The organism is Pseudomonas sp. LBUM1660, assembly GCF_059695935.1.
This window is the reverse complement of record NZ_CP166795.1, coordinates 286331-399567: the sequence shown is the minus strand read 5'-3', so window position 1 is coordinate 399567 and position 113237 is coordinate 286331. Positions and strand designations below refer to the sequence as shown.

Below are 113237 nucleotides of genomic sequence, written 5' to 3'. Positions count from 1 at the left end.
GCCGCCAGGCTCGAGCCGTGCAGCGACGACAATTGCTCGGCGTGCAGCTTCACCGGCAGCCCCAGTTCTTGCGCGGTGATGAACACGCGCTCGACCTGTGCCGGCGAAAAGGCCAGGTATTCACAGAACGCGTCCACTGCATCCACCAGCCCTTCGGCGGCCAGGGCCGGGAGCATTTCAGCGCAGATGTGTTCGATGTAGTCGTCGGCGCGATCCGCATATTCCGGTGGCAACGCATGAGCGGCCAGGCAGGTGCTGCGCACGCTGACCGGCAGCTCGGCGCCGAGGCGACGGATCACTCGCAGAATCTTGCGTTCACTGGCCAGGTCGAGGCCGTAGCCGGATTTCATTTCGACCGTGGTCACGCCGTCGCGCATCAGGCTTTTCAGACGCTTGGCGGCGCTAGTAAACAGCTCATCTTCGGTCGCTGCACGGGTGGCGCGCACGGTGCTGGCGATGCCGCCACCGGCTGCTGCAATTTCCGCGTAGCTGGCACCTTGCAGGCGCTGTTCGAATTCACCGCTGCGGTTACCGCCGAACACCGTGTGGGTGTGGCAGTCGATCAGGCCCGGGGTGACCCAGGCCCCTTTCAAATCGTTGACCGCCGGGTACGAGCCCGACGGCAGTTCACTGCGCGGGCCGACCCACTCAATGTGCGCACCGGACGTCACGATGGCCGCGTCCTCGATGATCGAGTAGACGCCTTGCGCCATGGTTGCGACGTGGCAGTGTTGCCAGAGAGTTTTCATCCCGTAATCTCCACATTATTCAAAATCGTTTCGCGGGCAAGCCTCGCTCCTACAAGGTTCAGCGCAGCCCCTGTAGGAGCGAGGCTTGCCCGCGAAGAGGCCCTTACAGGCTAGGCAACAACTTCGCCGCCACCAATTCGTTCAGGCACCGCGTCGCCAACAACTCAGTCGCCGCATTGATGTCCGGCGCAAAAAAGCGGTCCTTCTCATAAAACGGCACTTCGTTACGCAGAATCCCACGGGCCTTTTCCAGCTTCGCCGAAGTCTTCAGACCTTCACGCAAATCCAGCCCCTGAACCGCCGCCAACCATTCCACCGCCAAAACACCGCGGGTGTTTTCGGCCATTTCCCACAAGCGCTTGCCGGCAGCCGGCGCCATCGATACGTGGTCTTCCTGGTTCGCGGAAGTCGGCAGGCTGTCCACCGAATGCGGATGGGACAACGCCTTGTTCTCGCTGGCCAGTGCTGCAGCGGTCACCTGGGCGATCATGAAGCCGGAGTTCACGCCGCCATTGGCCACCAGAAACGGCGGCAGTTGCGACATGTGTTTGTCCATCATCAGCGAGATGCGGCGTTCGCTCAGGGAACCGATTTCAGCAATGGCCAGGGCCATGTTGTCAGCGGCCATGGCCACCGGTTCGGCGTGGAAGTTACCGCCGGAGATCACGTCGCCTTCAGCGGCGAAGACCAATGGGTTGTCGGAAACGGCGTTGGCCTCGACAGCCAGCACTTCAGCGGCCTGACGGAACTGAGTCAGGCAGGCGCCCATGACTTGTGGCTGGCAGCGCAGGGAGTACGGGTCCTGGACCTTTTCGCAGTTCTGGTGCGAGTCGGACACTTCACTGCGCTCGCCCAGCAGATCACGGTAGGCGGCAGCGGCGTCGATCTGGCCTTTCTGGCCACGTGCGGCGTGGATGCGCGCGTCGAACGGCGAACGCGAACCCAATACGGCTTCGACCGTCAGTGCACCAATCGCCACGGCACCGGCGAACAGATCTTCGCCTTCGAACAGACCACGCAGCGCATAAGCGGTCGACACCTGAGTGCCGTTGAGCAGCGCCAGGCCTTCTTTCGCCGCCAGGGTCAGCGGCGTCAGGCCGGCGATTTTCAGCGCTTCAGTCGCTTCCATCCACTCGCCTTTGTAGCGAGCCTTACCTTCGCCCAGCAACACCAGCGACATGTGGGCCAAAGGCGCCAAATCGCCGGAGGCACCGACCGAACCTTTCAACGGAATATGCGGGTAAACCTCGGCGTTGATCAGCGCGATCAACGCGTCAATGACGACGCGGCGAATCCCGGAAAAACCACGGCTCAGGCTGTTGACCTTGAGCACCATGACCAACCGCACCAGCGCGTCGCTGATCGGCTCGCCGACACCGGCGGCATGGGACAACACCAGCGAGCGCTGGAGGTTTTCCAGGTCTTCGCTGGCGATGCGGGTCGAGGCCAGCAGGCCAAAACCTGTGTTGATGCCGTAAGCGGTGCGGTTCTCGGCGAGGATCTGTTCCACGCAGGCAACGCTGGCTTCGATCTGCTTTGATGCACTGTTGTCGAGGGTGATTTTGACCGGCTGCTGATAGATATCACGCAGTTGGGCAAGGCTCAGTTGGCCGGGAATCAAATTTAGCGCAGTCACTTCTATTCTCCTTTTGAGAGTCTTTTTGTTAACTAACCAGACGCTCCGGAAATGTCCGTTGTCCGTCGCTTCCCGCCTCTTGGGGGGCTGGCGCCTTGGCACGCTGGTTTGATGTAGGAATCAGTTCAGGTTCGGTAAAGCCTTGTGCAGCAACATCGGATCTTTCAATACGCTGGCAGCCGCGGCGATGTCCGGCGCCAGCCAGCGGTCCTGGTCGTAGGCCGGGACGCGTTCGCGCAGCAGACGCCACGCGGCATCGGTGCCTGCGCCAAAACGTTGTTCCTTGAGGAATTCAAACGCCTGAGCCGCCAGCAGGTACTCGATGGCGAGGATCTGCGTGCAGTTTTCCAGGGCGCGATGCAGCTTCAGCGCCGCGTTGGTGCCCATGCTCAAGTGGTCTTCCTGCAGGCCCGAGGTGACGTAGTTGTCGAGCACCGCCGGTTGCGCCAATTGACGGTTTTCCGCACACAGCGAAGCGGCGACGTACTGGACGATCATCATTCCGGAGTTCACCCCCGGATTGGCCACCAGAAATGCTGGCAAACCGCTGACGTGCGGGTTGATCAAGCGATCAAGGCGACGCTCGGCGATGGAGCCGATTTCGGCCATGGCAATCGCCAGCAAATCCGCCGCCATGGCCACGGATTGGCCGTGCGGGTTGGCCTGGGACATGACACGGAAGTTGTCCGGCGTGCCCAGCAGCAACGGGTTGTCGGTGCAGCCGTTGAGTTCGGTTTCGATCTGTTGGATCGCGTGCGCCAGTTGATCCCGTGCAGCACCGTGGACTTGCGGGATCGAACGGATGCTCAGCGCATCCTGCGTGCGAATGCCTTTGCTCGACGCAATCACTTCACTGCCATCCAGCAACGCCCGCAGGTTGATGCCGACCTGCTGCATGCCCGGGTGCGGTTTGAGCGCGATGATCTCGGCATCGAACGCCGCGATCTGGCCACGCTGGGCTTCGAAGCTCATCGCACCGATCACGTCCGCCCATTGCACCAGGCGCGTCGCATCGGCAATCGCCAGACAGCTGAGGCCGGACATGCACGGCGTGCCGTTGACCAGGCACAAGCCATCTTTGGCGCCGAGCTGAACTGGCTGCAGACCTTCTTCGGCCAGGGCTTGCTGTGCCGAGACGATCTGCCCGCGATAACTCACATTGCCGACGCCCAACAGCGCGATGCTGATGTGCGCCATGTGGGTCAGGTAACCCACCGATCCCTGGGAAGGCACTTGCGGGGTGATGCCGCGATTGAGCAGCGCCAACAATGCTTCAACCACCCGGCGATGAATGCCGGATTTGCCTTGGCTGTAATTCAGGATCGCCGCGCAGAGAATCGCGCGGGTCTGCTCGTCGGCCAGCGGAGCGCCAACGCCACAGGCATGGCTGAGCAAGGTATTGCGCGAGAGTTGGCTGAGCTGCTCGTCTTTGAGCGAGACGTTGCACAACGCGCCCAGGCCGGTGTTGACGCCATAGGCGCGCTCGCCGCTGGCGACGATGCGCTGGACGATGGCCTGGGCATTCTCGATCCGCACCCAGGCCTGCGGCGACAGCTCAAGCTGTGCGCCATGGCGGGCGACGGCCACCACATCCTGCCAACGCAACGGGGCGTCGGCGATAACGATTCTTTCAGCCTGGGACATCTTCAACCTCATACAGAATTCATGAACGCACGACACCTGTGGCGAGGGAGCTTGCTCCCGCTGGGTTGCGAAGCAGCCCCAAAAAATCTGCGACCGCTTCGCGCTCGAACGGGAGCAAGCTCCCTCGCCACAAAAGCAATCTCGCCATCATTCATTGTCAGACCACTGCAGCCCGCCGCTGTACGAACCGGTCGACATACTCATCCGCCGGCGAATGCAGGATCTCTTTTGGCGTGCCGACCTGGATCAGCCGTCCATCCTTGAGGATCGCAATGCGGTTGCCGATGCGCACAGCCTCGTCGAGGTCGTGGGTGATGAAGACGATGGTCTTGTGCAGGGTCTTTTGCAGTTCCAGCAACTGGTCCTGCATCTCCGCGCGGATCAGCGGGTCGAGCGCACTGAACGCTTCGTCCATCAGGATGATGTCGGTGTCTGCCGCCAGGGCGCGAGCCAGGCCCACACGCTGACGCATGCCGCCCGAGAGCTGATGCGGGTATTTGTTTTCGTAGCCCTTGAGGCCCACGGTATTGATCCAGTGCAACGCGCGCTCGGAGCACATTTGCTTGCTCTCGCCACGCACTTTCAGGCCGTAGGCGACGTTATCCACCACAGTCTTGTGCGGCAGCAGGCCGAAGCTCTGGAACACCATGCTGATCTTGTGCCGGCGAAATTCGCGCAGGGCTTCCATGTCGTATTGCAGGATGTCCACGCCGTCCACCAGGATCGCGCCGCTGGTCGGGTCGATCAGACGGTTGAAGTGACGCACCAGCGTGGATTTGCCGGAACCCGACAGGCCCATGATCACGAAGATCTCGCCGGTGCCGATGCTCAACGACAAGTCGTTCACGCCGACCACGCAGCCGGTTTCGGCCAGCACTTGATCCTTGGTCTTGCCCTGGCCAATCATGCCCAGCGCTTCCTTGGAACGGTTGCCGAAAATCTTGAAGACGTTTTTGACTTCGATTTTGCTGATGGCTTCGTTGTTCATTTGCTCACCTCATGCCGTGGCCGACCATACGCCTGAGTAATGCGGTCGATGACCACTGCCAGAATCACGATCGCCAGACCGGCTTCCAGGCCACGTCCGACGTTGAGGGTCTGAATCCCCACCAACACATCTTCACCCAGGCCTCGGGCACCGATCATCGAGGCAATCACCACCATCGACAGGGCCATCATGGTGGTCTGGTTGATCCCGGCCATGATGCTCGGCAGGGCCAGCGGCAGTTGCACGCCGAACAGTTGCTGCCAACGGTTGGCACCGAAGGCGTTGATCGCTTCCATCACTTCACCGTCCACCTGGCGAATGCCGAGGTCGGTCAGGCGAATCAGCGGCGGCGCGGCGTAGATCACCGTGGCGAAAATCGCCGGGACCTTGCCCAGGCCGAACAGCATCAGCACCGGGATCAGGTACACGAAACTCGGCATGGTCTGCATGATGTCCAGCAACGGCATTAACACCGAACGCAGGCGATTGCTGCGTGCCGAGAGAATGCCCAGCGGAATGCCGATCAGCACCGAAATGACCGTCGCCACCATCATCAGCGCCAGGGTCTGCATCAGCTTGTCCCAGAGGCCGACCGCGCCGACCAGGAACAGCAGGCCGACGATGACCGCCGTGGTCACCACTTTACGAGTCGCGTGCCAGGCCACGCCCGCCACGATGGCCAGCATCAGCCACCAGGGCGCCGCACGCAGCAGCCCTTCAAGATTGACGATGGCCCACAACAGGGTGTCGGAGATCTGCCGGAACACATCGCCGTAGTTGGTGACCAGCGAATCGACCCAACCGTTGACCCAGTCGGCGATGGAAAAGGTAAAGCTTTCGGGAAACATAAGAGACTCTCAATCAAGGGGTTGCGATCAAGCGCCCGACTGCCGCTGACGGCAGTCGGTGAAGCTCGACCTACAAGGCCGCGTCGATCTTTTTGGCTGCGTCTTCGCTCACCCATGCGTGCCAGACTTCAGGATGTTCCTTCAAGAAGATCTTGGCCAGTTTTGGCGATTCGATCCGCTCTTTGGCCATGCGCCCGAGGTTCTGGTTGAGCAAGTCGATTGGCAGATTGACCTTTTCCAGCACAGCCACCAGTTCCGGGGCTTGCTCGTGGAAGGTTTTGGACAGGCCGACCTTGATGGTCACGGTCTTGTCCACGCCTGGTTTCTCTTCGAGTTTCACCAGATCAACTTGGCCCATCAGCGGGGTTGGCGACCAGTAGTAGAACAAGATCGGCTCGCCACGCTTGTAGCTCGACAGCACGGCGGCATCCAGCGCCGGGCCAGTGCCTGGACGGAAGTTGGTGTAGGTGCTTTCCAGGCCGTAGCTTTTCAGCATTTCGCTGTTGTCCAGCTCACAGGTCCAGCCGGCCGGGCAGTTGTAGAAACGGCCCTTGGAGGGCTCTTCCTGGTCCTTGAACACGGCGGCGTATTTGCCCAGATCGGCGATTGCTTTAAGGTCCGGGGCCTTGGGCTCCAGCTTGCGCTTGGCGTCGCCTTCGATCACGTAGCGTGGCACGTACCAGCCTTCGATTGCGCCAACGACCGGAGCGCCGACACCGACGACTTTGCCGGCCTTCTCGGCCTTGTTCCAGACTTCGCTGCGGCCGACCCATTCTTCGGCGAACACTTGAATGTCGTTGCTGCTCAGGGCGTTTTCCATGGTGATGGAGTTGCCTGGAAGGCTGTCGACCTTACAGTCGTAGCCCTTCTCCAAAACGATTTGCATGACGTCGGTCAGCAGCATGCCGCTTTCCCAGTTCAGGCCGGCGAACTTCACCGGTTTGCCCGACTCGCACCAACCGGCCGCCTGGGTGGCGCCAGCACTGGCCAGCAGGCCCATGGAAAGCAATGTGGTCAGCAGGGTCTTGTTCGATTTCATTGTAGTGACGCTCCTAATCATGAATTGGCTTACGGCAGTCAAGAGGCATCCAGCCCTGTCCACGTCCAATCAGGCCTGCGCCGCAGCGCGACCAGCCCCACTTGTTTTAGGTTTTACGATGCTGTCCTGCTCGACCGGCAGAATCAGTTGATCGGGTACGGTGCCATGCCATTTTTTCGCGCAGAGGTAATACAGGGCTGCGGGAAGCACCAGACCGATGATCCAGGAAACATCCACACCACCCAGGGCCTCCACCAGCGGACCGGTATAGAACTTGGTGGAGATAAACGGCAGTTGCACCAGCACACCGAAGACATAGACGCTGATACCGAGTGGGTTCCAACGGCCGTAGCGACCGTTCGGATCAGCCAGCGCCGGCACGTCATAGCGCTCGCGAGTGATGCAGTAGTAGTCCACCAGATTGATCGCACTCCATGGCGTAAAGAACGCCAGCAGGAACAGGATGAAGGACTTGAACGCACCGAGGAACGAGTGCTGACCGAGCAACGCGATCAGGGTCGCCGTACCGACGATGAACAGCACGAACACCAGTCGCTGCAAGCGCGATACCTGCAGGTGACCACGGAAACCGCTGATGATGGTCGCAATGCACATGAAGCTGCCGTAGGAGTTCAGCGTGGAGATGGTGACCTTGCCGAACGCGATGCTGAAGTACAGCAGCGCAGCGGTGGCACCGGTACCGCCCAAACCAACGATATAGGCCACTTCGTGACCGGCGAATTGTCCGTTGGCCGAAGCAGCGGCAAACACGCCGAGGATCATCGCCACCTGTGCGCCAATGACCGAACCCGCGCCAGCGGCGAAAAAGGTTTTCACCGAGGAAGTCTTGCTCGGCAGGTAGCGTGAGTAGTCAGCCACGTAAGGACCGAAGGCGATCTGCCAGGACGCCGCGAGCGACACCGCAAGCAGGAAGCTGCTCCAACTGAAGTGGCGGATTTGCAGGAGTGCACCAACGTCCGTCTGGCTCATCAGACGGCTGAACAGATAAACAAAGGCAATCACACCGATGACGCTGGCGACACGGCCGATGAAATGGATCACCCGATAGCCGAGCACCGTGACCAGCACGATGACACTGGCGAAGATCAGGATGCCGACGCTGTCGCTGACGCCAAACAACTGGCCCAGCGCCTGACCGGAAAGCACGGTTCCCGTTGCGGTGAAACCGAGGTACATCAAACAGACCAGCACGATCGGGATGGCCGCGCCATAAACGCCGAACTGCACGCGGCTGGAAATCATCTGCGGCAGGCCAAGCTTGGGCCCTTGCGCCGCATGCAGCGCCATCACGCCGCCGCCGAGCAGTTGACCGATTAGCAAACCGATCAACGACCAGAACACGTCACCGCCCAGCACCACGGCGAGCGCCCCGGTGACAATCGCGGTGATTTGCAGGTTGGCACCCATCCACAGGGTGAACTGGCTCAACAGACGACCGTGTCTTTCCGCTTCCGGGATGTAGTCGATCGAACGGGTCTCGATCAACGGTTTACTGCCTGCACGATCGTTGTTAACAGCCATGATTCAACCTCTGTGGATTGTTATTCGGTGTTGGTGATCCCCTGTAGGAGCGAAGCTTGCTCGCGAACGATGCACCGCGGTGCATCAGTTGAAACGCCTTCGCGGGCAAGTCGGATCGCCGCCCGCTCGCTCCTACAGGTTTTGCATCAGGCCAAAGCCCGTTTTATTTGCCGGTAATCATCGGCAGGTTCAGGCCCTGTTCCTTGGCGCAGTCGATCGCGATCTGGTAACCCGCATCGGCGTGACGCATGACACCGGTAGCCGGGTCGTTGTGCAGGACGCGAGCGATACGCTCGGCTGCTTCGTCAGTACCGTCGCAGACAATCACCATGCCCGAGTGCTGGGAGAAACCCATGCCGACGCCGCCGCCGTGGTGCAGGGAAACCCAGGTCGCGCCGCTCGCGGTGTTGAGCAGGGCGTTGAGCAGTGGCCAGTCGGACACGGCGTCGGAGCCATCCTGCATCGATTCGGTTTCGCGGTTCGGGCTGGCCACAGAGCCGGAGTCCAGGTGGTCGCGACCGATCACGATGGGCGCGGACAATTCACCGCTGCGAACCATTTCGTTGAACGCCAGACCCAGCTTGGCGCGCTGGCCCAGACCCACCCAGCAGATACGTGCCGGCAGACCCTGGAAGCTGATGCGCTCGCGGGCCATGTCCAGCCAGTTGTGCAGATGGGCGTCGTCCGGGATCAGTTCTTTGACCTTGGCGTCGGTCTTGTAGATGTCTTGCGGATCGCCCGACAGCGCAGCCCAACGGAATGGACCGATGCCGCGGCAGAACAGTGGACGGATATAAGCGGGTACGAAGCCTGGGAAGTCGAATGCGTTCTCGACGCCTTCTTCCTGGGCCATCTGACGGATGTTGTTGCCGTAGTCGAAGGTCGGAATGCCCATCTTCTGGAATTCGAGCATCGCTTTAACGTGCACGGCCATGGATTGCTTGGCGGCTTTGACGACAGCGGCTGGCTCGGTCTTGGCGCGAGCGCGGTACTCTTCCCAGGTCCAGCCGGCCGGCAGGTAGCCATTGAGCGGGTCGTGGGCGCTGGTCTGGTCGGTGACCATGTCCGGGCGCACGCCGCGCTTGACCAGTTCCGGCAGGATTTCAGCTGCGTTGCCGAGCAAGGCGATGGAAATCGCTTTGCCTTCCTCGGTGTATTTGGCGATGCGAGCCAGCGCGTCGTCGAGGTCGGTGGCTTGCTCATCGACATAACGGCTGTTCAGACGGAAATCGATGCTGACCTGCTGGCATTCGATGTTCAGCGAGCAAGCACCGGCCAACGTTGCGGCCAGAGGCTGAGCTCCACCCATGCCGCCGAGGCCTGCGGTCAGGACCCAACGACCTTTCAGGTCATCGTTGTAGTGTTGGCGCCCGGCTTCGACGAAAGTTTCGTAAGTGCCCTGGACGATGCCTTGGCTGCCGATGTAGATCCAGCTGCCGGCGGTCATCTGGCCGTACATGGCCAGGCCTTTGGCGTCGAGTTCGTTGAAGTGTTCCCAGCTCGCCCAGTGTGGCACCAGGTTGGAGTTGGCGATCAGCACGCGCGGAGCATTGCTGTGGGTCTTGAACACGCCGACCGGCTTGCCGGATTGCACCAGCAGGGTCTCGTCGTCGTTCAGGTTAGTCAGGCTTTCGACGATCTTGTCGTAGCATTCCCAGTTACGTGCCGCACGACCGATACCACCGTAAACCACCAGTTCTTTAGGGTTCTCGGCGACTTCCGGGTCGAGGTTGTTCATCAACATGCGCAGCGGCGCTTCGGTCAGCCAGCTCTTGGCGGTCAGCTTGTTACCGCGGGCAGCGCGGATTTCAACGTCACGAAACTTCGTAGGTTTATTGTCAGTCACGAAAAAGACTCCTCAGCGATCAATCCAAACCAACCCTGGCGGTGGGTAAGCCAAGCCTGTGCGCGTCAAAGCGACACAAGCGAATCAGTGGACGCTGCGAGGAGTCTCGGTCGACTCATACGCATACGTCTTTACTTGTACATACAAGCATATGCAATCAAGCGGCCAACTTGTTGGAGGGGTGTTCAAGAAAAGTTTTAAAAGGGCTGGCAAGCGCCTGGATCAAGGGGTGTAGCAGAGATGAAATTTTTTGGGGGGCTTTTTCGGGGGACGGGTCAGCTGTTACTTGAGCGTGGTTTTGCGCCACGCTGGGGCGTTCGGTAACAAAGTGGTGCGCGATGGGGAACGGGTTTAGGGCTGCTTTTGTGGCGAGGGAGCTTGCTCCCGCCGGGCTGCGAAGCAGACCCAAAACCGGGAGCATGCGGTGTATCAGAGGGAATCGGGATTCAGGATTGACGACTGCTGCGCAGCCGAGCGGGAGCAAGCTCCCTCGCCACAGTTAACGGTGCGCTGTCAGTTCGATCACGCAGCATTGGCCGCTGACGGAGACTTCCAGCAGGCCGGTGTTACCGTCGAGTCGCAGGCAATCATGGCGACCCAATTGTGCGTTGTGGCTACCCACCTTCGCTTCCAGCGCATCGGTGACACTGAAGACGATCACGGTGCCAGCCGAAGTGAAAAACCGTTGCTCACCCTCCAGCCAGTGCAACCGGGCGTCGTAACGCTGCGGCGCATAAATCAGGTTGAAATCGCGAATCGGCCCGCCCAGCAAGGTGCAGGTAACGTGGCTCTCACCGCTGAAAGCAAACGGCTCCAACGGTAACAACGGATGGGTGTCCTGGCCATCAACTCGCAAGATCATGCCATCTCCTTGCAGTACGGTAATCACGCGCTCATAGCCGGCGAACATTGAGAATCCGCCCGACTCACCAATATCGGCAATCGACAGACGCCAGCCGAAACCATCAAGGCCAACACCCGCATCACGGGTGATTTCTTCAGTGCTGCCACCGCCGTTTTTCCACGGCATGCGCGGGTAATCCTTGGCGCGTAAAACGTTCACTTCATTCATTTATGGCGCTCACTTGTGAAACCGACCTTCCAGGCGATGACGGGAACCAGGGTGGATCAAACGGGCGGCGGTCACAGGCTGGCGGCCGGACCAGGTGCGGCGACGAATCAGCAGGCATGGCTCGCCCTTTTCAATCTGCAGCAATTTGCACTCGCTGGCCTCGGCAAGAATCGCCTCGACCACGTGCTCGCCTTCGGTCAGCGGCGCGACCTGGTTCAGATAGGCATAAGGCGTTTGTAGGGTGAAGTCCTGCTTGAGGTAGTCCGGCGCCACCAGGGCGTTGACGAAACGGTCTTCGATCTGCACCGGAATATCGTTTTCGAAATGCACGATCAGCGAATGGAAAACCCTCTGGCCTTCGCGCATGTCCAGCGCCAAAGCGCGCTCGGAACCGGCGGCCTCTTCTTCGAGGGTGATCACCTTGCAGGTATGGCGATGGCCACGGGAGGCGATTTCGTCGGCGATGTTGTGCACTTCAAACAGCGCGGACTGGCTCTTCGGCTCGGCGACAAACGTGCCGACACCTTGCATGCGCACCAGCAGACCGTCAGCGGTCATCTCGCGCAGGGCGCGGTTGATGGTCATGCGGCTGAAACCGAGCTGGCTGACCAGCTCGCTTTCCGACGGAACGCGGTAATGCGGCGGCCAGTTTCCACTGTCGATTTGCTGGGTGATCATCTGTTTGACGCGGGCGTACAAGGGCGCCGGACTGTCGCCCATGTGTGCGGCCAACGGAGAGACTGCAGGCGGAGTCGGCACGGTTAATCCTTGTTCGTTGAAGAGAGGTTGCTAGCTTGCCGGAGTTTACCGAGCAGGCAAACGTCTGTATATGTATATACAAATAACACACGATGGGGTGCTGAACCATGTCCGCCTTCTTTGCCGAACGCGCGCTGCTGCCTAGTGGATGGGCCAACAATGTACGTCTTGAGGTCAGCGCCGACGGCGTTTTGACCCATATCCAGGCCGATTCCCACGCAGATGGCGCCGAACGGCTGAGCGGTCCTCTGTTGCCGGGCATGCCCAATCTGCATTCCCACGCCTTTCAGCGAGCCATGGCCGGGCTGGCCGAAGTGGCGGGCAATCCGAACGACAGTTTCTGGACCTGGCGCGATCTGATGTATCGCCTCGTCGGAAAAATCAGCCCGGAGCAACTCGGCGTCATTGCTCGTCAGCTGTACATCGAAATGCTCAAGGCCGGTTACACCTCGGTCGCGGAATTTCATTATGTGCATCACGACACCAATGGCCAGCCTTACGCTGATCCGGCCGAACTGGCGCTACGCATCAGCCAAGCCGCCAGTTCCGCCGGTATCGGTCTGACCTTGCTTCCGGTGCTTTACAGCCATTCCGGTTTCGGCGGCCAGACGCCGAACGACGGCCAGCGCCGCTTCATCAACAACACCGAAAACTACCTGAAACTTCAGTCGCGTTTGCAGCCGATCCTCGCGCAACAACCGGCGCAGTCGCTGGGCTTGTGCTTCCACTCGTTGCGCGCGGTCACACCGCAGCAAATCAGTGAAGTGTTGGCGGCCAGCGACAAGCAGTGCCCGGTGCACATCCACATTGCCGAACAGCAGAAGGAAGTCGAGGACTGCCTGAGCTGGAGCGGTCGTCGTCCGTTGCAATGGCTGTACGAAAACGCCGAGGTCGACCAGCGCTGGTGCCTGGTCCACGCGACCCACGCCAACCCGGAAGAAGTTACGCTGATGGCCAAGAGTCGCGCCATTGCCGGCCTGTGCCTGACCACCGAGGCCAACCTCGGCGACGGAATTTTCCCGGCGGTGGATTTCCTCGCGCAGGGCGGACGCATGGGTATCGGGTCTGACAGCCATGTGTCATTGAGCGTGGTGGAAGAACTGCGTTGGCTGGAATATGGCCAGCGTCTGCGCGATCAGCGGCGTAATCGGTTGTATGGCGCGGATCAGCCGATGGTCGGCCGCACGCTGTATGACGCTGCGCTGGATGGCGGCGCTCAGGCGCTGGGGCAGCCGATCGGCGCGTTGGAAGTTGGAAAACGTGCGGATTGGCTGGTGCTGGACGGCAACGACCCGTATCTGGCAACGGCTAGCGGTGACGGGATTCTCAATCGTTGGTTGTTTGCCGGTGGCGATCGCCAGGTGCGGGATGTGCTGGTCAATGGCCAGTGGGTTGTGCGCGACGGGCGTCATGCGGACGAAGAAGAAAGTAACCGCGCGTTTACCCAAGTCCTCCGCGATCTCCTGGGCTGACCCCAAACAAAATGTGGGAGCGAGCCTGCTCGCGATAGCGGAATATCAGTCAACACTTCCGTTGAATCTGATGTCCCTATCGCGAGCAGGCTCGCTCCCACATGGGTATGCGTTAGCCGTCAGTTCGAGGTCTTCGCCATCTGCGTATCCGACGCGCGCCAGATCAGCCGCGTGGTGTCGTAGCCCTGCTGACGCGCCTTGCTCAGCAGTTCTTCACGCACTACACCGTTGACCGTCGGCGTTCGCGACAGCAGCCACAGGTACTTGCGGCCCGGGTCACCGACGATGGCGGTCTTGTAATCGTCGCTGACGTACAGCACCCAGTACTCCCCTTTCGCCACACCCGGCAGCAAGCGCGAGAACCAGGTATCGAACTCGACCCACAATTTGTCGGTCTTGCCCGGCACTTGTGGATAAGCCGTGCCCTTGGCCTCTTCCCATTGCCAATCCGCCGTCAGGCAGCGATTCAACACCAGCACGTTGCCGTCAGGCTTGAGCGTGTAATGGGCTTCGGATTGTGCGCAGTTGCGCTGGAAATACATCGGCAGACGAGCCAACTCGTACCAGGTCCCTTGGTACTTCTTGAGATTGACGCTATTGGCGGTTTTCGGTGCCAACGGATCTTCGCCAGAAGTGGCGCAGCCGGCCAATACCAGGCCGGCAAAAAGGAGTATCAGTAACCGCTTCATTGTTTTTCTCCCGTGGGCGCGTAGCCCCGGATTACTTCAGGCCTTGGCCGGAAAACATCAGTACTTTGTCACCGGCGTACTGCACGCTGATAAAGCTGTTCTTGTCACCCCAGGTGCAACTGGACATGCCGAGCGCGCCCGAGCAATCAGTGGCTTTACCCAGCAAGGCTTCAACCTCTGCCTTGGGCATGCCGGCCGACAGTTTCGAGTAGTTTTCCTGATTGACCTTGCTGCATGCGACCAACAACACGCAGAACGAGAGCAGGGCAATAGAACGCAGCGACATGGTGTAGCTCCTGGGGCGAAGGGGAATGGCATGGCTGCCAAGCAGAAGCTTAGAAGAGAAAACCCCCATCTGGTTCCCCGACTGCCCGGCTATTTATCGGGCCGCTCGTCTGCCTTTTTCCGAAAAATCAGCGACTTTCCTGCGCCGTTGAGTATTTCATCGGTTTTCGCAAAAAGATGCCTAATCTTTGGCGCTGACCAGTCGACATAGAAGCAGCGCAAAGCCCTCGACTGTGGCAAATTGACGCCCCCTCGCTGACCAGCCCCTCCGCGGTAGTGCACTTAATGACCAGAAACATGAAATTCAGCCACAAGATCCTGCTGGCAGCCGCCCTCGTGGTCGCCGTTGCGTTCGCCTGCTTCATCCTGTTCAACGACTACCGCCAGCGCCAGACCTTGCGCAGCAGTACCGAATCCTCGATGCAGGAACTCGGCAGCCTGACCACCAGCAACATCCAGACCTGGCTGGAAAGCCGCATGCAGTTGCTGCAATCGTTGTCCCAGCAGATCGCCGTGGACGGCAACGCACCGGCCAACCTCAAGCGCGCCATCGACTTGCCGGCCTACACCGGCAACTTCCAGCTGAGCTACTTCGGCGGCACTGACGGCGTGATGTTCTCGATCCCGGCCGGCAATCGTGCGCCGGACTACGATCCTCGCGCACGCGGCTGGTACAAGGCGGCCAACAGCGCGCAACAGACCATCGTCACCGAACCGTACATCGCCGCCTCGTCCGGCAAACTGGTGATCACCGTGGCCACGCCGGTGCAGCATCAGAGCCAGATGATCGGCGTCGCCGGTGCGGACATCGACCTGTCGAGCGTGAGCGCGATCATCAACTCGCTGAACTTCGGCGGTCACGGTCACGCGTTCATCGTCAGCGCCGACGGCAAGATCCTGATCCACCCGGACAGCAAACTGGTGCTCAAGAGCCTCGCCGAGGCCTACCCGAACGGCGCGCCGAAAGTCAGCCCGGGCATGAAAGAAGTCGAGCTCGACGGCAAGACCCAGTTCATCTCCTTCACCCACGTCAACGGTGTGCCTTCGGCAGACTGGTACGTGGCGCTGGTGCTGGACCAAGACACCGCGTTCGCGATGCTCAGCGAATTTCGCACCTCAGCGATCATCGCCATGGTCATCGCCGTGGTCATCATCATCGCGCTGCTGGGCATGCTGATCAGCTTCCTGATGCAGCCGCTGCTGACCATGGGCCGCGCCATGCATGACATCGCCGAAGGCGAAGGTGACCTGACCAAACGCCTGACCATCCACGGCCAGGACGAATTCGGTGCACTGGGCACCTCGTTCAACCGCTTCGTGGAACGTATTCACACATCGATTCGCGAAGTCTCATCGGCCACCGGCCAGGTCAACGAAGTGGCCTTGCGTGTAGTGGCGGCCTCGAACTCGTCGATGTTCAACTCCGACCAGCAAGCCTCACGCACCAGCAGTGTGGCTGCAGCGATCAACGAACTGGGCGCCGCCGCCCAGGAAATCGCCCAGAACGCCGCCCTCGCCTCCCAGCATTCGAGCGACGCCCGTGCCTTAGCCGAAGACGGTCAGCAAGTGGTGGATAAAACCATCGCCGCGATGCAGCAGCTCTCGGCGAAGATCAGCGATTCGTGCGGCAACATCGAAACGCTTAACAGCAACACCGTGAACATCGGACAGATTCTGGAAGTGATCACCAGCATCTCGCAGCAGACCAATTTGCTGGCATTGAACGCGGCGATTGAAGCGGCGCGTGCCGGTGAAGCCGGCCGTGGTTTTGCCGTGGTCGCGGACGAGGTGCGCAACCTCGCCCACCGGACTCAGGATTCGGCGCAGCAAGTGCAGAAGATGATCGAAGAGCTGCAAGTCGGCGCCCGCGAAGCGGTGAGCACCATGACCGACAGCCAGCGCCAGAGCGAAAGCAGCGTCGGCATCGCCAACCAGGCCGGTGAGCGTCTGGGCAGCGTGACCCAGCGTATTGGTGAGATCGACGGGATGAACCAGTCCGTGGCGACCGCGACTGAAGAGCAAACGGCGGTGGTGGAGTCGATCAACGTCGACATCACCGAGATCAACACCCTGAACCAGGAAGGCGTGGAGAACCTGCAGTCGACCTTGCGTGCTTGTGCGGATCTGGAGCAGCAGGCGGCGCGGCTTAAACAGTTGGTCGGTAGTTTCCGGATTTAAGCTGCTTTCACTGGCCCCATCGCCAGCAGGCTGGCTCCCACAGGGGATTGTGAACGACACAAACCCAATGTGGGAGCCAGCCTGCTGGCGATGACGGCATCAGCCACGATGAAGATTAGAACCTTGAACCAGGCCGCGAAAGAAACGCCAGTTCCTCAGCCGTAGACTCCCTTCCCAACACCGCATTCCTGTGCGGAAACCGCCCAAACTGCGCAATCACCTTCCGATGCCGCTCGGCATAATCCAGGTTATCGGCAAACACTGCCCGATCAGCCTCCGGCTGCTGCGCCACCAATTCGATGAACCGTGAGACGGCTTCGTTCTGCACCGCCAGATGCTCGCAATGCTCCAGCACCAGGTAGATAAACACCCGCTGAATCGGCCGCAACTGCCGATCGAAATCCGCCGCAATGCCTTGCGCCACGAGAGCCTGAGCCCTGAGATCACCTAAAAAGGATTTGGGAGTGTCGCGAAAGATCATTCGCGGGAGTTGATCGAGCAGCAGCACCAGGGCCAGCCAACCTTCGGGGCGTTGCGCCCAGTCAGTCAATCCGCCGGCCAGTGCCTGCTCGACCCAGTCCCCGAAACGCGTTTGCGCTTCGAGGTCCTGGCTGTCGCGCTTGCCGAACCATAACTTGCCCTTGTCAGCCGCTATGTCGTTGGGGGATTCGAGCGTTCCGAACCACCATTCGAGCAACGGCTGCCAGGGCGCGGTCATGGTTTATTCCTTGTGGTAAGCCGTGACGCGTTCGACTTCTTCTTTCGAACCGAGGAACACCGCGACACGCTGGTGCAAGCCGTCAGGCTTGATGTCGAGGATGCGCTGATGGCCGTCGGTGGACGCGCCGCCGGCCTGTTCAACCAGGAACGACATTGGGTTGGCTTCGTACATCAGACGCAGCTTGCCCGGCTTCGACGGTTCGCGGCTGTCACGTGGGTACATGAACAGACCGCCACGGGTCAGGATGCGGTGCACGTCGCCAACCATCGCGGCGACCCAGCGCATGTTGTAGTTCTTTTTCAGCGGGCCTTCATCGCCCGCCAGCAATTCGCCGACGTAGCGTTGTACCGGCGCTTCCCAGTGACGCTGGTTGGACGCGTTGATCGCGAATTCCTGGGTGGATTCCGGGATCTGGATATCTTCATGGGTCAGCACGAAGCTGCCCATTTCGCGGTCCAGGGTGAAGCCTTTCACGCCGTCGCCCAAGGTCAGCACCAGCATGGTCTGCGGGCCGTAGATAGCGTAACCGGCAGCGACCTGCTCAGTGCCTGGCTGCAGGAAGGCCTTTTCGTTCAAGGCTTCGTTCTGGCTCAGGTATTCGCTCGGGCAACGCAGCACCGAGAAAATAGTGCCTACCGGTGCGTTGATGTCGATGTTCGACGAGCCGTCCAGCGGGTCGAATACCAGCAGGTACGCGCCTTTCGGGTATTTGCCCGGGATCTGGTAGGCATTGTCCATTTCTTCGGACGCCATGCCGGCCAGGTGACCGCCCCATTCGTTGGCTTCGAGCAGGATCTCGTTGGAGATCACGTCGAGTTTCTTCTGCACTTCGCCTTGGACGTTTTCAGTGCCCATGCTGCCCAGAACGCCGCCGAGGGCGCCCTTGGACACGGCGTGGCTGATTTCCTTGCAAGCACGCGCCACCACTTCGATCAGGAAACGCAGATCGGCAGGGGTGTTGTTGCTACGGGTCTGCTCAATCAAATAGCGACTCAGGGTAACGCGGGACATGGAAGGCTCCGGTGGAATTGGGGGCTAAAAACCCGCGCAGTTTAACGCGAGTCGGGGCGCATTTCCTCCTATCAGACGTGATACGCCCAATAGAGTTCATGCGCGGGGTTGAGCGTAGCCGTAAATGAACTCAATTGTGGCGAGGGAGCTTGCTCCCGTTGGGGTGCGAAGCGGCCCCCTGAAGCATTCGCCGCCATTTGTCCGAGAAAATGCAGCCGCAGAATCTACGACTGCTTCGCAGCCGAACGGGAGCAAGCTCCCTCGCCACAGGTTCAGGGTTTGACGGGAGGCTTGCGCAGCAAACTGAACGCCATCGCCGCCAGGAATAAAACGCTCAGCAGCAATACCGCCCACAACCCGTACTTCTTCCAGTTCGTGCCCGTTGTCGCAGCCGCTGTCACGGTGGGTGTGCCGCTGGCCACCACCGTACCGTCCACCGATGCCTTGCCCAGCGTGGCCCACTTCGCCGCGCTGTAAGCGGGAATCAGCGTCGACAGCGGCAGGCTCGCCGCCTTCACCGTCGCACTCCCCAGCGCCAGCGTATAAGGCCCGGCCCCGCGCGCCAGAAACACCAATTGCGTCGAGCGCACAGCAAACTTCACCGTCGGCGCTTCAGCCCCCAAGCCACCGCCGCGCTCATCCACGACAAGCTTCAACTGCTGCACGGCCTGCCCCGACAGCTGCAATTCGTTCTGCACCACGTCTTGGCCGTTCTGGGTCAGGCGATAGAGCAAACCGCTGGTCAGCGGCTGCCACGGCAGGCTGCTTTCGCGACGACCGGACAACGTCACCGGCGCCAGGCTGTTGGGCTGACTCAACTCGACCTGCACCCGCTCGACATTTAGCCCCATCGGCAATTGCCACGTGTACTCACCCGCTTTCACGCTGCTGCCAGCCAGCGGTTGCGACCAGACCAACGGCAGCGGCAGGCTGCGGGTGCTCGCGCTTTGCAGTTGCGCAGATGTCAGTGCCGGTGCCGATTGCGGTGAATTCCACAGCAAGCGCAGATAACGTGTCGATTGCCCCGGCAAGCCGACTTCATGCTGCTCGACCCGTTCATCGGCAAACGTCAGCCGCGCCACCTGGCCTTCGCCCCACGACTGCCAATGCTGCAAGTCGTCGCTGGCCTCGATGGTGAAACGCTGAAAGCCATCGCGCTCGCTGGTCCAGTCGAGGATTAACTGCTGCAACGGCGCCTTGATGGCGCTGGCGTCGAGCAACCAGCCACGCAGCACTTCTTCGCCCGCCTCCAGCTGACTGGACGGTTGCACTTCGACCAAGGTGCCGTTCGCGCTCGATTGCACGCGTATGCCCGGCACGCGTTCAGTGGCGTCCGCCGAGGTGTACAGCGGGAACCATTTCACGTCAGTCAGCGTGCGGTTTTCGCGGGTTGACGCCGCCTCCTGGGCCAAGGCATAGGCTTGGACCTCGCCGGCAGTGTTGAACACGCGAACATCGCTGAGGTCCGTTTGCCGCGCATTCAGTTGCACGCTCAAGGGCAATTCGAGGCGATACCAAGGCCCTTCGCCGCTCACCGACAACGGCACTTGCGTGGCGAAATCCGTCGGTTTTTCCTGAGCGCTGGCGGACAGCGCCACACCCAGCGCAACAGCGCCCAACCAACCCAGGTTCAACTTCTGACTCAAGACGACACTCCTTCGGTTTCAGGGGCCGGCCTTTCAGCGTCGGCTCCGCCTTGGCGCGCAGCCTCGACGCGCTTGGGCGGCAGCGGCGCGAAATAGCCCACCACCAACAGCAAGACGCCGACGCCGATAAACGACACGATCCGGGCGAGTCCGCCGCGGTTACTCAGCTCGACAAAGAACAGTTTCGCGACGACCACGCCAATCAGCGCGGCGCCGATCAGCCATACTTCGCGGCGATGACGCAGATGGCCGCCGATCATCAGACTCAGCGCCATCAGGGTCCAGACGATGGACAGACCGGCCTGCACCAGCATCGATTCAAGCAACGCATCCAGTTCGAACGGCACACCGCCCCAATGGTGCGCGGTGCGCATCACCAGCGCGGTGAAGAACGCGAACAACGAGACCCCGGCAATCAGTTGCGTGGCTTGCTCTGTGTAGTCCTTGCGAATCGCCAGTTGCGTCACGGCGCTGCGGGACCACACATAGACGCCAAACAGCGCAAACAGCAGACCCAACTCCAACGGGTTGATCAGCGGCACATAGGGCAGCGGCTCGGCCGTGCCGTCGCTGACGATATTTGCCAGCCAGAACCAGCCGAGCATCAGCAGCGCCAACGGTGCCGCCGCGTAGAAGCGGTATTCGCGGGGGTAAGCCGAAACAGGCCAAGGCCAATTGCGCGGCGCCGCCATCAGCACCAGGTACAGACTCGGCAGGATTGCCCAACCCAGCCAGCGCCAGGCGTTGTACTGCTCGGACAACAGCAGCAAGCCGTAACGCAGCTCCAGCGCCAGCACACCGATCAACAGCCAGCAGCCGAGCACATGGGCGGTGCTCAGGGCGCGCGCCGGCAACATCGGCGCCAGACGTCGCAGGGAGACGAAATGCACGACGAACACCGCCGCCCACACCAGCCAACCGAAGCTGGCGGCCGGGTGATAACGCGAATGCCACGCGGCCAGTAGCACCAGACCGGCAGCGGGAATCAGCAAGGTACAAAGCAGGCCCAGCGACGACCATTTCAAGCGCAACGCCAACACTGTCCACAGCGCCACGCTCAGCGCCGCAACCGCCAGCAACAAGGTTGCTTGCAGATTCAACGGCGCAAAGCGCAGCACTTCGCTGATCCACGCCAGCGCCCACCAGCCCGCGCCCCACACCAGCAACACGTCGGACAAACGCTGCAAGCTCAGCACATCGAACGCCGAAGCATGGTTGCCAAGTTGCAAGCGCCACGCCCCGACCATCGCGGCCAGCCCCAACACCAGTGGCGTCCAGAAACCGCTGTGTGCCAGAGGTTTCAACCCTTCGCTGGCCAGCGGCCCGAGCAGGTCCGGACCGGCGAACAGGAAGGCTGCGCCGCCAATCACCTGCAACAGCAGGCCGAAGACAAAACTCACGCGCTGCTTGAGGTACAGACTGAGCCAGATGATGAACAAGCCACTGGCTGCCCACACCGCACTCGCGGTCTGCCATGGCAGCACGAATAGCACCGCCAGATTGATCAGCACCAGACCGGCGAGCAACACGACCGACAAGCCGCGCAACAGTCGCACATCGCTGCGCACCATTTCGTCGCGAGCCGCCAGCAACATGCCGGCGATCAGCGCCAGGCCGATCAGGGATGCGCTGAGCAAACCGCTCCAGCCCGCGCTGAACACCGCGCCAGACTCACCGCTCGAACCTTGCAGTCGCAACAGGAACAACGCACCGCCGAGCAATTGCACGGCGAATGCGGTGAACAGGAACGTGCGCGATTGCAGACGCAGACCGACAAACAACGTCGCCAACCCGGCCAACGCCCAACTGATCGCCGTGCCGTGGGTCAGGAAGAACAACGGCGCCAGGAGATAGAGGAAGGTCAGGCCGAGGCAGGCCAATACCGGTAGTCCTTTGCGCTCCCATTCCGATGTCTGTTCGGGCGGGGCTTTGCGCAACTGATAGAAGCTGAACAACAACGCTGCGCCGAGCATCAACGCGCCCAACGGAGCGCCGTCGAGCAAACTGTCGTCGCCGATGCGCAATTCGCTGACAAACGCGATGGCCGAGCCCAGTTGCAGCAGCAAGGCAAACGCTCGGGCCAGCGGTCGTTGCTGACGCAGGCAGAGCCAGAAGATGCCCGCGCCCTCGACGGCCCAGGCGGCAGCCGTCCAGCGCGCGTCGAGCCCCAGCGGAATCGCGAGGCTGGCGAAGATCACGCCCAGCGCCAGGCAGGTTTCGGCGAGCAGCAATGCACGGCCGCCCATCAGCAAACGGGCGAGTCCCATGTAGATCATGCCCAACGCCAAGGCACTGAACGCCGCGGCGAACTCCAGATGCTGAACCAGTGCAAACTGCAAACCGAAGCCCACCAGCGGCGGGCCGAACAGCATCGTGCCGTCGACGTAATCACCCTTGCGCGCCGACCAGCGCAGTAACGCCTCGCGACTGCCGTCCTCGGGTGCGTCGCCCATCTCCAGCAGCTTGCGCCGGGCGAACAAAAGGCCGATGGCCAAATACATCAGGAAGAACAGAATCAGGAACGGCTCGGTGCTCCACAGCAACTCCGGCGTGTAGGAGCGCAGGCCCCAGGCGAAACCGATGCCGAAGGTGCCGACGAAGCCGATCAGGTTCAGCAGTCGCCAGGCCTTGAACCAGGCGATGGCGAGGATGCCGGCGTTGAGCAACGCGAAGTAGCTGAACAGCGCGACATGGTTGCCGGCACCGGTGGACGTCAGGATCGGCGCCGCGAAGCCGCCGAGCGCAGCAGCGGCGGCCAGGCCCAACGCATCCTGAGTGATGGCGAGAATCGCCGAGAACACCGTGACCGCGACCAGCAGGCCCAGGGCCGCCGTTGGGTCGAGTAATGGGTGCAGACGCATCGCCGCAAACACCGTCAGGTACAACACGGCGATCCCTGTGCCTTGCAACATCAGCGCGTAGTTGCTGTTGCGTGTCCTGAGCCACCACCCCAGCCCGAGCAAGCCCAACGCAGCCGCCGCAACCCCGGCGTAACGCAGTTCGATCGGCACCACTATGCCTTCGGTGGCATAACGCAGCAAGAACGCCAGACCGAGGAACAACAGCACCACGCCGACCCGCAGCACGGTGTTGCCGCCGAACAGCCAGTTGCGTGCACCACTGATGGCGCGCTCGATAAAATTCGGGCTACGAGGGATGGCCGGTTGTTGCGGTTCGCGAGTGACCGGCTCAGGTTTCCAGACATCGTCGGGCAGCGGACGGCTGGTTTGCGCTGCCGTTGCGGCCATTGGTTCGAGATCGGGCGGAAGATCCCAGATCAGCTCCGGGGTTTCGACAGGAATGTCATCGAGGGTGAATTCAGGCGACGGGGCGGCTTCGCTGACAATTGGCTCGCTGGTTTCAGGCGTTGTGACGCCAGGAACCTCCAACAATGCCAGGCGTTGCTGCACCCCATTCAGCGCAACCTGCGCCTGTTCCAGCAGACGACGCTGCTCGGCCGCTTGTGAATCCAGGCGGCCGATACGAATGGCCTGGCCAATCCCCAAGCCGAGCAACGCGCCCAACAGCGCATCGCTGAACGACTCGTCGAGTATCCAGCCCAGCACCAGCCCAATCAGCATGAACATCCATTGCATGGTCGATATCCCTAAGCGGCCCCGCTGCGGGGCGAATCCGGGTGAAGCAACGTCTGATCCAGTCTAGTGACCAGACACTCGGAATCCAGTGTGAGAGCAGATTGCACCTGCACCCCAAATCCAATGTGGGAGCGGGCTTGCTCGCGAAGGGGCCGGCACATTCAATATTGATGTTGAATGTGCCGGCCCCTTCGCGAGCAAGCCCGCTCCCACATGGGTCAAGTTGATGCCTAGTATATCGATCAGGCCCAACAACCGTCGGGCCTTGCTCGCAATTATTGCTAAAAGTTACTCCAGCGCCTTCCAAATCTCCGTGGCGTACTCACGAATGGTCCGGTCGGACGAGAACCAACCCATCCGGGAAGTGTTCAACACCGCCGACCGCCACCACGCCTGGGAATCGTGCCAATGGGCTTCCACGCGCATCTGCGCGTCCCAGTAGGAATCGAAATCGGCGCAGACCAGGAAACGGTCGTAGTCGATCAGCGAATCGATCAAGCCTGCGTAACGGGACGGATCATCCGGCGAGAATACCCCGCCGCGAATTGCTTGCAGCACGTCGTTAAGTCGATGAGACGCGGCAATGTCCGGTGTCGCATTGAACTCATGGTTCTGCTTGCGCGCTTCGACCTGCTGGGCGCTGAGACCGAAGATGAACATGTGCTCGACGCCGATGCGCTCGCACATCTCGACGTTGGCGCCGTCCAGGGTGCCAATGGTCAGCGCACCGTTGAGGCCGAACTTCATGTTGCTGGTGCCCGAGGCTTCGAAGCCTGCGGTGGAAATCTGCTCCGACAAATCCGCCGCCGGAATAATGCTCTCCGCCAGGCTGACGTTGTAGTTGGGCAGAAACACCACTTTCAACAAGCCGCGCACCGTCGGGTCGTTGTTCACCACCCGGGCGATGTCGTTGGTCAACTTGATGATCAACTTGGCCTGGTGATAACTGGCCGCCGCCTTGCCAGCGAAGATTTTCACCCGCGGCACCCAGTCGATTTCCGGTTCAGCGCGAATCGCCTGGTACAACGCCACGGTGTGCATCAGGTTGAGCAACTGGCGTTTGTATTCGTGGATCCGTTTGACCTGCACGTCGAACATCGCCGCCGGGTTGACTGCGATCCCCAGCCGCTCATGAATCAAGTAGGCCAAGGCTTTTTTGCTGTGCAGGCGCTGTTCGGCGAAGGCCTTGCGGAAAGCAGGCTTCTCGGCGAACGGCTCCAGCTCCAGTAAACGCTGTTCAGCGTTATCCAGCAGATCCGGACCGAGGGCATCGACCATCATCGACGTCAGTTCAGGGTTGGCCTGGTAGAGCCAGCGGCGGAAGGTGATGCCGTTGGTCTTGTTGTTGATCCGCTCCGGGTAAAGCTTGTGCAGCTCGGAGAACACGGTTTTGCGCATCAGCTGCGTGTGCAACCCGGACACGCCGTTGACGCTGTGGGAGCCGAGGAACGCCAGGTTGCCCATGCGCACGCGACGGCCGTTGTCTTCTTCGATCAGCGACACCGCGCGTAGCACGTCGAAGTCGTGAATGCCTTTGGCGCGCAGCGAGTCGATGTGCTGGGCGTTGATCAGGTAAATGATCTGCATGTGCCGCGGCAACATCCGCTCCATCAGACCGACTGGCCAGGTCTCCAGCGCTTCCGGCAACAGCGTGTGGTTGGTGTACGAGAGCGTGTCGACCGTAACCTGCCACGCGGCATCCCATGCCACGTCGTAGACGTCGACCAGCTGACGCATCAGCTCGGCCACGGCAATCGAAGGGTGCGTGTCGTTGAGCTGGATCGCTGCGTGGTCACCCAAGGTCAGGACCGAGGTGTGCATGTTGCGATGGCGGCGCAGCAAATCCTGCAAGGACGCGGCGACGAAGAAGTATTCCTGACGCAGGCGCAGTTCCTGGCCGGCTTCGGTGCTGTCCGCCGGGTAGAGCACGCGGGAGATACTTTCTGCCCGGGCGACTTCTGCCACAGCGCCCAGGTGGTCACCGGCATTGAAGCGTTCCAGGTGCAGATCTTCCATGGCTCGGGCACGCCACAGGCGTAGCGTATTGACGCTCGCCCCGCGCCAGCCGACCACGGGCGTGTCGTAGGCAATGGCCCGCACGGTTTCCGCCGGGGACCAGACCTGCTTGGACTTGCCGTTTTCATCGATGACGGTTTCGACACTGCCGCCGAAGCCGATCGGGTACACGACTTCAGGCCGTTCAAATTCCCACGGGTTGCCGAAATCCAGCCAGTGCTCGGTCTGCTCCTGCTGCCAGCCATCGACGATGGCCTGACGGAACAAGCCGTGCTCATAACGAATGCCGTAGCCGTGGCCAGCGATACCCAGCGTCGACATGCTTTCCATGAAGCACGCCGCCAGACGACCAAGGCCGCCGTTGCCCAGCGCCGCGTCGGGCTCCAGCAGGCGGATGCGTTCCAGGTCGACGCCGAGCTCAGTCAGCGCCTCGCGGGCGACGTCGAGCAGGCCGAGGTTGCTCAGGCTGTCGTAGAGCAGACGGCCAATCAGAAATTCCAGAGAGAGGTAGTAAACCCGTTTCTGACCTTTGCGGTAGATCTGCCGGGTGTGATCCATCCAGTGCTCGACCATGTGATCGCGCGCTGCCAAGGCAATGGCTTCGAACCAGTCGTGGTCGAAGGCGTGATCCGGGTCTTTACCCACCGCGTAGGTGAGTTTGGTCAAGACGGCATCGCGAAATGCGGCCACCTCTGCTTCGCGAACAAGTGGTTCTTGAGTCATCGATAGGACCTCGAGCGAGCGTTGAGTTGTCTGAGCCTAGACGGTCTGACAGACAGTGGCGGCTCTGGTTCGGCAGTTTTTCCTGATAGTTCGAGATAGGTCGGCATTACATTGTCGTGTGCCTGAATCAATGCAGGGGCCGTGCCGGATTAACGGTGCTTTGGGGGTGGGACAGAAAAAATCTGGCGAAAGGTTGTTCAAAAATCCACCAGTCCCGGTATGATCGCGCGCCCTGATGCACGTAGCTGGTAACAACCGATGATGAAGTCCAACCTGATCGCTGCCGCAGAGATCGATCGCCTCGATACCTGGGCCAAGTACTCTGCGCCGATGTGCGGTTCCTGCGTGTCCAGCTGCTGCACGCTGCCGGTCGAGGTCAAGATCAAGGATCTGATCCGCATCGGCATCGTCGACGAGTTCGAGCGCGGCGAGCCTGCGAAGAACATCGCCAAGCGCTTGCAAAAGGAAGGGATCGTCGAGCGTTACAACCAGAAGTCCGAGATCTTCACCCTCCAGCGCATGAGCAACAACGATTGCCTTTACCTGGATCGTAAGAGCCGTCTGTGCACTATTTATGAAAAGCGCCCGGACACTTGCCGCAATCACCCGAAAATCGGACCACGGCCGGGGTATTGCGCTTACAAGCCGAAGGAAGTGGCGCGTGAGACCAGCAGCTCCCGCCGCACTCTCGAAAAATTCTGATCCGCAATCTCGCTGCCCGATAGATCGCTTTCGCGGGCAAGCCTCGCTCCTACAGGTCATGCGCACGTCTTTAGAGCAGCGCAAAAACTGTAGGAGCGAGGCTTGCCCGCGAAGGGTCCTTCACTGACACAGCCCAAACCCCAGACAAACAAAAACGCCCCCGACCTTGCGGTCGGGGGCGTTTTTTTGCAGCTAACTAAATGACTTAGTTACCGGCTTTCTTGGCAGCGCGGGTACGCTCGCTTTCGCCCAGGATCTTCTTGCGAAGACGGATGGACTTAGGAGTGACTTCGCACAGTTCGTCTTCTTGCACGAACTCAAGAGCTTGTTCCAAAGTGAAACGGATAGGCGGAACCAGAGCGATGGTTTCGTCTTTACCCGAGGCACGCATGTTGTCGAGCTTCTTGCCTTTGGTTGGGTTGACGCCCAGGTCGTTGTCGCGGCTGTTGATGCCGACGATTTGACCTTCGTACACGTCTTCGCCGTGACCCAGGAACAGTTTGCCGCGAGCTTGCAGGGTTTCCAGCGAGTAAGTCAGAGCCTTACCGGTAGCAACCGAAACCAGCACGCCGTTCTGACGGCCGGACATGTCGCCGGACTTCATCACGTCGTAACGGTCGAAGATCGAGGTCAGGATGCCTGCACCGGAGGTCAGGGTCAGGAACTCGTTACGGAAACCGATCAAGCCACGAGCCGGGATGTTGTACTCAAGGCGCACACGGCCCTTGCCATCCGGAACCATGTTGGTCAGGTCGCCCTTACGGATACCGATCTGTTCCATGATCGCGCCCTGGGATTCTTCCGGCAGGTCGATGGTCACGTTTTCGTACGGTTCGTGCTTGACGCCGTCAACCAGACGGATGATCACTTCCGGACGACCAACACCCATTTCGAAGCCTTCGCGACGCATGGTTTCGATCAGTACCGAGAGGTGCAGCTCACCACGGCCGGAAACTTTGAACTTGTCGGCGGTGTCGCCTTCTTCAACGCGCAGAGCAACGTTGAACAGCAGTTCTTTGTCCAGACGCTCCTTGATGTTACGGCTGGTGACGAACTTGCCTTCTTTACCGCAGAAAGGCGAGTCGTTTACCTGGAAGGTCATGGAAACAGTTGGCTCGTCAACGGTCAGCGGCTTCATCGCTTCAACATTCAGTGGGTCGCACAGAGTGTCGGAGATGAACAGCTGGTCAAAGCCGCTGATGCAGACGATGTCGCCGGCAGCTGCTTCGTCAACGTCGATGCGGTGCAGACCGTGGTGACCCATCAACTTCAGGATACGACCGTTGCGCTTCTTGCCATCAATGTCGATAGCGACAACTTGAGTGTTCGGCTTGACGCGACCACGAGCGATACGGCCAACGCCGATAACACCCAGGAAGCTGTTGTAGTCCAGTGCGGAGATTTGCATCTGGAACGGGCCGTCACGGTCAACTTTTGGAGCTGGAACGTGGTCAACGATGGCCTGGTACAGCGGGGTCATGTCTTCCGCCATGGCGGTGTGTTCCAGACCGGCAATACCGTTCAGGGCCGAAGCGTAAACAACCTGGAAGTCCAGTTGTTCTTCGGTAGCACCGAGGTTGTCGAACAGGTCGAAGATCTGGTCCAGAACCCAGTCCGGACGTGCGCCTGGACGGTCAACCTTGTTGATCACCACGATTGGACGCAGGCCGGCTTCGAAAGCCTTCTTGGTCACGAAACGGGTTTGCGGCATAGGGCCGTCTTGAGCGTCAACCAGCAGCAGAACGGAGTCAACCATCGACATTACGCGTTCAACTTCGCCGCCGAAGTCGGCGTGGCCCGGGGTGTCCACGATGTTGATGTGGTAGCCGTTCCAGTTGATGGCGGTGTTTTTCGCCAGAATGGTAATACCGCGCTCTTTCTCCTGGTCGTTGGAGTCCATCACGCGCTCGTCGTTGAGCTCGTTGCGCTCCAGGGTGCCGGATTGACGCAAGAGTTTGTCTACCAGGGTGGTCTTACCATGGTCAACGTGAGCAATGATGGCGATGTTGCGTAGATTTTCGATCACTTGTGTATCTCGATCAGAGGATTCGGTGTGCTGACAAGTCTTGGCAGCGATTAACAGTAGAGTCCGGCAAAGCCGTTACAGCTTGACGGCGGCGTCGGGGGGCCGGTGACGCAGGCCACAGGCAAACAGCCCCGGGCACTTAGCTCGGTCGATAAACGCGCACATTGGCATGCCCCTCACTGAGCAAATGGTGGGCATGCAGGCGACTCATCACGCCTTTGTCGCAATACAGCAGGTACTGGCGAGTAGGGTCCAGTTCCTTGAAACGAGCGTTCAATGCATAAAACGGCATCGCTTGTACCTCAATGCCAGCAAGGCCCAGCGGGTCGTCTTCAGCGGCATCCGGGTGACGGATGTCGATGACGATCTGACCAGCCAACGCTTCGCCGACTTCTTCGATTTGCAAGTCCTGGCCCAATTCGTCGATCACGCGATCGATCGGCACCAGTTTGGCGTTCTCGAGCGCACGCTCAAGTACTGCCATGTCGAACTGTTGTTCTTCGTACTCCACGCGTGGACGCTTGGCGTGGGTCTTGGGGTTCACCGAGATGACCCCGCAATATTCCGGCATGTGCTTGGCGAAGTCGGCCGTGCCGATTTCGTTGGCCAGGTCGATGATGTCCTGCTTGTGACTGGCGATCAGCGGACGCAAGACCAGCTTGTCGGTTACGCAGTCGATCACGGACAGGTTCGGCAGTGTCTGGCTCGACACCTGGGAAATCGCCTCGCCGGTAACCAGCGCATCGATGTCCAGCCGATCGGCAATACGGGAAGCAGCGCGCAACATCATACGCTTCAAAACTACACCCATATGACTGTTATCGACTTTCCCGAGAATTTCTCCCAGGACTTCCTCGAACGGCACACTCACAAATAACACGCGCTGGGAGCTGCCATACTTCTTCCAGATGAAGTGCGCGACTTCCATGACGCCCAGTTCATGGGCCCGTCCGCCCAGATTAAAGAAGCAGAAATGGCTCATCAGGCCGCGGCGCATGATCTGGTAAGCAGCCACCGTGGAATCGAACCCACCCGACATCAGGACAAGTGTCTGTTCCAGTGCACCCAGCGGATATCCGCCGATGCTGTTGTGCTGGCTGTGGATCACGAACAACCGTTTGTCGCGAATTTCGATGCGGACTTCGATTTCCGGGTCTTTCAGCGAAATTCCGGCGGCGCCGCACTGGCGACGCAGTTGGCTGCCGACATATTTCTCGACGTCCATCGAGCTGAATTCATGCTTGCCGGCACGCTTGCAGCGCACCGAAAAGACCTTCCCGGCCAACGCCTCACCGAAGTGCTGCTTGCACTTGGCGACGATGTCGTCGAAATCGCCCAGCGGGTATTCGTCGACTTGCAGGAAATGCGCGATGCCCGGCATGCAGCTCAGGCGCTCGGTCATCTCCTTCAGGGCTTTGGGATCGCTGACGCGGGTTTCCAGCTCGAGATTGTCCCACACGCCGTTCACCACCACAGCCGGGTCCAGGTCGCGGAGCACGGTACGGATGTTTTTGGCCAACTGGCGGATGAAACGCATCCGTACCGGGCGGCTCTTGATGGTGATCTCGGGGAAGACTTTTACGATTAGTTTCATGAAAACAGCGCGCGCTGGGCCAGCCGAAAAAGGGGGGCGCGGATTATAGCGGAAATTGCTCAAGGTTTAACCAGTTAATGTGCAGAAGGTTTTGCGCGCACCAAAACAGGTCATTTGTCGATTTTAACGCTACATTGTAGGGCGAGATTTTCCGCTTACAGATGCTTTGTGCCTTTATAAGCGTGATATTGGGGCAAAAAACCCATGCTGGGGCACTGGCATGCAATTTGCTCCCTTGTGAGGCAGGTTGCCTTGGCAGAGTATTCGCGCCGGCATCACCCACATTCTAAGGGCATCCACTACTAAGCCCGAAGCCACCCGGAGGACACTATGTCGAAGTCGGTTCAACTCATCAAAGATCATGACGTCAAGTGGATTGATCTGCGCTTCACGGACACCAAAGGCACTCAGCACCACGTGACCATGCCGGCTCGCGACGCGCTGGATGAAGCTTTCTTCGAAGAAGGCAAAATGTTCGACGGTTCCTCCATCGCTGGCTGGAAAGGCATCGAAGCTTCCGACATGATCCTGCTGCCGGACGACAGCACTGCCGTTCTCGACCCGTTCACCGAAGACCCAACGCTGATCATCGTTTGCGATGTAATCGAGCCTTCGACAATGCAAGGCTACGATCGCGACCCACGTGCGATCGCCAAGCGTGCCGAGGAATACCTGAAGTCGACCGGTATCGGCGATACCGTTTTCGTTGGTCCGGAGCCTGAGTTTTTCATCTTCGATCAGGTGAAATTCAAGTCCGACATCTCCGGCTCGATGTTCAAAATCTTCTCCGAACAAGGTTCGTGGATGTCCGACCAGGACATCGAAGGCGGCAACCATGGCCACCGTCCAGGTATCAAAGGCGGTTACTTCCCGGTTCCTCCGTTTGACCACGACCACGAAATCCGTACCTCCATGTGCAACGCCATGGAAGAAATGGGTCTGGTCATCGAAGTTCACCACCACGAAGTGGCAACTGCCGGTCAGAACGAAATCGGTGTGAAGTTCAACACCCTGGTCGCCAAGGCTGACGAAGTTCAGACCCTGAAATACTGCGTGCACAACGTGGCTGTCGCTTATGGCCGCACCGCGACCTTCATGCCAAAGCCTCTGTACGGCGACAACGGTTCGGGTATGCACGTCCACCTGTCCATCGCCAAAGACGGCAAGAACACCTTCGCTGGCGAAGGCTATGCCGGCCTGTCTGACACCGCCCTGTACTTCATCGGCGGCATCATCAAGCACGGTAAGGCGCTGAACGGCTTCACCAACCCGTCGACCAACTCCTACAAGCGTCTGGTCCCAGGTTTCGAAGCTCCGGTAATGCTGGCCTACTCGGCTCGTAACCGTTCCGCTTCGATCCGTATTCCTTACGTGTCCAGCCCTCGTGCTCGCCGTATCGAAGCCCGCTTCCCGGATCCAGCAGCCAACCCGTACCTGGCCTTCGCTGCCCTGGTAATGGCCGGCCTGGACGGCATCCAGAACAAGATCCACCCTGGCGATGCAGCTGACAAAAACCTGTACGACCTGCCGCCTGAAGAGGCGAAAGAGATCCCACAAGTTTGCGGCAGCCTGAAAGAAGCTCTGGAAGAGCTGGACAAAGGTCGTGCGTTCCTGACCAAAGGCGGCGTGTTCTCCGATGACTTCATCGACGCTTACATCGCTCTGAAAAGCGAAGAAGAAATCAAAGTACGTACCTTCGTACACCCACTGGAATATGAGCTGTACTACAGCTGCTGATCCCGTAGCGCCTGTGCAAGCGGCGTGACAAAAAAGAGGCCTCCTTCGGGAGGTCTTTTTTATGCCCGCGATTTGGCGATCACTGAAAAACCCTGTGGGAGCGGGCTTGCTCGCGAATGCAGTGTGTCAGCTTGCATTGATGGTGACTGACACTCCGCTTTCGCGAGCAAGCCCGCTCCCACAGGGGTTTTGTGGTGTTTGAGGGATTTTGGCAATTCATGCCCAAATGTTAACGAGCTGGGTCAATCACCACCCCCTGACCTATGCTGCACCCCAACGCTTTCGCTTCCGGTCGATTTTATGGGTCGTGGTTTTCTTTTGATGTTGCTGATGATCGCCCTGCCCGCCGCAGCGCAGATCTATAAGTACACCGACGCCTCCGGGAACACCGCCTATAGCAATCAACCACCCGACGGCGTCAAGGCGCAGCCGGTCGAGTTGCCACCGCTCAACAGCGTTGCGCCCCAGGCACCTCCTGCGCCCGCTGCCGAAACCGGCAACCGCGAGCAACCGCGCAGCGCCTATGAGGTACTGGAGTTGACCGGCCTGCCCACCGACGAAGCCCTGCGCGCCAACAACGGCACGTTCACCGTCAGCGTCCTGATCAAACCGCGCCTGCGAGCGCCGCACCTGTTCAGGTTGTTGCTTGACGGCCAACCCTACGGGCAATCGAGCAACGTGCCGATCCTGCAACTGGTGAACATCGACCGTGGCGAACACAGCCTGGCAGTGCAAGTAATCGACGGTGAGAACATCGTCCAGCAAAGCCCGACGGTGACATTCACCGTGCAACGGGTGCACAAGCGATGAGGATGTGGCTGCTGATCGCCTGCCTGATCGCACTGCCGGTCACGGCCGAGGTGTTCACCTACGTCGACGCTCAGGGCCATCGGGTCTACACCGACCAGCCAGGCTCAGGCAACGCCAAGCGCGTGCCGCTGGCGACGAGCAATCGCATGTCTGCCAACCCCACCGGGGCGACGCCGGTGATTGCCAAGCAAAAAACCGAAGACAAACCATTGTTCCATTACGACATGCTCCGCGTGCTGGTCCCGGAACCGGACGCTACGGTCCGTAGCAATGCCGGTGAGCTGATCGTCAGTGTCACCCATGAACCCGGCCTGCAACGAGGGCACCGCTACCGATTGCTGCTCGACGGCCAACCCACCGCCGAGCCCGGCCTCAGTCCGGTGTTCGCCCTGAGCAACATCGACCGCGGCAGCCACAACCTGTCCGTGGAAATCCTCGACGAACAAGGCCGCACCGTAGAACGCACGGCCAATCAACCCTTCCAGATGCTGCGCATCTCCCTCGCACAGAAGCGCAAAGTCAAACCCTGCGTCCTCACCGACTACGGCCAACGGCCGGAATGTCCGCTCAAAGACAAACCCGAGGAAGAAAAAAATCCCTTCCTGCGTTTCTTCTAACGCCGTTCAGCTTTACGCACTATATTGGTGCAATAGGTTGCACCGTTCCCACATCTCAACCCATTTTGGTTCGAAAGTACCCGCGAAAGCTGGCAGAACGCCACGCAAACGAGCGTCAAACGCCCGTTTCAGGCCTTAAACGCTTCTTTTCGGAGCCTTGGTTTGGTTTTTGCATTTTCCTCGTATCAGCGCGTTATTCACGCGCATGCCCTGCTCCAAAAGAGGTCCTAAATGACCATCAGTGATGCACTCCATCGTCTGCTTCTCGACAATCTGACCACCGCTACCATTTTGCTCGACGCCGAATTGCGCCTTGAGTACATGAACCCGGCGGCGGAGATGCTCTTGGCCATCAGCGGTCAGCGTAGCCATGGGCAGTTCATCAGCGAGTTGTTCACCGAATCCACCGAAGCGCTGAATTCCTTGCGCCAGGCGGTCGAGCAGGCGCACCCGTTCACCAAGCGCGAAGCGATGCTCACCGCCCTCACCGGCCAGACGTTGACCGTCGACTACGCAGTAACGCCGATCCTGGCCAACGGCGCCACGATGCTGCTGCTGGAAGTCCACCCCCGTGACCGCTTGCTGCGGATCACCAAGGAAGAGGCGCAGCTGTCGAAGCAGGAAACCAGCAAAATGCTGGTGCGCGGTCTCGCTCACGAAATCAAGAATCCGCTGGGCGGTATTCGCGGCGCGGCTCAGCTGCTCGCCCGCGAACTGCCGGAAGAAAGCCTGCGCGATTACACCAACGTCATCATTGAAGAAGCCGACCGTCTGCGAAACCTCGTAGATCGCATGCTCGGCTCCAACAAGTTGCCATCGCTGGCCATGTGCAACGTCCACGAGGTGCTGGAGCGTGTCTGTCATCTGGTCGAGGCCGAAAGTCAGGGCTGCATCACTTTGGTGCGCGACTACGACCCAAGCATTCCCGACGTCTTGATCGACCGCGAACAAATGATCCAGGCCGTGTTGAACATCGTGCGCAACGCGATGCAGGCCATCAGCAGCCAGAACGAGCTGCGCCTGGGCCGCATCAGCCTGCGCACCCGCGCCATGCGCCAGTTCACCATCGGCCACGTGCGGCATCGCCTGGTGACCAAGATCGAAATCATCGACAACGGCCCCGGGATTCCCGCGGACCTGCAAGAAACCATCTTCTTTCCCATGGTCAGCGGCCGCCCGGACGGTACCGGGCTGGGCCTGGCCATTACCCAGAACATCATCAGCCAGCACCAGGGCCTGATCGAATGTGACAGCCACCCAGGCCACACCACTTTCTCGATCTTCCTGCCCCTGGAACAAGGAGCCACATCGACATGAGCCGTAGTGAAACCGTGTGGATCGTCGATGACGACCGTTCTATCCGCTGGGTCCTGGAAAAAGCCTTGCAGCAGGAAGGCATGACCACGCAAAGCTTCGACAGCGCCGATGGCGTGATGAGCCGCCTGGCGCGCCAGCAGCCGGACGTGATCATCTCCGACATCCGCATGCCGGGGGCCAGCGGCCTGGACCTTCTGGCGCGGATTCGCGAACAACACCCACGGTTGCCGGTGATCATCATGACTGCGCACTCCGATCTGGACAGCGCTGTCGCGTCCTATCAGGGCGGCGCGTTTGAATACCTGCCAAAACCGTTCGACGTCGACGAAGCCGTTTCGCTGGTCAAACGTGCGAACCAGCACGCCCAGGAACAGCAAGGACTGGAAGTCCCGGTCGCCTTGACCCGCACCCCGGAAATCATCGGCGAAGCGCCGGCGATGCAGGAAGTGTTTCGCGCCATCGGTCGCCTGAGCCACTCCAATATCACCGTGCTGATCAACGGCGAATCCGGTACCGGTAAAGAATTGGTGGCCCACGCCCTGCACCGCCACAGTCCACGGGCGGCATCGCCGTTCATCGCGCTGAACATGGCGGCGATTCCGAAAGACTTGATGGAGTCCGAACTGTTCGGCCATGAGAAAGGCGCATTCACCGGCGCGGCCAACCTGCGTCGCGGGCGCTTTGAGCAGGCGGACGGCGGCACGCTGTTCCTCGATGAAATCGGCGACATGCCAGCGGACACCCAGACGCGTTTGCTGCGCGTTCTGGCCGATGGCGAGTTCTACCGCGTCGGCGGTCATACGCCGGTGAAGGTCGATGTGCGCATCATCGCTGCGACGCACCAGAACCTGGAAACCCTGGTGCACGCCGGGAAATTCCGTGAGGACTTGTTCCACCGCCTCAACGTGATCCGCATCCACATTCCACGGCTGTCGGACCGTCGCGAAGACATCCCGACCCTCGCCAAGCACTTCCTCAGCCGTGCCGCGCAAGAATTGGCGGTGGAACCGAAGCTGCTGAAAAGCGAAACCGAGGAATACCTGAAGAACCTGCCGTGGGGCGGCAACGTGCGTCAGTTGGAGAACACCTGCCGCTGGATCACAGTGATGGCTTCGGGTCGCGAAGTGCACATCAGCGACCTGCCGCCGGAACTGCTGAGCCTGCCGCAGGATTCGGCGCCAGTGACCAATTGGGAGCAAGCGTTGCGTCAATGGGCTGATCAGGCGTTGGCTCGCGGTCAATCGAGTTTGCTCGACAGCGCCGTACCGGCATTCGAGCGGATCATGATCGAAACCGCCTTGAAACATACCGCCGGACGGCGTCGGGATGCTGCGGTTCTGCTGGGTTGGGGGCGTAATACCCTGACGCGCAAAATCAAGGAATTGGGAATGAAGGTTGATGGTGGGGATGATGATGAAGGGGAAGAGGGCTAAACAGCCTCTAGATCTTCGCTGACAGTTGCATCCATTCGCGGGCAAGCCTCGCTCCTACAGGTCATGCGCCGATCTTGAAATGGCACAAACCCTGTAGGAGCGAGGCTTGCCCGCGAAGCTTTTGGGGCCAACGTGCACCGACTGAATGCACCGTGAACCGCAATCGCGCACAAAAACTCATTCAAAACCCCGTTCGCTTTCGCAACCGAACCGCTACCGAAAAAACACGAAAGCCCCGAATCTCGGGGCTTTCGGCATTCCAAGGCAGCTTTCTGTTTCAACTTGTTAAAACCTGGCACGCCCCCTGCAATAGTCCATTCAGTGATTCAGTTCACTACCCGGTTTCGGGGACCTTGGTACAGGCAGGCCGGGGATTCCCCTCTTTACATCGGGCTCACACCGCTCTCGCGACGAGCCCCTCCAGTTTTGGGGCCCTTGATACAGGCAGGTCAAGGGTTCCTTCTTTACACCGGGCTCGACGCCATGCGCGAGCCCTGCCGTTTTGGGAACCTTGGTACAGGCAGGCCGGGGATTCCCTCTTTTATTGCTCCCGGAGATGGATCTCCAGCCGCCAGCGGTCATCGACCTCGCTACCGGTCCACTCGCCCTGCAGTGGCCGGGCCGCCACTACCGTCAGCAACAACCCCCCATCACTCAAGCGCGTCCGCCAGTTCACGACCTTGTCGTTGAGCTTGAGCTGACCTTTCTGCGCCTTGCCTTGCGCCTCGAACAGCAGCGCGAGGCTGCCGTCCACGAATTCGCCATGGGATTTGGGTTCGTTGTTGAACCACACCACCAGCCCATCGTCCGTCACCTCGACCTGCTGCAATTCGCTGGGGTCAGGCGTGGTCAGGCGACCAATCATCAGCCCCACCATCAGTCCGACAATCGCCAGCGAACCCATCACCCGCGGTAATAGTTTCGAACGTGGATCGATGGGCGGCGTAGAATGCCGCTCATCTTTACCTTCGGAGCCGTGCATGTTTCACGTCATCCTCTTTCAACCAGAAATTCCGCCGAATACCGGCAACGTTATCAGGCTGTGCGCCAACAGTGGCTGCCACCTGCATTTGATCGAACCGCTGGGCTTCGAGATGGACGACAAGCGCCTGCGCCGCGCCGGTCTCGACTACCACGAGTATGCCACCCTGCAACGCCACGCGGACCTCGCCAGTTGCCTGGAAAGCCTTGGCCATCCTCGGCTGTTCGCGTTCACCACCAAGGGCTCGCGTCCGTTCCACGATGCCAGTTTCGCCGAGGGCGACGCGTTCCTGTTCGGCCCAGAAAGCCGTGGTTTGCCGGCGGAAGTGCTCGAGGCCCTGCCCGGCGAACAACGCCTGCGCTTGCCGATGCGCGAAGGCTGCCGCAGCCTGAACCTGTCGAACACCGTGGCGGTCGCCGTCTACGAAGGCTGGCGCCAGCTCGGCTTCAAATAACACCGCATAACAAATGTGGGAGCGGGCTTGCTCGCGAAGGGGCCATAACATTCAACATCATCGTTGACTGTTACACCGCTTTCGCGAGCAAGCCCGCTCCCACATTGGACTTGCTTCGACGCTCAGACCGCTTACTGAACGGTCGGAGTCTCGCCAGCCGCCTGCATGCGTTGCAGTTCTTGTGCGTACAGCGCGTCGAAGTTCACCGGCGCCAGCATCAGGGCCGGGAACGAGCCGCGGGTCACCAGGCTGTCCAGGGTTTCGCGAGCGTAAGGGAACAGGATGTTCGGGCAGAACGCGCCGAGGGTGTGGCTCATCGAAGCGTCGTCCAGGTTCTTGATCAGGAAGATCCCGGCCTGCTGCACTTCAGCGATGAACGCCACTTCGTCACCGTTTTTCACGGTCACGGACAAAGTCAGCACGACTTCGTGGAAGTCGCCTTCCAGCGCCTTTTGACGAGTATTCAGATCCAGACCGACGCTTGGCTCCCACTGCTGGCGGAAGATCGCCGGGCTTTTCGGGGCTTCGAACGACAAGTCACGTACATAGATGCGCTGCAAGGAGAATTGCGGTGCGGTGTCTTCTTCGCTAGCTGCAGTGTTCTGTTGGTCAGTCATCTCAGATCCTTTCTGATCTTGGGGTCTTATAGGGAAGGCATTCAGGCCTTGAGCATGGCGTCGAGCTTGCCGGCGCGCTCAAGGGCAAACAAATCATCACAGCCACCAATGTGGCGCTCGCCGATCCAGATCTGCGGCACGGACGTCCGTCCGGCCTTCTGGGCCATGGCGGCACGCACCTGCGGCTTGCCATCGACCTTGATCTCTTCGAAAGCCACGCCTTTGTTCTCGAGCAGGTACTTGGCTCGCGAGCAGTAGGGGCAGTAATCGCTGGAATAGACGACGACGTTGCTCATATCACTTCACCAGCGGCAGGTTGTCGCCTTTCCAGCTGGAAATACCGCCGGACAGCTTGGCGGCGGTGTAGCCGGCCTTCATCAGTTCGCGGGCGTGGGTGCCGGCGGTCTGGCCCATGGCATCGACAAGGATGATGGTCTTGGCCTTGTGCTTTTCCAGTTCGGCAATGCGAGCGGTCAGTTTGTCGTGGGGAATATTCAACGCGCCAACAATGTGACCGGCGGTGAAATCCTTGACCGAACGAATGTCGATCACAACGCCCGCGTCCTTGTTGACCAGCCCGGTCAGTTCACCGGTGCTCAGGCTGCGGCCGCCGCCTTGCATCTGATAAGCGATCAGCAACGCCAGCAGTACGACGAAGATACCGACGAGCAGATAGTGGTTAGTGGCAAATTCAATCAGGTGAGCAACCATCGAAGGAGGTTCCAGGGCGTTAAAATGTCGGCCAGTATACACAGCCACTATGGTGGGCCAAACCCCGTCCGGCGGTGACGTGGCCGGAACTTCGCTTTAAACTGCCACTCCCTTTTCCATCGCCCTCTTTTAATTCAGCCACGAGTGGAATCCATGACTACCACGCCTAAACCTTTGGTCCTGATTATTCTCGACGGCTTCGGTCACAGTGAGAGCCCTGAATCCAACGCCGTGTTTGCGGCGAAGAAGCCCGTACTGGACCGCTTGTGGGCCACTGTGCCGAACGGCCTGATCTCGGGCAGCGGCATGGACGTCGGTCTGCCGGACGGCCAGATGGGCAACTCCGAAGTCGGCCACATGAACCTGGGCGCCGGTCGCGTGGTGTATCAAGATTTTACTCGCGTGACCAAATCGATCCGTGACGGCGAGTTTTTCGAGAACCCGACCATCTGCGCCGCGGTGGATAAAGCCGTTACTGCCGGCAAAGCCGTGCACTTCATGGGCCTGCTGTCCGATGGCGGCGTTCACAGCCACCAGGATCACCTGGTCGCCATGGCCGAACTGGCCTACAAGCGCGGCGCTGAAAAAATCTACCTGCACGCCTTCCTCGACGGCCGCGATACACCGCCGAAAAGCGCCCAGTCGTCCATCGAACTGCTCGACGCGACGTTCCAGGCTTTGGGCAAAGGCCGGATCGCCAGCATCGTCGGCCGTTACTTCGCCATGGACCGCGACAACCGTTGGGACCGCGTGTCCCAGGCCTACAACCTGATTGTCGACGGCAACGGCGAATTCAACGCCGCCACCGCACAGGAAGGGCTGCAAGCTGCCTATGAGCGCGGCGAGAGCGATGAATTCGTCAAAGCCACTTCCATCGGCGAGCCGGTGAAAGTCGAAGACGGCGACGCCGTGGTCTTCATGAACTTCCGCGCCGACCGCGCCCGTGAACTGACCCGCGTGTTCGTCGAAGACGATTTCAAGGAATTCGAACGTGCGCGCCAGCCGAAACTGGCCGGTTTCGTGATGCTGACCCAATACGCCGCCAGCATTCCCGCGCCATCGGCCTTTGCCGCCGGCAGCCTGGACAACGTGCTGGGCGATTACCTGGCGCAAAACGGCAAGACCCAGCTGCGCATCGCCGAAACCGAGAAATACGCCCACGTAACCTTCTTCTTCTCCGGCGGTCGCGAAGAACCGTTCCCGGGCGAAGAACGCATCCTGATCCCGTCGCCGAAAGTCGCCACCTATGACTTGCAGCCCGAGATGAGCGCCCCGGAAGTCACCGACCGCATCGTCGACGCCATTGAAAATCAGCGTTACGACGTGATCGTGGTCAACTACGCCAACGGCGACATGGTCGGCCACAGCGGCGTGTTCGACGCAGCAGTGAAAGCTGTTGAATGTCTGGACCTGTGCGTTGGTCGCATCGTCGAAGCGTTGGACAAGGTCGGCGGCGAAGCGCTGATTACGGCCGACCACGGCAACGTCGAGCAAATGTCCGATGAATCCACTGGCCAGGCTCACACCGCGCACACCACTGAGCCGGTGCCGTTCATCTACGTCGGCAAGCGTGACTTCAAGGTGCGTGATGGCGGCGTACTGGCGGATGTGGCACCGACCATGTTGATGCTGATGGGCCTGGAAAAACCATCTGAAATGACCGGCACGTCGATTCTGGTGTAATCAGCCCTATCAAACACCGCTAACCCCTGTGGGAGCGGGCTTGCTCGCGAATGCGGTGTGTCAGTCAACGTTGATGTCGACTGACACACCGCATTCGCGAGCAAGCCCGCTCCCACATTGGTTTTTGGGTGTTTTCAGATGCGACACTGCTCCAGTTATCACACAACCCCAATTGGGCGTTTTTTTTGCGGCGCTTGGCGGGCATACTAGGCCGTCCCTTTCCCTGGTGTCGCCCGCCTCTATGCTTCGCGTCCTGATTGCCCTTGCTCTGACTTGCCTGCTCCAACCGGCCTTCGCTGACGAGCGCGCGCAAACCCAACAACAGTTGGACGCCACGCGTCAGGACATTGCCGAGCTGAAAAAACTGCTGGGCAAGCTGCAGGAGGAAAAATCCGGTGTGCAGAAAGACCTCAAGGGCACCGAGACCGAAATGGGCAAGCTCGAGAAGCAGGTCGAAGCCCTGCAAAAAGAGCTGAAGAAAAGCGAATCCGAGCTGCAGCGACTCGATGGAGAGAAAAAAAAACTCCAGAGCGCGCGCACTGAACAGCAGCGACTGATCGCCATTCAGGCCCGTGCGGCCTATCAGAACGGCCGTCAGGAGTACTTGAAGCTCTTGCTGAACCAGCAGAATCCGGAAAAATTCGCCCGCACCCTCACCTATTACGACTACCTGAGCCAGGCCCGCCTGGAGCAGCTGAAGAATTTCAACGAAACCCTGCGCCAACTGGCCAATGTCGAAAAAGACATCGCGTTGCAACAGGCGCAATTGCTGGTGCAGAAAAGCAGCCTCGACAGCCAGCGCGACGAACTCGACAAGGTTCGCAAGGAGCGCCAGCAGGTCCTGACCAAGCTGAGCGACGACGTGAAGGCTCGCGACCAGAAGCTGGCCGCCCGCGAGCAGGATCAGGCAGACCTGTCTAAAGTCCTTAAAACCATCGAAGAAACCCTGGCCCGCCAGGCTCGAGAGGCTGAAGAGGCGCGACAAAAAGCGCTCATCGCCCAGCAGGAAGCCGAAAAAAAGCGTTTACGTGAGGCTCAGGAACAGGCAGATGCCACTGACGCCCCACGTAAACCGGTTAAATCAACACCTGGCGCACTGGTTTCAAGTTCAGGCGAAACCTTCGGCGGCGCTTTTGCTTCAACTCGCGGCAAACTTCCGTGGCCCGTTGATGGTCGACTGCTGGCACGCTTTGGTGAATCCCGTGGCGACGACGCCCGTACCAAATGGGACGGCGTGATGATCAGCGCCTCCGCCGGCAGCCAGGTGCACGCCGTGCATGGCGGTCGCGTGGTGTTCGCCGACTGGTTGCGTGGCGCCGGGCTGCTGGTGATTCTCGACCACGGCAACGGTTTTTTGAGTCTTTATGGTCACAACCAGACGCTGCTCAAGTCTGCGGGTGACGTGGTAAAAGCCGGTGAGTCCATCTCCACTGTCGGTAACAGTGGCGGGCAGGACACACCAGCGCTGTATTTCGCTATTCGTCAGCAGGGTCACCCGAGTGATCCGGCGCAATGGTGTCGTGCGCAAGGATAAGTACGCCATCTACTTCAGGAGTTCGTTCGACATGCTGCATTTGTCCCGCCTTACCTCGCTGGCCCTGACGATTGCCCTGGTGATCGGCGCGCCTCTGGCGTTTGCCGCTCAACCGGCCCCGGCGGTCGCGCCTGCGGGCACTGCTGCGACCACCAAGGCGCCGTTGCCCCTGGAAGAGTTGCGCACTTTTGCCGAGGTCATGGATCGGATCAAGGCCGCCTATGTCGAACCGGTGGACGACAAGACCCTGCTGGAAAACGCCATCAAAGGCATGCTCAGCAACCTCGATCCGCACTCCGCCTACCTGGGCCCGGAAGACTTCGCTGAATTGCAGGAAAGCACCAGCGGCGAATTCGGTGGCTTGGGCATCGAAGTCGGCGCCGAAGACGGTTTCATCAAAGTGGTTTCGCCCATCGATGACACCCCGGCCTCCAAGGCTGGCATTCAGGCTGGCGACTTCATCGTCAAGATCAACGGCCAGCCGACTCGCGGCCAGAGCATGACCGAAGCCGTGGACAAGATGCGCGGCAAGATCGGCCAGAAAATCACCCTGACCCTGGTGCGCGACGGCGGGACACCGTTCGACGTGACCCTGACCCGCGCGATCATTCAAGTGAAGAGCGTCAAGGCGCAGCTGCTGGAGTCGGGCTACGGCTACATCCGCATCACCCAGTTCCAGGTCAAGACCGGCGAAGAAGTTTCCAAGGCCCTGGCCAAGTTGCGCAAGGACAATGGCAAGAAGCTCAACGGCATCATTCTCGACCTGCGCAACAACCCGGGCGGCGTGCTGCAATCGGCGGTGGAAGTGGTCGACCACTTCATCACCAAGGGCCTGATCGTTTACACCAAGGGCCGCATCGCCAACTCCGAGTTGCGCTTCTCTGCCACCGGCAAAGACGAAAGCGAAGCCGTGCCAATGGTTGTGCTGATCAACGGCGGCAGCGCCTCGGCTTCGGAAATTGTCGCCGGCGCCTTGCAGGATCAAAAACGCGCGGTGGTCATGGGCACCACCAGTTTCGGCAAAGGCTCGGTACAAACCGTGCTGCCACTGAACAACGATCGCGCACTGAAGATCACCACGGCGCTGTACTACACGCCGAACGGCCGCTCGATCCAGGCCCAGGGCATCGCCCCGGACATCGAAGTGCGCAAGGCCAAGATCACCAACGAGCAGGACGGCGAATACTTCAAGGAAGCCGACCTGCAGGGTCACCTGGGCAATGGCAACGGCGGCGCCGACAAACCGACCGGTTCCAGCGGTAAAGCCAAAGCAATGCCACAGGATGACGATTACCAATTGGCCCAGGCGCTGAGCCTGCTCAAAGGGCTGAGCATCACCTCCGGTCGCTGAGGTGCGCCTGCGGTTCTTGATCGGTCTGCTGTGCTGTCTGGCGGGTGTTGCTCACGCAGAACCCGCCAAGCCGACGCCACACAAGGCCTACCTGACATTGATCATCGATGACCTGGGGCAGAACCTGCCCCGGGATCGTCGCGTACTAGCCCTGCCCGGTCCTGTGACCGCGGCGATCATGCCCGACACACCCCACGCCACCGAATTCGCCCGCGAAGCCCATCGCGCCGGCAAGATCGTCATTCTGCACATGCCCATGGATCCGGCCACCGGCCCGTTCGCCTGGCATCCCGACTTGCCCATCGACGAACTTGAGAAACGCCTGAGCGCGGCATTCAAGGTCGTGCCTTATACCGCCGGTATCAACAACCATATGGGCAGCCGCATGACCGCTCAGCAACCCGCCATGGCCTGGTTGATGGCGGACTTGCAGCGCCGGCACAAGCTCTTCGTCGACAGCCGCACCAGCGCGCAAACCGTCGCGGCGGCCGAGGCGCAGAAAATTGGCTTGGCGAGTGTTTCGCGGGATGTGTTTCTGGATGATGAGCGCACCGAGGCGGCGATTTTTACGCAGCTACAGACGGCGATTGATCTGGCACGCAAGCAGGGCTCGGCGGTGATGATCGGGCATCCGTATCCGCAGACACTGGCGGTACTGGAGCGCGAATTGCCGAAGCTCAAGGCGCAGGGGATCGAGTGGATCGACATCAAGCAGATGATCAGCGTGCGCAGCAATCGCGCAACGGCTGCTCACGGTAAGGATGGCGTGTACCGGTAATCAGCGACACCACCTAACCCCTGTAGGAGCCGGCTTGCTGGCGATGGCGGCAGTGAGATCGATGCAAGATTTGAGGCCGCTTCGCCAGCAAGCCGGCTCCTACAGGGAGAGGTGGTGGCTCGGGAATGGTGGGCGGCTAGAGATACCGCGCCATGATGTCGTCCACCACGCCTTCCTTGCGCAGCTGATCCAGCGCTGCCTGAAGCTTGGCAACCATCTCGTCCGGCACATCCTTGTTCAACGCCAGGTACAACTCGGCGCTATTGAACCGCAACACCGTCTTCAGCCCGTTCACCCCTTCCTGACGCGCCAGATAGCGCCCGGCCGGATCGCCTGTGGCCCACAAATCAATCTGACCATTCACCAGCTTCTTTGCGTTGTCCTGATCGCGCAGCACCACAATGGGCTTCAACCCTTGCTTGGCCAGCGTCTCGGCAATCGCATCGCCCTTGTACGCGCCGATCTTGTATTTGCGCGCCTGTTCCAGCGTCTCCAGGCTGATCTTGCTATCAGCCTTGGCCAGCATGATCCAGTCATCCGGGCCGATGGGACCAACCCACTTGAACAGCTTCTCGCGATCCGGCAAGCGCGCCATCACGAACAAGCCGTAGCCGGGTTTCTCGAGGGCGAGTTTGTAGATTCGCTCCCAAGGGAAGCGCAGTGTCAGGCTGTAGGTCACGTCGGCACGTTTGAACATCTCGCGGACGATGTCCACAGCAATGCCATTGATGTTCTCATCCTGAGCGAAGTTTTTGCCGTTCTTCGCCATGTTGTACGGCGGGAAATTTTCCGTCAGCAACACCAGGTCGGTGTCGGGACTTTCTTCAGCGTGGACCCCATTGATGAGCAACAGAGAAGCGCTGGCGAGGACAAGAAGAAGACGTTTGATCATGTCGGGCTACCGAAATCCATGGCGTGCCCAAGAGTGCCTTGAGCCCGCCATGCTGTCCACTGGCCTGCATGGATTTGTTTAGCGCATCACGATCCCGCGATGGGCCATGTAGGCCTTGGCTTCCTGCACGGTGTATTCGCCGAAGTGGAAAATACTCGCCGCCAATACTGCGCTCGCGTGGCCTTCGATGATGCCGTCGGCCAGATGCTGCAGGTTGCCGACGCCGCCGGAGGCAATCACCGGGATACCCAGCGCATCGCTGATGGCGCGCGTCACGCCCAGGTCGAAGCCGTTTTTCATGCCGTCCTGGTCCATGCTGGTCAGCAGGATTTCACCGGCACCGAGGCCTTCCATTTTCATCGCCCACTCAACGGCGTCGAGGCCGGTCGGTTTGCGGCCGCCGTGGGTGAAGATCTCCCAGCGCGGGGTTTCGCCCGGGCCGGAGACTTTCTTGGCGTCGATGGCGACGACGATGCACTGCGAGCCGAAATGCTGGGCCGCTTCGCCAACGAACTCCGGGTTGAACACCGCTGCGGTATTGATCGAAACCTTGTCCGCACCGGCATTCAGCAAGTTGCGAATGTCCTGCACGGTGCGCACGCCACCGCCCACGGTCAGCGGGATGAATACCTGGCTGGCCATGCGCTCGACGGTGTGCAGCGTGGTGTCGCGGCCATCGACGCTGGCGGTGATGTCGAGAAAGGTAATCTCGTCGGCGCCTTGCTCGTCGTAGCGACGGGCGATTTCCACCGGATCGCCGGCATCACGAATGTTCTCGAACTTCACACCTTTGACGACCCGGCCGTTGTCCACGTCCAGGCAAGGGATGATGCGTTTGGCCAGCGCCATGGTCAGTCCTCAGCCTTTGTACGAATCGCAGAAAGCTTGCGCTTCAGCGACGTCGAGGGTGCCTTCGTAGATCGCCCGGCCGGTGATCGCGCCGATGATGCCTGGCGCCTTGGCGTCGAGCAGCGACTTGATGTCACCCAGGTTGTGAATACCGCCGGAAGCGATCACCGGAATGCGCGTGGCAGCGGCCAGGGCAGCGGTGAACGGTACGTTGCAGCCCTGCATCATGCCGTCTTTGGCGATGTCGGTATAAACGATCGCGGACACGCCGTCGGCTTCGAATTGCTTGGCCAGGTCGATCACCTGAATGGTGCTGATTTCAGCCCAGCCGTCGGTGGCGACAAAACCGTCTTTAGCGTCCAGGCCGACGATCACTTTGCCCGGGAACGCGCGGCAGGCTTCAGCGACGAAGGCTGGATCTTTCACGGCTTTGGTGCCGATGATCACATAGCTCACGCCTGCCTTGACGTAGTGCTCGATGGTTTCCAGGGAGCGGATGCCGCCACCGATCTGGATCGGCAGGTTCGGGTAGCGCTTGGCGATGGCAGTGACCACTTCGCCATTGACCGGCTGGCCTTCGAAGGCGCCGTTCAGGTCGACCAGATGCAGACGACGGCAACCGCCCTCCACCCACTTGGCAGCCATGCTCACCGGGTCATCGGAGAACACCGTGGAATCTTCCATGCGGCCCTGGCGCAGACGAACACAGGCACCGTCTTTAAGATCGATAGCGGGAATAATCAGCATCTGGCAAACCTTCAAATTCGAGTGTTCAGCTTCGCTCGGAAATCAGTTTTTCTCGAGCGCCCACAGGTCGCTTTCGATGCTTTCGAACCTCTCTTTGAGGTGTGTCTGCACATCGAAAATCGCCCTGTTGTAATAGTGCGGCGCAATTTCACGGGTAAACAGCTCAAGGATTTCGGCCGCTTCGAACGAACCCAGGTCCAGCTCGAAGCGGTCCTCCATGAAGCGTTTGATCTTGTGATTGGCCTCGTTCTCCTGTTCGGGAGTGAGGGTCAGGATCGGTGGCTTCGTTTTCTTGGCTGCCATTTACCAGCGACCATCCCACGCAGCGAAGTTCTGCAGCAATTGCAGGCCATGGGTATGGCTCTTCTCCGGGTGGAACTGCACGGCGAAACGCGAGCCATCGGCCAGCGCCGCAGCGAAATCGACACCGTAGTGACCGCCACCCACCACCTGCCGCGCATTGCCGGCGGCGATGTAGTAGCTGTGCACGAAGTAGAAACGCACCAGGTCCGGAATGTTGTGCCACAGCGGGTGACTCACCGTCTGCTTCACTTCGTTCCAGCCCATGTGCGGGACTTTCAGGTGTTCGCCATCTTCGTGCAGGTCCTTGCCGAAGAACTTCACCGCACCCGGAAACAGGCCGATGCAGTCAACGCCGTCATTCTCTTCACTGCTGTCGAGCAAGGCTTGCATGCCGACGCAGATGCCTAGGAACGGACGGTCCTGGCTGACTTCGCGCACCAGCGAGTCGAAGCCCAGGCGACGGATCTCCGCCATGCAGTCGCGAATCGCACCGACGCCGGGGAAAACCACCCGGTCGGCTTCGCGAATCACATCGGCATCGCTGGTGATCAGGACCTTGCCGGCACCAACGTGCTCGAGGGCCTTGGCCACCGAGTGCAGGTTGCCCATGCCGTAATCGATAACCGCGACCGTCTGCATTACAGAACGCCTTTGGTCGACGGCATCTGACCGGCCATGCGGTCGTCGAGCTCTACGGCCATGCGCAGGGCGCGGCCGAAAGCCTTGAACACGGTTTCGATCTGGTGGTGGGTGTTGGTGCCACGCAGGTTGTCGATGTGCAGGCTGACCAGCGCATGGTTGACGAAGCCCTGGAAGAATTCCTGGAACAGGTCAACGTCGAAACCACCAACGGTGGCGCGGGTGTAGGGAACATGCATCTGCAGGCCAGGACGGCCGGAGAAGTCGATCACCACGCGCGACAGCGCTTCATCGAGCGGCACGTAGGCGTGGCCGTAGCGACGGATGCCTTTTTTGTCGCCGATGGCTTTGGCGAAGGCTTGACCCAAGGTGATACCGACGTCTTCCACGGTGTGGTGGTCGTCGATATGCAGGTCGCCCTTGCTGACAATATCCAGGTCGATCAGCCCGTGACGGGCGATCTGGTCCAGCATGTGCTCAAGAAAAGGAACACCGATATCAAATCGGGCCTTTCCGGTGCCATCCAGGTTGATCGAGGCTTTGATCTGGGTTTCCAGAGTGTCGCGCTCGACTGACGCCTTACGTTCGGCCATCACCAGCTCCGCAAAATCATTGGGCGAAAAAGGCAGCCATTATAGGGGCGCGGGCGCGAAACAGAAACACGGGAGGTGATATGACTGACGGACAGAACCCGGTGTTGTCGGAGATGTACCTGTAATGACATGTAGGAGCTAGGCTTGCCCGCGAAGACGGTGTGCCTGACACACCGCGTTATCGTTCTTCGCGAGCAAGCTTCGTTCCTACAGGAGGTACGCGGAATTAGTGGAACAGCACTGCCGTTTTCTGCAGCGTCACCCAAACACCCCACGCCAACGGAATACCCACCACCAGCCACGCAGCAACCGCCAACGGCTTGGTGCCCGGCGCCGCTTTCCACTCCAGCACGGTGCTGGCATCAGCACCCTTGTCGTGGCCCAGCGCCTGTTCGGCAGCCAGTTCGGCGTCGGTCATGAAGTACTTGTCGGCCACCGGGCGAACCATCAGGTTGCACAGGAAACCCAGCACCAGCAGGCCTGCGAGGATGTACAACGTGATGTCGTAAGCCGCGGCACGTTCAACGCCGATGCTCAGCTGATACTCACGAATGTAGTTCACCAACACCGGCCCCAACACACCCGCCGCCGCCCACGCCGTCAGCAGACGACCGTGGATCGCGCCGACCATTTGCGTACCGAACAGGTCCGCCAGGTAAGCCGGCACGGTTGCAAAACCACCGCCGTACATCGACAGGATGATGCAGAACGCCGCCACGAACAGCGCAACGTTGCCCAGGTGACCGAGGTTCGGAATCAGCGCGTACAGAGCAAAGCCCAAGGCGAAGAACACGAAATAGGTGTTTTTACGGCCCAGGTAATCCGAGAACGAAGCCCAGAAGAACCGACCACCAATGTTGAACAGACTCAGCAAACCGGTGAAACCGGCCGCAATCGCCGCGATCGAAGCCAGTTGCCCGGCGTCCAGCTGACCGAATGGCAGGTCAACACCGATCAATTTACCGCCGAACACTTCCTGCAACAGCGGCGAAGCCATACCCAGGATGCCGATACCCGCCGACACGTTCAGGCACAGCACCAGCCACACCAGACGGAATTGCGGGGTTTTCCACGCCACATTCACGTGAACGTGACGGTGAGTGATCATCGCGTTCGAGGCTTTCTTCGCCGGAGCGGCCCAGCCTTCAGGCTTCCAACCGGTTGGCGGAACGCGGTAGGACAGTGCGCCCCCGATCATGAACACGAAGTAGATCGCGGCCATCACCAGGAAGCTCTGCCACACGCCGACGCTGTCTGCCGAAGCGAAGTGGCCCATCAGGGCTGCGGCCAGTGGCGCACCGACCATCGCACCACCGCCGAAGCCCATGATCGCCATGCCGGTCGCCATGCCGCGCTTGTCCGGGAACCACTTGATCAAGGTCGACACCGGCGAGATGTAACCCAGGCCCAGGCCAATGCCGCCAATGACCCCGGAGCCGATCCACATCAGCCAGATCTGGTGGGTATAAATCCCCAGCGCCGAGATCAACAGACCGCCACACCAGCACAGCGCCGATACAACGCCAGCCTTGCGAGGCCCGGCGTGTTCCAGCCAGCCGCCCCAGATCGCTGCCGAGCAGCCGAGGAAGATGAAGAACAGGGTGTAGATCCAGCCGAGCATCGAGATCGGCCAGTCGCATTGCGACGAGAAAACTTGCGAGATGAAGCTCATGTCCGGCGCGCAAGCCACTGCCTTGGTCACGCCCAGTGCTTTGGACAGCGGCAGCCAGAACACCGAAAAGCCGTAGGCCATGCCGATGCAAAGGTGAATGGCCAGGGCGGCCGGTGGTACCAGCCAACGGTTGAAACCGGGCTTGGCGATGATGCGCTCCTTGGACAGGAACGCGGGCTGGTCGGCTTTGAAGCCGTCCGCCGTGATGCTCGTGGTCATTGTGTATCCCCCAATTATTAGTATGGTTCGCCAGCCACTCTTCACCCCCAGCCTTATGCGCACGCATGACTGTCTTTTGCAGGGTAAAGCTCCATTTTGATGCGACATCACGTCGCAGAAGGACGGACGAACTGGCAGAGGTTACCATCTGTACGTGACAGAAAAACCAAAGTGACATCACCTTTTGCAAGTCATCTGTTCTCGTACCACTGAAGGAACCGCCATGCCGATCATTGTCGAGCCGCTGAACGAAGCCACTTACCAGGATCAGCTAGACCTGCAGAAAATTTACCGCGACGCTCCGGACTGGCTGTTCGCCCCGTATTCAGGGGATTTGCAGCTGATCGAAGGCTGCCTGGGCGACGGTTCGCTGATCGCCGGACGCTTCAATGATCGGTTGCTCGGAGCGGCTCGTTTGCAGAGACAAACTGATGTTTGGCACTTGTCCCAAATATGCGTGCGAAAAATTACCCGTCGTCGCGGCGTTGCCGAGCGTCTGGTGAACGAAGCGCAGAAAATGGCCTCGCAATCGGGCGCGACATTGCGTTTGCTGGCGCCTGCCGGGCATCTGGAAGCGCAGGCCCTGGCCGCCAAGCTGAAAGTGCCGCTGGATGTGCTGCCGACGTGATCGCTGACCGGTCGTCCGCTTCGGAGCGCTATACTCCCCGGCTAAATTTCGAATTCGACTAACTACAAGTACTCGCCCATGAAAGCGTTCGGCAAAATCCTGGGTCTGGTGCTTCTCGGGCTGTTGCTGATCATTGTGGCGCTGGGCTTTGCCCTGACCCACCTCTTCGATCCCAACGACTATAAAGACGAGATTCGCCAGATTGCCCGCGACAAGGCCCACATCGAGCTGACGCTCAATGGCGATATCGGCTGGAGCCTGTTCCCGTGGCTTGGCCTGGAATTGCACGAAGCCAGTGTCGCGACCCTCGCCAAGCCCACCGAGCCGTTCGCCGACTTGCAGATGCTTGGTCTGTCCGTGCGCGTGCTGCCGCTGCTGCGCCGTGAAGTGCAGATGAGCGATGTGCGCGTCGAAGGCTTGAACTTGCGGCTGAACCGCGACAAGGACGGCCACGGCAACTGGGAAGACATCGGCAAGGCCCCGGCGCCAGCCACTCCGGCCACGCCACCGGCCACTGCTGGCGAACCGGCGCCGACCTCCACAGCACAGACGGAGAAACCGGCCCAGCCGATTCGGCTGGACATCGACAGCCTGACCGTCAATAACGCCCGCGTTGAATACAGCGACGAGAAGACCGGCAAGCAGTTCAGCGCCGAAAGCATCCAACTGAGCACCGGCCCGGTCCACGACTCGACCAACATTCCGGTCAAACTCACGGCGTTCCTCGGCACCAACCAGCCGGTCTTGCGGGTACGCACCGAGCTCAATGGCGAACTGCGTTTCGAACGCGCCTTGCAGCGCTACAAATTCGAGGACATGAAACTCTCCGGCGAAGTCGCCGGCGATCCGCTGCAAGGCAAGACCATGACCTTCGCTGCCCAAGGCCAGTTGCTGCTGGATAAAGCCGCGAACGTCGCCGAATGGACCGGCATCAAGATCTCCGCCAACCAATTGCGCGCGCTGGGCGAACTGAAGGTCAACGACCTCGACAAGACGCCACTAATCAGCGGCGGCCTTTCGATCGCCCAGTTCGACCTGGCGAAATTCGTCGACAGCATTGGCCAGAAACTCCCGGCCATGGCCGAAGGCAGCCTGAGCAAAGTCGAACTGGTCAGCCGCCTGGCGGGCACGCCTTCCAGCCTGTCGTTCGACAACCTCAACCTGAAAGTCGACGACAGCACCTTCAGCGGCCGCATCGCCGTCGAGGACTTCGCCAAGCAATCGCTGCGCGCAACCCTCAAGGCTGACACCTTCAACGTCGACCGTTACCTGCCGCCGAAATCCGCCGAAGCCAGTAGCGCGACGCAAGTGCGTCAGGCCGAAGTCGCAAGCACCGAAGCCGATGCCATGGCGGGCGCCGGCAGCACACCCCTGCCGAGCGCACCGACCAAAACCGCATGGAGCACTGAACGCCTGCTGCCGGTAGAGCGCTTGAGCAAACTCGACGTGGACGCTGACCTGACCTTCGGCCAGTTGACCCTCGATAAACTGCCGATCCAGAACGCGGCGCTCAAGGCCACCGGCCAAGGCGGCCTGCTGACCCTGGAAAACCTGCGCGGCGACCTGTACGGCGGCAACTTCGAAGCCAAGGGCACCCTGGACGTGCGCCAAGCAGCACCCGCGCTGAACCTGCAGACGCGCATCACCCAAGTGCCTGTGGAAAAAATCCTTGAAAGCCAAGGGAAGAATCCGCCGGTCAAAGGTCTGGTGACGCTTAACAGCGCGTTGACCGGCAGCGGCAATAGCCAGCAAGCACTGATCGACAGCCTCAACGGCAACGCCAGTTTCGTCATCAACAACGGCGTGCTGCTCAATGCCAATCTTGAGCAACAACTGTGCAAAGGCATCGCCACCCTGAACCGCAAATCCCTCAGCGGTGAACCACGGGGCAAGGACACACCGTTCCAGGAGCTCAAGGGCAACCTGACCTTGCGTAACGGCGTGGCCAGCAACCCGGACCTGAAAGTGCGTATCCCTGGCATGACCGTCAACGGTGACGGCGACGTCGACCTGAGGGTGCTGGGCATGGATTACCGCGTGGGCATCGTCGTCGAAGGCGACAAGAGCGACATGCCGGACCCGGCCTGCCAAGTTGGCGAGAAGTTCGTCGGCATCGAGTGGCCTCTGCGTTGCCGTGGCCCGCTGGAGCTAGGCGCCAAGGCCTGCCGCCTCGACAACGAACGCATGGGGCAGGTTGCGAGCAAACTGGCGGGGGACAAACTCAGCGAAAAAATCGACGAGAAGCTTGGCGACAAAGTCAGCCCGGAGCTGAAAAACGCGCTGAAGGGGCTGTTCAAGCGATGAGAGCCGAGAAGTTTTCATCGGCGGTGCTGGAATGGTACGACCGCCACGGACGCCACGATTTGCCCTGGCAACAAGGCATCACGCCGTATCGGGTGTGGGTCTCGGAAATCATGCTGCAGCAAACCCAGGTCAGCACCGTGCTGAATTACTTCGACCGGTTTATGGCCTCGCTGCCGACGGTCGAGGCCCTGGCCGCCGCCCCGGAAGACGAAGTACTGCACCTGTGGACCGGACTCGGCTATTACACCCGTGCGCGCAATTTGCAGAAGACCGCGAAGATTGTCGTGGCCGAGTACGGCGGCGAGTTTCCGCGGGATGTTGAAAAGCTTGTCGAGTTGCCGGGCATCGGCCTGTCTACCGCTGGCGCCATCGCCAGCCTGAGCATGGGCCTGCGGGCGCCGATCCTCGATGGCAACGTCAAACGGGTCCTGGCGCGCTTTACCGCACAAGAGGGTTATCCGGGCGAGCCGAAGGTTGCCAAACAGCTGTGGGCGAACGCTGAGCGCTTCACGCCCCATGATCGGGTCAACGCCTACACCCAGGCGATGATGGATCTGGGCGCCACGCTCTGTACCCGCAGCAAACCGAGCTGCCTGCTGTGTCCGCTGGAAAAAGGCTGCGAAGCGCACATGCTCGGCCTGGAAACCCGCTACCCGATCCCCAAGCCGCGCAAAACCGTGCCACAGAAGCGCACGCTGATGCCGATGCTCGCCAACGGAGAAGGCGCGATTCTGCTTTACCGTCGGCCCTCCACGGGCTTGTGGGGCGGTCTCTGGAGCCTGCCGGAACTCGACGACCTCGACGACCTGCAACATCTGGCCTCGCAGCACTCGCTGGAACTGGGCAGCCAACAAGCACTGCCGAGCCTGGTCCACACCTTCAGTCATTTTCAGTTGTCCATCGAACCCTGGCTGGTTCAGGTCCAGGAGGCCGGCCATCACGTGGCCGAGGCCGACTGGCTCTGGTATAACCTCGCCACCCCGCCGCGCCTGGGCCTTGCCGCCCCGGTCAAAACCTTGCTCGAACGCGCGGCCGCCGTATTGAACGCAGGAGAGTCGTCATGACCCGCACCATCATGTGCCGCAAGTACAAAGAAGAATTACCCGCCCTGGAGAAAGCCCCATTCCCGGGCGCCAAAGGTCAGGACATTTTTGACCACGTCTCGGCCAAGGCCTGGGCCGACTGGCAGAAACACCAGACCCTGCTGATCAACGAAAAACGCCTGAACATGATGAACGCCGAAGACCGCAAATACCTGCAGGGCGAGATGGACAAGTTTTTTTCCGGCGAGGAATACGCGAAGGCTGACGGCTACGTTCCGCCGGCTGAATAATCCCGTTTTATCGGGGGTCGGAACGTAAGCGACGGTAATAGTTAAATTTTTTTTGAAAACTTGCTTGACGACCCCCTGAAAAACCCGTTTAATGCGCCCCGTTGCCCAGATAGCTCAGTCGGTAGAGCAGGGGATTGAAAATCCCCGTGTCGGCGGTTCGATTCCGTCTCTGGGCACCAAATACCGAAAACCCTGAATCGCAAGATTCAGGGTTTTTTTATGCCTGCGATTTGATAACAACAGTCCAGCGCAGCACAGATACCGGAAAAACAATCACTCTTTAGTACTCTGGCTCGATGATGGCACCATGCTATGATTTTGCCCGTGCATGGAATAAAGCCAACTGATCCCGATGCCCCCGCATCCGAATCAGTCGATGCAGGATAGAGACAGCGCAAGGAGTGCGTGCTTTTCACCCCTCCCCGCAAAACACTGCCCTTCCCTGTTCGACGACACGAAGCCAGCCTTCCAGGCACGCTCCCTTCTCGATATCCCTGAACATGGAATAGTTATGTCCGACATCAATGAACTGAAAGACAAGATCAACACCAAAACCTTGAATATGGTCCTGCTGTCGATTGCGACCGCCGGGATCTACTTGCTGTTGTGGTTGTACAAGAGCAACCAGAAGATCAACGAAACCACGAAGATCAAAGTGGTCGACGACACTTACATTATCTGGGTCGCCGTCTGCCTTGGCTGGAGCGGCGCGTTGTCGAACCTGGGCGACGTGTTGTTCGACTCGCTTTCCGGCATTCTGCTGATCGCATTGAACGCGCTGTACATCGTGTGGGCCTTCAAGGCCAAAAACGCGCTGTCGGAATACGCCCTCAACGAGCACAAAATCGACCTGCGCATGAACGGGTTCTACACCTTCTTCCTGAACATCTTTTACGTGAATTACTGCATCAACGACTTGCCTGAAGAGCAGCGCAAACAACTGATCCTGCGCGGCCAGACGACGCAAGCCTGACCAACTGGGCGAGGGGCAGTCTCGACGGACTGCCACCATCACTCGTCACCCTTCCAGTTGAACACCAGATTACGCACGTTAGCGCTGCCGACATCTGTCGTGTCGCGCTTTACCTCACCGTTACGGGTAGCGACCACGGTGTACTTGCCAGCCGGTAACTGGACATAAACCAAAGGCCCTGCCTGACTGAGTGTCAGCACTGACTGACCTTGAGCGCTCTGGATAACCAGTTCCACATCCGGTACATATTTGCCCTCCGCTCCAATGGAGAAGGTCATGTGCAGGTTATAGCCAGTCGATTGCTGGATGGCCTTCGCTTCATCTTCGCCAATACCGCCGGACAAATAGGTAATCCCGTTTTGCTCCTGCCGCTGAATCTGCACGCCTGTGCTGTCGATGGGCTCGAGGCTGGCGGACCCTGCCATGGCGGGAAACATCAGCGCACCGACGGTGGCAATGATCAACATGAGGGAATGGATGGACTTCATGATGGTGACTCCCGGGCTCAACGGACCCAATCGTTACTCCTTTTGGATTTCTCGCTGGATGCTCAAGTTTTAGATTGATTGGTACTTGAGCTCACTGCGAAATGGACTACACCCTGTATTCCTCAAATCCGGGCTGCCGTCGGCACGATCCTGCAAAACGAATCCGGTATTTCCTGCGGATTTCCCGGCTTCGCCCGGCATCGCCGCCCTGCCCTCTCTTGCCATCCTCTTTCGCCTGATCCTCCAGCCGCGGAAGACTTCATAAGCATCGTCAAAACCGAAAACACTCAAGACCCACAACTCGCCTCTCTGGTGGGCAACCTTGGGGAATTGATACGTCAGGCACGCCAGAAGGTATTGCGAGCGGTCGATACCGTTCAGGTGCAAACCTGCTGGCAGATTGGAAGGCATATTGTCGAGTTTGAGCAGGAAGGGGCTCGGCGGGCGGCCTACGGCAAGCACTTGCTGTCGACGCTGGCGAAGGTACTGACAGTGGAGTTCGGGAAAGGCTTTGACGAAACCAACTTACGGAAAATGCGACTGTTTTATCAGGCGTTTCCAATTCGAGACGCACTGCGTCTCGAATTGAGTTGGACCCACTACCGCAGGCTGCTACGAGTCGACAGTGACATGGCACGCAAGTGGTACATCCAACCAAAACTGGTCAAGCCGCGCCCTGGAGCGCCAGATCAGCACCCTCTACTACGAACGCCTGCTTATGAGTCGGGACAAGTCTGCCGTCATGACAGAAGCCATTACGAACATCCACGCGATGAACGACAATCCCAGGGAGTTCGTTAGAGATCCCGTGATGCTGGAGTTTCTTGGTTTGCCCGATACCGGAGTGATACTGGAGACCGAACTTGAACAAGCACTCATCGAGCAACTTCAGGGCTTCCTGCTTGAGCTGGGAAAAGGTTTTGCCTTTATCGCGCGACAACAACGAATAAGCACCGAAGGCAGAGACTTCTATATCGATCTGGTGTTCTACAACTACTTGCTCAATTGCTTTGTCATCTTCGACCTGAAGCGCGGCGAATTAACCCATCAGGATGTCGGACAGATGGACATGTATGTACGCATGTACGACGACCTGAAGCGCAAAGATACAGACGGACCGAGCGTTGGCATCATTCTTTGCGCTCAAAAAAACGAGTCAGTGGTGCGTTACTCAGTATTACAGGGGAACGAACAACTGTTCGCCAGCAAGTACAAACTAGTGCTGCCAAGCGAAGACGAACTTCGCGCTGAGCTGGACCGGGAACGGGCGGCAATAGAAGAGCGCCTGCTCGATCAAATCCGCCTATAAACACAGATGGATTGTTCACAAGCCGTTCGAAGACTATCGTTGGCAGCTACCCGCAAAGGTCCAAAGCCGATGAATTTGCAGGACATGCCGTCACTGGCGCCGACTCAGATCGAATTGCCGCTGACCACCGACACTGCTGGCGAACCGTTCAAGGAACCCGCCGCAGACGCCTTCATCCTCGGCGGCTTCACTTGGCGGCACGCTGCTCAGGACCGCGCACGCCCGATCATTATTATCAACGCGGCCACTTCGGTTCGTTGCCGGCACTATTCGCGCTTCGCCGACTACCTGTTCGCCAACGATTTCGATGTCATCACCTATGACTACCGCGGCATCGGCGAGTCGCGCCCAACGTCGCTGAAAGGGCTGCAGGCTTCATGGTCCGATTGGGGCGCGCTGGATTTCGAGGCGATGCTCAAGCGCGCACAGCGCGAATTCCCCGACCAACCCATCGACGTTGTCGGCCACAGTTTTGGAGGCTGTGCAGCGGGCCTGGGAGCGTCCGGGCATTTGATTCGGCACTTGGTGACGGTCGGTGCGCAATTCGCGTACTGGCGCGACTATGCGCCCGCCCATCGCTGGCGGATGTTCGGCAAGTGGCATGTGGTGATGCCGTTGATGACCCTGATTTACGGCTACTTCCCCGGCAAGCGTCTCGGCTGGCTGGAGGACACGCCCGCCGCTGTGGTTCGCGACTGGAGCACGCCCACTGCGCGCTACGAAACGCGGCCCAGTGGTCGTGTCATGCACGCGAAGACCGGTCGGCTTCCCTTTGCATCCGTTACCGCAAAAACGCTGGCGATCAGCATCAGCGACGACCCTTACGGTACGAATGCCGCCATTGAACGTCTGCTCGGCTACTTCACTGGCAGTACAAACACCCACCTGCGAATCGCCCCCGAAGACATCGGCGAAGAAGAAGTCGGACATTTCGCCTTTTTTCGCAGCGCATACCAAGCCACACTATGGCCCATTGCATTGTCCTGGTTGCAGACCGGCGAACTGGCCCCCGACACACCCGGGCGGCGAGTGCCACGCAACTGATTGACCCGCCCCTCTCACCGAATGACGGAACGACACCCATGGCATCCGCCAACAAGCAGAACAAACGCGCCTCCCGCGCCAAAGCCAAGGCCAAGCAGAACCGCACCCAACGGGCCGCCGCGCCGGTCGAGCTGGACCCAAACGACGATCGCATCGACTTCGAGTCGGTGGACCTGACCGAACTGTTCAAGAAAATGATCGACGCGGAAAAAGCCAGCCAGCAAGCGATGTGCGTGGCCTTCCTCGAAGACCCGCTGCTGGAACTGGTGTACGAGCAGGAAGGCGAAGAAGGCGCGATGGATTTCATCCTCGCGGCGCTGATCGAATATCGCCAATGGTCCACCGAAGTCGATGAGGCCGGCGCCCTGGCGTGGATCGAATCGCCGGCCTTCCAGGCTGACTACGTCGCGGCGTCCGACATCATTGCGGCTCAAACCCAACAGAAAGCGAACTGAATTTAATGGCATCCCTGAACAAGCAGCAAAAACGCGCCAAACGCGCCAAGATCAAAGCCAAGCAAATCAACATCCACGGCCGCAAACCCGCTGCGCTGGACGATGACCTGGGTGAAATCGGCGAGCCGATCCCGGAATACACCCTGGCGATGTTCAGCAAAATGCGCGACGCCGAAGCCGTTAGCCGTAACGACATGCTGCTGGCCCTGCTGTCAGACCTCGCCGGGATCATCAGCGACCATCCAGACCTGCTGGACATGGAAAACGCCGACAACGAAGCCATGGCCGCCACTCACCTGGCCGCCGACATGCTGATCGACTACCGCATGTGGGCCGATGGCATGGACCGCGATGCCGCGCAGGCGTGGCTGACCGATCCGCAGTTCATCACCGATTTTGGCGATGCGCTGGACAGCTATCGTCAGTCGTTGGATGCGCAGGGAGAAAAGAGCGAATAAACACTACTGGAATGAACACAAACGGCCGCTTGTCATCACTGACAGCGGCCGTTTTTTTTCAAGCCTGAAAAACAACAATCAGGCAGCAACACCTTCCAGACGCGGAATATCAATACCGATCTTGGCGCTGGCATAGCTCAGATCGCCTTTGGCGATGGATTGAGCCTTGTAACCGGCGCCGATCAGGTCCTGCACGTACAGCTTGTTGTAGATGAACATGAACACCAGGTTGCTGAGGCTGAACGTGAAGCAAGCCACGACAAACATGATCGCTGCCCACTTGAAATCACCACGGAACAAGGCAGGGAAAAAGCCAAAGAAAAACACGGTCCACGAGAAGCCGATTGGCGCTTCTTTCATGGCACCGGTGTTAGGGTTTTTGAACACAACCGATGTAAATGCCATGCCTATCTCCTTGATGCCCCAATGGGTTGGCTGAATGGCCGGGCGGTCTCCATGCAGCGCTTTTAAACGGCAAGCACACGCAAATGCATCTGTGACTCGCGTCAGATGAGGGAGCAGGCAAGAAAGGGTCGGGGCTTTAGCCAGGAAGGCTGGGGGCGTCGAACAATCCGTGTCCTGAAACTCCATCGCATCCCGCAACAGCGAGATACACATTCGGCGAGAAGGCTACTATCTAGCCATCATCGTGTCCATCAGATAGCGGCTCGATCACTTGACTCAATGAAAGCAAAAACGACCGCGATCATTTCTGATGGCGGTCGTTTCTGTGTTTCAACAGCGTTTGGCTGGAGTCAGAACACTCAGCGCGCTATCGCTGCGACCAACTTCTCATTGCGACGACGGCGCGCCACAAACAAGCCCGCAGCCACAACCAACAAGCTCAGCAGACCGGTCGCGAGGATTTCCACACGATGGGCTTCCTGGAACAGCATGATGGTCAGGGCCGCGACGATGAAGATAATCACCGCGTAGGTCAGGCCCGGGAACAACCACATGCTGAAGGCGATTTTTTCACCGCGAGCCATACGCTGTTTGCGCATACGCAGTTGCGAAATCGCGATCACCAGATACACCAGCAGCGCGATGGCGCCGGAGCTGGCGAGCAGGAATTCAAACACGGCAGCCGGGGCCACATAGTTCGCGAACACGGCGAGGAACGCTGCGCCTGTGGACAACATGACGGCCCAGTACGGCGTGCCGCTCTTGTTGGTGCGTTGGGAAACGGCCGGCGCATCACCGCGTTTGCCCAGGGAGAACATCATGCGCGATGCAGTGTAGAGCGCCGAGTTCAAGCAGCTGGTCACGGCAACCAGTACCACGATGTCGACGATCAGCTTGGCATTCGGAATGCCCATGCGTTCAAGCACGGTCTGGTAGGAACCAACAGCAGCCAGTACCGGATCATTCCATGGCACCAGGGCCACGACGATGAAGATCGACACGAGGTAGAACAAGCCGATCCGCCAGATCACCGAGTTGGTGGCCTTGGAGATTTGCTGGCCCGGGTTCTTCGATTCCGCGGCCGCGATGGTCACGATCTCGGTGCCCATGAAGGAAAACATGGTGGTCAGAATGGCGCCCAGTACCGCGCCCATGCCGTTTGGCAGGAAGCCCTGGGTGTCGAACAGATGCGAAACGCCGCTGACCTGGCTGTTAGGCAGGAAGCCGAAGATCGCCATGATGCCAAGAGCGATGAAACCGATGATCGCGATGACTTTGACCAGGGCGAACCAGAATTCGAACTCACCGTAGTTCTTCACGCTGAACAGGTTGGTCACTGTCAGCAGCAAAGTGATGACCAACGTGAAGGCCCAGATGGCCACGTTGGGGAACCAGGCATGCAGGATGGTCGCGGCGGCGTTGGCCTCCAGCGGGATCACCAATACCCAGAACCACCAGTACAACCAGCCGATGGTGAAACCGGCCCAATGACCGATCGCGCGATCGGCGTAGGTCGAGAAGGAGCCTGTATCTGGCGATGCGACGGCCATTTCGCCAAGCATGCGCATGACCAGAACCACCAGGGCACCGGCGGCAGCGTAGGCCAACAGAACAGCCGGGCCTGCGGCGGCGATGGCGTGGCCGGAGCCGACGAACAGGCCGGCGCCGATAACCCCGGCGATCGACAGCATGGTCACATGACGCGGTTTGAGCCCCTGTTCGAGGCCATTGGAGCTTGGGGTACTGCTCATTGAAACTACCTTTGTAAGGGAAAGCGGTGTGCATCCATCCCGTCAGGAGCTCCTTCTCGTAAAAAGAAACCAACGGGGCGTTCCGTATTCTGCACGCAATAATTGCGCCAAAATGTTTCAAGCTCCTCAAGCACGGGGCCTGTGGCGTGACCGGACAGTCATCGCAAGTCATTGAGATTAATGGCAATTCGCCAGAGCGTTACCCTGCGACCCACTTTGAGAACGAAACAGCGCACCAGAAACACACCCGCAAATGCGTTGACGCACAATAAAAGTGCAGATCAGGAACGTTTGGCCGGTTAGCGCTTCCAACACCCCGTCAAAGCTGGCAACATCGCGCCCTTTTTTACGCGGCACCCGCGTGGCAGCTGGTTCAAACGGCTGTTCGGTTGATAGCAGCGCGACAGTCTGCTGTACCGATGCGACAACCTGCCACATACCACACGTTTACCGCCTGTAGCGCTGTTGGCTGCCATTCGAACGCTATGCTAGCTTGGCCGCCTCGCCAGGAAGGCCAACCAACAGCAGGAGCGAAACACTATGAGGAACGCACATGGCTGAGGCCACGCCTGCGCTTGAAATCCGCAACTTGCACAAACGCTACGGACAGCTTGAGGTGCTCAAAGGCATCTCGCTGACCGCCCGCGACGGCGACGTGATCTCGATCCTGGGTTCTTCCGGTTCCGGCAAGTCCACCTTCCTTCGTTGCATCAACCTGCTGGAAAACCCGCATCAGGGACAAATCCTGGTGGCCGGCGAAGAACTCAAGCTCAAGGCCGCGAAGAACGGCGAACTGGTTGCCGCCGACGGCAAACAGATCAATCGCCTGCGCAGCGAGATCGGTTTTGTGTTTCAAAACTTTAATCTTTGGCCGCACATGAGCGTGCTCGACAACATCATCGAAGCCCCGCGCCGGGTGCTGGGTCAGAGCAAAGCCGAAGCCATCGAAGTCGCCGAAGCCCTGCTGGCCAAGGTCGGCATCGCCGACAAGCGCCACGCCTATCCGGCGCAACTGTCCGGCGGCCAGCAACAACGCGCGGCCATCGCTCGCACGCTGGCGATGCAACCCAAGGTGATCCTGTTCGACGAACCCACCTCCGCCCTTGACCCGGAAATGGTTCAGGAAGTACTTAATGTCATCCGCGCACTGGCCGAAGAAGGCCGCACCATGCTGCTGGTCACCCACGAAATGGGGTTTGCCCGTCAGGTCTCCAGCGAAGTGGTGTTCCTCCACCAGGGCCTGGTAGAAGAGCAAGGATCGCCACAGCAGGTGTTCGACAACCCGCTTTCGGCGCGCTGCAAACAATTCATGTCCAGCAACCGCTAACGGAGCTACCCGCATGCAGAACTACAAAAAAATCTTTCTGGCGGCTGCCGTCACCCTGGCCTTCAGCGCCGGTGCCGCTGCCGAAACCTTGAAGATGGGCATCGAAGCGGCCTACCCGCCGTTCAACAACAAAGATGCCAGTGGCAATGTCGTCGGCTTCGACAAAGAAATCGGCGACGCCCTGTGCGCCAAGATGAAAGTCGAATGCACCGTGGTCACGTCCGACTGGGACGGCATCATCCCGGCCCTGAACGCCAAGAAGTTCGATTTCCTGATCTCCTCGATGTCGATCACCGACGAACGCAAGCAAGCGGTGGACTTCACCGACCCGTACTACTCGAACAAGCTGCAGTTCATCGCCAAGAAAGATGTCGACTTCAAAACCGACAAGGACTCCCTGCAAGGCAAAGTGATCGGCGCACAACGTGCGACCCTCGCCGGCACCTGGATGGAAGACAACATGGAAGGTGTTGAACTCAAACTCTACGACACCCAGGAAAACGCCTACCTCGACCTGACTTCCGGTCGTCTGGACGGCATCCTGGCGGACAAGTACGTCAACTATGAGTGGCTGAAAAGCGACGCCGGCCGCCCTTACGAATTCAAGGGTGACCCGGTGGAAGAAAGCGACAAGATCGGTATCGCTGTACGTAAAGGCGACACGATCCGCGCGAGGCTGAACCTTGCCCTGAAAGAAATCGTCGAAGACGGCACTTACAAGAAGATCAACGACAAGTACTTCCCGTTCAGCATCTATTGATTCTGACTTGCCTGACTGGCGCCGCTCTCTAACGGCGCCAGTCCCTGGCATTGCCTGCTGCACATTGAAAAGAAATCCATGACTATCGATCTCTACGGATTCGGCCCGGCACTCGCCGCTGGCGCGCTGATGACTGTGAAACTGGCACTCTCGGCCCTGTGCCTGGGGCTGGTGCTTGGTCTGCTCGGCGCCTTGGCCAAGACTTCCCCGTACAAGCCGTTGCAATGGCTTGGCGGTACTTATTCGACACTGGTTCGCGGCATCCCGGAATTGCTCTGGGTGCTGTTGATCTACTTCGGCACGGTCAACCTGATGCGTGCCTTGGGCGAGTTTTTCGGCAATCCCGACCTCGAACTCAATGCCTTCGCCGCCGGCGTGATTGCGCTGGGGCTGTGCTTCGGCGCCTACGCCACGGAAGTGTTTCGGGGCGCGATCCTGGCGATTCCCAAAGGTCACCGTGAGGCCGGTGTCGCGCTGGGCCTGTCGAAGTTTCGCATTTTCACCCGGTTGATCATGCCGCAGATGTGGCGCATCGCCCTGCCCGGCCTGGGCAATTTGTTCATGATCCTGATGAAAGATACCGCGCTGGTATCGGTCATCGGCCTGGAAGAAATCATGCGTCACGCGCAAATCGGGGTAACCGTGTCCAAGCAACCGTTCACCTTCTATATGGTGGCCGCGTTCATGTACCTGGGCCTGACGATTCTCGCCATGACCGGCATGTACTTCATGGAAAAACGTGCCGCTCGCGGCTTCGCGAGGAGCACCCAATGAACTGGGAAGTCATCATCAAGTGGCTGCCGAAGCTGGCTCAGGGCGCAACACTGACCCTGGAGCTGGTGGCCATCGCCGTCATCGCAGGTTTGCTGCTGGCCATTCCGCTGGGCATCGCGCGTTCGTCGCGACTCTGGTACGTGCGGGCATTTCCCTACGGCTACATCTTCTTTTTCCGCGGCACGCCGTTGCTGGTTCAACTGTTCCTCGTCTACTACGGCCTGGCGCAATTCGATGCCATCCGTAACAGCGCGATGTGGCCGTACCTGCGCGATCCGTTCTGGTGCGCCACGGCGACCATGACCCTGCATACAGCGGCCTACATCGCTGAAATTCTGCGCGGCGCGATCCAGGCGATTCCACCGGGTGAAATCGAAGCGGCGCGGGCTTTGGGCATGTCCCGGCCCAAGGCGCTGTTCTACATCATCCTGCCCCGTGCCGCGCGCATCGGCCTGCCGGCCTACAGCAACGAAGTGATCCTGATGCTCAAGGCCAGTGCCCTGGCCAGCACCGTGACCCTGCTGGAACTGACCGGCATGGCCCGCACCATCATTGCCCGGACCTACCTGCCGGTAGAGATCTTCTTCGCCGCGGGCATGTTCTACCTGCTGATGGCTTACGTGCTGGTGCGCGGCTTCAAGCTGCTGGAGCGCTGGCTGCGCGTCGATGCCTGCCAAGGGCGTTGATTCCCATGTGCTGACGGGCGAGGCCCTACTCGCCCGTTTCTCGGCGCTGGATGCTTTTCTGATAAAGCATCAGGCGTTGTGGAAGCCTCGTCCGTTTACCCATCTGCAGCTTCCTTGGGAAGCGTCCTACCCGGAACTGGCAACGTGGCTACGCGGCCGGTCGCTGGAAGAAGCGGAAAGCAGCCATAACCAACCTGGTTTACTGGACGCACCGGAGCCGTTTTCTTCGTTGGCGGCGTTGTCCCTTGAGTTGAGTTCGGTGGGCGACCTGCCAGCTCATACGCTGAAAGCGGCCGGGCATCGATTGGATGTCGACGTGCCCGGGCGAAAGTGGCAGCAGATTGAAGCGTTCGCCCGTCGCTTGTCGTTTACCTCAACGCCCAGTCATTGGCTGGATTGGTGTTCAGGCAAGGGCCATTTGGGTCGGCGGTTGCTGCAACACGGGCAACAACTGACGTGCCTGGAATACGATCCGGCGCTGGTTTCCAGCGGCCAGGCCCTCAGCCAACGCCATCACTTGCATGCGCTGCATGTCGAGCAGGATGTGCTCGCGGTAGAAGCTGCGTCTTTCTTGAGTCCCGACCACACGCCAGTAGCGCTGCACGCCTGCGGGGATCTGCATGTCCGGTTGATGCAACTCGCCAGTGCGGCATTCTGCAAACAAATGGCCATCGCGCCCTGCTGCTATAACCGGATCAGTCGTCCTGCGTACCAACCACTTTCCTCGGCCGGTATGCGATCCGACCTACAACTCTCCCTCGACGATCTCTCGCTGCCGATGAGCGAAACCGTCACCGCCGGTGCTCGCGTCCGACGCCAGCGCGACACCTCCATGGCTCGGCGCCTGGGTTTCGACCTGCTGCAACGACAGCTACGTGGCGTTGACGAGTACTTGCCAACCCCTTCCCTACCGAGTGCCTGGCTGGATAAATCCTTCGCCGACTACTGCCATCATTTGGCCGCATTGAAAGAGTTATCCACAATCGGCCCGCAAGATTGGTCAGCACTGGAAGCCGCAGGCTGGCAGCGACTCGCTGAAGTGCGCAATCTGGAGCTGCTGCGAGGCCTTTTCCGACGCCCGCTAGAGCTTTGGCTGGTACTCGATCGGGCACTTTTCCTCGCCGATCAGGGCTACACCGTTCGCCTCGGCACCTTCTGCGAAACCCCACTCACGCCACGCAATTTCCTGCTCCTGGCGGAACGTCCATAAAAGCCACAGCCTGTGGATAACTCTGTTGATGAAATTATCATGGATCCAATATAAGCGCCTGTTTCAGGGGTGAAACGCTACTGTTCAATTTTCGTACACCTGATAAAAAACCGAGAAAAACAGGCATTTGCGCACAAATGAGAACGGGTCCGCAAAAAAATCATGAGCGCCACTTCCGAGTGAGCCCGTTGTGCATAAGCGTCCGACGAAAAGGACATAACCGCCGAAACCCGGTCGCGCTCGGCGGAAAATTGCGTGCCGCGACCACCCTTGTTATACAGGCAGACAAGAGCGCCAAAGTGCGCCCACGAACAAGAAATCTCTGATAGACAGGAAGCCACAGTGACGTTCATTTCTTACGCACAGAATTTCGAAGACATCCGCCTGTGGCGCGCCCTCAAAACCGTCGAAAACGGCTTCTACATTGACGTCGGTGCCAACCATCCCACCCACGACTCCGTGACCAAAGCCTTCTATGACCGTGGCTGGACCGGCATCAACGTCGAACCGATGCCCAATTATTACGACGCCCTGTGCCAGGAACGCCCCAAAGACACCAACCTGCAATGCGTCGCCGGCGAAAGCGCCGACGACCTGACCTTCTACGGCATCGCCGGCACCGGCCTCTCCACCCTCGACCCGGCCATGGCGCAAATGCACAAAGACGCCGGCATGGACGTGCGCAGCCAAACCGTCAAATCCCGCACCCTGACCTCCATCTGCGAAGAACACGCCCAGGGCCGCGAGATCCACTTTCTGAAAATCGACGTAGAAGGCCACGAAGAAACCGTCCTGCGCGGCATGGACTTCACCCAATGGCGGCCGTGGGTCATCCTCATCGAAACCCCATGGGACCGCGACCAGGCCTGGGAAACCCTCGTCACCGACGCCGGCTATCAGTCCATCCTGTTCGACGGCATCAACACCTACTACCTGGCCAACGAACACCTGAACCTCAAACCCGCCTTCGACATCCCACCGTGCAACCTGGACGAGTTCCAATTCTGCAAAGGCCACATCTTCAGCCACCCCGTCAGCGACGCCGAACACCAACTCGCCGCCGCCCTGCAACGCGCCGAACAGGCCGAAGCACAGCTGCGAGCGATGCAAAACAGCCGCACCTGGAAAGCCCTTCAGAAACTCAAGAAAACACTCCTTCGAGCCTGACCTAAAGCCTGCGCAAAAATAGTCTGAATTCAGGGGTTTACAGAACCAACCCAATCGCTATAATCGTCGCCCTAACACGCCGGTATAGCTCAGTTGGTAGAGCAACTGACTTGTAATCAGTAGGTCCCGGGTTCGACTCCTGGTGCCGGCACCATATAAATCAAAGGCCTGCAGCGATGCAGGCCTTTGTTTTTTGCGCATCACGTAATAAGACACGTAATAAGCCGCATGCACTATCCGACTTCAACCATTCGGGGAGCGCTAGCGGCGCAGCTATGGACGCTGGAGGAATACTGTATATAATAACAGTTGATTTTTATTCTTTCACGCCCTAGCTATTTGTGGTAATAAGCTGCGCCCAGTATGCAATAGTGCCTATTAGGGCTACCTTGATAGGGTTAGGCGTTCCAGCAGGTGTATAGCTTGTATGCCCGGAGGACCAAAAAGTGTTCAATGCAAAATCGATTGCTAACTACTTCCTAGAACTGGCTGCTGCCAGAGGGGAAACTATTAGCCCAATGAAATTGCAGAAACTTGTCTATTACGCGCATGGCTGGTATGCCGGCTATACAGACCGCCCACTCATTAATGAGGCAGTCGAGGCGTGGCAGTATGGGCCCGTGATTCCTTCGCTGTACCATGAGTTCAAACACTTCGGTTCCGGCGACATCACCTCAAAAGCGATCGAGTACGATGCCTTGGGTGTACGCGAAGCTAAGGTCCCAGCAGATCCTGACATTCGGACATTCCTCCAGAATGTCTACAACAGCTATGGGCAATATTCGGGAACTCGGCTGTCTGAGATGACCCATGCCACTGGTACACCATGGGATCAGACCTGGACCGCGTGCAGAGGCACTCGCGGGGCAGATATTCCGTTTCCGACGATCTCTGCCCACTTTAAATCGGCCGTGCAGAAGACCCAGCAAGGACAGGCGGGCCAGGCTTGATGGCAACCGAGGAAAACCAAACCGAGAAAGGACTTGGCTCACTGCACATTAATCCTGCAGCCGAAGGCGCTCCACCCGTTATTAACGGCTCTGGGAATGAAGAAGAAGCTTTTTTTGCTAACGGAAAAGAGCACTTCCACCTTCAGCACAACCAACAGAATCTCGGCTGGCTAGGTAAATTCTGGGGGGCTTCGACCAGCGCAGCCCCAACGAATATTGCCGGTTTTGTAATCGGCATTTCTGCTCTGCTGATAGTTGGGAGCTTCGGAGTGATTGAAAGCGCAGAATTGAATGAAGCTCGCAAATGGCTGTACGGGCTGACAACCTCCGCACTGGGATTCGTGTTCGGATCTGCTACAAAAAAATAGCGTCTCCATATGGCGCCACTAGCATCATTCAGCGCATAGCCCAAATAAGTCCTAAACCTTTCCTTCCGCAGCCCCTGTCCATAAAGAGTGCTGAGGTTGAGCGCATATCGATTATCCCACGACTCCGTGCATCGTTCAGTCAGCTTCCCAAGCTGATAACGAGGGTTCGATTCCCTTCACCCGCTCCACTATTTTAAAGGCCTCCAGCGCAGTCCACGGACATCCAATCGCGTCTGGTGACAGTTTTTCTAAGAATCCACCTCCCCCCCATGCTAGCGAACGAGCCGCATGGTCGGACCGTGAGAGCCTCGCCCGTCAGATAGCTTCCTCTACCGCATTGAATCGATTTTCCGGTTGAGGTTTAAAGTGAGTATTAAAGGTATTTTTTCTTTTCATACTTCTACACCCCAGACAGACCAAGGCTTTCAGAGCTTTCAAGAAACCTATTTTTTTGATCACCCGAGCTATTTTTAGAGGTATCAGGAATGCTATTTAAGCCGACAATCCAAGTAGCTGATTTATAAGGGTTTCGTAGTCAAATACCTTTTCAAATACCCCCCCCGTCCATTTAATCGCCACCCATCAAAGCCCCGCTCCACGCGGACTGCAGAGCATTAATCTCTCCGTTTTGCGAAGGGTGGCGAAAAATAGCCACTTTTGACGACCACCTGAAAGCTGGCCACTCCCCCGGACACAAAGGACTCCGGCAGATCCAAAGATCTCCCATGCACAGCTCCCATAAAACGACATAGCGAGCACAAAAAAGCGCCAGTAATCGAAGTGGGGCGCATTTGCGTACTTCGTATACTCGGGCCGCGACGCCCAGTAGTTGAATTTGCAGCGATGAGCGGACCATGCCGGCGGTGTCGGGGCGCTGCCAGTGCCCCACGCTTGTGAAAGCATTTTGACCCCCGTCGGGTATCGCATTAGTTTCATTTATTTTTGATTTATATGACGAGTAGTCTAAATTTCTAATATGCGCGTCCTCGCCGACACCTGCATGGGAAGCGTCTCGGGCAGGGCGGACATGCGGAGGTGCATCCCCGAGGAGGTCGCTATGAGTAACAAAAAAATCAATGGGCCGGATGTAGTCGGAGCGCCCATATCTGATCAGGAACTGGCTGAGCATTTGGAAGACTGCCTTCGTGAAAGTGATCCGGGGCTGTTGGCCGGGGCTCTGAGGCACATTGCCCGCTTCAAAGGATTTACCGAGCTTTCGCGTGACACCGGCATTCGGCGAACAACTCTCTACAGGGTCCTCTCTACGGAGGCTGATCCAAGTTTTTCGGATATTCTCAAGGTGACCCGCGCACTGGGTTTCAAGCTGCGCTTCGAAGCCGTTTCCGCGCAGAAGGAACAAATCAATGACTACCATTGACGCAGCACCAGTGAAGGGACTGCCGAAAACACGGGCGACATCAACCAACGCGGTTATCGCCACCTCTCTCAAAGTCCAGCCGGAATCAGATTGGTTCGACGCTGACAGCGCACTCGACCTGCTCAACTCAATGACACGCAAGAAGCGGCCCTCAGCCAAACCACTGCTACGGTTGTAGGTGCTGGAGACACCTCTCCTAATCAGGTTCGAGCCGGTAGCGCGGAGGCGGTAATGAGCTGCCACCGCGTTTTTATTTGAGGTCAACATGCCGCATCACTCCCCCTGCCGCTAGACCTGTAAGTCCTGTGCGTAGCCCAGCAAGTTGGTCTTGCACTCAGCAAATGGCAGTCTCTGACCAATCAACACCGATTCGCGAAGCTCCACCAGGGTGACAAGTTCTAGTTTGTGCGCGCTCAGTTGGTCACGGTCGCCCCCCCCCCCCCCCCTTCTCGAAGGCATCAGCAATCACCGCGCCGATCCGCTGTGCCTCGTTGATGAAGTGGTGGCGCTCGGGGTTCTTGTCGCGTGCCTCGTAGCTGATTGCCAGGGCGTCACACATGGCGAGATAGCCTACTGAGGCTTCACGGGGGGCGGTGGCCAGCGGTTTCGAGTCGCAGCGTACCAAGCCGTCTATTTGCTCGTTGCCCCAGATCTCAAAGTCTACTGATAGCCAGCGGGCGAACTTAGCCGAACTCTCTCGGGATCTGATTGGAGACGCTTGCAAAAAAGCCGACACAGATGATGTCAACAAAGCGCTACGCGAATTGGGGTACCAACGTCAATTTGAAATTGGTGACCCTGAGTTCGCATCCATTGAGCTGTTCAGAAACTACGGCGCTGATGAATTCGTAGCCTTAGTCCATCTAACCATAGGCAATGATATTCAACTGTACGGAATGGAGTCCGCCCACGACGTTCTGGAGTTTATGAAAGAGTACGTCCCAACAATCAAAGCGATGACTGAACTCGCTGAAAAAAACCTCGACTAAATTTGTGCAATCCTCCTGAATGCCCTGTAGCGCTGAAGACCTTAGCCTGCGGGGCTTTCAGCTCCCCCGCCCGCCCGATCAAAGTTACGGCACCGATACCGTTGTGACTGCCCCCATTTTTGAAAACACACCAAAACCCTAGTTTAAAAGTTTTCGCCCAATGAAACCGGGGGCTCCAGCTTTGCACCGTTCGTGACCGCCCGCAGCACCGCTGTGCAACCGCGCTTCATTTCTCTTCCAAACCTTTCATTTTGTGCAATGGCCAATCCCCTGCAGAGGCCAACGGCCCGCCTGGGCTGGAGAATCGTTTGCACTACATCCGGATTTGCACAAAAAACGGACACAAAGCCCGTCGGCGGGAGGGGGATAAGTGCTTTTTTCAATGATCTTTTGTGGGCCGGGGATTTTTACAGGCTCAGGTGCTCCAACTCTTGGACACGAGCTATTTACGTAGTCGAGTTTGGGAAACGTCTGATTGTTTTCTATTAAAGAGTGCGAGTAAGGTGCTGCCTCTATGGATTCTGATAAGGAAGTCACAAATGACCGGCAAGCCTGCTGCCCGCAAATCCGATACCGTGAGCTGTCCCCGCTGTGGTGGAACAGCCATCGAATCCGGATCACCCAATGTATTTTTTGATGGTCTACCCGCTGCTCGGGTAACCGACTGCACTACCTGCGGCAGTATCTTGACCATCGCCGCCATGTCCTCGGTCCAGATCAATGGCCAGGCCGCGCTAGTCACCGGCTCGCAAGGGAGTCATGGCGACACTATCACAGGCGGGTCATCGACCATCATCATCGGCAACAGCTTCACGCCTGCGCCGGTTTCCCCGGTCAGTCCGATGCCGGCGCATTTGGTAGCGCCTGCTAGTTACCAGGTTCCGATTACAGTACCTACGCCTTCGCCAATGCCAGTCACCGTTGTTGACGACTCGATTTTAGAGGAAGAGGAAGAGGAAGAAGAAGAGGAACTAGACGAAGAGCAGCCGGTGGGTATCACATTGCGAATCGGCGTGTTTTTTGACGGGACACTGAACAATGCGAACAACGGTGAAATGGGACTGCTATGCGGCGCTGCTCACCCTATCAAGCCCGAAGATTTGGACGCCAGTTGTAAACCTTATATGTCTGACCCGGACAGTAGTTATGCAAATGATGCATCAAATATCAAAAAATTAAGCGAGTTGTATGTTGCTGAAGGCGGAATTCAGCAAGTTGACGGTCAAAAACAGCTGCTTCAAATGCTTTACATTGACGGAATTGGTACTACATCTGGCCAACCGGACAGCATGCTGGGCGCCAGTATGGGGCGTGGTGCATCAGGTGTGGCCGCTAAAGTAGAAGACGCATTTCGTAAAATATCGAGAACTATCCTCACCTTCGTCCAAAACAACGCAAGTACCAAAATCATCCATGTGACGTTCGACACGTTCGGTTTCAGTCGGGGGGCGGCGGCGGCGCGCCACTTTGCCAATGAAGTGGCATTAGGCATGAATGGCCCTTTGGGGCAAACCATTAAGATGCTTCGCGGCGCGTTCCATCAGACGTTTAGTGGCGAGTATCAGCACGATATCAACGTGGCTTTTATCGGCTTGTTCGATACCGTCCCATCGGTAGGCGGCTTGGGCAATCTGGGCTATATACGCAGCCAAACACAACCTGGTCTCAAGCTGTACCTGCCTCGCCGCTTGTTTCCAAATGTCGTCCAATTGACTGCCCAAAATGAAATTCGCGCCAACTTCGCCTTGAGCCGGATAAAACCCGATCATTTGGAAATCTCATTGCCTGGTGTCCACTCGGACCTTGGCGGGGGCTACCTTCCTGAATCTGAAGAGCACCTGCTGATCAGCCCAATGCAGGTGCTGGATGTCCCCGGTACGACGGACGTGAAATACACCTCGATCTACCGCGACGCGCAACAGGTGAAGGCCAAGTGGGAAGCTAAAGGGTGGCCGTCCGAAATGCTGGAGGTTGTGACCCCCTATGTTCGAAGCTTACCTCCGTCTCAACAGGACCGTTTAAACCCAACTAAGCGGGTTTATGCAGCATTGCAGCTCAAGCGACCGGTACGAGGTGAGTTGTCGCGGGTTTACCTGCGGGTCATGTACGAGTTGGCGACACAAAAGGGCGTCCGTTTCATACCAATCGATGAGCAGTCATCTCATTATATCATTCCAGAAGAACTTAAAACGCTGTGTGACCGCTTCGTCGCGGGTGATTACAGTACAACTCCCGCCGAGGAGCAACTGCTCAAATTAAAGTACATTCACACCTCGGCCAACTGGAACCCACCGACAATCTTGCAAGGTTCAACACCTCGGACCAGTGCGGGTTTACTCTATTTTAATGCCCCAACCACGGACGGCATCCGCGTACAACATCCCCATGTACCTGACTAGGAGTCACAAACATGCGAACACTATGGATCTTGCTGGGGGCTTTTTTTGTGAGCGGTTGCCAAGCTTCAGAGCAGTCCTGGGGACGTTCAGATCCCGACGCCGGACCCTGGGCGTTGAGTTTTCTAACGCCTTACGCAATGGACGCCTGGGTTGAGGACGCGGCCACTATTGATACCCTTGGAACTCTCTATCGTCAAATTAGCAGTGGAGGAGTTTCAGGAGGAACAAAAGCAAAAGGGGCCAAAGGCTGGACTGTAACCGGGGTAGGCTCTGAGAGGGATGTAAGGGACGCCAAGCTTCCGGTGCGGATCTATGTTCGCTGGCAGTCACTGGCCGAACCGCAAACTTATCAGGGCTGGATTGAAATTCCTGAAGGTGCACGACAGGTTATGCGTACTGCCCTGACAAAAGACTGCCCAGCTTTTGGGGAGGCGAATGCATTGCCAAAAGTCGCCTCTATCAGGTTCGGTCTAGCACCGGGCGGTGTTGTACAAATCTGGGTGCTTGATGAATGCATGCATCCAGTGAAAGTTGCACGCGGTCAAGCCGAAATCGAACCCAAAGGGCCTGACCTTGGACTCTCCCACGGATCTTACTTTCCTTTAGCCGACGATTCAAAACGCTACATCGAAAAACATGGGATTCCGTATGGAAGTTGGTAAGGAGCATTATTATATGGATTTAAGAGCATTACTTTTGGCAGGCCTTATGTGTTTGCCTGTCTCTTACACCAATGCAGCTTCCTCTACACTGGAGGGGCATTACTACTTGCATGGCGTAATGGAAATGGCCGCAGAGTTACTGCTCCGCAAAGACGGAACTTTCGCCGCGGGGGCAGAATATGGAAGCGCCAACGGTGTTGCCGAAGGGATGTGGCATATAGAGGACGACCTTGTGATATTAAAAAACAAGGACAACCCCAAGCCGCTGGAAAAACTTGACTTCAGCCTTATTCGAATGGATACCCGCAAACAACTTGGAGAGCGCACCCCTGGCCAAACTGGCGATTTTTTTAAACTATGGAAAAACAACTACGTTATAGAATTTAAGTATCCATACTATTTTCAGCCCCCGCCCCATAAGCCTGAGTATGTTTATTTCGAATTAGACCAAGAGCCCGTTAGAGCATTGCGGTTGAGCGAGGATAGCGAAGTATGGATACCACACACCCCACAGAAAACCCTGAAAAAAATCGGTTTCAGCACCAGCGCCGACTCCCGTCCAAGCCAGTGGTTTGAAGTATCTGCCATCGGACGGGTATTCACCTTCGACTGGAAAAAGCCGGAAAAGCAGCCCATCGCATTTACTCAACCTCACGAATACGGACTTGTTGAAGCTCAAAAATTTTTAAACATCTATGAGAAAAATCTAATAAAAAACAACTACAAAATTGAGATATATCACAACCATCCCAAACCACCGCCTACAATAAAACCGGTGAACGTATATTGGCAGTTTAAAGACGGGTCGATAGAGCAGAAGATTTGGGCTGATACGAACCAGCAGTACGTGACGTTGCCTTACACCGGTGGACGCGAACTACAAAAAATTGGGGTGCGTATGAATGGGGCGACGGAAAATATTGAATGGTTTGAGGTAAGCCCAGATACTAGATTTATGGAGTTAGAATGGGGAGCCTACTCAGACCCTAGCGACTTGTCTCAGTTGTTTCGGGATCTGAATCTGAAGATTGAGTCTAACTGCCTGGCGGTAGATTTTGGCACAGGTAGGGCCTGCTTTCGTCGCCAATAATTAATACCGTAACGACAGTGAGCCTGATTTAAATTAGTGATAATCATCAAGCTCACCGGCGTTGTCACATCAAACCGTAGGCTCGATGCAGCTCAACTGAAGCGGCTTCAATATCGGAGTTATTCAGCGCTCGGTCGTACGCTCGGATAAATGCGTAACCACCCACAAGTCCTGCTGTGCCCAGCGCTGATCCTTGCCCACCCAGAATATTCCGTCCGCTGAGAGAAACCCCTGTCAGGCCTTCAACGATTGGGCTGCTACCGACTTTGATTTTGGACGTAGGTCCGTCGAACACGGCGAGGATGACCGTCCACTTGGTCGATTTATCACCGCTTTCAAGTCGACTGGCCGCCGAGATACTTTCGTAAAAGCCATTCGCACCTGGTGCGAGGATCTGGGCGCCCGACGCCATCAGACGCGCCTGATTCGCCGCAAAGACAGAAGCCTTCACGACCATCGCGTAAGTCATGGACTGCGCGACAGCGACCGTACCCGCGCCGTTGCCGATCTGCTGTGTCCCGTCAAACACAACGGCTGGGTTACCGCCTGGGCCACCGGCTCGCGAGAACTTCGGTTTCCCCCAGCCCGTGTACTGAAAGTTGAAGGTGCGGTTGACGATCGGCGCCGGTCCGTTGGCCAGCCAGGTGTCTACGGTGGCACCGTCGGCCAGTGCGGCCAGGCTCGCGGCATCGAGTTCGTAAATGATGTTCGACTGCACATCAGGGATGGTCGGCGTATCGGGCAGTGGATTGGACAACACACCAGGTGCGCTAATCACGAGAGAAAACATTTGTGGCTCCTTACTGCGTTCAGCGCAGCGCGGTGTAGAAGAATTCAGAAATCACTGGGGCGCCCTTCGCCGGATCCGGATGGATTTTGTCATCACTGATCAGCGGGGTTGGGCCGGTGCTGGCGTACTTCGCGGGGTCACCCATCGCCGCGTATTGCATGTCCATAAAGGCGATGCCCTGCGTCCAGCACCAGGCGGCGGCGAGCTTGGTGTAGGCACTCATGGGGTACTGACTGGATCGTGTGGTGTCCCACCGCATGGCCACGATGAAGGACGCCCCGGAATGGACTTCCAGGTGAGTCGCGACCACGCCCTGCAGGTTGGCGAGAAAGGTCGCCGGCGTCACCGATGCGCCCTGGTCATTACCGCCCAGCATCACCAGCACCGCGTCAGCAGGAATAAACCCCGTGGCCGTCTTCTGCTGCGTTAACCAGGCTGCATCGTTCTTGTACCAATCGCCTGACGCGGAACCGCTGGCCGCGCACTTAGAGACAACCACGCCCGACGCACTGTTTTCGGTATAGATGCCAAACAGCGTCGGCGTGCCGGTCACGACTTCCATTCTGAACTTCCAGTTACCGCCGGCGGGTAGGACAGGGAAAGGCAATTGCTGGGGACCAACTCCAGACAGCGACAGCGTGTTCCACTCCAGGGCATCACCCCAGCGATAGCGCAAGGTGGAACTCGTGCCATCGCCCAGGAACAACAGCTTTGCCTGCGTCGCTAGTGTTGAGATATCGGCGGTGTCCACGGCGGTGATGCTCACGTAATCACCCGCAGCCCCCGCCTTGATCGTCCTGTTGTCGGGACTGGCCGCGCCCAATGGCGAGAGCGTCCAGCTACCGCCGAAATAGGTAAGGCTGCCATTGGTATACAAGAAGTTTTTCGTGCCCAGGGACGAGCCGTGGTTGAAGCCGATGTAACCCGAACCGCCAAAGCCAAAGTCTTTGGCTAAAAACCGGGTGAGGTCATTCATGTAGAAGTTGTGGCTGGCGGAATAGGAGTCGCCGATGATTTTCAGGTACAGCTTTACCCCAGGCACACCGGCGCGAATCTGACCCTGCTTCATTCGCAATTTGGGCAGGTTGGAAATGTTGTTGTAGGCAGTGTTGGGATGGCTGTCGTCACTGCCGATCAGCGGCTTCAGCCGCTTGGCCCAACGAAAAATCACCCAGTCCGGGACTTGACCGTCGGTGTCGCGGATCGACAAATCAGTCAGCCGTCCCAGGGCATCAGGAAACGCGTACAGCAGGCCCGGGACATACGCCGGCTTGACGCCCAGGTACTTGTACAACATTTTCAGCGCCCAATTGCTCGGCCCGCCATCCCGGTTATTGATGCCCATCCACGTTTCGTGGCCGGCGGCATCACGCACAGCCACCAACGTGTCATTGACGCTCTGAACTTTGAATTTGCTCTGAACGAAGCTGTTGATCGTTTCGACGGCGGTCGAGCTCGGGTAGCGCGTTTGCTCAACTGCCACCCCCGCTTCATTTTTAAACAGAATCAGCGACTGGGCGTTCTCGGGTGAAACCACGGTGAAGAACATGCCATCGGTCGTCGTGCGCAACCCTTCCGCCGTGCTGGCTTTCACGCCGGCGGCCAACTGGGCGGCGTCCCTCGCCGATTCTGCGCGTGACGCCGCGCCGTTGGCTTCGGCCAGGGATTCTGTGACGTCCAGGAACTGGACAGGCAAACGGTAATCCCGTTTCCCTTTGGTGATGCGCAGGTCATACAGCCCGTTGGGCGCGGCAAACTGCGCCAGTCCGTTTGCGTCGGCCAGGAAAGGGTTCAACAACCCTAATCCGTTGCTTTTACGCAAACCGAAAACGATGTTCTCGGTCCCGCGCTCGTACAGGTAGCAGGTCGCACCTGGCAAGGCGTTGCCCAGGTCATCCTGTGCAAAAAAACTCTTGAGTTCCAAATTAGGCTCCGGTGATGGGCTTGAGCTGCCCAGTAAGCTGTAGGCCGGTACCGGCGTTGGTAGTGAAGCTAGCAGCGTTGGCGGGAACTGGGCTCGGTCCGTGGACGTGGGCCGCCAGTTCGGTGTTCATCTGCGTGACCAGGTCGATCAGATCGCACAGCACCTGCAGTACGTTCACCGACTCAGAACCCAGCCAGGTCTTGGGGGCGATACTGCGGCGGGCGCCTTCGATGCGCTCGAGCATCTCGCCTCCCACCGTCAGATTGAGTTTTTGGCCCACCACCTGATTGAGGTCGCGCCCGCTGGCCAGGTGCAGGTCATCCAGCGCGGCCAGGCTGGCGGATCCGCCCGACAGCAGCTTGAGCGCGCCGATCGCTTCGATCGTCTTGATGCCCCCGACCGACTCAGTCGAATGGTTGTCCACCTCCACCGTGCTGCTCTGGTGGCGCTCGACGTTGGTCAGGCTTTCAACCTCGCGCTCGATCGACTTGTCCCGGATCCGGCCATCGGTCTGGCGCAGCCAGTTGCCGTCCGCATCGGCGCGCTGCTGGGCGGCTTCGCTGTGCTGCCACACCTGGTCACCTTTCGGCACCTTCGGCAGGCTCAGGCCGTGCGGCAGGATCGCCTGGATAAACGGCTTGCTTGGCAGGCCATAGGCGAAAGACACGACGACCCGTGTACCTTCTTCAGGGAACGCGAAAAAGCCCATCTCATCGCCGCCCATGGGCATGGGCAGCGGCACGCCGGCCAGTACCGGCAAGTCCGGATCCGGCTCGTCGTCCTCACCCAACAGTTCGAGGTCCACCGCAAAGCGCGGACGGAAGTCGTCGCAGATCCCGGCGCCGGCGGGAGCATCAGCCACACCCACCACACGGGCAAAGCGCGGCAGGTGATAACCGCCAGTGAGTTCGGGAAATTGCCGCTCTACGCTGCGGCGGATTGCGTCTTCCATCGGATCGCCATTTGGTTGCCGGTGAGCGTCACGTTGGTGATCCGCTCGCCTTGGTTGATCGATGCACCTGGTCGCAACCCGGGAAGGGCCGCGATCATCGCGCTCTGATTGTTTTGGTAGCCGTTGAACAGCTCGACGGGCAGCTGCAGCGGTGATCGGGCGCCGAAAAAACCGTCAGCCCAACTGCCCACAAACACTTCGCCGTCGCCTTGCTGCTGCCAGATAAAGTCGGGAATTCCGAATACCCGGGACAGGCTGTCCATGGCCTGATAGCCGGCGGCCAGGTTGTAGAAGAACGGGGCTTTGACTTTGGCGTATGCCTTGTCCGGTACTCGAAAGCTCAGCCCGGTTTTCTGGTTGATCTCGCCCAGCACCGTCGTCAGATCCGCATGGCGCAGGTTGAGCGGCAAAGGGTTGGCCAGGATCGCCGCCAGTTCGCGACAGAACAGCACTTGCTCGATCGCGTTGGACGGCGTGCAACGCTCGACATACCCAATGAAGTGACGCTGCAGCGGGCTGTCGTTGTAGCCGATATCGAGTGTCACCAGCCCCTTCACCGGTACCGCTGCTTGAATGGTCAGCGTGGCGCGGCCGGGGGTTCGCAGTTCAAGGCGAACGTCATCGGTGATCAGGGGATACACCACGCCACCGATGGTCAGCACCTTGTGCAGTTTCATGCTCAAGTCCCACCGCCCAGGTAGTTATCCAACTTTTTCAGGGTGGCTTCGAAGCCGCTCAACTCCTGTCCTGGTGCGCCGATTTCAGCTGCACCTGGTGCAGTCACTGACTGCCCCGGGGCGCCTTGTTGCGTCACATCCTTGGACGCTCGACGCGTCTCGACCCGCTCGGGGTTGGAGAGCTTTTCCGACAGCGTGAATTGAACAAGCCAGGCACGAAGCGAGTCGTCTTCCCGGGCGCTGACGCCGTCGGAGAATTGCACCTGGCGCACGCCGAACGCGGACGCGGTGTCGTTGACCAGCCGATAGGTTTTGAGCTGGCCACCGGTGCCGGTCGCCTCGGCCAGGCGCATCAAGTTGCGCAGCTGCGACTCATCGACAAAGGGGATCAGCAACGTGACCGCCAGCGTCTTGGGCTTGAAACCTTTGTGGGCCGAGTCGGTGTTGCTGGTCTGTCCGGACAAATCGTCACTTTCGATTCGCAGGTTGGCGGTGACCTTGAGGTTCTTGCCGCGTACCTGTTCGCCATCGAGCAATAAAGTCATAGACCCACCAGTTCCCGAACAAAGCCCAACCCTTTCAGGGAGCCGACCAACAGCACGCCGGCCGACAATCCCCACTCGTGCCCGGGTGCGTCGCCCTGCAGCAGCTGGTGCCGCAACTCGGCGGCATTCCCCGGGCCGATCAAGCGAGCGCGCATGGTGTCGTCTGCAGTGCCGCCGGCGAACTGCGATTTGAGGTCGGCCAACTGTTGGGCCTGTGCCCGGGCCTGGCTGGCCTTACGGATAGCCAGCCGTCCAAGGTCCGCCATCGGTGAACTGTCCGCGTAGCTTTCCAGTGCCGACAGCTGACTGTTCAAGGTTTGCGTGGCAGCCTTGGTCACGGTGCAACGCTCCAGGGGCAGCGCCCCCCAACGCGGCAGCGTGCCGGCAGTGGGCAGTTCCCACTTTTCAGCGTCCAGTGCGAACAGGTTTTTCGCTCGGCGTTCGGCGCGCTGCAGGTCGGGCATGGGCAGCACGGCGTTAAATCGGGACAAGGTCGCCGCGAACTTGTCGTAGCGCGTGCCCAGGAACATCACCGCCAAGGCGTATTGCGCCCCGGCCGGACGGCCATCGTCGCCGGTGTCTTCAAGTTTCTCGCCCAGCTGCTGCAGCAGGTTCGGCGCGGACAGATAACGCTGATTGCCGCGTCCCTGCCCCACCCCACTTTGAAATGGCGTCACCACCAGGCAGGCCGGCACCTCACCCAGAGCATCGGCGAGCCCGGCGCGGCCAGCGGCCACAGCCGCTTCTGCAGCGGCGCCAACCGGTCCCGGCGAAGTGGTGGCCAAGTCGGCCAGACCTGCCAGGCGTTGCCCAGTGCTGGTCAGTTCGCTGCTCGCCAGATCCTTGGCCGCATCAAGGTCGGCGAGCCACTGGGTGGACTGCTCCGGCCAGCGCATGGTGATGGGTACCCAATTCATACCGACGCGGACTCCCACACCACGGCGTTGAGTGCGTCCAGGTCCGACGTCGATCGCGCCGCCGCCAAGGCTTTCTTGAGGTCGTTGGCTTTGAGCAGGCGCTGCAGCTTGAAGTCGGTGAATTCGTCGCCGATCTGGCGCAACTGGTCGCTGGTGTGTTCCAGGAAGGCCTTCACCCCGGCCTTATCTTGGCAGGGGTATACGCCACCCACCCCGCGCAAAATCATGCTGGTCAGGTTCAACTGATCCTGAAGCTGGGTTTCGTAGAAATAGCGATCGCCCAACACCGACGACCAGAACCCGCCGGTGATCTCCTGCAGACACGCCGTGTTGACCGCCGACAGTTGGGCAACGTAGCGCAGCTCGATCACGGCCGGGATGTCGTCAACCCAGTGACCATTGCCCCAGATCTGGCCCGGGCCTGGTACCTCCAGCGTGTAGCCGGTCGGCAGCGAACCCGCACGTTCGATGACCAGGGGCTCACGGGTCAGGATGTTGTAGGCCCTCAGCCCTTGGTAGGAGTCAACCAACTGCCAGCGTCGACCATCCCAGAACGCCGCCTTTCTTTCCGGGACCACCGGCGGCGCAACTTCGACACACCCGCCGGGAATCAACCAAACATCAGGTTCCAGCGGCGAGCGATCGGCCACGGTCTTGCCGGTGAAGATGCCCAGGTGATCGGTTTGAAAGACGGTTTTGGTATCCATAACGGGTCTCAATACTTAATGCAGGCAAGGAACGCGATGTTTTGCGGGCGTGTTTCGGCGCCCCCGGAATAGCCCACGGTGATGACGTGGCTATGCGCGGCCACTGCGTTCACGCTGATGTTGTGGGCGTGTAAGCCATCGGCGGAGGTCGTCGAATAAGAGCCGGCCGCCTGAGTCACGTCATCACCTGAAGCCAAGATCTCGCCACCCGGCATGCTCGGGACCGCTGACCCTTCTTTCACCTGGTGGCTGTGGGAGCCCTGAGCATCGCTCGATGCGGTGTGGTTGTGCGCGCCCGCTGCGCTGGCGCTTCCCGTGTGGTTGTGGTTACGAACTTCGTCGGCTTGAGAGCTACCCAATACCCGGCCGGCATCGATACCGCGACCGTCATCCAGAACGCGGATGAACTTGCCGCGTGGGTCCGGCAGGTTGAACGTGTTGACGCCGTCACCGGCGCCGTAAAGGGTGCCGATCTTGGCGAACAACGCGGCATACACCGTGCGCGAGACCGCCGCGCCATTGGCCCGAAACCATCCCGGCGGTGGCGTGGCCATCGCGAACGTGCCGATACGACCGACCTCCGAATCAGCGATCACCTTGCGCAGGGCGTTGAGCGCCTTGGTGGTTGCCAGAATCTCGCTGCTGTCTGTGCCTGGGTCATCGCTTTTCGCGTTGGGCAGTTCGCCCAGGTCGACGTCGTCTTTGGTCGTGGCCCGGGCACGCAGGTTTTCGTAGTCGCCATTGCGCAACGCAAACTGCTTGACCAGGGCGCCGGTGATCGGCTCGCTTAGGCGCAAGTCCGTGATGTCCTCGGACACCGATACCTGGGCCAGCTCCACCAGGTAATGCGCGGTGCCGTTGCTGTCGACGTAGTCCGTCTTCACGGCGCCGAACACCACCTTCCAAGCCGCGACTGCATCGCTACCCTCACGGGCCAGCGCAACGTCGAGCCAGGCTTTGACAGGGAGCGCCGGCAGTTGCACCTGGACCGGCTCAGCCAGCTCGACCCGGATCCCCTCCACGTAGGCAATGCCCGCTTTCACCTGGTACAGGTCAAAACTGCGTTCCATCTGCAGGCTGTCGGCCAGGTAGCAGACACGACCGAAGACGTCGCGGTTGCTCAAACGCTCGCGCAGATCGATGCCGTTCAGGCGAATCGTGAAGTCGTGCTGCCAGGTACTGGCGTCGACGGTGATGCCCGTCAGTGCCTGGGCACCGTTAAACTCCACCAGGAAGTTGCGGGTGACGTTGTTGCCGATCTGCAGCGGCGGAATGTTCTTGCGTTTCTGCTGCACCGGCACGGTCGCGACCGCGAGCAGCACGCCTTCCGACGCTTCCAGACCGATCCAGTTAAAGTCCCAGTCGCCCACGTCGGAGCCGACCATCAGGCTGTAGATCACCTGATTGGGGCTGACGTAGCCTTTGCGGTCGTAGGCTTTGGTGAAGACGATCTGAGACTGCGGCGGCTTGCCGGCGGCGCGATCAACCGGGGCGTTCGGGTCAAGGCCTGGAACAAGCGCCAGGACGAAGCGAGCAACCTCGAGCTTCTCCCCGGCGCCTTGCTTCTGGGCAATCAGACTTTCGCCGGCAAGGGTGATGCTAGCTCCCATGGGTGCTCCTAAACGGGTTGTTCAAAAAGGTGAGCAATGCGAACTCGTTGATCACGACCAGGCGACTGGCGCTGTCGTCCAGGGTGGCAATCAGGGTTTGTTGGTCGTCGTTGAGATCGGCCACGCCGATGTTCAGCTTCACGGGGGTGATCGTGACGAAGTCGTATCGCCGGCACGTGCGGCCGTATTGCTGCATCAGGACGCGCAGCAACACCGGGTTTTCGCTCAGTTGCGTGTCGGACAGGTGCAGCAGGACCACGTCCCAATCGAGGTGCGGCAGGCGCTCCTGGATCTCCACATAACCGACGCCCAGGCGTTCGAAAATGCGGACCATGCCGGCGGTGCTGCCCGCGTCCACGGCATTGATGAAGGCGTACTTCACCCGCCGGCGATAGAGCTTTTCGGGCTCACCGTGAAAGCGCTGAATGTCACGCTGCCAGGCCAGCAGATCGAGCACGCTCAGGTGGCAGGTCTCGGCGTCCATCTGCAGCAACGGCCAGTGCAGCCAGTCTTCGACCTTGATCCACCAGGCTTGCGCGGCCGCTTTCAGCTTGGCCAGCTCCGGCCCATCAAGCCAAAACGGGAGGCTCAACTTAAGCATTCAACATCACCTCAACACCGGACAGGCGCGGGATGGTCAGCTTTGAAATGATGTCCGCGTTGTCAAAGTCCAGCGAATCAATGCCTGGGAATTGCTGGTGCAGTTCCTCGCCCAAGCGGCTAAAGGAAAAACGCGATTGGGGGTGAGTCAGCGTCGGCTGGTAGTCACTGGCCGTGCTCTCACGGAATGCGGCACGGATGAACAGCTCGATGTCAGATTTCAACGCAGGCCAGCGCTCGGCACCGACTTCGGCCTTAGGCCAGACCGTCAAGCTGACGGTGTGCAGCGTGGCGGGCATCTCCAACACCAGCAGGTCGTCACCGTGGCCATGGTTGCCCTGGTCGCGGATGTAGTGGTTGATTTCAGCCAGGAAGGTATCCGCCGGCGAATCGGCTTCGAACAGCACAAAGGCATTGGCACTGCCGGGGCCCCTGGGCGCGTTGTGCTCAAAGTAAACGCCGTCGGGCTGCACACCGGGGAACACGGCAATCATGGCGCGATACACGGCGTCGGTGTGCCATTGGTTGACGGCTGAGAACTGGTTGCGCACACGCAATCGCAGCTCGTCGTCAGGCTCGGTGTCGGCGCCGGGTTGGCTCAGCCAGCCGTCAGCGTTCACCACCTGAACCACCCCGGGCACCGGCTCCGGCAAAATGGAAAAGTAACCTGGTGCGAGATTGAATCCGCTACCGGCCTGCTTGGCCCGGGCCAACACCCTGATCTGCGATTCGCCATCGGCAAAGCTGGCCGCAGCCACCGTCACCAGTTCGTACACGTTGCCGTTGATCGCGATCGACTGCACACGGGTACCGGCCGGCACTTCCAGCAGCCCAGCCAGCGCACTTCGGGTGAACAGCAGCAACCCCTCGGCCTTGGTCGCAGGCTTGCGGGTGACGTTCACCGCCCAGGCCAACATGTCCAACCAGGCGCCGGTGGCGGTCTTCACGAAGAAGTTCGGCAACACGGTGCCGGCAATGAAATCGATCAGCCACATGACCGGCTTGGTGACCAGGGCGGTGATCACTCGCCAGAACGGCGACCAGGCGCTGGTGTTGCTCAACTTGCTGCCCTGGGCGACGACTTCCAGTTCCCAGGCAGCGCGCAGCTTGGCCTCGGTGGTCGGAATACCGGCGTCACTCAACGCCTGTTTGAAATCTACGTCACTCACAGCACTACCTCGACAGATCCGAATTCAACGGTTTTGGCGGTGACCAGGTACCTGCCCTTCCCCTCTTCAAGGATTCGGACGGTGCCTGGTACCAGGCGCACGTCCGCCTCAACCAGCAGTTCCAGTTGCTGAATGCAGTCGGCTTGACGGAAGCGATCGCGCTCGGCGACCTGCGTCACCAAGAGCCCGCTTTCGCGGATCATGTGACCGATGTCCTGGGCGATGCTGGCCCGATCGTCCACCAGCAACGGCTGACTGGAGGGGTCAAGGGTGAGGTCGTTATCGGTGATGAGCAGATCGATATAGAGACTCATCCGCCTACCCCCATCGCGACCATGTTTTCCAGCTCCAGCGGGGTTAGCGGCTTGGCGGTGTGGATGTTCACGTTTTCAACGTGGGTGCCCTTGTTCTGGCTGCTGGTGTTCTGAATGCTGGTCAGCAACCCGCCCGGGGGCACCGCAGTGGCCCGCGACGGCGAAAGGCTGGGGATTGCCGAATTGATGGTCTGCTGGGTTTTTTGCGCGGTGCTGGCGGCGTTGGCCGCGCTAATTGCTGCGTCGACACCGGGCACTTCCGGCATGCCGCCAAAACGCGCTTCGATGTTCACGCCCGGGATGCTGTTGATCATCTCGATCAGGCTGTTGATGGCTTTGTAAAAGACGCCGACGATGCTGTCCCACGCGCCCTTGGCCATGCTCGACCAGCCGCCCATGGAGCCGAACCAGTCGGACAGCGTCTTGAATTGATCACTGACCCACTTGAACGCCTCGCTGTTGAGCAGCGCGGCGGTCCATTCGTCCCAGTAGTAGACGGCGGCGATGACCAGCGCGACCAGGGCGGCAATCCCCATCACCACGACGCCGATCGGGTTGGCGGTCAGAGCAAAGTTGACCAGCCAGATCGCGCCCTGCCACAGCAACATGGCGCCGCGAATGACGGCCAGGCCGGCGCTCAGACCATAGATCACGGCGGTATAGGCCAGGATGGCCAGCTTTTGCAGGACGAAACCTGCAGCGGTGCGCAGGTTGAGCAGCTGCACCACTTTCCACACCGTGACCAACCCAAGCCAAGTGGTCCTGGCGATCCCGACCACGAGTGTGAGCAACGACATGCTGGCCACGATGCCCAAAATCGTCAGGGTGGTGATGCCGATCACGCGGGTGATGTTTGGAAAAATCTGCGTCCAGCGGCTAAGGGTTTTTCCGATGCCCACCAGCTTATCCATGAGAGGCGCCAGGATCGGAATCAGCACCTGGCCGAAGGCAATGCGCAACGCCTCGACGGCAGCAGCGAACTGTTGCCACGGATCGACCATGGCTTTGGCCATGTTCTCGGCGTTCTCCAAACCTCGGACTTTGCCCAGCTGGTCCATGCCGTTGCGCAGGCGGTCGGTGTCCTTGGTCAATGCGGTGATGACGCGGGCGCCCTCCCCGCCGAAGGCTTCGATCAGCTTGGCGCCGGTGCTGGCACTGTTCAGGTCGCCAAACTTGCCTTCCAGCTTGTCGAGGATGTCGAGCATCGGCAGCAACTTGCCGTTCTGGTCGACGAACTTCATCCCCAGCTTTTCCGAAGCACCGCCGATGTTCTCGAAAAATGATTTGTAGATGCCGCCGGCGTCCCCGCCTTCCATGGTGCTGCTGAGTGAGCCGATCACCGCGAACTGCTCGGCCAGGTCTACACCGGCGGTGGTGGCGATCGAGCCGACTTCCTTGAACGCGTCCTTCAATTGCGCACCGTCAGTGCGAAACAGCTGCACCGCCAGCGCAGTTTGGCCGCCGAGTTTTTCCACCCATTCGCCCTTGCCCATGGCGTCGGCCTGGCCCTTGAACAGGTTGTACATGGTGCCCACGTAATGCCCCATCGTTTCGGCGTCGGTCCGGGTCGCCTTGGCCATCACGTCGGAGGCATTGGTGAACACTGCCAACTGGTTACCGGTCAGCCCCTTGATGGCGCCCTCAACGGTGGTCGCCGAGGCGACAAAGTCCCGGGCGCTTTCGCCGTAGGTAACCGAGAACTCCAACGCCTTTTGATTGAGCGCGGACAACGCATCTTCTGCCACGCCCAGCGAGCGGACCTCGCCCAGGGCGCGGTTCATCTCCAGTGCCGGCGCCAAAGATTCGGTAATGGCCACACCGGCACCGACCATGCCACCCAGCCCCAGGCCCATCGTCTTGATGTTTTTTTCGCTCTTTTCGGCAAGGTCGGAAAACCCCATTTTCACTTTGCCCAGGGGCGCGGTGACCTTGTCGGTCAGACTCAAGATGAAGGCCAGGCGAGCAGCGCGGTCAGCCATGTGTATTTATCCGTTCAGTGCATGAGCGATGCCATTAGCCACGGCGATTTCCATGCGTCTCCAGTGTTCGTCCTCCAGCCACTTGGCCGCGCCCATCACCTCGGGTGTGGGCTCAGCGCCAGGCAGCCAGCGACTGGACAAGGTCATCAGTTGACCGAGTCCGTCTTCACTCAGGCGCTCAGCGTGCTCGAGTGCTTTTTTACGATGATTTCAACGTCCGGCGCGTACTCCTCGAGCAGCGCACCGGCGATCTGCATCGTCATCACTGGGTTGGCCAACAGCGTGCGCAGCTCGGTGCGTTGATCGGACGCCACGGTGTTGCTGAGCAGGTTGTGCGATGGCGAGACCTTGTTGTTGGCGGTCATCGCGTTGAAGTACTTGGTCACGTCCTGAGGGGTCATGGAAAAGGTGAATTCTTTGTCGCCGACTTCCAGGGTGATATCGCGTTTCTCGGTCATGTCGATGTTCCATTCAGGTTTAAAGGTGATGGTCAGCGCAGGCAGATCCGGCGCACGTGGTCCTGCAGGCCCAGGATCATTTGCCGACTGAGGGCAAGCTGATTTCTGAGGGTGAAATAATCCGATCGAGCGTCTGCTGTGAGTTCGGGGGTGCCTGCATCAGCCACGCGGCCGGCGCCGGTTTGGGCGGACGTGGCGATGCTGCAGGTGGCGGCGAGGCGCAGCCGCTGACGGCCATCGTCAACAGCGCGGCGCAGGTCATCGTTTTGATTGAGCGCATGGCCCAGCTCCTGGGTACGTTGAAGATCGATCGCATCGCGGTCGGCCAACATCTCACCGCTGATACGGGCCGCTTCGCGCAGGCCTGTAACCTCAAGCTGCACGCCATCGCGTTCGCGGCGAGCGGTCTCGAGCTGATCGCGCACCTGGTCAAATGCGATCCAGACCAGCAGCCCGGACAGCAGAAGAAAAAGGACGAGCCGCAACGGAGGAATGGTCATTGCGCGCACAGGCTCGATTCCGCCAGGCGCCGCGTATGCAGCCCGCGAACAAACTGTTTACGGCCCTGAGCGTCGGTAACGAAGGCCCACACCGGTGTTTTGCCATCCGGGGCCCAGGCCATCGCCTGGCAGCCTTCCGGGATGCGTCCGGCGTTGATCAGGCCGACCGCTCGACTGGCGCACGTCGTCGGCACGCCGAAGTTGTGCGCGTGGCTACTCAGCGCGTCGAAGGTGTTCTGCCCCACTTGCTGATTGGTGATGCAGTCGGCCAGCTGCAGCTGGTTGTTCTCGATCACCAGCTGCTCCACCTCGTCACAGCGAGCGTCTGACCAGTAGTCACCGATCACGACTGGATAAGGGCTGGTGTGGCGGGTGATCCCTTTGCAAACAGTCGGCAGTCCCCGGGCCAGTTGGTCGGCGTAAACGACGTTCTGGCCCTCTCCTTCCCATTGGCCTAGAAAACCGAGCAAGGAAGCGCTGACCAGCGCAATGGCGCCGGTGGCGATCTTGGTGCGCAGGTTCATAGCTTGCCCTTCCAGTCGCGCAGCATCTGACGGTACTTGGGGACCAGCAGCACGATCTGCAGCACCATGTAGAGCGCGGTCAACATGTAGGCCACCGCTGACCAGTCGATGGCCCCTGTCACACCGGTAGCGGCCACGCCGATTGCCGGTGACGCCTTGAGAAATACAATGGCAGTGTCCTGAGCGGCCTGATTCGTGCTCATCGGCGAACCTCTTTCTCAAAAATTGACTGGCATGGCACGCAACGCAAGACCCCGCCAAGCGCCTGGCGCGCTTTTGGGATTTCGCCGTCACAGTCCAGGCATTCGCTACGGCTTGGCCCGATCGGGCGCGGTTGGGCCAACTGGGCGGCAATCGCCTGGTCGCGCTGGCGTTGCTCCGTTGCCTGGGCGCGATCGAACGGGCAAGACATCAGCGCAGACCCTCGATCTCGGCGGCGGCCAGGTACGGCACGCCGTTGATGCGGATGAAGTCCGGACTGGTGACGTCAAACGGCACCTTGTGTTTGGATTTCTCGCCACCTTTCGGATCGATGCTCAACAGGCTCGAGACCTTCAACTTGCAACCGAACGCCTCAATACGCAGTTCCTCGTCGCCGGCCTTGGCGAAGAAAATGGAGTCGAATGGCTCCAGCTCGCGAAAGCTGCCAGCCGTGCGGGCGGCTTCAATCAGCAGGTTGAAGTTGCTGGTGTCGAACTCCATTTCCCCACTGCCCGACACGTCGCCGTCGACGTGTCCGTTGGGTACACCGCCGCTCTGCGCCACGGCGGTGTTGTCCGTGATATCCAGGGTGCAGCTTTCAACGTGAACCAGCAGATCGCCCAGGTTCACGTCGAAGTTCTTGCCGCCAATACGTGACATAGGGGTTACTCCGAATCGTCGGTGGAAAGGTCGAGGGCGATGTTGGCCGTCAGGTCTTTCGGGCAGTTGAGCGGCCGGATCTTGATGTAGATCTCAACCTTGGTTTTGCTGTGCCACACTAGGACGATGTCGCCATCCTTCGGCGCCTCGATCTCACCTGGGAACACCTGGCCGGCGAACGTGGCGGACTTGGCCATCTGGCGCAGTGGTTTCATGAACGCGCTGATCGCGGCGGCTATGCTGTTGGGGGTGTTGTTGAGGCGACGGTCACCCACGCGACGGATCAACAGCGGACGCACCTGGCGCGCTGCCTTGTCGGCCAGGCGCAGGTACTCGATCACCAGGAAGTCGCTCGCCGGCGCATCGAGCATGTTGCCGTCGCCCCAAAACACACCTGGATAATCCGGGTAGGTTTGCGTCACGGAGAAACGTGCCTTGTCCAACTCGGCACGGGTCGCTGATGGCAGCGGTACGCCTTCGACGTCAGCGGGCACAGGGCCCAAGCCCAGCACAGCACCGGACGCCACGCGCATTGGGCTGTCGGCAACGCTCACGGCGGCGTTGGCCAGACGGCCGGCCAGCACGCCCAGGTCATTGCCATGCAGTTGAGGGACGACCAGGACACGCGGTGCGGCCAGACCGGTGGTGATCGCCCGCTGCTCGACCAGATATTGATCCCAGGTCTGCAGCACGGTGATGCCTGCACTGGCCGCCATCACGAAGGCCCGACGGCCGTAGGTGTTGTTCAGCGCTATGGCCGCGTCATGCATGGCCGACAGTTGCGCGCCGGTGGTCACCGGTTTGGTGATCACCACCGCCTCAACCGAATAACCTTGCTGCTGGGCGTTTTCCAACGCTTCAGGCCAATCACCCTCGGCCGCGATGGGAGCCGCCAGACATGCCCAGCGATCGCCGCCGTTCAGTCGAGCGGCAATGATCTGGGTTTTCAGGTCACTGGCCGGAATGCCCAGGGCGCTGTCCAGGTCACTGTCGTTGTTGAGGGGGATCAGTTGGCCGATGCTTTTCGCGCCGGTGCCGATGAAAAGGAAATAGCGCTCGATCTCAGTCACGGCGCCTTGGCCCAAATTGAGATTGTTTACGCTGACTTTGCCAAGTGCCATGCAGTGCCTCGTTAGCGGGGAGAATTAAGGATTTGTTCGAGCACCTGGTTCAACAGCAACCCGGTATCTCGCTCGGTGCTGACGCCGATGAACTGGCGTTTGGGCAAGGTGATTTCCCAGCTTTGCGCGCCGCTGCTTTCGGTTTTTTCGTCATCCAGGATGCGGATCAGCAGCCCCGCTTTGGCGTAGTTCACATGCTCTTGAATCCACGCCACGGACGGACGCGTGAGACTCTTTTTGCCTTGCTGGCGAACCTTGAAACCCAGCCGACGCAGACGCTTGGCCTGCTTTTCGGTGGCGGCCAGGCCAGCGGGAACGGTGTTCCATTTGCGCATTTGTGCGGCGGTGCGGCGCTCGCTGGCGCCATTGTGTTGCTGTGCCGCGACCCAACTGGTCAGCGCGTTACGCCACCCCAGTTCGGCTTCGTCGGCACTCACGCGGGTGACCTGCATCAGCTTGGCCAGGCTGGCTTCCATCTTCTTTTTGCCTTTGCCAGAACCTTTGCGCGCCTCAAACGGCGAGCCGTCCAGGTTCTGCTGATCACGTACACGCTTGCGGCTCATCGTCCGCACGCGCTTGGTGACGTTGTTCAGCAGGCGACGGCGCAGCTGTGGCGGGAGGCTGAGCAACGCCAGCTGCTCGCGCACACCCAGATAGCCCCGGGCATCGAGCTCGAAAGTGCTACGCCCCACGGCTGCCTACCTCACCGTGTTCGGCAATCCACAGGTCGAACGGAACAAACGCCCAAGTCTTGTCGAAGGCCTCGATTTCGCCGGCGGGATCCTCGGCCAGGTATTGCGGCTCGTTGAATTCCAGGGTGATGTCGACGTCGGCCAGATCGTTGTCGAGCATGGTGATGTCGAACTTCGCCGCCGGCAGGTCGTCGCGGTCCTGGTCGTTGCCCTCGAGCCAACTGCCCACCAACGCCATCAGGCGCCCCGGGTGATCGGCGAAACGCTCCAGCGCGATCGTGGCGCTGTACCGCATGTCACCCATGCGCAGGCCGTCGAGGTCCGGTTTCCAGATCAGTTCTAGGTTCACCTGGTCGGTCCAGCTGTCGAGCTGTTCCGGCTCCACAAGCCGGCGCTCGATCAGGTAGGTGGTCAAAGCGCGCAGTTTGATCACAGCAGCACCGCCGTAATGCGGCCACGGCCCTGCAGTGAGCGGACAGCCTGTTGGCTGAACTCCAGAAAGCTTTCGCCGCGCTCGGGCAGTTCTTTGCCGGTGTTTTCGGCACTTTCACGGCGGGTGACCGTAGCGAATTGGGTCAGCAGGCTGGCCTTGGCGCGGCAGTACACGGCGCGCTTGTACGTCGCTACGTGAAATGTGCGCTCGGGCAGCACCGTGGTGTCCGCAGATTCCACGGTGGTGACGCCGACGTTCTGCCATTGGCTTTTGCGCTTGGCCAGATCGCGATTGACCTCGATCATCGCCGTGGTCAGATCAGTGACCAGCATGTCCACCAGGTACTCCGCCGGCAGGCGGTAACCCTTCTGAAACTCGGCCACGGAGAGGTCCGGCCAGAAGCCGTCGTTCTCGATCGCCTGTTCCACAAAGGTCGTGGGTTTCCCGGAAAAGCTCATTGCTGGGCACTCGAATAGGGGCGGGAAAACTGTTTCAGTGGGTCAGGCCATAAATGGTTGGCTCACATCCACAGTTTCTCGCCGGGGGGGGGTAGTCGGTTATTCGGCGGCTGTTACAGCCAGTTGTTTGGCCAAGGCCTTGCGAGCGCCTTCCAGGCGGGTGCCTACACCGACACCGGCGTGCAGCTCAGTGGCGCGCTCAAAGTGGGCAATGGCCTTGGTCCACTCCTTGGCGTCGAGGGCACGGATGCCCAGCAACTTGTGGTACTTGGCCGGGATCTGTTCGGTGAGCTGCCATTCATCATCGACACGCGGCAGCAGGTCGGACACATACGGCTCAGGACTGCGACCGGCTTTTTGCTCGGCCTCGGCCCACTCGATCACCGCATCGGCGACAAAGGTCTGCACGTTGCGTTTGAAACGCTCGGGCATCGGCTGGCCTTGTTCCATGGCGAAGTCCGCTAGGTCCAGCCCAGCTTCGAACTGCTCGGTGTCGAACAGCCACACCAGGACCTGCATCACCACCGGGTTCGGGAAACTCAATCCGGACTCGCGATAGCGCTGCACGTAGTCATGGTACTTGGGCACCAGCTCGTCACGCTTGAGTTGTTGGCGCAATCCGAGGTTATCGATTGCGCTCAGTCGCTCGAGGTCCTGGGCCAATGCGTCTTCCATCAGCTTCAGGTGTTTTTTGGCGTTGGCTGGGCTGGCCAGCGCGGTGGCAGCGGAATACACCACCGCTGCGGCACTGGCGCCTTCAGCGGCGGGACCTTCGGCCTGAATGCGGCGCTTGTGCGCCAGTGCCAGGCTCATCAGATCAACTCCACGTTTTCAGCGGCGGCGAATTTTTCCAGCTGCTCGATCACATAGCCTTCGTTGCGGCCGTTGTAATCCTCGACGCGGGAGCGCTTTGGGTTCTCGATCAGGTGACGGCGCCAGCTGCTGTCCTGGAAGTAGATCGACAGGTTGTCCCAACTGGTGACGACCACGGTGTTAACCGGGAAATGCGGCACGGTGAAGGTCGGCAGACCGCCATAGGTCGCGATGACCTGGGCGCTTTCAATGCGTTCTTTCTCGGTGGGTTTGCCAGCCTGGTTCGAATACAGCTTGGCCTTGTCACTGGCCAACAGATCACTGCCGACGATGGCGATCAGGTCGCCGCCGTCACGGAATACGGAGTCGATCATCTGCTTGGTGTCATGCACCAGGGCGTCGAGGTTTTCGTAATCGCCGCCGGCGCCGAGGGTGATTTTCCCGGCCGTTTTGCCTTCGTGCAGCACCTGCTCAGGAATCTGCTCACGGGCCAATTGCAGCCAGCCCTTGTTCACGTCCTGCAACATCGGACTGGTGGCCAGATTGGTCTGGATGGCAGCGGTCAAACCGTGCCAGCCAATCATGATGCGATCCAGGGCGATTTGTTTTTGCACGGCCGCCGAGTAGCGATCGGCAAAGTCCGGGAACTTCGCCCAGCTATCGATCTTGGCGAACGGCAGGCCGACATCCGATTCAGTGTGAAACAGTTCGTAGCCCAGGCCGTTCAGATCGGAAACGTCTTTGGCTTCGCGATCGGTGGTCTTGGTGTTGGTGCGGCTGGTCACAGGACCATTCACGCCGAACATGACCTTTTCGCCCTTGATCTCCGTCACCGGCACCACGTTGATGCGCTCGAGGAAATCCGCACGCTCGGTGATCTTGTCGTTCAGTTCCTGCGCAATGCTCGGCTCGACATTGAACTGGCGAGAGACATCGACACTGTAGGTCTCGGCGATCGCTTCACGCAGCTCGGCGTATTGCTTCAGAGCACGATTGCTCAAAGATTGCTGGCTCATGTCACAGCACCCGCTTTTTAGTGTCAGTGGAACCGGTGGTTTTCGGCAGCGGCAGACCAGTGGTGGTGTTGAAAGCTTTTTCCAGCAGCGCTTCGATGCGATCCAGACGCTTGCTGTCGCTGCCCTGCTTGGCGAATTCACGATCCGTTTCGGCTTCGGCGACGATGGTTTCGACGGCTGTTTTGACGTCATCGACTTCGGTAACAACCGGGTCAACGACTTCGACAGTCACGGGCTCGATCACAGCGGCGAGGCCGGTGGCGACAGCGCCAAGTTGTTCGTTCAAGGCCTTCAACGCCTTGGCTGTAGCTTCATCCATTGGGGGTTTGCTCTCGGTGGAAGTGGTCGTTTCGGTGGGGGTGTCTTCAACAGCGAATCGCTTGAACAGGCGGGTCAGCAGGCTGTTCAACTTGCCGATTTCGCCCTTGGGCTCCTCATCACCCAACACGCCGAGAGGAACAGAGGCGGCGTAATGCACGGGCTCGCCGGTCTTGCGGGAAAAGTAGAGTTCCTGGGTACCCAGGCTGGCCGGCGAATCGGTCACGGCGAGGCCGGACAAGTAGGCTTTGCCGCTGCTGGCGAAGTTCGGGGTGATTTCGATACTGGTGAACAGCTTTTCGCCCTGGTCATTGAGGCAAAGCAGCTTGTCATTAGGCTTGAGCTGGGCTTCCAAACCGACTTGACCCGGTTCCAGATCGTCCGCTTCTTCCACCAGACGTACTGCGAAGACGGTCCCGTAGGCACCGGGCCAGCGTTCGTGCTCACACCAGATCACCGCCGTGTATTTGGTTGGGCTGTAGGTCTCAGCGATATCGCGCAGTTCCTGGGGAAGGATTTCACGACCGTCAGCGGTGGTGCCGCTGGTGGCGACACGTTTCCAGAACGAAACAAGGGAACGGGGCATGGGCGATAACTGCGCTCAATCGGTGATTTGAGCCGCCACGATAGGGAGCCAACTCGCCCCAAACAAACGGTTCAATTGCGCGTTTCTCCTATATCCGCGATCTAGGTGAAACGCGGAATTTAACCCCGCGTTTTCACTGTTTTCGCCGCATAGACTGCGGCCATGCCATACGCCCCCGAACTTAAAGAAGCTGCCAAACGCCTCTATTTACGCCGCTGCAAGCCGCGTGAAATTCAGGCGCAATTGTCCCTGCCCAACATCCGGATCATTTACTACTGGATCCGCCAGGGTGAGTGGGACGACATGCTGTCGGATGAAGAACCGCTGACCGCCATAGGCCGGCGAATCACCCTGCTCCTGGACAAAACCACATCGCTGTCCAAAGGCGATCTGGACGAGCTCGACCGACTGACCACTGTCCGCGAGCGGTTGTTAAAGCAGTCGGCGAAACCGGTGCCGGCACCGGTCGGTGATCCGCCGGCGGACGATGGCCAGCGCCGAGAAGGTCAGCGCAAAGACCGAGGCGATCGCGGCGACAAAGGCGGGAAGAAGCGCGAGAAGAAATCCAAGAACGAAGTCGGCGATTTGACGGAGGTGGACTTTCTCGACAAGTTCATCAGCAAAATGTACGGCTACCAAAAGGAGCTGTTTGCCGCCAAACAGAATCCGCTGACGAGTCGGATCCGGAACATCCTCAAAAGCCGCCAGGTGGGCCTGACCTACTACTTCGCCGGCGAAGCGTTCATGGACGCCGTGTTGACCGGCGACAACCAGATCTTCCTGTCGGCCAGCCGCGCCCAATCCGAGATTTTCCGTAGCTACATCGTGTCGTTCGCCCAGGAGTGGTTCGGCCTGGAGCTGACCGGCAACCCGATCGTGTTGAGCAAAGACGGCAAGCCATGGGCCGAATTGCGTTTTCTCAGCACCAACAGCAGCACCGCCCAGGGTCACCATGGCCACGTCTACGTTGACGAATATTTCTGGATCCGCGACTTCGAAAAACTGAACACCGTCGCCAGTGCCATGGCCACGCACAAGAAGTGGCGCAAGACCTACTTTTCGACACCCAGCGCCGTGTCGCATCAGGCCTATCCGTTCTGGACCGGCGAGAAATTTCGCAACAGCAAACGCAAGAACGCCAAGGATCCGTGGCCCAGTGAGGCGCAAGCGGCAGCGGGTTCGCTGTGTCCGGACGGGCAATGGCGCAAGGTCATTACGATTCTCGACGCCATCACCGGTGGCTGTGATCTGTTCGACCTCGAGCAGCTGCAGCTGGAGTACGACGAGGACAAATTTCAGCAGCTGTTCATGTGCAAGTTCATCGACAGCACACAAAGCGCCTTTTCCCTGGCAGACCTGGAACGCTGCTACTCCGACCAGTCGTTGTGGACCGACTACGACCCCGACGAGCCGCGTCCGTTTGGCAACAGCCCGGTCTGGATCGGCTACGACCCGAGCCGCACCCGTGACGATGCCAGTTGCGTGGTCATTGCCCCACCGCTTGAGAACGGCGGCAAGTTCCGGATTCTGGAAAAGCATAGTTGGCGTGGGCAGTCGTTCAAGTACCAGGCCGAGCAGGTCAAGAAACTCACCGAGCGCTTCAACGTGCAGCACATCGGCATCGACACCACCGGCATCGGTTACGGCGTGTTCGACCTGGTGCGCGACTTCTACCCGCGTGCAACCTCGATCCACTACAGCCTTGAGACCAAAAACACCCTGGTGCTCAAGGCGCAGGACACCATCCAAGGCAGCCGCATCGAGTGGGACGCCGGCTGGAACGATATCGCTCAGGCCTTCCTGACGATCAAGCGCGGCACCACCGGCGGTGGTCAAGTGACCTACAGCGCATCGCGCACCGACGCCTCAGGCCACGCCGACATTGCCTGGGCGATCATGCACGCCCTCGCCCATGAACCCCTCAACACCAACAAACAGCGGCGCAGCCGCTACACCTTTAGCGGATCAAACACCCATGGGCAAACCAGCAAAAAACCAGCAGCAACCACCGGCAACCGCTCCGATGCGGGCCTTTTCATTCGGTGCGCCGGAACAGGTACTGTCCGAAAACATCGGGCATTACCTGGGCGTGTTCGCCACCCACGACGGGCGAACCTACACCCCGCCGGTGTCACGCCAAGGCCTGGCCAAACTGCTGCGTGCCAACGCACACCATGGCGCCATTCCGGGATTCAAACGCAACCTGCTGCTGCGTGAGTTCGTATCGTCCAAAGGCTGCTCGATCAAAACCATGAGCTGTGCAGCGCTGGATTTTATGGTGTTCGGCGAAGCGTATTTCCGCCGCAACCGCAACGTTTTCGGCCAGGTGCTGGAGATGGATCATCTGCCGGCGATCAACATGCGGGTGAAGGTCGGCGGCGGGTTTGTGATGCTGCAGAAAGACGGCAAAGAGTTGGAGTTCAGCGAAGACGAGGTTGAGCACGTCATGAACTACGACGTGGAACAAAACATCTACGGCGTGCCTGAGTACCTGGGCGGCATGCAGGCGCTGCTGCTCAATGAAGCCGCTACCCTCTTTCGCCGGCGCTACTACAGCAACGGTGCACACGCAGGCTACATCTTCTACACCAACGACCCGAACCTGACCGAGGAAGACGAAGTATCGCTGCGCGATCAGATCAGTGCGAGCAAGGGTGTGGGTAACTTTCGATCGCTGTTCGTGAACATCCCGGGCGGTACCGAGAAGGCGATTCAAATCATCCCGGTGGGTGACTTCCAAGCCAAAGACGAGCTGGAAAAGGTCAAGAACATCACGCGTAACGACGTGATTGCGGCATGGCGGATGAACCCCGCGCTGGCCGGCATCATTCCGGAAAACAACGCAGGTTTTGGCGATATCGAAAAGATCGATAGGGTTTACACAAGCAACGAGATCCGTCCGATCTGTCAGTTATTCAACCAGTTGAACGATTCGCTACGCGAAGACAGGCGATTCACCTGGAAAACCACAAAAGATACAGCTGTTTCCACTTAGCATAGCCAGCGCGCAAGAGATTACCACTGCTCACTATGGCAAAATGGTGGTAATTGGATGCCCTGGGGAGGGACACAATGCGAGTTGAATGCAAATGCGGACACCGAGGACGGATCGCTTCAAGAGAGAAGTTTTCCGTGGATTTCGTGAAGCTGTACTGCCAGTGCCTGGATGCAAAGTGCGGGCACACATGGGTAGCAGAATTGACATTTTCTCACACGCTAAGCCCGTCGGCTCAGTCATACGAAAGGATGTTGCTAGATCGTTTGAAAGAGATGCCCAGGGCAAAACAGCGCGAGCTATTTGAGCAGTTGGGAACACAGGCAGTGGCGTGACGCGCAAACCGCCGACTCGAATTTGTCGGCGATCGGTTACATCGATAAGCGATCAGACAACTGCCGACTCCTCTGGAATCGTCACCAATGCCTCGGTGAGGCGCCGTAGTTGTTTTCGATCCTCATCGGTCAACTGACGGTAAAGCCCGACGAGGCGACGTTCGATTTTCGAAAGGGGGTGCCACTCAAACTCAATAGTTTGGATATGACTGTTATCGATTTCTGCGCGATCCAACATGCTCACTACTCCATTTAAGTGCATTGCTGAATCGACGTTATCGGGGACAAGGGACAGCTTTAAAACCGAAGGGGTGACGAATGCTTTACATGCTTTGTTACCAGTTAATTCGAATTTTTTGCTACGTCATCCGCAATCGCCTGCAAGAAGCGACGAACAGATTTTTGGTCATCTGGTGGCATGCTGCGATATCGCTTGATCATCACATCCTCATCCTCGCTCAACCCTCCAACGGGAGCAGGAGTATGGGCGCCCGTGACTACGTAAAGGACGTCGAGGCCTACGGCATTCAAGGCTTTCAAATAGGCAGTATCCGGGCGGCGCTCGTCCCGTTCGTAACTCCCTTGAGTATTCCGGGTTACGCCTCCAATTTGAGCCATTTCCTCTTGTTTAAGCCCCAATCGCACCCGTTCTTCGCGTAAGCATTCGCCCGCACTCAACTCCGAGAACTCACCAAATGACAACTTTTTCAAACTTCAGCCCCTTTACAGGACAAATAACTTGGTCATAATCAGCGCCGTACGAACACGAACCCACACAAACGCACACGAGCGAACACTATGCCCGCCACTCTTACACCCGAGCAAGCCCGTGAGGCACTTGATCACAAAGGAATGTGCCTTGCGGAGTTCTGTCGCATGCACTTACTGAATAAGAATTTGGTCAGCGACCTTCTCAACGGTCGTAAAAAAGGTCGCCGAGGGGAGGCACATCGCGCCGCCGTTTTGTTAGGCATCAAAGACGGCGTAATCGAACAGTAATGGCACCGAGCCACAGGAAAAAGCAGAACATGAAAAGCTCAGTTCTAACGACTCGGCGTCAGGTAGTCAGCGCAATCATCTGCGCCTATTCAGGCGGACGCGAATATGCGGCAGCTCGAATCGGTCTGTCTCTCAAGAAGTTCGATAACCACGCCTATGAGAACAACAACAGTCGTCCACTGACAGACGCTCAGATCCATCAGCTCGAACTCGAGGCAGATACGACCTTCTTACCCGAATACATTGCGGCAATGTATGGCGGCATGTTTGTTCCCGTAGCCGAGCCGGACTCGCTGGACAACGTCGAGATGTACGCCAGATGTGTCCAGGCGGCCGCCAAGAAGGGCACCGTCGACCACCTCATTGCCGAGGCACTGAAAGACGGGGTCATCAACGAAGCTGAGGCTGAAGCGATCCTTCACGCGGACACTTTGCACCTAGCAGCTAGGCACGCCGAGGTTTTGGCGGTCATCCAACTGCACGCGTCAAAAGCGGAAAAATCCAAATGACTCAGTTGCCTGCAATACAGGAATATCAGGACGTGCTCAAGGCCGCCGCACTTGTGTTCTTGGAACGCCACCACTGTGAACACCTCGGCGACGATCAGCAGTTATTTGACCGCGCCGTGCAGCACCTGGTCAGCGATTACGACGTGCTTACACAGACCGCTGAAAAATTGGTGCATTTGGCCAGCAGCGATATGACCGCCGTCCGCGATCGGCAACGCCTGGACATCGTCAGCAGCACGTCGACACACACCGTCATCATCGACCCGGCCACCGGCAACGCGTGGGCCGTCCCGATCAGCTTGATCTACGAGCGCATTCTCAACACGCCGGACAACAGTCGTTTCCGCGTAGCCGCACCGTAATTCCCAACCCATAAACCGCCTGCCCCACCGTCGTGGGTTTGGGTGAGCTGCGCCCGAAATTGAGGTTTGACGATGGAACATGCCATGAACATCAACGCAAAACTGACGCCCGATCAGGCGAAAGCGCTCTTGGCCAGTTTGCGCGAGCAATACCGTCTCAACTTCAACGACCTTTGGTACGCAGACCAGTACCGCTTGATTCCCGATGGTTTGCGCCACGGATCGATACTTGCCAATTGCCCTGTGATGGCTGCTCAGAAACACCTGATTGGCGCCCTCACACTCAGCCTCAAAGCAGTGAAATAACCATGAGAGAAGATCTGCGTCACGACGTATTGCAGCGCCTTGAGTCCGACTTCGGCCTTAAACATCGCAGTGGCACTGACTACATGCGTGGCGGTACTTGCCCCAACTGCAATCAGAAAACCCTTTTCACGCGATTTTCAGCCCCCTGGATGGTGATCTGTGGTCGCCCTGAAAAGTGCAAGCACACCATGCCGGTCAAGGAGATCTACAACGATCTCTTCGAAGACTGGAGCAAGCGCGCGCCGGTAACAAATGATCAGCCAAACGCCACTGCACGGGCCTATCTGGAGTTCGGGCGCGGCTTTCGCCTTGAGGTCATCTCGGGTTGGTACTCACAAGACAGCTACTTTTCCCCCGAAGCAAATGCCGGCAGTGCCACCGTGCGCTTTGCCCTCGAAAAAGGTGGCTACTGGGAACGACTGATTGATAAGCCGCATCGCTTCGGAAAGAAAAAAGCACGCTTCAAACCGGGCGAAAGCTACAAAGGTGTGTGGTGGTGTCCGCCCTGCATCGACTTGCTCGAGGTCAAAGAACTCTGGATCACCGAAGGAATCTTTGACGCCATTGCACTCGTTCATAACGACATTGCTGCAGTGGCCGCCATGTCATCCAACGCTTTCCCTGAGGCGTCACTGCAAAAGCTCGTTGAACTGCGAAGAGGGAAGCTGCCAACGCTCGTATGGGCTCCGGACAATGAGCCTGGGGCTTGTGAATACGCCCGACGATGGGTGCGTTTGGCTCGCGAAATGGGGTTTACCTGCAGGGCAGCACTGATCCCGCAACCCGGCCGTAAAGTCGATTGGAACGACCTGCATCAACGTTGGCAGTTTGAGGACGACGAGCAGAAGCGTATTCACCGCCGCAAGCGTGACTTTGAAGCTGCCCGGCACCAGGGCGACCTTCTGCTGGCGGAGTCCGCCAAGGAAAAAGCACTGCTGATCTATGACTGGGAAGAAGAGGGATCAGAGTTTCACTTCGACTTTTATAACCGTCTGTACTGGGCGAAATTCGATCTACACAAGCTCGACGAAGAACAGCGCGAGCTGCTGAATAGTGACGATCACGAAGATCAATTGCTTACCGAGAAAGGAGCCAGACGCAAGGCACTGGAAACGGCTTGCTCGTTAAAACTGTTGGCCAATTGCAAGTTTGAAGCTCTGTACAAACAGGTGAGTGAGTCAACCGGTGAAGCTTGGTACTACGTGCGGATCTGCCCACCGAACGATGCCCCCAGCGAGAAGATCACCTTCACCCTGAAACAGTTCGCATCGAGCGGTGAATTCAAAGCCCGGCTTCTGTACTCCAGCGCCGTTTGGCTGGGTGCGCAAAAACACCTCGATCAAATATCGATGAAACAGATCGAGGGCATCAAAACCGTCGAGACGGTGGATTTTGTCGGCTACAGCAAAGAGCACGGGGCCTACATATTTAGTGACCTCGCTTGCTATCAAGGGACTGTGTTCAAACCGAACAAAGACGACTTTTTCGAGTTCGGTAAACGCCGCGTGAAGTGCCTTGTCAAAAACGTGAAGATCCACCCGAAAGCCACTCACGAGGGCTACCGCGACGATTGGCTGACGTTGCTGTGGCTATGTTTCGGCACCAAGGGGCTGATCGCCTTGACGTTCTGGTTCGGTTCGCTGTTCGCGGAACAGATCCGTGCAAAGTACGAAAGCTTTCCTTTCCTTGAAGCCACCGGTGAAGCGGACGCCGGCAAGACCACGTTGATCGTGTTCTTGTGGAAACTTTTCGGACGCCACTACGAGGGCTTCGATCCGAAAAAAGGCACCACATCCGGGCGCAGTCGGGCGATGGGCCAAGTTGCCGGCATGCCCGTCGTGCTGATCGAAGGTGATCGGAATAGCGACGCAGCAAACACAAAATCATTTGATTGGGACGAACTTAAAGACTTTTTCGGCGGCGGTCTGCTGGGCACTCGTGGCGTGAAAAACAATACAAACGAAACCTACGAGCCTGAGTTTCGCGGCACGATCGCTATCAGCATGAACGCCCCAGTGACCGGCCACGAGGCCATCATGAGCCGGATCGTAAAACTGCATTTCCTCAAACCTAAGATCACACCTGAAAGCACCACAGCAGCGGATGCGCTTAACCAGGTGGAAATAGACGAAGTCAGCAATTTTCTTGTTCAAGCGATCAGCCACGAACCGCAGGTGCTGGCTCTATTTGCAGAGAGCTACCCGAAACATCGCGAGTATCTACGTTCCCTGCGCACTCTCGGTTCGGCTCGGATCATCAAGAACCACAGCATGATGCTCGCGCTACTGGACTGTCTCGCCCTTGTACTGCCCCTGAGCGGAACAATGATCGAAGACGCCCGCAGCGAAATCATCGCAATGGCGCACGAACGTCAGGCCGCGATCATTACCGATCCGCCGGAAGTGGTCGAGTTCTGGCAGGTCTACGAGTACCTGGAATCGCTCAGCAGCGAGCCGCTGGTTAATCACAGCAAGAAGCCCGACGTCATCGCGATCAACCTCAATGGCTTCGCCAAAGTCGCGGCCGAGCATCGCCAGAAGCTCGCAGACATCGGCACGTTACGCCAACTGCTGCGCGACTGCCGCTCCCACAAGTTGATTGACGTCAACCGCACCACGTCCAGCGCCATCAACAGCATTCAACGCAAGAACATGCCACTCAGCCCCGCACCTGAATCGGTGAGCTGCTGGCAGTTCAAGGCCTGACCACCACGGAGAGAAAACATGCACGTTCACGTCATCGCCGGCGCCGGCGCCGGCCGGGAGGGTCATACAGATCGCCTCAAGCACCTGCTGGGCCTACAGGACTGGATGGGGCAACCAGTGTCCGTTCACGCTGAGGCTTACGGAGAAACGGGCTTAGTTGAGATTCTTGAGGTACGTGCAGTAGGAGGCGACACCGAAATCTTGGTGCGGGACTGCACGACAGAACAAATCCACGCGGTACTTAAATGGCAGTCCGCAACAGAGGAAGTGACCGAGCTTGAGGATCTGCTGATCCACCTGGTCAAGAAGGAAGGTTCGCCACAACGACGTGCTGGCGAAGGCCGGTAATTAGGGTGGTGCCGAGGAGTTACAGCTCCCCGGCACCGACCACCACTGAGGGCAACACCATGGAAGCACAGCACCAAAGCGGCAGCGAATTGAAGGCTAACACAACGCCCAACGATGACGTCCAGTCGGCACGGCATCTGATGGCCATTCGGATCGTCGGCACCGCATTGTTCGATTACCAGGTGCGGAAAACAGACGACGCAAGGATTCGTCTTGAATGCGTGACCAGCTTTGCAAAAGAGCTTGGCGACATCAGCGCACACGAAGTCGCCGTGGTCGCCCAGTTGCTGGCCAGCCGAGGGTCATCAGGGGTCGCTGCATGAGTACCCGTGACCGTCCAACAATGGCCAGCAAACGGCTGGACCTGCCGAGCATCTGCGATATATGCGGTACAGCCAGATCCACCCGCAAACACAAAAAATGCAGCCGCATCCGTCAGCACCGTAAAACTGACGCATGGGCCGCAGTGATGGCCGAAAAGGCTGCAATCAAGACAGCAAAGGAACGCCGCTATGTATAACTGCCGATCGCCAGCCAGGTTTGTAGTCCGCCTTCGCGGTGGACTGCGCATACAGCCAGAATCTGATGTATGGATTTCTACTACGCTGGTACCTGAGTCCGCCTCTAAACTCGGCTTCCACCAGGTGCGGAAATTGTCAGATTCGGGGGCTGTGCCGTGACCTTGGCCACATCAGGTATTTTGACCTTTCAAGACCTACAGCACATCACTGGCTATCAGCGCAGGTCGGACGTTGAACGATCGCTGATTGACCAGGGCGTGCGATTGTTTCGCGGCCGCACCGGTCCCTGGACAACGCTCGATCTGATTAACCATGCCGGCGGCGTCAAGCCGGCCAGCTCTGAACGGTACGACGTCGATATAATATGAGGCGAGCCAGGAAGCGTAAGCATAATCCCCACATCCCTGCGCATGTCGATCAGGCCGCCCTTCCGGCGGCCGTTTACTTTGATCATCGCGGCAGCGGCGTTTGGTACACCCTTCATTACGACGAGACAGGAAAACAGCGCCGGAAGAATTTGGCGCCGGCGGACGTCTCACTCGCAGAACTTCACCGAATTATGGACGAGGCGTCCAACATTGATCGGGGCACCCTGCGCTATGTTTGTGAGCAATTCCACGAGAGCGAACGATATAAAAAACTCAGCCCAAAAACCCACGATGATTACTGCTATTCCCGCGACGTGATGCTCAACGTACCAACCAAACTGGGCAAGCCGCTGGGCGACCTGGCTGTAAAGAAATTTACGGCTGCTCTGGTACAACGCATCGTCGATCGGCTCGCAGATGAAGGCACACCGTCAAAAGCTGCGCACGCACTGCGATACCTGCGGCGCGTGTTGCAGTGGGGCCGTAACCGTGGATTTCTGGAAGTGAATCCCGCGCTCGGCATCGAGGCGCCGATTGAGCGCAAACAACGCCGGCTGCCACGCCACAACGTCATGGACATCCTGATCGACCGCGCAACTGCACGCGGCCGGTTGGCACGCAATGAACCAGGTGGTTGCCCGGAGTATCTGGCCAGCGTCATGGAGCTGGCCTACCTCTGTCGGTTGCGTGGCATCGAGGTCGTGACCCTAACCGACGCCAACGAGCTGGACGAGGGGCTGTTGACCAACCGTCGCAAGGGCAGCCGCGACAACATAGTGCGTTGGACTCCGCGGTTACGTGCGGTTTGGGATAGCGCGAAGGCGCTTCGTGCAAGGACCTGGAAACGTCGCAAAACGACTATTCCGATCTCACCATCACGGCGTCACATCATCGTGGCCAGCCATGGCGGTCCGCTTCGCAAATCCAGCCTCGACACCGCCTGGCAGCGGTTCATCACACTGGCGATAGCGGACGGCGCCGTCACACCAGACGAACGCTTTGCCCTGCATGACCTGAAACGACGCGGCATTACCGATACAGTTGGTAACCGGGCAGACAAGCAGGAAGCCAGCGGGCATCGTGACCCCAAGATGATGGACGTTTACGACTTGAGTATCCCTACCGTATCCCCGTCTGCTGACTGAGCCCCCCGTGACAAGCGAACTAGTGCCCGCGATATATGCGGGCTTTGGCGAGTTTGCACGTAACATCACCTCGTTACTCTTTTTCGGCAAGGCCGCGCCGGGCCAGCGGCGACTGGCCTACTGATACACTGAATGAACATGACAATAGAGGGGAAGTCTGCGGATGCCGTATCAACGAATGGAAGAGCTTGAGAGGGAATTCGGTCTTCTGATTTCACTCATTGCAGACATGATCACTGCGCAGGCAGTGCAGCACGATCCGGCAGCTGACTCTCCTAGGTGGATGTTCAGTCAGCATGACCTGGCAAAGAAGCTATTCCGTCATATGTGTTCCGCGCGAACTTTACTTGAAGCCTCTCCCTTTCAAAATCAAACCATCCCATCACGCGGCTTTATTGATCATTCTTCAGTAGCGGTTCTGACTCGCTCATCGCTTGAAAACTATCTAGTGATGACCTGGCTTCTCAGCGGCGGAAATGAATCGCTGCAAGAGTTCCGACATAATGTTTGGGAGTATTGTGGGTGGAAAAAGCGGAGCAAATTCGCAGCCACTACGGATGATGCTCGAACGGCCCGACAGGTAGCCGAAGACGATGCTGCCGCCTTATGGCCTTTGATCCAGAGCTCTCCGCACTTCCAAAACTATGCTGAGCCCCATCGAGAACGCTTGCGCAAGGGTGACTGGGGTGTGGGCTGGCACTGGAATGACCTGGCAGTGGAGGCTGGTTTGCACAGAACCTACTTCACCTCGACCTATCCCTTCTTAAGCGGCCATGTCCACAGTGACTTCATCGGCGCGCTTCAGAACGGCCAAGCGGCCACTCTGGAAGATCAGTACATGCTGGCAACAGGTCACTTGCAGGTTATCGTCATGCTGATGGGGCACTTCTCACATCATTATGCGAGCTTGTTCCCCCCTGCCAAGAACGTACTGCTTCATGCGGGTGAAGTACGCGAGATCGCGGAAAAGTGGAATCTCTGTGCTGAAGATATGGATTTTCTTTACCGGCCGCGAGAATGAACTGCCTGTCGATTGAGCAAATCCCACGTAAGAAGCGATCCTGAGCCCGCGAATAACGCGGGCTTTGGGGCGTCAGCACGTAATAAGAAATCTCTCAACCCCTTGATTTTACTGTTCTGAGCAGCTTCCTTGTAATCAGTAGGTCCCGGGTTCGACTCCTGGTGCCGGCACCATACGCAGTATCGAAAAAGGCTCACCGAAAGGTGGGCCTTTTTCGTTTATGGGTCTTACGCTCCTGAGTTTCCCCTGCTCGCTCCTCGTTTCGTGTTCGCTCCTCCTCCGCCCCTCTCGCTGAAGGATGGTTATATTCATCAAAGGTGCGAATCGACGCATCCAATTCTGGTACCGCGCATCTACATATCTCACCGAAACGATGAGCGGTTAAGGTCGAAAATCAGTGAGGCGGCATAATGAAAGCAGTGCTGATGCACAACCTGCCACTTCTCTCCGCCGTTGCGAGCCCCTTTGTAATGAACACCGAACGACGTTACTCGATCATCTTGGAGCACAGCGCCGAGGTGCTGCTTGAACATGCACCCATGGCGCAGATAGAGGCATTTTGGGACGCCAACGATACCCGCTACTTCGGGTTGCGTATGGAGGACGAGCACAGCGCACACGCACGAGTGATTGTTACAGACAAAGTCCCCGACGAAGAAGATGTGGAGCTTTCCTGCCTGTAGCGAATGGAATCACTCGCCACCTACGAGAGGTGGGGGGGCGCCCAGATGATTCTCAGATCTATTTTTCAGATCTATTGCCGACACCACACAACAAAGCCCTCGTAGAAATACGAGGGCTTTGTTGTTTCTGCGGTTTGGAAAAACGGTCTTAGTGACCCGCGCTCTGCCCACCATCCACATGCAGGATCTCGCCGGTGACAAAGTTCGCGCTATCCAAATAAACAACAGCCTGCGCAATATCACTAATCTCACCCATATGCCCAACCGGATGCAGATTCCCCAACGCTTCATGCGTCTCCTCACCATGCATCGGAGTCTTGATGATGCCTGGCGAAACCGCATTCACCCGAATCCCACGCTTGGCGTACTCAATGGCCAGGGACTTGGTCGCAGCGTTCAAGCCACCTTTGGTCAGCGAGGCCAGTACCGACGGCACACCGTCAATCGCGTGATCCACCAGACTGGTGGTGATGTTGACAACGTGGCCTTTGCCTTGTTTTTCCATCTCGGTGATCGCGAGTTGGGTGATGTAGAAGAAGCCATTCAGGTTCACCGACAGCACCGCCGCGTAGTCTTCAGGGGTGTAGGCGGTAAACGGCTTGGCAACGAAGATCCCGGCGTTGTTGACCAGGGTGTCGATGCGGCCAAAACGGGCGATGGCTTCACGGATCACTTGCTGCGCGACGGCCGGGTCGCCGATGTCGCCGGCCACGGTGAGGATGTCCGGGTCGGTGGACGGTTTGATCGAACGCGAAGTGGCGACAACTTTGTAATCCAGTTCGCGGAAGGCTTTAACCATGCCTGCGCCGAGGCCTTGGGATGCGCCGGTAACTACGATGACTTTTTTCGAATTGCTCATGATGAACCTCTACTAATAAATGATGGTTTGAAAAGTAAGTAATCAGGCTTCGGCGGGGGCGTTGGCCATTTGTCTCAACATCTGTTCGTAGTACTCGACCGACTGCGAACCGGACACCAGGTGGCGACCGTTCAGCACCATGGCCGGAACCGAGTTGATGCCGTGCTGGCGGTAGAACGCTTCGAGCTCACGTACTTCTTTGGCAAACGCGCCGGACGCCAACACCTCTTGAGCAGCCGCCGCATCCAGTCCCGCTTCAGCTGCCAGACGAACCAGCGTCTCGCGATCACTCGGGTTCTGGCCGTCGGCGAAGTAAGCGCGCAACAGGATTTTCTTCAGAGCGACCTGCCGCCCTTCCTGCAACGCCCACAACAGCAGCCGATGCGCATCAAACGTGTTGTAGAAGTGAGTGCGTTTCTCCAAATCGAACTTGAAACCGATGGCCGCGCCACGCTCGATCTGCATCGCTTTGCCGACGGCGACGTCTTCGGCAGTCCTTCCATATTTGCGCATCAAATGCTCGACCGCTTTTTCGCCGACTGCCGGCATGTCCGGGTTCAGCTCGAAGGGCTTGTAGGTCAGCTCCACCGAGACTTCACCAGCCACGTTCTCGATCGCCTGCTCCAGCGCCGTCGCGCCCAATGCACACCACGGGCACACCACGTCGGAGATGAAATCGATGGAGACTGTCGCGGTCATGACTTGCCCTCCGCCTCAGCCAGTTGCTTTCGGTACTGGGTGGTGGTGATGCCGGCGTAACCCCAGTTATCGGTGTCGACTTCTTCGATCACGATGTGGGTCAGGTGCGGATCCTTCTTCAGGACGCGCTCCAGGGTTTCAGTGATTTCGGCGATCACCTGAGCTTTCTGCTCAGAGGTAACGCCATCGCGGGTGATGCGTACGCTTACGAAAGGCATGAGGACTCTCCAGTGACCTTCCCTTCGGAATGAATGGGTCGGCGTTGGAGCTCAATGTATGGAGTTAGCTGGAGGGGATAAAGGTGGGAGCGGGAACATCATTAGTTACTTCGTGTAATGATTGTCTCGATGGAGGACGCTAAAACTGTTTGCGTCGAAAATGATTAATCGGCCAACTTCCATTTAACGCAACGTTTAGATATCGCCAAAAAATGGAGAAATGCTCATGACAATTCTATTTTTCGACAGCCCGTTCCATGTCACGCACGACGAGGAAATCGCCAACAAAATGGTGGGGGAAGTGGAGCTATCGATAGTCACTGATTGCCCGCAAAAGCCTGGCGTCGAAGAGAATGAGGCCGGCGTCAGATTAGACGTGGGGCATTCCCCTATTCCCAAGCCTCAGGACCAGTAAATCACCGAAGCTCTCACCCTACGCCACCACCTAGCCACGATTGCGCATCCGCGGCCCTCAAGCTACTTTCAACCCGTCGCTGCCAATTCAGCGACCGGGCCTGAGAACTCGAATTTGATGCAGAAACCAACTGGAGTTCTCCTTATGAATGCCCGCAATCCATTCAAAATTTTTGCCATTGCTGCACCAAGTCACGCACACCACCGCCCAAAAACCGGAGGTGCCCAATGACCAACCCTCAAGACCTGAAAACCATCGGCCTCACCCCTTTCTCCTACCACGCCAACCAACCGCTCTTCCGCATAAACGCCGGCGTCCCGGTCATCGCAGCCCTCTCCCACGCATCCGACCTGCTCCACGTCGCCAAACTGCTCGCATCAGACGCCGCAATGGTCCGCGACACCGACCGGCATGCCTGGGCATCGCATTATTTGCAGGATATGAGTAAGGCGATCATTGATGACGTGGTGAAGGTGTTGGACGCGCCGATGAACAATCGCAATCAGTAACGCCGTCACGTCCATCAGAAAACTGCGCGCAAAAAAAGCCCCGAATCAATCGGGGCTTTTTGCGTAAGTAGGTCATCGACCCACTGGCTGATTCGGGTGGTATCGATCACTCACGCTACTGTCTATCGGCTCCTCCCCCCGAACCGACTGAGCCACAGCGTCGACAATGGCAGCCCAAATATCCGGCCTTGCCAGCACAGGCATTTCCTTTGCCAATACGTTGCTCAGCTTCCCTTCGTTCTGCTCTATGGATCGCAAGAGCCGATCAGCCTGTTGATCAGGCATTTCAACGACTTCCTTGATCGCCTGTCTGGCCCTTATGTGGCTGCGCAAATACCGCGACTCTTCACGCATCTGTTCGGTGATCGTGCGACGAATGACGTTGGACATGAACACAACGTGTGGTCCCAGGTTCGGGTAGCGCCACACCGGGCGGGCCTGATCCTGGCCTGTGAATTCAATATTCGAGACCACGCCGTCAGGGTATTGCGTACGCGTATTGGCGAATGTTACCTGGTCTCGTATGCCCTGCATGAGTGGTTTTGAAACCTGATCCAGCACGCTGTCATAAAGACGCCGCTCAGCAGAGTCGTCAGTGATAACAGCTGAAATCGGGAGAATCACCGGGTCTGGGATGGCCCCGTCACGACGCAGAATGTCATTGATCAGGAAGCGATGGACCCGGCCGTTGCCGTCGGCCAGCGGATGGATATAGACGAACGCGAACGCTGCTACAGCACTGCGCATGACCGGGGACTGCCCTTGAGTACGATTCAGAAAGACGCGAATGCCTTCCAACATCCGCTCCAGATCGCCTTCCGGGGGAGCGACGTAATGGACAATCTCCTGATAACGGACAGTTTCGCCAACAAACACCGGAGATTGCCGAATCCCCATTCGTGTCAGTGTGGTCACTGCTCCAAGGATTTCTTCTTGCATCTCAGCCAGGGCAGCATCGGTGAGCGGCAGTTCGCCCTGACCGGTTCGTCGCGCCAACACATCTGCGAAACGCTGGATACGCGTAGAACGGTCCGCCTCCCCTTCAATGGCGAAGCTGGCTTTGCTTTCCCTGAGCGTCATCCATGCGGCGGCGCGCAGCAGAAGCGCTTCGCCAAACTCTGCGGTCAGTTGACCAAAGAGGTGAGGCACATCGAGGTCCGCTGCTGACTGGACGGCTGCTGTCTTGACGACGATTGGGCAGAAGTAGGTCGTGCCAGGCAGGTTGTCATTCACTCGCCAACGCGGCACCTTCACTGCCTCTTCGGGTGAAGCCGCCACCATCAGATCGGCGTTGATGGCGTCGACATACTTGCCGCCTATAGGTTCTGGCGCCTGCAACCGCTCGCCAGTGAGCCACTCAAACAAGAACGCCGACCTGCGGGCATATTGGCCGGTGGGCTCGTCCTTCAACCAGCCTTGTAACGGTGCAGCACCCACCTTGGTAAACAGTCTGGTCAAGAACTCAAGGTTCGGGACTTCATGCCGCAGGTGAAATTGCAGATGGGATGAAAAGTCCGGATCGGGGCGCATGTTTTCCGTATAGGTCTCAAGACGAAACCCGTCTTCGACCTGGGTTGACCGTCGGCTACCGACCTGACTTAACACAGGTAGCCGTGCCATTGGGCGCACGTCGAATGTTGTTGCTAACCAGGCAGCACCGATGGGGTCTACGGGAAACTCGCTCACCTCACACTCCTTTTGAAACCTCGGCCAAATCAAATCGCCATAAATGGAGATTAACGATCAAAATCAGGTTTTGCTGCATAAAAATGATTATTTTTCGGGGCTAATGCATAAAAACGAACATTTAGAGCACTTCAAATTGAGCTTCGCCAATCGAATTGGGCACCTCAAACTGACCCAAGCGTATAAAAACGATTTTACTTGCTCAAAAACGATCATAAATCTGGCTTTTTGCACAAAACCGTTTCGAAATCAGACAATTTCACTGAACCCCTCACACGCTGAAACCCGAAACGTCGCTGCCTTTTCAACCAAAAAAAATGCCCAAACCTCCCGGTCCGAGCATTTTTTTGACCCTGATCACCCACCCCTCCCCAAAAACCTCGACTCTATGTAAGCCTCCAGCCATCGGACGCAGCATCATTTCGCTACTAAACTCGGGACAAGCGTGTTCATGTGCAGGATTATAGCCAGCACGTATCGCCCAACCGGCGGCCAGGTACTCAACAATAGCCAGCCCACTTTAGAGGGCATTACCCAATGGATAGCAGAACCCTACGCAACCTGATGCGCATTGTGCAGACCGGCTCTTTGTCGGCGGCGGCAGAGCATTCCTGTTTAACCGTGCAGGCGTTGGCCGCACAGCTGAACAAGGTCGAAGAGCAGTTCGGTTTTCGGTTGTTTCGTCGCTCCAACAAGGGGTTGACCCTGACCCCGCAGGGCACGGAACTCACGCCTTACATGGACAAGGTGTTGGTCGCCACGCGGCAACTGGAAGAAAAAGTGGCCGCACTGAAGGTGCCTGGGCAGCGCACGCTCAAGGTGGCGCTGAACACCACGCTGTCGGCTGACTTCAATCGGCGAATGATCGGACGCCTGATTGAGGTGTTTCCCGACTATCAGCTGGAATTCAGCTACGCCGAGTCGATGGAAAACCTCAGCAAGCTGAAGAACGAAGACTTTGA

Annotated in this window: 118 protein-coding genes, 2 tRNA genes and 2 pseudogenes (2 of these 122 running past the window's edge); 57 read left to right on the top strand and 65 right to left on the bottom strand. The window is 58.8% G+C overall.

All coding sequences use genetic code 11. The features are described from left to right. From hutI to hutC, 10 genes are all read right to left on the bottom strand, one after another. Positions 1–749, bottom strand: the 5' portion of a protein-coding gene (hutI, locus tag ACA068_RS01945) for an imidazolonepropionase (protein ID WP_497307187.1). The gene continues 457 nt to the left of window position 1, outside the view; the window shows 749 of its 1206 coding nt (coding positions 1–749); the start codon lies at positions 747–749; its stop codon lies beyond the left edge, outside the window. A gap of 103 nt (positions 750–852) precedes the next feature. Then, on the bottom strand, positions 853–2385 hold the full coding sequence (hutH, locus tag ACA068_RS01940) for a histidine ammonia-lyase (RefSeq protein WP_497307185.1): 1533 nt from the start codon (positions 2383–2385) through the stop codon (positions 853–855). 120 nt (positions 2386–2505) lie between these two features. After that, positions 2506–4029: a histidine ammonia-lyase gene (gene hutH / locus ACA068_RS01935; protein WP_497307183.1), complete on the bottom strand. Its 1524-nt coding sequence runs from the start codon at positions 4027–4029 to the stop codon at positions 2506–2508. A gap of 157 nt (positions 4030–4186) precedes the next feature. Beyond that, positions 4187–5017 (bottom strand): quaternary amine ABC transporter ATP-binding protein, encoded by an 831-nt coding sequence (locus tag ACA068_RS01930; RefSeq protein ID WP_497307181.1) that lies wholly within the window; start codon positions 5015–5017, stop codon positions 4187–4189. Continuing rightward, positions 5014–5865, bottom strand: a complete 852-nt coding sequence (locus ACA068_RS01925) for an ABC transporter permease (RefSeq protein WP_045061975.1) — start codon at positions 5863–5865, stop codon at positions 5014–5016. Before ACA068_RS01925 ends, ACA068_RS01930 begins: the two co-directional genes overlap by 4 nt. A 70-nt stretch (positions 5866–5935) precedes the next feature. After that, positions 5936–6904 (bottom strand): ABC transporter substrate-binding protein, encoded by a 969-nt coding sequence (locus ACA068_RS01920; protein WP_497307179.1) that lies wholly within the window; start codon positions 6902–6904, stop codon positions 5936–5938. Positions 6905–6973: 69 nt separating this feature from the next. Further along, complete coding sequence (locus ACA068_RS01915) at positions 6974–8446, bottom strand: purine-cytosine permease family protein (RefSeq protein ID WP_497307178.1); 1473 nt, start codon at positions 8444–8446, stop codon at positions 6974–6976. 163 nt (positions 8447–8609) lie between these two features. Next, the gene (hutU, locus tag ACA068_RS01910) at positions 8610–10292 is read right to left on the bottom strand and encodes a urocanate hydratase (protein WP_497307176.1); all 1683 of its coding nucleotides are present in this window, start codon (positions 10290–10292) and stop codon (positions 8610–8612) included. 499 nt (positions 10293–10791) lie between these two features. Next, the gene (locus ACA068_RS01905; protein WP_497307174.1) at positions 10792–11364 is read right to left on the bottom strand and encodes a HutD/Ves family protein; all 573 of its coding nucleotides are present in this window, start codon (positions 11362–11364) and stop codon (positions 10792–10794) included. A gap of 9 nt (positions 11365–11373) precedes the next feature. Beyond that, positions 11374–12084 (bottom strand): histidine utilization transcriptional repressor HutC, encoded by a 711-nt coding sequence (gene hutC, locus ACA068_RS01900; protein WP_154505298.1) that lies wholly within the window; start codon positions 12082–12084, stop codon positions 11374–11376. A 146-nt stretch (positions 12085–12230) separates the two neighbouring features. On the opposite strand from hutC, the gene ACA068_RS01895 reads away from it, so the two are divergent. Further along, entirely contained in the window at positions 12231–13595 is a 1365-nt protein-coding gene (locus ACA068_RS01895) for a formimidoylglutamate deiminase (protein WP_497307172.1), read from the top strand. Positions 13596–13714: 119 nt separating this feature from the next. On the opposite strand, the gene ACA068_RS01890 is transcribed toward ACA068_RS01895, so the two are convergent. Then, positions 13715–14284, bottom strand: a complete 570-nt coding sequence (locus ACA068_RS01890) for a lipocalin family protein (RefSeq protein WP_497307170.1) — start codon at positions 14282–14284, stop codon at positions 13715–13717. 31 nt (positions 14285–14315) lie between these two features. Then, complete coding sequence (locus ACA068_RS01885) at positions 14316–14570, bottom strand: hypothetical protein (RefSeq protein WP_497307168.1); 255 nt, start codon at positions 14568–14570, stop codon at positions 14316–14318. A 284-nt stretch (positions 14571–14854) separates the two neighbouring features. Between ACA068_RS01885 and ACA068_RS01880 the strand changes: the two are divergent. Both ACA068_RS01880 and ACA068_RS01875 read left to right on the top strand, forming a co-directional pair. Beyond that, positions 14855–15889 (top strand): annotated as a pseudogene (locus ACA068_RS01880) (HAMP domain-containing protein); the annotation flags it as partial. Positions 15890–15982: 93 nt separating this feature from the next. Then, entirely contained in the window at positions 15983–16747 is a 765-nt protein-coding gene (locus ACA068_RS01875) for a methyl-accepting chemotaxis protein (RefSeq protein ID WP_370694726.1), read from the top strand. 115 nt (positions 16748–16862) lie between these two features. Here ACA068_RS01875 and ACA068_RS01870 read toward each other — a convergent pair whose 3' ends face one another. The 5 genes from ACA068_RS01870 to ACA068_RS01850 form a co-directional block, all read right to left on the bottom strand. Then, positions 16863–17465, bottom strand: a complete 603-nt coding sequence (locus ACA068_RS01870; protein ID WP_497307166.1) for a DUF924 family protein — start codon at positions 17463–17465, stop codon at positions 16863–16865. Between the two features lie 3 nt (positions 17466–17468). Continuing rightward, positions 17469–18479, bottom strand: a complete 1011-nt coding sequence (locus ACA068_RS01865) for a class 1 fructose-bisphosphatase (protein WP_497307164.1) — start codon at positions 18477–18479, stop codon at positions 17469–17471. 272 nt (positions 18480–18751) lie between these two features. Beyond that, the gene (locus tag ACA068_RS01860; RefSeq protein WP_497307162.1) at positions 18752–20125 is read right to left on the bottom strand and encodes a DUF3999 domain-containing protein; all 1374 of its coding nucleotides are present in this window, start codon (positions 20123–20125) and stop codon (positions 18752–18754) included. Continuing rightward, on the bottom strand, positions 20122–23721 hold the full coding sequence (locus ACA068_RS01855; RefSeq protein WP_497307160.1) for a DUF2339 domain-containing protein: 3600 nt from the start codon (positions 23719–23721) through the stop codon (positions 20122–20124). The genes ACA068_RS01860 and ACA068_RS01855 overlap by 4 nt, the downstream gene beginning before the upstream one ends. Before the next feature lie 288 nt (positions 23722–24009). Continuing rightward, entirely contained in the window at positions 24010–26460 is a 2451-nt protein-coding gene (locus ACA068_RS01850) for a glycogen/starch/alpha-glucan phosphorylase (RefSeq protein ID WP_497307159.1), read from the bottom strand. Positions 26461–26721: 261 nt separating this feature from the next. On the opposite strand from ACA068_RS01850, the gene ACA068_RS01845 reads away from it, so the two are divergent. Continuing rightward, complete coding sequence (locus ACA068_RS01845; RefSeq protein ID WP_149416955.1) at positions 26722–27162, top strand: YkgJ family cysteine cluster protein; 441 nt, start codon at positions 26722–26724, stop codon at positions 27160–27162. Between the two features lie 205 nt (positions 27163–27367). Here the strand turns inward: ACA068_RS01845 and typA are convergent, their stop codons facing one another. Beyond that, positions 27368–29188, bottom strand: coding sequence for a translational GTPase TypA (gene typA / locus ACA068_RS01840; RefSeq protein ID WP_131061253.1), 1821 nt, complete (start codon positions 29186–29188; stop codon positions 27368–27370). A gap of 139 nt (positions 29189–29327) precedes the next feature. After that, complete coding sequence (gene thiI, locus ACA068_RS01835) at positions 29328–30782, bottom strand: tRNA uracil 4-sulfurtransferase ThiI (RefSeq protein ID WP_497307156.1); 1455 nt, start codon at positions 30780–30782, stop codon at positions 29328–29330. A gap of 330 nt (positions 30783–31112) precedes the next feature. On the opposite strand from thiI, the gene glnA reads away from it, so the two are divergent. From glnA to ntrC, 5 genes are all read left to right on the top strand, one after another. Beyond that, entirely contained in the window at positions 31113–32519 is a 1407-nt protein-coding gene (gene glnA, locus ACA068_RS01830; RefSeq protein WP_131061256.1) for a glutamate--ammonia ligase, read from the top strand. Positions 32520–32819: 300 nt separating this feature from the next. Then, complete coding sequence (locus ACA068_RS01825) at positions 32820–33329, top strand: DUF4124 domain-containing protein (protein WP_497307155.1); 510 nt, start codon at positions 32820–32822, stop codon at positions 33327–33329. After that, on the top strand, positions 33326–33946 hold the full coding sequence (locus ACA068_RS01820) for a DUF4124 domain-containing protein (protein ID WP_497307153.1): 621 nt from the start codon (positions 33326–33328) through the stop codon (positions 33944–33946). Before ACA068_RS01825 ends, ACA068_RS01820 begins: the two co-directional genes overlap by 4 nt. Before the next feature lie 231 nt (positions 33947–34177). Further along, positions 34178–35263, top strand: coding sequence for a nitrogen regulation protein NR(II) (glnL, locus tag ACA068_RS01815; RefSeq protein WP_010464561.1), 1086 nt, complete (start codon positions 34178–34180; stop codon positions 35261–35263). Beyond that, positions 35260–36696 (top strand): nitrogen regulation protein NR(I), encoded by a 1437-nt coding sequence (ntrC, locus tag ACA068_RS01810; RefSeq protein ID WP_010464563.1) that lies wholly within the window; start codon positions 35260–35262, stop codon positions 36694–36696. The genes glnL and ntrC overlap by 4 nt, the downstream gene beginning before the upstream one ends. Positions 36697–37237: 541 nt before the next feature. On the opposite strand, the gene ACA068_RS01805 is transcribed toward ntrC, so the two are convergent. Next, positions 37238–37678 (bottom strand): hypothetical protein, encoded by a 441-nt coding sequence (locus tag ACA068_RS01805; protein ID WP_094469578.1) that lies wholly within the window; start codon positions 37676–37678, stop codon positions 37238–37240. Here ACA068_RS01805 and ACA068_RS01800 point away from each other — a divergent pair. Next, positions 37677–38132, top strand: coding sequence for a tRNA (cytidine(34)-2'-O)-methyltransferase (locus ACA068_RS01800; protein ID WP_095634211.1), 456 nt, complete (start codon positions 37677–37679; stop codon positions 38130–38132). The two genes, ACA068_RS01805 and ACA068_RS01800, sit on opposite strands and share 2 nt — an antisense overlap. Positions 38133–38263: 131 nt before the next feature. Here ACA068_RS01800 and secB read toward each other — a convergent pair whose 3' ends face one another. Genes secB through ACA068_RS01785 form a run of 3 tightly spaced genes read right to left on the bottom strand, consistent with a single transcriptional unit; the run spans position 38264 to position 39460 of the window. Next, positions 38264–38749, bottom strand: a complete 486-nt coding sequence (gene secB / locus ACA068_RS01795; protein WP_131061261.1) for a protein-export chaperone SecB — start codon at positions 38747–38749, stop codon at positions 38264–38266. 41 nt (positions 38750–38790) lie between these two features. Then, positions 38791–39045, bottom strand: a complete 255-nt coding sequence (grxC, locus tag ACA068_RS01790; protein WP_010464569.1) for a glutaredoxin 3 — start codon at positions 39043–39045, stop codon at positions 38791–38793. A gap of 1 nt (position 39046) precedes the next feature. After that, the gene (locus tag ACA068_RS01785; protein ID WP_497307151.1) at positions 39047–39460 is read right to left on the bottom strand and encodes a rhodanese-like domain-containing protein; all 414 of its coding nucleotides are present in this window, start codon (positions 39458–39460) and stop codon (positions 39047–39049) included. 153 nt (positions 39461–39613) lie between these two features. Between ACA068_RS01785 and gpmI the strand changes: the two genes are divergently transcribed. From gpmI to ACA068_RS01765, 4 genes are all read left to right on the top strand, one after another. Continuing rightward, complete coding sequence (gpmI, locus tag ACA068_RS01780) at positions 39614–41143, top strand: 2,3-bisphosphoglycerate-independent phosphoglycerate mutase (protein ID WP_497307149.1); 1530 nt, start codon at positions 39614–39616, stop codon at positions 41141–41143. Positions 41144–41384: 241 nt separating this feature from the next. Next, positions 41385–42677 (top strand): murein hydrolase activator EnvC family protein, encoded by a 1293-nt coding sequence (locus tag ACA068_RS01775; RefSeq protein ID WP_497307147.1) that lies wholly within the window; start codon positions 41385–41387, stop codon positions 42675–42677. Positions 42678–42708: 31 nt separating this feature from the next. Continuing rightward, the gene (locus tag ACA068_RS01770) at positions 42709–44028 is read left to right on the top strand and encodes a S41 family peptidase (protein ID WP_497307145.1); all 1320 of its coding nucleotides are present in this window, start codon (positions 42709–42711) and stop codon (positions 44026–44028) included. Between the two features lies 1 nt (position 44029). Then, positions 44030–44806: a divergent polysaccharide deacetylase family protein gene (locus ACA068_RS01765; RefSeq protein ID WP_497307143.1), complete on the top strand. Its 777-nt coding sequence runs from the start codon at positions 44030–44032 to the stop codon at positions 44804–44806. A 136-nt stretch (positions 44807–44942) separates the two neighbouring features. On the opposite strand, the gene ACA068_RS01760 is transcribed toward ACA068_RS01765, so the two are convergent. From ACA068_RS01760 to ACA068_RS01730, 7 genes are all read right to left on the bottom strand, one after another. Beyond that, positions 44943–45698, bottom strand: coding sequence for a substrate-binding periplasmic protein (locus tag ACA068_RS01760; protein WP_497307141.1), 756 nt, complete (start codon positions 45696–45698; stop codon positions 44943–44945). A 78-nt stretch (positions 45699–45776) separates the two neighbouring features. Next, complete coding sequence (hisF, locus tag ACA068_RS01755; protein WP_497307139.1) at positions 45777–46547, bottom strand: imidazole glycerol phosphate synthase subunit HisF; 771 nt, start codon at positions 46545–46547, stop codon at positions 45777–45779. A 9-nt stretch (positions 46548–46556) separates the two neighbouring features. Continuing rightward, positions 46557–47294: a 1-(5-phosphoribosyl)-5-[(5-phosphoribosylamino)methylideneamino]imidazole-4-carboxamide isomerase gene (hisA, locus tag ACA068_RS01750; protein ID WP_010464588.1), complete on the bottom strand. Its 738-nt coding sequence runs from the start codon at positions 47292–47294 to the stop codon at positions 46557–46559. Positions 47295–47336: 42 nt separating this feature from the next. Then, entirely contained in the window at positions 47337–47597 is a 261-nt protein-coding gene (locus ACA068_RS01745; RefSeq protein ID WP_403104477.1) for a DUF2164 domain-containing protein, read from the bottom strand. Continuing rightward, positions 47598–48236: an imidazole glycerol phosphate synthase subunit HisH gene (gene hisH, locus ACA068_RS01740; RefSeq protein ID WP_497307137.1), complete on the bottom strand. Its 639-nt coding sequence runs from the start codon at positions 48234–48236 to the stop codon at positions 47598–47600. After that, on the bottom strand, positions 48236–48829 hold the full coding sequence (gene hisB, locus ACA068_RS01735; protein ID WP_003218037.1) for an imidazoleglycerol-phosphate dehydratase HisB: 594 nt from the start codon (positions 48827–48829) through the stop codon (positions 48236–48238). The genes hisH and hisB overlap by 1 nt, the downstream gene beginning before the upstream one ends. A 226-nt stretch (positions 48830–49055) precedes the next feature. Further along, the gene (locus ACA068_RS01730) at positions 49056–50720 is read right to left on the bottom strand and encodes an OFA family MFS transporter (RefSeq protein WP_497307135.1); all 1665 of its coding nucleotides are present in this window, start codon (positions 50718–50720) and stop codon (positions 49056–49058) included. A gap of 223 nt (positions 50721–50943) precedes the next feature. On the opposite strand from ACA068_RS01730, the gene ACA068_RS01725 reads away from it, so the two are divergent. The 6 genes from ACA068_RS01725 to ACA068_RS01700 all read left to right on the top strand — a co-directional run bounded on the left by ACA068_RS01725 (position 50944) and on the right by ACA068_RS01700 (position 55958). Beyond that, a complete protein-coding gene (locus ACA068_RS01725; protein WP_497307133.1) occupies positions 50944–51348 on the top strand; it encodes an acetyl-CoA sensor PanZ family protein in 405 nt (134 codons plus the stop codon). A gap of 78 nt (positions 51349–51426) precedes the next feature. Further along, positions 51427–53652, top strand: a complete 2226-nt coding sequence (locus ACA068_RS01720; protein WP_497307131.1) for an AsmA family protein — start codon at positions 51427–51429, stop codon at positions 53650–53652. Next, the gene (gene mutY, locus ACA068_RS01715) at positions 53649–54716 is read left to right on the top strand and encodes an A/G-specific adenine glycosylase (protein WP_497307129.1); all 1068 of its coding nucleotides are present in this window, start codon (positions 53649–53651) and stop codon (positions 54714–54716) included. The genes ACA068_RS01720 and mutY overlap by 4 nt, the downstream gene beginning before the upstream one ends. After that, positions 54713–54985 (top strand): oxidative damage protection protein, encoded by a 273-nt coding sequence (locus ACA068_RS01710; protein ID WP_497307127.1) that lies wholly within the window; start codon positions 54713–54715, stop codon positions 54983–54985. The genes mutY and ACA068_RS01710 overlap by 4 nt, the downstream gene beginning before the upstream one ends. A 103-nt stretch (positions 54986–55088) precedes the next feature. Beyond that, a tRNA-Phe gene (locus ACA068_RS01705) sits at positions 55089–55164 on the top strand. Positions 55165–55496: 332 nt separating this feature from the next. Next, a complete protein-coding gene (locus ACA068_RS01700; RefSeq protein ID WP_438661569.1) occupies positions 55497–55958 on the top strand; it encodes a DUF4234 domain-containing protein in 462 nt (153 codons plus the stop codon). A 38-nt stretch (positions 55959–55996) separates the two neighbouring features. On the opposite strand, the gene ACA068_RS01695 is transcribed toward ACA068_RS01700, so the two are convergent. Then, complete coding sequence (locus tag ACA068_RS01695) at positions 55997–56446, bottom strand: carboxypeptidase regulatory-like domain-containing protein (RefSeq protein ID WP_497307125.1); 450 nt, start codon at positions 56444–56446, stop codon at positions 55997–55999. Positions 56447–56707: 261 nt separating this feature from the next. Here ACA068_RS01695 and ACA068_RS01690 point away from each other — a divergent pair. The 4 genes and pseudogenes from ACA068_RS01690 (at position 56708) to ACA068_RS01675 (ending at position 59712) form a co-directional block, all read left to right on the top strand. Beyond that, positions 56708–57755: pseudogene (locus ACA068_RS01690) on the top strand (PDDEXK nuclease domain-containing protein). A gap of 69 nt (positions 57756–57824) precedes the next feature. Then, positions 57825–58799, top strand: coding sequence for an alpha/beta hydrolase family protein (locus ACA068_RS01685; protein ID WP_497307123.1), 975 nt, complete (start codon positions 57825–57827; stop codon positions 58797–58799). Positions 58800–58837: 38 nt separating this feature from the next. Further along, a complete protein-coding gene (locus tag ACA068_RS01680) occupies positions 58838–59254 on the top strand; it encodes a hypothetical protein (protein ID WP_497307121.1) in 417 nt (138 codons plus the stop codon). Positions 59255–59259: 5 nt separating this feature from the next. Further along, a complete protein-coding gene (locus tag ACA068_RS01675) occupies positions 59260–59712 on the top strand; it encodes a hypothetical protein (protein ID WP_497307119.1) in 453 nt (150 codons plus the stop codon). A 78-nt stretch (positions 59713–59790) separates the two neighbouring features. Here ACA068_RS01675 and ACA068_RS01670 read toward each other — a convergent pair whose 3' ends face one another. Both ACA068_RS01670 and gabP read right to left on the bottom strand, forming a co-directional pair. Continuing rightward, complete coding sequence (locus ACA068_RS01670) at positions 59791–60117, bottom strand: hypothetical protein (protein WP_497307117.1); 327 nt, start codon at positions 60115–60117, stop codon at positions 59791–59793. Positions 60118–60476: 359 nt separating this feature from the next. After that, positions 60477–61868 (bottom strand): GABA permease, encoded by a 1392-nt coding sequence (gene gabP / locus ACA068_RS01665; protein WP_497307115.1) that lies wholly within the window; start codon positions 61866–61868, stop codon positions 60477–60479. A gap of 553 nt (positions 61869–62421) precedes the next feature. Between gabP and ACA068_RS01660 the strand changes: the two genes are divergently transcribed. From ACA068_RS01660 to ACA068_RS01590, 15 genes are all read left to right on the top strand, one after another. Then, positions 62422–63195: an ABC transporter ATP-binding protein gene (locus tag ACA068_RS01660; protein WP_027922189.1), complete on the top strand. Its 774-nt coding sequence runs from the start codon at positions 62422–62424 to the stop codon at positions 63193–63195. Between the two features lie 13 nt (positions 63196–63208). After that, positions 63209–63955 (top strand): ABC transporter substrate-binding protein, encoded by a 747-nt coding sequence (locus ACA068_RS01655; protein ID WP_497307114.1) that lies wholly within the window; start codon positions 63209–63211, stop codon positions 63953–63955. A 78-nt stretch (positions 63956–64033) separates the two neighbouring features. Beyond that, entirely contained in the window at positions 64034–64729 is a 696-nt protein-coding gene (locus tag ACA068_RS01650) for an ABC transporter permease (RefSeq protein WP_010464638.1), read from the top strand. After that, positions 64726–65415, top strand: a complete 690-nt coding sequence (locus ACA068_RS01645; protein WP_497307112.1) for an ABC transporter permease — start codon at positions 64726–64728, stop codon at positions 65413–65415. The genes ACA068_RS01650 and ACA068_RS01645 overlap by 4 nt, the downstream gene beginning before the upstream one ends. After that, complete coding sequence (locus ACA068_RS01640) at positions 65396–66625, top strand: methyltransferase (protein ID WP_497307111.1); 1230 nt, start codon at positions 65396–65398, stop codon at positions 66623–66625. The genes ACA068_RS01645 and ACA068_RS01640 overlap by 20 nt, the downstream gene beginning before the upstream one ends. Positions 66626–66967: 342 nt before the next feature. After that, on the top strand, positions 66968–67792 hold the full coding sequence (locus ACA068_RS01635) for an FkbM family methyltransferase (RefSeq protein ID WP_497307110.1): 825 nt from the start codon (positions 66968–66970) through the stop codon (positions 67790–67792). 78 nt (positions 67793–67870) lie between these two features. Next, positions 67871–67946 (top strand) — tRNA-Thr (locus ACA068_RS01630). Positions 67947–68238: 292 nt separating this feature from the next. Beyond that, entirely contained in the window at positions 68239–68742 is a 504-nt protein-coding gene (locus tag ACA068_RS01625) for a Panacea domain-containing protein (protein WP_497307108.1), read from the top strand. Beyond that, positions 68742–69110 (top strand): hypothetical protein, encoded by a 369-nt coding sequence (locus tag ACA068_RS01620; protein ID WP_497307106.1) that lies wholly within the window; start codon positions 68742–68744, stop codon positions 69108–69110. Before ACA068_RS01625 ends, ACA068_RS01620 begins: the two co-directional genes overlap by 1 nt. Before the next feature lie 1057 nt (positions 69111–70167). Continuing rightward, positions 70168–70488, top strand: coding sequence for an addiction module antidote protein (locus ACA068_RS01615; protein WP_497307104.1), 321 nt, complete (start codon positions 70168–70170; stop codon positions 70486–70488). Next, positions 70475–70666 carry a hypothetical protein gene (locus ACA068_RS01610; RefSeq protein ID WP_497307102.1) on the top strand — a complete coding sequence of 64 codons (192 nt, stop codon included), beginning with the start codon at positions 70475–70477 and terminating at the stop codon, positions 70664–70666. The genes ACA068_RS01615 and ACA068_RS01610 overlap by 14 nt, the downstream gene beginning before the upstream one ends. A 415-nt stretch (positions 70667–71081) precedes the next feature. Beyond that, on the top strand, positions 71082–71477 hold the full coding sequence (locus tag ACA068_RS01605; RefSeq protein ID WP_497307100.1) for a hypothetical protein: 396 nt from the start codon (positions 71082–71084) through the stop codon (positions 71475–71477). A gap of 539 nt (positions 71478–72016) precedes the next feature. Then, a complete protein-coding gene (locus ACA068_RS01600) occupies positions 72017–73876 on the top strand; it encodes a PAAR domain-containing protein (RefSeq protein ID WP_497307098.1) in 1860 nt (619 codons plus the stop codon). An 11-nt stretch (positions 73877–73887) separates the two neighbouring features. Next, a complete protein-coding gene (locus ACA068_RS01595; protein ID WP_497307096.1) occupies positions 73888–74538 on the top strand; it encodes a DUF2931 family protein in 651 nt (216 codons plus the stop codon). Continuing rightward, a complete protein-coding gene (locus ACA068_RS01590) occupies positions 74525–75628 on the top strand; it encodes a hypothetical protein (RefSeq protein ID WP_497307094.1) in 1104 nt (367 codons plus the stop codon). The genes ACA068_RS01595 and ACA068_RS01590 overlap by 14 nt, the downstream gene beginning before the upstream one ends. 64 nt (positions 75629–75692) lie before the next feature. On the opposite strand, the gene ACA068_RS01585 is transcribed toward ACA068_RS01590, so the two are convergent. The 26 genes from ACA068_RS01585 to ACA068_RS01460 form a co-directional block, all read right to left on the bottom strand. After that, positions 75693–76418 carry a hypothetical protein gene (locus ACA068_RS01585; protein WP_497307092.1) on the bottom strand — a complete coding sequence of 242 codons (726 nt, stop codon included), beginning with the start codon at positions 76416–76418 and terminating at the stop codon, positions 75693–75695. A gap of 19 nt (positions 76419–76437) precedes the next feature. Continuing rightward, the gene (locus tag ACA068_RS01580) at positions 76438–78342 is read right to left on the bottom strand and encodes an SGNH/GDSL hydrolase family protein (RefSeq protein ID WP_497307090.1); all 1905 of its coding nucleotides are present in this window, start codon (positions 78340–78342) and stop codon (positions 76438–76440) included. 1 nt (position 78343) lies between these two features. Beyond that, the gene (locus ACA068_RS01575) at positions 78344–79294 is read right to left on the bottom strand and encodes a hypothetical protein (RefSeq protein WP_497307088.1); all 951 of its coding nucleotides are present in this window, start codon (positions 79292–79294) and stop codon (positions 78344–78346) included. Beyond that, the gene (locus ACA068_RS01570) at positions 79267–79971 is read right to left on the bottom strand and encodes a hypothetical protein (protein WP_497307086.1); all 705 of its coding nucleotides are present in this window, start codon (positions 79969–79971) and stop codon (positions 79267–79269) included. The genes ACA068_RS01575 and ACA068_RS01570 overlap by 28 nt, the downstream gene beginning before the upstream one ends. Before the next feature lie 2 nt (positions 79972–79973). Beyond that, positions 79974–80516: a baseplate complex protein gene (locus tag ACA068_RS01565; protein ID WP_497307084.1), complete on the bottom strand. Its 543-nt coding sequence runs from the start codon at positions 80514–80516 to the stop codon at positions 79974–79976. After that, a complete protein-coding gene (locus ACA068_RS01560; RefSeq protein WP_497307082.1) occupies positions 80513–81433 on the bottom strand; it encodes a hypothetical protein in 921 nt (306 codons plus the stop codon). The genes ACA068_RS01565 and ACA068_RS01560 overlap by 4 nt, the downstream gene beginning before the upstream one ends. After that, positions 81430–82140, bottom strand: coding sequence for a DUF4376 domain-containing protein (locus tag ACA068_RS01555; protein ID WP_497307080.1), 711 nt, complete (start codon positions 82138–82140; stop codon positions 81430–81432). The genes ACA068_RS01560 and ACA068_RS01555 overlap by 4 nt, the downstream gene beginning before the upstream one ends. An 8-nt stretch (positions 82141–82148) precedes the next feature. Next, entirely contained in the window at positions 82149–83750 is a 1602-nt protein-coding gene (locus tag ACA068_RS01550; RefSeq protein ID WP_497307078.1) for a phage tail-collar fiber domain-containing protein, read from the bottom strand. Beyond that, positions 83740–84351 (bottom strand): phage tail protein, encoded by a 612-nt coding sequence (locus tag ACA068_RS01545; RefSeq protein WP_497307077.1) that lies wholly within the window; start codon positions 84349–84351, stop codon positions 83740–83742. The genes ACA068_RS01550 and ACA068_RS01545 overlap by 11 nt, the downstream gene beginning before the upstream one ends. Beyond that, complete coding sequence (locus ACA068_RS01540) at positions 84344–85519, bottom strand: baseplate J/gp47 family protein (RefSeq protein WP_497307075.1); 1176 nt, start codon at positions 85517–85519, stop codon at positions 84344–84346. The genes ACA068_RS01545 and ACA068_RS01540 overlap by 8 nt, the downstream gene beginning before the upstream one ends. Then, complete coding sequence (locus ACA068_RS01535; RefSeq protein WP_419711598.1) at positions 85516–85833, bottom strand: DUF2590 family protein; 318 nt, start codon at positions 85831–85833, stop codon at positions 85516–85518. Before ACA068_RS01535 ends, ACA068_RS01540 begins: the two co-directional genes overlap by 4 nt. After that, the gene (locus tag ACA068_RS01530) at positions 85830–87812 is read right to left on the bottom strand and encodes a phage tail tape measure protein (RefSeq protein WP_497307072.1); all 1983 of its coding nucleotides are present in this window, start codon (positions 87810–87812) and stop codon (positions 85830–85832) included. The genes ACA068_RS01535 and ACA068_RS01530 overlap by 4 nt, the downstream gene beginning before the upstream one ends. A 6-nt stretch (positions 87813–87818) precedes the next feature. Further along, entirely contained in the window at positions 87819–87959 is a 141-nt protein-coding gene (locus tag ACA068_RS01525) for a DUF6890 family protein (protein WP_185045103.1), read from the bottom strand. Between the two features lie 23 nt (positions 87960–87982). After that, a complete protein-coding gene (locus ACA068_RS01520) occupies positions 87983–88270 on the bottom strand; it encodes a putative phage tail assembly chaperone (protein WP_497307070.1) in 288 nt (95 codons plus the stop codon). A 32-nt stretch (positions 88271–88302) separates the two neighbouring features. After that, positions 88303–88770 (bottom strand): lysis system i-spanin subunit Rz, encoded by a 468-nt coding sequence (locus tag ACA068_RS01515; RefSeq protein ID WP_497307068.1) that lies wholly within the window; start codon positions 88768–88770, stop codon positions 88303–88305. After that, positions 88767–89294 carry a lysozyme gene (locus ACA068_RS01510; RefSeq protein ID WP_497307066.1) on the bottom strand — a complete coding sequence of 176 codons (528 nt, stop codon included), beginning with the start codon at positions 89292–89294 and terminating at the stop codon, positions 88767–88769. The genes ACA068_RS01515 and ACA068_RS01510 overlap by 4 nt, the downstream gene beginning before the upstream one ends. Beyond that, positions 89291–89497 carry a hypothetical protein gene (locus ACA068_RS01505; protein ID WP_123434210.1) on the bottom strand — a complete coding sequence of 69 codons (207 nt, stop codon included), beginning with the start codon at positions 89495–89497 and terminating at the stop codon, positions 89291–89293. The genes ACA068_RS01510 and ACA068_RS01505 overlap by 4 nt, the downstream gene beginning before the upstream one ends. Next, positions 89494–89706, bottom strand: coding sequence for a TraR/DksA family transcriptional regulator (locus tag ACA068_RS01500; RefSeq protein WP_497307064.1), 213 nt, complete (start codon positions 89704–89706; stop codon positions 89494–89496). The genes ACA068_RS01505 and ACA068_RS01500 overlap by 4 nt, the downstream gene beginning before the upstream one ends. Next, positions 89706–90155, bottom strand: coding sequence for a phage protein (locus ACA068_RS01495; RefSeq protein WP_221106928.1), 450 nt, complete (start codon positions 90153–90155; stop codon positions 89706–89708). The genes ACA068_RS01500 and ACA068_RS01495 overlap by 1 nt, the downstream gene beginning before the upstream one ends. A 5-nt stretch (positions 90156–90160) precedes the next feature. Further along, positions 90161–91276: a DUF2586 domain-containing protein gene (locus ACA068_RS01490; protein ID WP_497307062.1), complete on the bottom strand. Its 1116-nt coding sequence runs from the start codon at positions 91274–91276 to the stop codon at positions 90161–90163. Between the two features lie 11 nt (positions 91277–91287). After that, positions 91288–91968 carry a virion morphogenesis protein gene (locus tag ACA068_RS01485; protein ID WP_497307060.1) on the bottom strand — a complete coding sequence of 227 codons (681 nt, stop codon included), beginning with the start codon at positions 91966–91968 and terminating at the stop codon, positions 91288–91290. Beyond that, positions 91958–92401 carry a phage tail protein gene (locus ACA068_RS01480; protein ID WP_497307058.1) on the bottom strand — a complete coding sequence of 148 codons (444 nt, stop codon included), beginning with the start codon at positions 92399–92401 and terminating at the stop codon, positions 91958–91960. The genes ACA068_RS01485 and ACA068_RS01480 overlap by 11 nt, the downstream gene beginning before the upstream one ends. Further along, the gene (locus tag ACA068_RS01475; RefSeq protein ID WP_497307056.1) at positions 92398–92859 is read right to left on the bottom strand and encodes a head completion/stabilization protein; all 462 of its coding nucleotides are present in this window, start codon (positions 92857–92859) and stop codon (positions 92398–92400) included. The genes ACA068_RS01480 and ACA068_RS01475 overlap by 4 nt, the downstream gene beginning before the upstream one ends. Positions 92860–92958: 99 nt before the next feature. Continuing rightward, positions 92959–93672, bottom strand: coding sequence for a phage terminase small subunit (gpM, locus tag ACA068_RS01470; protein WP_497307054.1), 714 nt, complete (start codon positions 93670–93672; stop codon positions 92959–92961). Then, positions 93672–94688: a phage major capsid protein, P2 family gene (locus ACA068_RS01465; protein ID WP_497307052.1), complete on the bottom strand. Its 1017-nt coding sequence runs from the start codon at positions 94686–94688 to the stop codon at positions 93672–93674. Before ACA068_RS01465 ends, gpM begins: the two co-directional genes overlap by 1 nt. 1 nt (position 94689) lies before the next feature. Beyond that, entirely contained in the window at positions 94690–95592 is a 903-nt protein-coding gene (locus ACA068_RS01460) for a GPO family capsid scaffolding protein (RefSeq protein WP_497307050.1), read from the bottom strand. Between the two features lie 162 nt (positions 95593–95754). Here ACA068_RS01460 and ACA068_RS01455 point away from each other — a divergent pair, with 162 nt between their 5' ends. From ACA068_RS01455 to ACA068_RS01445, 3 genes are all read left to right on the top strand, one after another. Continuing rightward, a complete protein-coding gene (locus ACA068_RS01455; RefSeq protein WP_497307048.1) occupies positions 95755–97809 on the top strand; it encodes a terminase large subunit domain-containing protein in 2055 nt (684 codons plus the stop codon). Further along, entirely contained in the window at positions 97721–98587 is an 867-nt protein-coding gene (locus ACA068_RS01450; RefSeq protein ID WP_497310524.1) for a phage portal protein, read from the top strand. Before ACA068_RS01455 ends, ACA068_RS01450 begins: the two co-directional genes overlap by 89 nt. A 77-nt stretch (positions 98588–98664) precedes the next feature. Continuing rightward, complete coding sequence (locus ACA068_RS01445) at positions 98665–98922, top strand: ogr/Delta-like zinc finger family protein (protein WP_497307046.1); 258 nt, start codon at positions 98665–98667, stop codon at positions 98920–98922. A 52-nt stretch (positions 98923–98974) separates the two neighbouring features. On the opposite strand, the gene ACA068_RS01440 is transcribed toward ACA068_RS01445, so the two are convergent. Together ACA068_RS01440 and ACA068_RS01435 are read right to left on the bottom strand one after the other, a co-directional pair. Further along, positions 98975–99160 (bottom strand): hypothetical protein, encoded by a 186-nt coding sequence (locus tag ACA068_RS01440; RefSeq protein ID WP_497307045.1) that lies wholly within the window; start codon positions 99158–99160, stop codon positions 98975–98977. 104 nt (positions 99161–99264) lie between these two features. Next, positions 99265–99633, bottom strand: a complete 369-nt coding sequence (locus ACA068_RS01435; RefSeq protein ID WP_497307044.1) for a helix-turn-helix domain-containing protein — start codon at positions 99631–99633, stop codon at positions 99265–99267. Between the two features lie 87 nt (positions 99634–99720). Between ACA068_RS01435 and ACA068_RS01430 the strand changes: the two genes are divergently transcribed. The 12 genes from ACA068_RS01430 (at position 99721) to ACA068_RS01375 (ending at position 107889) form a co-directional block, all read left to right on the top strand. Next, complete coding sequence (locus ACA068_RS01430) at positions 99721–99921, top strand: DNA-binding protein (protein WP_497307042.1); 201 nt, start codon at positions 99721–99723, stop codon at positions 99919–99921. A gap of 29 nt (positions 99922–99950) precedes the next feature. Then, entirely contained in the window at positions 99951–100430 is a 480-nt protein-coding gene (locus ACA068_RS01425; protein ID WP_497307040.1) for a YmfL family putative regulatory protein, read from the top strand. Then, positions 100427–100792 carry a hypothetical protein gene (locus tag ACA068_RS01420; protein WP_497307038.1) on the top strand — a complete coding sequence of 122 codons (366 nt, stop codon included), beginning with the start codon at positions 100427–100429 and terminating at the stop codon, positions 100790–100792. Before ACA068_RS01425 ends, ACA068_RS01420 begins: the two co-directional genes overlap by 4 nt. Positions 100793–100864: 72 nt before the next feature. Beyond that, on the top strand, positions 100865–101098 hold the full coding sequence (locus ACA068_RS01415; RefSeq protein ID WP_497307036.1) for a hypothetical protein: 234 nt from the start codon (positions 100865–100867) through the stop codon (positions 101096–101098). 2 nt (positions 101099–101100) lie between these two features. Then, positions 101101–103803, top strand: a complete 2703-nt coding sequence (locus tag ACA068_RS01410; protein WP_497307034.1) for a toprim domain-containing protein — start codon at positions 101101–101103, stop codon at positions 103801–103803. Positions 103804–103821: 18 nt separating this feature from the next. Further along, entirely contained in the window at positions 103822–104151 is a 330-nt protein-coding gene (locus ACA068_RS01405; protein WP_497307033.1) for a hypothetical protein, read from the top strand. A gap of 59 nt (positions 104152–104210) precedes the next feature. Beyond that, positions 104211–104474, top strand: a complete 264-nt coding sequence (locus ACA068_RS01400; protein ID WP_497307031.1) for a hypothetical protein — start codon at positions 104211–104213, stop codon at positions 104472–104474. Beyond that, a complete protein-coding gene (locus tag ACA068_RS01395; RefSeq protein ID WP_497307029.1) occupies positions 104471–104671 on the top strand; it encodes a hypothetical protein in 201 nt (66 codons plus the stop codon). Before ACA068_RS01400 ends, ACA068_RS01395 begins: the two co-directional genes overlap by 4 nt. 156 nt (positions 104672–104827) lie before the next feature. Next, complete coding sequence (locus tag ACA068_RS01390; RefSeq protein WP_497307027.1) at positions 104828–105040, top strand: hypothetical protein; 213 nt, start codon at positions 104828–104830, stop codon at positions 105038–105040. Continuing rightward, the gene (locus ACA068_RS01385; protein ID WP_497307025.1) at positions 105037–106185 is read left to right on the top strand and encodes a site-specific integrase; all 1149 of its coding nucleotides are present in this window, start codon (positions 105037–105039) and stop codon (positions 106183–106185) included. Before ACA068_RS01390 ends, ACA068_RS01385 begins: the two co-directional genes overlap by 4 nt. A 163-nt stretch (positions 106186–106348) precedes the next feature. Further along, positions 106349–107206, top strand: coding sequence for a DUF5677 domain-containing protein (locus ACA068_RS01380; RefSeq protein ID WP_497307023.1), 858 nt, complete (start codon positions 106349–106351; stop codon positions 107204–107206). A 470-nt stretch (positions 107207–107676) separates the two neighbouring features. Beyond that, the gene (locus ACA068_RS01375) at positions 107677–107889 is read left to right on the top strand and encodes a hypothetical protein (RefSeq protein WP_497310523.1); all 213 of its coding nucleotides are present in this window, start codon (positions 107677–107679) and stop codon (positions 107887–107889) included. Between the two features lie 148 nt (positions 107890–108037). Here ACA068_RS01375 and ACA068_RS01370 read toward each other — a convergent pair whose 3' ends face one another. The 3 genes from ACA068_RS01370 to ACA068_RS01360 are packed head-to-tail and all read right to left on the bottom strand — an operon-like array spanning position 108038 to position 109665. Further along, positions 108038–108748, bottom strand: a complete 711-nt coding sequence (locus ACA068_RS01370) for an SDR family NAD(P)-dependent oxidoreductase (protein WP_497307021.1) — start codon at positions 108746–108748, stop codon at positions 108038–108040. A 42-nt stretch (positions 108749–108790) separates the two neighbouring features. Next, on the bottom strand, positions 108791–109447 hold the full coding sequence (locus ACA068_RS01365) for a DsbA family oxidoreductase (RefSeq protein WP_497307020.1): 657 nt from the start codon (positions 109445–109447) through the stop codon (positions 108791–108793). Beyond that, a complete protein-coding gene (locus ACA068_RS01360; RefSeq protein ID WP_059406388.1) occupies positions 109444–109665 on the bottom strand; it encodes a tautomerase family protein in 222 nt (73 codons plus the stop codon). The genes ACA068_RS01365 and ACA068_RS01360 overlap by 4 nt, the downstream gene beginning before the upstream one ends. 226 nt (positions 109666–109891) lie before the next feature. Here ACA068_RS01360 and ACA068_RS01355 point away from each other — a divergent pair, with 226 nt between their 5' ends. Together ACA068_RS01355 and ACA068_RS01350 are read left to right on the top strand one after the other, a co-directional pair. After that, entirely contained in the window at positions 109892–110080 is a 189-nt protein-coding gene (locus tag ACA068_RS01355; RefSeq protein ID WP_497307018.1) for a hypothetical protein, read from the top strand. A gap of 227 nt (positions 110081–110307) precedes the next feature. Continuing rightward, the gene (locus ACA068_RS01350; protein WP_497307016.1) at positions 110308–110589 is read left to right on the top strand and encodes a DUF3077 domain-containing protein; all 282 of its coding nucleotides are present in this window, start codon (positions 110308–110310) and stop codon (positions 110587–110589) included. A 72-nt stretch (positions 110590–110661) separates the two neighbouring features. Here ACA068_RS01350 and ACA068_RS01345 read toward each other — a convergent pair whose 3' ends face one another. Then, on the bottom strand, positions 110662–112275 hold the full coding sequence (locus ACA068_RS01345; protein WP_497307014.1) for a Fic family protein: 1614 nt from the start codon (positions 112273–112275) through the stop codon (positions 110662–110664). Positions 112276–112812: 537 nt separating this feature from the next. On the opposite strand from ACA068_RS01345, the gene ACA068_RS01340 reads away from it, so the two are divergent. Then, positions 112813–113237, top strand: the 5' end (the start) of a protein-coding gene (locus tag ACA068_RS01340; protein WP_497307012.1) for a LysR family transcriptional regulator. Its footprint extends 502 nt past the window's final position; the window shows 425 of its 927 coding nt (coding positions 1–425); it begins with the start codon at positions 112813–112815; its stop codon lies beyond the right edge, outside the window.

What these genes read in the sequence shown, in the direction of transcription:
- hutH (WP_497307183.1), bottom strand. Translation starts at nt 4,029, where the DNA reads ATGTCCCAGGCTGAAAGAATCGTTATCGCCGACGCCCCGTTGCGTTGG.
- ACA068_RS01930 (WP_497307181.1), bottom strand. Translation starts at nt 5,017, where the DNA reads ATGAACAACGAAGCCATCAGCAAAATCGAAGTCAAAAACGTCTTCAAG.
- ACA068_RS01925 (WP_045061975.1), bottom strand. Translation starts at nt 5,865, where the DNA reads ATGTTTCCCGAAAGCTTTACCTTTTCCATCGCCGACTGGGTCAACGGT.
- ACA068_RS01920 (WP_497307179.1), bottom strand. Translation starts at nt 6,904, where the DNA reads ATGAAATCGAACAAGACCCTGCTGACCACATTGCTTTCCATGGGCCTG.
- ACA068_RS01915 (WP_497307178.1), bottom strand. Translation starts at nt 8,446, where the DNA reads ATGGCTGTTAACAACGATCGTGCAGGCAGTAAACCGTTGATCGAGACC.
- ACA068_RS01905 (WP_497307174.1), bottom strand. Translation starts at nt 11,364, where the DNA reads ATGAATGAAGTGAACGTTTTACGCGCCAAGGATTACCCGCGCATGCCG.
- hutC (WP_154505298.1), bottom strand. Translation starts at nt 12,084, where the DNA reads ATGGGCGACAGTCCGGCGCCCTTGTACGCCCGCGTCAAACAGATGATC.
- ACA068_RS01895 (WP_497307172.1), top strand. Translation starts at nt 12,231, where the DNA reads ATGTCCGCCTTCTTTGCCGAACGCGCGCTGCTGCCTAGTGGATGGGCC.
- ACA068_RS01890 (WP_497307170.1), bottom strand. Translation starts at nt 14,284, where the DNA reads ATGAAGCGGTTACTGATACTCCTTTTTGCCGGCCTGGTATTGGCCGGC.
- ACA068_RS01885 (WP_497307168.1), bottom strand. Translation starts at nt 14,570, where the DNA reads ATGTCGCTGCGTTCTATTGCCCTGCTCTCGTTCTGCGTGTTGTTGGTC.
- ACA068_RS01875 (WP_370694726.1), top strand. Translation starts at nt 15,983, where the DNA reads ATGTTCAACTCCGACCAGCAAGCCTCACGCACCAGCAGTGTGGCTGCA.
- ACA068_RS01870 (WP_497307166.1), bottom strand. Translation starts at nt 17,465, where the DNA reads ATGACCGCGCCCTGGCAGCCGTTGCTCGAATGGTGGTTCGGAACGCTC.
- ACA068_RS01865 (WP_497307164.1), bottom strand. Translation starts at nt 18,479, where the DNA reads ATGTCCCGCGTTACCCTGAGTCGCTATTTGATTGAGCAGACCCGTAGC.
- ACA068_RS01855 (WP_497307160.1), bottom strand. Translation starts at nt 23,721, where the DNA reads ATGCAATGGATGTTCATGCTGATTGGGCTGGTGCTGGGCTGGATACTC.
- ACA068_RS01850 (WP_497307159.1), bottom strand. Translation starts at nt 26,460, where the DNA reads ATGACTCAAGAACCACTTGTTCGCGAAGCAGAGGTGGCCGCATTTCGC.
- ACA068_RS01845 (WP_149416955.1), top strand. Translation starts at nt 26,722, where the DNA reads ATGAAGTCCAACCTGATCGCTGCCGCAGAGATCGATCGCCTCGATACC.
- thiI (WP_497307156.1), bottom strand. Translation starts at nt 30,782, where the DNA reads ATGAAACTAATCGTAAAAGTCTTCCCCGAGATCACCATCAAGAGCCGC.
- glnA (WP_131061256.1), top strand. Translation starts at nt 31,113, where the DNA reads ATGTCGAAGTCGGTTCAACTCATCAAAGATCATGACGTCAAGTGGATT.
- ACA068_RS01825 (WP_497307155.1), top strand. Translation starts at nt 32,820, where the DNA reads ATGGGTCGTGGTTTTCTTTTGATGTTGCTGATGATCGCCCTGCCCGCC.
- ACA068_RS01820 (WP_497307153.1), top strand. Translation starts at nt 33,326, where the DNA reads ATGAGGATGTGGCTGCTGATCGCCTGCCTGATCGCACTGCCGGTCACG.
- glnL (WP_010464561.1), top strand. Translation starts at nt 34,178, where the DNA reads ATGACCATCAGTGATGCACTCCATCGTCTGCTTCTCGACAATCTGACC.
- ntrC (WP_010464563.1), top strand. Translation starts at nt 35,260, where the DNA reads ATGAGCCGTAGTGAAACCGTGTGGATCGTCGATGACGACCGTTCTATC.
- ACA068_RS01800 (WP_095634211.1), top strand. Translation starts at nt 37,677, where the DNA reads ATGTTTCACGTCATCCTCTTTCAACCAGAAATTCCGCCGAATACCGGC.
- ACA068_RS01805 (WP_094469578.1), bottom strand. Translation starts at nt 37,678, where the DNA reads ATGCACGGCTCCGAAGGTAAAGATGAGCGGCATTCTACGCCGCCCATC.
- secB (WP_131061261.1), bottom strand. Translation starts at nt 38,749, where the DNA reads ATGACTGACCAACAGAACACTGCAGCTAGCGAAGAAGACACCGCACCG.
- grxC (WP_010464569.1), bottom strand. Translation starts at nt 39,045, where the DNA reads ATGAGCAACGTCGTCGTCTATTCCAGCGATTACTGCCCCTACTGCTCG.
- ACA068_RS01785 (WP_497307151.1), bottom strand. Translation starts at nt 39,460, where the DNA reads ATGGTTGCTCACCTGATTGAATTTGCCACTAACCACTATCTGCTCGTC.
- gpmI (WP_497307149.1), top strand. Translation starts at nt 39,614, where the DNA reads ATGACTACCACGCCTAAACCTTTGGTCCTGATTATTCTCGACGGCTTC.
- ACA068_RS01775 (WP_497307147.1), top strand. Translation starts at nt 41,385, where the DNA reads ATGCTTCGCGTCCTGATTGCCCTTGCTCTGACTTGCCTGCTCCAACCG.
- ACA068_RS01770 (WP_497307145.1), top strand. Translation starts at nt 42,709, where the DNA reads ATGCTGCATTTGTCCCGCCTTACCTCGCTGGCCCTGACGATTGCCCTG.
- ACA068_RS01760 (WP_497307141.1), bottom strand. Translation starts at nt 45,698, where the DNA reads ATGATCAAACGTCTTCTTCTTGTCCTCGCCAGCGCTTCTCTGTTGCTC.
- hisF (WP_497307139.1), bottom strand. Translation starts at nt 46,547, where the DNA reads ATGGCGCTGGCCAAACGCATCATCCCTTGCCTGGACGTGGACAACGGC.
- hisA (WP_010464588.1), bottom strand. Translation starts at nt 47,294, where the DNA reads ATGCTGATTATTCCCGCTATCGATCTTAAAGACGGTGCCTGTGTTCGT.
- ACA068_RS01745 (WP_403104477.1), bottom strand. Translation starts at nt 47,597, where the DNA reads ATGGCAGCCAAGAAAACGAAGCCACCGATCCTGACCCTCACTCCCGAA.
- hisH (WP_497307137.1), bottom strand. Translation starts at nt 48,236, where the DNA reads ATGCAGACGGTCGCGGTTATCGATTACGGCATGGGCAACCTGCACTCG.
- hisB (WP_003218037.1), bottom strand. Translation starts at nt 48,829, where the DNA reads ATGGCCGAACGTAAGGCGTCAGTCGAGCGCGACACTCTGGAAACCCAG.
- ACA068_RS01730 (WP_497307135.1), bottom strand. Translation starts at nt 50,720, where the DNA reads ATGACCACGAGCATCACGGCGGACGGCTTCAAAGCCGACCAGCCCGCG.
- ACA068_RS01725 (WP_497307133.1), top strand. Translation starts at nt 50,944, where the DNA reads ATGCCGATCATTGTCGAGCCGCTGAACGAAGCCACTTACCAGGATCAG.
- ACA068_RS01720 (WP_497307131.1), top strand. Translation starts at nt 51,427, where the DNA reads ATGAAAGCGTTCGGCAAAATCCTGGGTCTGGTGCTTCTCGGGCTGTTG.
- mutY (WP_497307129.1), top strand. Translation starts at nt 53,649, where the DNA reads ATGAGAGCCGAGAAGTTTTCATCGGCGGTGCTGGAATGGTACGACCGC.
- ACA068_RS01710 (WP_497307127.1), top strand. Translation starts at nt 54,713, where the DNA reads ATGACCCGCACCATCATGTGCCGCAAGTACAAAGAAGAATTACCCGCC.
- ACA068_RS01700 (WP_438661569.1), top strand. Translation starts at nt 55,497, where the DNA reads ATGTCCGACATCAATGAACTGAAAGACAAGATCAACACCAAAACCTTG.
- ACA068_RS01695 (WP_497307125.1), bottom strand. Translation starts at nt 56,446, where the DNA reads ATGAAGTCCATCCATTCCCTCATGTTGATCATTGCCACCGTCGGTGCG.
- ACA068_RS01685 (WP_497307123.1), top strand. Translation starts at nt 57,825, where the DNA reads ATGAATTTGCAGGACATGCCGTCACTGGCGCCGACTCAGATCGAATTG.
- ACA068_RS01680 (WP_497307121.1), top strand. Translation starts at nt 58,838, where the DNA reads ATGGCATCCGCCAACAAGCAGAACAAACGCGCCTCCCGCGCCAAAGCC.
- ACA068_RS01675 (WP_497307119.1), top strand. Translation starts at nt 59,260, where the DNA reads ATGGCATCCCTGAACAAGCAGCAAAAACGCGCCAAACGCGCCAAGATC.
- ACA068_RS01670 (WP_497307117.1), bottom strand. Translation starts at nt 60,117, where the DNA reads ATGGCATTTACATCGGTTGTGTTCAAAAACCCTAACACCGGTGCCATG.
- gabP (WP_497307115.1), bottom strand. Translation starts at nt 61,868, where the DNA reads ATGAGCAGTACCCCAAGCTCCAATGGCCTCGAACAGGGGCTCAAACCG.
- ACA068_RS01660 (WP_027922189.1), top strand. Translation starts at nt 62,422, where the DNA reads ATGGCTGAGGCCACGCCTGCGCTTGAAATCCGCAACTTGCACAAACGC.
- ACA068_RS01655 (WP_497307114.1), top strand. Translation starts at nt 63,209, where the DNA reads ATGCAGAACTACAAAAAAATCTTTCTGGCGGCTGCCGTCACCCTGGCC.
- ACA068_RS01650 (WP_010464638.1), top strand. Translation starts at nt 64,034, where the DNA reads ATGACTATCGATCTCTACGGATTCGGCCCGGCACTCGCCGCTGGCGCG.
- ACA068_RS01645 (WP_497307112.1), top strand. Translation starts at nt 64,726, where the DNA reads ATGAACTGGGAAGTCATCATCAAGTGGCTGCCGAAGCTGGCTCAGGGC.
- ACA068_RS01640 (WP_497307111.1), top strand. Translation starts at nt 65,396, where the DNA reads ATGCCTGCCAAGGGCGTTGATTCCCATGTGCTGACGGGCGAGGCCCTA.
- ACA068_RS01620 (WP_497307106.1), top strand. Translation starts at nt 68,742, where the DNA reads ATGGCAACCGAGGAAAACCAAACCGAGAAAGGACTTGGCTCACTGCAC.
- ACA068_RS01615 (WP_497307104.1), top strand. Translation starts at nt 70,168, where the DNA reads ATGAGTAACAAAAAAATCAATGGGCCGGATGTAGTCGGAGCGCCCATA.
- ACA068_RS01610 (WP_497307102.1), top strand. Translation starts at nt 70,475, where the DNA reads ATGACTACCATTGACGCAGCACCAGTGAAGGGACTGCCGAAAACACGG.
- ACA068_RS01600 (WP_497307098.1), top strand. Translation starts at nt 72,017, where the DNA reads ATGACCGGCAAGCCTGCTGCCCGCAAATCCGATACCGTGAGCTGTCCC.
- ACA068_RS01595 (WP_497307096.1), top strand. Translation starts at nt 73,888, where the DNA reads ATGCGAACACTATGGATCTTGCTGGGGGCTTTTTTTGTGAGCGGTTGC.
- ACA068_RS01590 (WP_497307094.1), top strand. Translation starts at nt 74,525, where the DNA reads ATGGAAGTTGGTAAGGAGCATTATTATATGGATTTAAGAGCATTACTT.
- ACA068_RS01585 (WP_497307092.1), bottom strand. Translation starts at nt 76,418, where the DNA reads ATGTTTTCTCTCGTGATTAGCGCACCTGGTGTGTTGTCCAATCCACTG.
- ACA068_RS01575 (WP_497307088.1), bottom strand. Translation starts at nt 79,294, where the DNA reads ATGGAAGACGCAATCCGCCGCAGCGTAGAGCGGCAATTTCCCGAACTC.
- ACA068_RS01570 (WP_497307086.1), bottom strand. Translation starts at nt 79,971, where the DNA reads ATGAAACTGCACAAGGTGCTGACCATCGGTGGCGTGGTGTATCCCCTG.
- ACA068_RS01565 (WP_497307084.1), bottom strand. Translation starts at nt 80,516, where the DNA reads ATGACTTTATTGCTCGATGGCGAACAGGTACGCGGCAAGAACCTCAAG.
- ACA068_RS01560 (WP_497307082.1), bottom strand. Translation starts at nt 81,433, where the DNA reads ATGAATTGGGTACCCATCACCATGCGCTGGCCGGAGCAGTCCACCCAG.
- ACA068_RS01555 (WP_497307080.1), bottom strand. Translation starts at nt 82,140, where the DNA reads ATGGATACCAAAACCGTCTTTCAAACCGATCACCTGGGCATCTTCACC.
- ACA068_RS01550 (WP_497307078.1), bottom strand. Translation starts at nt 83,750, where the DNA reads ATGGGAGCTAGCATCACCCTTGCCGGCGAAAGTCTGATTGCCCAGAAG.
- ACA068_RS01545 (WP_497307077.1), bottom strand. Translation starts at nt 84,351, where the DNA reads ATGCTTAAGTTGAGCCTCCCGTTTTGGCTTGATGGGCCGGAGCTGGCC.
- ACA068_RS01535 (WP_419711598.1), bottom strand. Translation starts at nt 85,833, where the DNA reads ATGAGTCTCTATATCGATCTGCTCATCACCGATAACGACCTCACCCTT.
- ACA068_RS01530 (WP_497307072.1), bottom strand. Translation starts at nt 87,812, where the DNA reads ATGGCTGACCGCGCTGCTCGCCTGGCCTTCATCTTGAGTCTGACCGAC.
- ACA068_RS01525 (WP_185045103.1), bottom strand. Translation starts at nt 87,959, where the DNA reads ATGACCTTGTCCAGTCGCTGGCTGCCTGGCGCTGAGCCCACACCCGAG.
- ACA068_RS01520 (WP_497307070.1), bottom strand. Translation starts at nt 88,270, where the DNA reads ATGACCGAGAAACGCGATATCACCCTGGAAGTCGGCGACAAAGAATTC.
- ACA068_RS01515 (WP_497307068.1), bottom strand. Translation starts at nt 88,770, where the DNA reads ATGACCATTCCTCCGTTGCGGCTCGTCCTTTTTCTTCTGCTGTCCGGG.
- ACA068_RS01510 (WP_497307066.1), bottom strand. Translation starts at nt 89,294, where the DNA reads ATGAACCTGCGCACCAAGATCGCCACCGGCGCCATTGCGCTGGTCAGC.
- ACA068_RS01505 (WP_123434210.1), bottom strand. Translation starts at nt 89,497, where the DNA reads ATGAGCACGAATCAGGCCGCTCAGGACACTGCCATTGTATTTCTCAAG.
- ACA068_RS01500 (WP_497307064.1), bottom strand. Translation starts at nt 89,706, where the DNA reads ATGTCTTGCCCGTTCGATCGCGCCCAGGCAACGGAGCAACGCCAGCGC.
- ACA068_RS01495 (WP_221106928.1), bottom strand. Translation starts at nt 90,155, where the DNA reads ATGTCACGTATTGGCGGCAAGAACTTCGACGTGAACCTGGGCGATCTG.
- ACA068_RS01490 (WP_497307062.1), bottom strand. Translation starts at nt 91,276, where the DNA reads ATGGCACTTGGCAAAGTCAGCGTAAACAATCTCAATTTGGGCCAAGGC.
- ACA068_RS01475 (WP_497307056.1), bottom strand. Translation starts at nt 92,859, where the DNA reads ATGAGCTTTTCCGGGAAACCCACGACCTTTGTGGAACAGGCGATCGAG.
- gpM (WP_497307054.1), bottom strand. Translation starts at nt 93,672, where the DNA reads ATGAGCCTGGCACTGGCGCACAAGCGCCGCATTCAGGCCGAAGGTCCC.
- ACA068_RS01465 (WP_497307052.1), bottom strand. Translation starts at nt 94,688, where the DNA reads ATGAGCCAGCAATCTTTGAGCAATCGTGCTCTGAAGCAATACGCCGAG.
- ACA068_RS01460 (WP_497307050.1), bottom strand. Translation starts at nt 95,592, where the DNA reads ATGCCCCGTTCCCTTGTTTCGTTCTGGAAACGTGTCGCCACCAGCGGC.
- ACA068_RS01455 (WP_497307048.1), top strand. Translation starts at nt 95,755, where the DNA reads ATGCCATACGCCCCCGAACTTAAAGAAGCTGCCAAACGCCTCTATTTA.
- ACA068_RS01445 (WP_497307046.1), top strand. Translation starts at nt 98,665, where the DNA reads ATGCGAGTTGAATGCAAATGCGGACACCGAGGACGGATCGCTTCAAGA.
- ACA068_RS01440 (WP_497307045.1), bottom strand. Translation starts at nt 99,160, where the DNA reads ATGTTGGATCGCGCAGAAATCGATAACAGTCATATCCAAACTATTGAG.
- ACA068_RS01430 (WP_497307042.1), top strand. Translation starts at nt 99,721, where the DNA reads ATGCCCGCCACTCTTACACCCGAGCAAGCCCGTGAGGCACTTGATCAC.
- ACA068_RS01425 (WP_497307040.1), top strand. Translation starts at nt 99,951, where the DNA reads ATGAAAAGCTCAGTTCTAACGACTCGGCGTCAGGTAGTCAGCGCAATC.
- ACA068_RS01420 (WP_497307038.1), top strand. Translation starts at nt 100,427, where the DNA reads ATGACTCAGTTGCCTGCAATACAGGAATATCAGGACGTGCTCAAGGCC.
- ACA068_RS01415 (WP_497307036.1), top strand. Translation starts at nt 100,865, where the DNA reads ATGGAACATGCCATGAACATCAACGCAAAACTGACGCCCGATCAGGCG.
- ACA068_RS01410 (WP_497307034.1), top strand. Translation starts at nt 101,101, where the DNA reads ATGAGAGAAGATCTGCGTCACGACGTATTGCAGCGCCTTGAGTCCGAC.
- ACA068_RS01405 (WP_497307033.1), top strand. Translation starts at nt 103,822, where the DNA reads ATGCACGTTCACGTCATCGCCGGCGCCGGCGCCGGCCGGGAGGGTCAT.
- ACA068_RS01400 (WP_497307031.1), top strand. Translation starts at nt 104,211, where the DNA reads ATGGAAGCACAGCACCAAAGCGGCAGCGAATTGAAGGCTAACACAACG.
- ACA068_RS01395 (WP_497307029.1), top strand. Translation starts at nt 104,471, where the DNA reads ATGAGTACCCGTGACCGTCCAACAATGGCCAGCAAACGGCTGGACCTG.
- ACA068_RS01385 (WP_497307025.1), top strand. Translation starts at nt 105,037, where the DNA reads ATGAGGCGAGCCAGGAAGCGTAAGCATAATCCCCACATCCCTGCGCAT.
- ACA068_RS01380 (WP_497307023.1), top strand. Translation starts at nt 106,349, where the DNA reads ATGCCGTATCAACGAATGGAAGAGCTTGAGAGGGAATTCGGTCTTCTG.
- ACA068_RS01375 (WP_497310523.1), top strand. Translation starts at nt 107,677, where the DNA reads ATGAACACCGAACGACGTTACTCGATCATCTTGGAGCACAGCGCCGAG.
- ACA068_RS01370 (WP_497307021.1), bottom strand. Translation starts at nt 108,748, where the DNA reads ATGAGCAATTCGAAAAAAGTCATCGTAGTTACCGGCGCATCCCAAGGC.
- ACA068_RS01365 (WP_497307020.1), bottom strand. Translation starts at nt 109,447, where the DNA reads ATGACCGCGACAGTCTCCATCGATTTCATCTCCGACGTGGTGTGCCCG.
- ACA068_RS01360 (WP_059406388.1), bottom strand. Translation starts at nt 109,665, where the DNA reads ATGCCTTTCGTAAGCGTACGCATCACCCGCGATGGCGTTACCTCTGAG.
- ACA068_RS01355 (WP_497307018.1), top strand. Translation starts at nt 109,892, where the DNA reads ATGACAATTCTATTTTTCGACAGCCCGTTCCATGTCACGCACGACGAG.
- ACA068_RS01350 (WP_497307016.1), top strand. Translation starts at nt 110,308, where the DNA reads ATGACCAACCCTCAAGACCTGAAAACCATCGGCCTCACCCCTTTCTCC.